The organism is Shewanella sp. DAU305 (genome assembly GCF_026802235.1).
Classification (GTDB): Bacteria; Pseudomonadota; Gammaproteobacteria; order Enterobacterales; family Shewanellaceae; genus Shewanella; species Shewanella baltica.
The window spans coordinates 1499459-1614801 of the sequence record NZ_CP113808.1 but is presented as its reverse complement, the minus strand read 5'-3'; the positions used below and the strand labels follow the sequence as shown (position 1 = coordinate 1614801).

At 46.6% G+C, this 115343-nt stretch carries 95 protein-coding genes, 3 pseudogenes and 1 riboswitch (1 of these 99 cut by a window edge); of the genes and pseudogenes, 43 read left to right on the top strand and 55 right to left on the bottom strand.

All coding sequences use genetic code 11. From position 1 onward, the window contains the following. Window positions 1-40: 40 nt before the first annotated feature. Both OX890_RS06970 and OX890_RS06965 read right to left on the bottom strand, forming a co-directional pair. Complete coding sequence (locus OX890_RS06970) at window positions 41-655, bottom strand: LysE family translocator (protein WP_220777044.1); 615 nt, start codon at window positions 653-655, stop codon at window positions 41-43. A 133-nt stretch (window positions 656-788) separates the two neighbouring features. Next, window positions 789-2330 carry a S10 family peptidase gene (locus OX890_RS06965; protein WP_268650336.1) on the bottom strand — a complete coding sequence of 514 codons (1542 nt, stop codon included), beginning with the start codon at window positions 2328-2330 and terminating at the stop codon, window positions 789-791. 235 nt (window positions 2331-2565) lie between these two features. Here OX890_RS06965 and OX890_RS06960 point away from each other — a divergent pair, with 235 nt between their 5' ends. After that, the gene (locus OX890_RS06960; protein WP_006085835.1) at window positions 2566-3117 is read left to right on the top strand and encodes a thioredoxin family protein; all 552 of its coding nucleotides are present in this window, start codon (window positions 2566-2568) and stop codon (window positions 3115-3117) included. Between the two features lie 121 nt (window positions 3118-3238). Here OX890_RS06960 and OX890_RS06955 read toward each other — a convergent pair whose 3' ends face one another. After that, window positions 3239-5824 carry a TonB-dependent receptor plug domain-containing protein gene (locus OX890_RS06955; protein WP_268650600.1) on the bottom strand — a complete coding sequence of 862 codons (2586 nt, stop codon included), beginning with the start codon at window positions 5822-5824 and terminating at the stop codon, window positions 3239-3241. A gap of 381 nt (window positions 5825-6205) precedes the next feature. Here OX890_RS06955 and OX890_RS06950 point away from each other — a divergent pair, with 381 nt between their 5' ends. The 3 genes from OX890_RS06950 to OX890_RS06940 all read left to right on the top strand — a co-directional run bounded on the left by OX890_RS06950 (window position 6206) and on the right by OX890_RS06940 (window position 11277). Continuing rightward, window positions 6206-7666, top strand: a complete 1461-nt coding sequence (locus OX890_RS06950; RefSeq protein ID WP_268650335.1) for a sigma-54 interaction domain-containing protein — start codon at window positions 6206-6208, stop codon at window positions 7664-7666. 172 nt (window positions 7667-7838) lie between these two features. Beyond that, window positions 7839-9311, top strand: a complete 1473-nt coding sequence (gene ccoG, locus OX890_RS06945; protein WP_268650334.1) for a cytochrome c oxidase accessory protein CcoG — start codon at window positions 7839-7841, stop codon at window positions 9309-9311. Window positions 9312-9675: 364 nt separating this feature from the next. Continuing rightward, entirely contained in the window at window positions 9676-11277 is a 1602-nt protein-coding gene (locus OX890_RS06940; protein ID WP_268650333.1) for an AMP-binding protein, read from the top strand. 138 nt (window positions 11278-11415) lie between these two features. Here the strand turns inward: OX890_RS06940 and OX890_RS06935 are convergent, their stop codons facing one another. The 4 genes from OX890_RS06935 to OX890_RS06920 form a co-directional block, all read right to left on the bottom strand. Further along, entirely contained in the window at window positions 11416-13320 is a 1905-nt protein-coding gene (locus OX890_RS06935; protein WP_268650332.1) for an ABC transporter transmembrane domain-containing protein, read from the bottom strand. 220 nt (window positions 13321-13540) lie between these two features. Then, window positions 13541-14098, bottom strand: a complete 558-nt coding sequence (hutZ, locus tag OX890_RS06930; protein ID WP_006080506.1) for a heme utilization protein HutZ — start codon at window positions 14096-14098, stop codon at window positions 13541-13543. A 50-nt stretch (window positions 14099-14148) separates the two neighbouring features. Beyond that, the gene (gene hutX / locus OX890_RS06925; protein WP_327238656.1) at window positions 14149-14718 is read right to left on the bottom strand and encodes a heme utilization cystosolic carrier protein HutX; all 570 of its coding nucleotides are present in this window, start codon (window positions 14716-14718) and stop codon (window positions 14149-14151) included. 125 nt (window positions 14719-14843) lie between these two features. Beyond that, window positions 14844-16934, bottom strand: coding sequence for a TonB-dependent hemoglobin/transferrin/lactoferrin family receptor (locus OX890_RS06920; protein WP_268650331.1), 2091 nt, complete (start codon window positions 16932-16934; stop codon window positions 14844-14846). Window positions 16935-17297: 363 nt separating this feature from the next. On the opposite strand from OX890_RS06920, the gene OX890_RS06915 reads away from it, so the two are divergent. The 7 genes from OX890_RS06915 to OX890_RS06885 all read left to right on the top strand — a co-directional run bounded on the left by OX890_RS06915 (window position 17298) and on the right by OX890_RS06885 (window position 23419). Beyond that, window positions 17298-18170: an energy transducer TonB gene (locus OX890_RS06915; protein ID WP_268650330.1), complete on the top strand. Its 873-nt coding sequence runs from the start codon at window positions 17298-17300 to the stop codon at window positions 18168-18170. 164 nt (window positions 18171-18334) lie between these two features. Further along, window positions 18335-19084, top strand: a complete 750-nt coding sequence (locus tag OX890_RS06910; protein WP_006085845.1) for a MotA/TolQ/ExbB proton channel family protein — start codon at window positions 18335-18337, stop codon at window positions 19082-19084. Further along, the gene (locus OX890_RS06905; protein ID WP_006085846.1) at window positions 19081-19518 is read left to right on the top strand and encodes an ExbD/TolR family protein; all 438 of its coding nucleotides are present in this window, start codon (window positions 19081-19083) and stop codon (window positions 19516-19518) included. The genes OX890_RS06910 and OX890_RS06905 overlap by 4 nt, the downstream gene beginning before the upstream one ends. A 248-nt stretch (window positions 19519-19766) precedes the next feature. Beyond that, window positions 19767-20798, top strand: a complete 1032-nt coding sequence (locus OX890_RS06900) for a hemin ABC transporter substrate-binding protein (RefSeq protein WP_006085847.1) — start codon at window positions 19767-19769, stop codon at window positions 20796-20798. Between the two features lie 180 nt (window positions 20799-20978). Next, complete coding sequence (locus tag OX890_RS06895) at window positions 20979-21995, top strand: FecCD family ABC transporter permease (RefSeq protein WP_126491305.1); 1017 nt, start codon at window positions 20979-20981, stop codon at window positions 21993-21995. Between the two features lie 10 nt (window positions 21996-22005). Continuing rightward, on the top strand, window positions 22006-22872 hold the full coding sequence (locus tag OX890_RS06890) for a heme ABC transporter ATP-binding protein (protein WP_268650329.1): 867 nt from the start codon (window positions 22006-22008) through the stop codon (window positions 22870-22872). A 202-nt stretch (window positions 22873-23074) separates the two neighbouring features. Next, window positions 23075-23419: a DUF2956 domain-containing protein gene (locus OX890_RS06885; RefSeq protein ID WP_268650328.1), complete on the top strand. Its 345-nt coding sequence runs from the start codon at window positions 23075-23077 to the stop codon at window positions 23417-23419. Between the two features lie 24 nt (window positions 23420-23443). On the opposite strand, the gene OX890_RS06880 is transcribed toward OX890_RS06885, so the two are convergent. Then, window positions 23444-23779 (bottom strand): winged helix-turn-helix domain-containing protein, encoded by a 336-nt coding sequence (locus OX890_RS06880; protein ID WP_268650327.1) that lies wholly within the window; start codon window positions 23777-23779, stop codon window positions 23444-23446. A gap of 206 nt (window positions 23780-23985) precedes the next feature. On the opposite strand from OX890_RS06880, the gene OX890_RS06875 reads away from it, so the two are divergent. Together OX890_RS06875 and OX890_RS06870 are read left to right on the top strand one after the other, a co-directional pair. Next, entirely contained in the window at window positions 23986-24537 is a 552-nt protein-coding gene (locus tag OX890_RS06875) for a DUF924 family protein (protein ID WP_268650326.1), read from the top strand. A 141-nt stretch (window positions 24538-24678) separates the two neighbouring features. Then, window positions 24679-25536, top strand: coding sequence for a substrate-binding periplasmic protein (locus OX890_RS06870; RefSeq protein ID WP_268650325.1), 858 nt, complete (start codon window positions 24679-24681; stop codon window positions 25534-25536). 55 nt (window positions 25537-25591) lie between these two features. Here OX890_RS06870 and OX890_RS06865 read toward each other — a convergent pair whose 3' ends face one another. The 3 genes and pseudogenes from OX890_RS06865 to OX890_RS06855 form a co-directional block, all read right to left on the bottom strand. Then, window positions 25592-26029 carry a universal stress protein gene (locus tag OX890_RS06865; protein ID WP_006082806.1) on the bottom strand — a complete coding sequence of 146 codons (438 nt, stop codon included), beginning with the start codon at window positions 26027-26029 and terminating at the stop codon, window positions 25592-25594. 177 nt (window positions 26030-26206) lie between these two features. Then, window positions 26207-26638 (bottom strand): universal stress protein, encoded by a 432-nt coding sequence (locus OX890_RS06860; protein ID WP_006082807.1) that lies wholly within the window; start codon window positions 26636-26638, stop codon window positions 26207-26209. A 41-nt stretch (window positions 26639-26679) separates the two neighbouring features. Beyond that, a pseudogene (locus OX890_RS06855) lies at window positions 26680-27062 on the bottom strand (STAS/SEC14 domain-containing protein). A gap of 243 nt (window positions 27063-27305) precedes the next feature. Between OX890_RS06855 and OX890_RS06850 the strand changes: the two are divergent. Next, the gene (locus OX890_RS06850; protein WP_268650324.1) at window positions 27306-28730 is read left to right on the top strand and encodes a coniferyl aldehyde dehydrogenase; all 1425 of its coding nucleotides are present in this window, start codon (window positions 27306-27308) and stop codon (window positions 28728-28730) included. Window positions 28731-28747: 17 nt separating this feature from the next. Then, window positions 28748-29353 carry a TetR/AcrR family transcriptional regulator gene (locus tag OX890_RS06845; RefSeq protein WP_268650323.1) on the top strand — a complete coding sequence of 202 codons (606 nt, stop codon included), beginning with the start codon at window positions 28748-28750 and terminating at the stop codon, window positions 29351-29353. Between the two features lie 170 nt (window positions 29354-29523). Here the strand turns inward: OX890_RS06845 and OX890_RS06840 are convergent, their stop codons facing one another. The 10 genes from OX890_RS06840 to OX890_RS06795 form a co-directional block, all read right to left on the bottom strand. After that, on the bottom strand, window positions 29524-30330 hold the full coding sequence (locus OX890_RS06840) for a CsgG/HfaB family protein (RefSeq protein ID WP_006082811.1): 807 nt from the start codon (window positions 30328-30330) through the stop codon (window positions 29524-29526). Further along, window positions 30330-30725 carry a curli assembly protein CsgF gene (locus OX890_RS06835; protein WP_259503624.1) on the bottom strand — a complete coding sequence of 132 codons (396 nt, stop codon included), beginning with the start codon at window positions 30723-30725 and terminating at the stop codon, window positions 30330-30332. The genes OX890_RS06840 and OX890_RS06835 overlap by 1 nt, the downstream gene beginning before the upstream one ends. A 10-nt stretch (window positions 30726-30735) precedes the next feature. Next, window positions 30736-31146: a curli production assembly/transport protein CsgE gene (locus tag OX890_RS06830; protein WP_115335346.1), complete on the bottom strand. Its 411-nt coding sequence runs from the start codon at window positions 31144-31146 to the stop codon at window positions 30736-30738. A gap of 325 nt (window positions 31147-31471) precedes the next feature. Beyond that, entirely contained in the window at window positions 31472-33160 is a 1689-nt protein-coding gene (locus tag OX890_RS06825) for a sensor histidine kinase (RefSeq protein WP_268650322.1), read from the bottom strand. Between the two features lie 120 nt (window positions 33161-33280). Further along, window positions 33281-34792, bottom strand: a complete 1512-nt coding sequence (locus tag OX890_RS06820) for a sigma-54-dependent transcriptional regulator (protein WP_268650321.1) — start codon at window positions 34790-34792, stop codon at window positions 33281-33283. 123 nt (window positions 34793-34915) lie between these two features. Further along, the gene (locus OX890_RS06815) at window positions 34916-36115 is read right to left on the bottom strand and encodes an FtsX-like permease family protein (RefSeq protein ID WP_259574491.1); all 1200 of its coding nucleotides are present in this window, start codon (window positions 36113-36115) and stop codon (window positions 34916-34918) included. Window positions 36116-36125: 10 nt separating this feature from the next. After that, on the bottom strand, window positions 36126-37436 hold the full coding sequence (locus OX890_RS06810) for an ABC transporter permease (protein WP_268650320.1): 1311 nt from the start codon (window positions 37434-37436) through the stop codon (window positions 36126-36128). 11 nt (window positions 37437-37447) lie between these two features. Then, window positions 37448-38191 (bottom strand): ABC transporter ATP-binding protein, encoded by a 744-nt coding sequence (locus OX890_RS06805; protein ID WP_011847581.1) that lies wholly within the window; start codon window positions 38189-38191, stop codon window positions 37448-37450. Between the two features lie 69 nt (window positions 38192-38260). Beyond that, entirely contained in the window at window positions 38261-38524 is a 264-nt protein-coding gene (locus OX890_RS06800; protein WP_011847582.1) for a hypothetical protein, read from the bottom strand. 109 nt (window positions 38525-38633) lie between these two features. Beyond that, window positions 38634-39896 (bottom strand): efflux RND transporter periplasmic adaptor subunit, encoded by a 1263-nt coding sequence (locus OX890_RS06795; protein WP_268650319.1) that lies wholly within the window; start codon window positions 39894-39896, stop codon window positions 38634-38636. 375 nt (window positions 39897-40271) lie between these two features. On the opposite strand from OX890_RS06795, the gene pyrC reads away from it, so the two are divergent. The 4 genes from pyrC to murI all read left to right on the top strand — a co-directional run bounded on the left by pyrC (window position 40272) and on the right by murI (window position 43900). After that, a complete protein-coding gene (gene pyrC / locus OX890_RS06790) occupies window positions 40272-41303 on the top strand; it encodes a dihydroorotase (protein ID WP_115335352.1) in 1032 nt (343 codons plus the stop codon). 139 nt (window positions 41304-41442) lie between these two features. After that, entirely contained in the window at window positions 41443-42486 is a 1044-nt protein-coding gene (locus tag OX890_RS06785; RefSeq protein ID WP_268650318.1) for a hypothetical protein, read from the top strand. A gap of 22 nt (window positions 42487-42508) precedes the next feature. After that, window positions 42509-42904 (top strand): nuclear transport factor 2 family protein, encoded by a 396-nt coding sequence (locus OX890_RS06780; protein ID WP_268650317.1) that lies wholly within the window; start codon window positions 42509-42511, stop codon window positions 42902-42904. Window positions 42905-43087: 183 nt separating this feature from the next. Beyond that, entirely contained in the window at window positions 43088-43900 is an 813-nt protein-coding gene (gene murI / locus OX890_RS06775) for a glutamate racemase (RefSeq protein ID WP_071940162.1), read from the top strand. A gap of 1279 nt (window positions 43901-45179) precedes the next feature. Here murI and OX890_RS06770 read toward each other — a convergent pair. Together OX890_RS06770 and OX890_RS06765 are read right to left on the bottom strand one after the other, a co-directional pair. Continuing rightward, window positions 45180-45524: a DUF805 domain-containing protein gene (locus OX890_RS06770; RefSeq protein ID WP_012088438.1), complete on the bottom strand. Its 345-nt coding sequence runs from the start codon at window positions 45522-45524 to the stop codon at window positions 45180-45182. 1048 nt (window positions 45525-46572) lie between these two features. Next, window positions 46573-47031, bottom strand: coding sequence for a GNAT family N-acetyltransferase (locus tag OX890_RS06765; protein WP_126491289.1), 459 nt, complete (start codon window positions 47029-47031; stop codon window positions 46573-46575). A 117-nt stretch (window positions 47032-47148) separates the two neighbouring features. Here OX890_RS06765 and pdxR point away from each other — a divergent pair, with 117 nt between their 5' ends. Beyond that, window positions 47149-48606, top strand: a complete 1458-nt coding sequence (gene pdxR, locus OX890_RS06760; protein ID WP_268650315.1) for a MocR-like pyridoxine biosynthesis transcription factor PdxR — start codon at window positions 47149-47151, stop codon at window positions 48604-48606. A gap of 9 nt (window positions 48607-48615) precedes the next feature. Here pdxR and OX890_RS06755 read toward each other — a convergent pair whose 3' ends face one another. From OX890_RS06755 to OX890_RS06745, 3 genes are all read right to left on the bottom strand, one after another. Then, window positions 48616-48999 (bottom strand): MAPEG family protein, encoded by a 384-nt coding sequence (locus OX890_RS06755; RefSeq protein ID WP_011847592.1) that lies wholly within the window; start codon window positions 48997-48999, stop codon window positions 48616-48618. A 186-nt stretch (window positions 49000-49185) separates the two neighbouring features. After that, the gene (locus OX890_RS06750; protein WP_006085872.1) at window positions 49186-49581 is read right to left on the bottom strand and encodes a GNAT family N-acetyltransferase; all 396 of its coding nucleotides are present in this window, start codon (window positions 49579-49581) and stop codon (window positions 49186-49188) included. 98 nt (window positions 49582-49679) lie between these two features. Further along, window positions 49680-50198: an AAA family ATPase gene (locus OX890_RS06745; RefSeq protein ID WP_012088433.1), complete on the bottom strand. Its 519-nt coding sequence runs from the start codon at window positions 50196-50198 to the stop codon at window positions 49680-49682. Window positions 50199-50726: 528 nt separating this feature from the next. Between OX890_RS06745 and OX890_RS06740 the strand changes: the two genes are divergently transcribed. Together OX890_RS06740 and OX890_RS06735 are read left to right on the top strand one after the other, a co-directional pair. Further along, the gene (locus OX890_RS06740; RefSeq protein WP_006085874.1) at window positions 50727-51842 is read left to right on the top strand and encodes a glycerol dehydrogenase; all 1116 of its coding nucleotides are present in this window, start codon (window positions 50727-50729) and stop codon (window positions 51840-51842) included. A gap of 238 nt (window positions 51843-52080) precedes the next feature. Then, a complete protein-coding gene (locus OX890_RS06735) occupies window positions 52081-53472 on the top strand; it encodes an NAD-dependent succinate-semialdehyde dehydrogenase (protein ID WP_107946672.1) in 1392 nt (463 codons plus the stop codon). 63 nt (window positions 53473-53535) lie between these two features. Here OX890_RS06735 and OX890_RS06730 read toward each other — a convergent pair whose 3' ends face one another. The 10 genes from OX890_RS06730 to OX890_RS06685 all read right to left on the bottom strand — a co-directional run bounded on the left by OX890_RS06730 (window position 53536) and on the right by OX890_RS06685 (window position 63961). Next, window positions 53536-54363, bottom strand: a complete 828-nt coding sequence (locus OX890_RS06730) for a cobalamin-binding protein (RefSeq protein WP_268650314.1) — start codon at window positions 54361-54363, stop codon at window positions 53536-53538. A gap of 23 nt (window positions 54364-54386) precedes the next feature. After that, complete coding sequence (locus OX890_RS06725) at window positions 54387-55421, bottom strand: DUF2235 domain-containing protein (RefSeq protein WP_268650313.1); 1035 nt, start codon at window positions 55419-55421, stop codon at window positions 54387-54389. 124 nt (window positions 55422-55545) lie between these two features. After that, on the bottom strand, window positions 55546-56169 hold the full coding sequence (gene cobO / locus OX890_RS06720) for a cob(I)yrinic acid a,c-diamide adenosyltransferase (RefSeq protein ID WP_006082831.1): 624 nt from the start codon (window positions 56167-56169) through the stop codon (window positions 55546-55548). A 93-nt stretch (window positions 56170-56262) separates the two neighbouring features. Next, the gene (locus tag OX890_RS06715; protein ID WP_268650312.1) at window positions 56263-57906 is read right to left on the bottom strand and encodes a cobyric acid synthase; all 1644 of its coding nucleotides are present in this window, start codon (window positions 57904-57906) and stop codon (window positions 56263-56265) included. Window positions 57907-57980: 74 nt separating this feature from the next. Continuing rightward, on the bottom strand, window positions 57981-58601 hold the full coding sequence (cobU, locus tag OX890_RS06710) for a bifunctional adenosylcobinamide kinase/adenosylcobinamide-phosphate guanylyltransferase (RefSeq protein ID WP_268650311.1): 621 nt from the start codon (window positions 58599-58601) through the stop codon (window positions 57981-57983). Beyond that, window positions 58598-59386: an adenosylcobinamide-GDP ribazoletransferase gene (locus tag OX890_RS06705; RefSeq protein ID WP_006082834.1), complete on the bottom strand. Its 789-nt coding sequence runs from the start codon at window positions 59384-59386 to the stop codon at window positions 58598-58600. The genes cobU and OX890_RS06705 overlap by 4 nt, the downstream gene beginning before the upstream one ends. A gap of 106 nt (window positions 59387-59492) precedes the next feature. After that, a complete protein-coding gene (cobT, locus tag OX890_RS06700; protein ID WP_268650310.1) occupies window positions 59493-60575 on the bottom strand; it encodes a nicotinate-nucleotide--dimethylbenzimidazole phosphoribosyltransferase in 1083 nt (360 codons plus the stop codon). 165 nt (window positions 60576-60740) lie between these two features. Continuing rightward, on the bottom strand, window positions 60741-61898 hold the full coding sequence (locus OX890_RS06695) for a FecCD family ABC transporter permease (protein WP_268650599.1): 1158 nt from the start codon (window positions 61896-61898) through the stop codon (window positions 60741-60743). Beyond that, window positions 61867-62760, bottom strand: coding sequence for an ABC transporter ATP-binding protein (locus OX890_RS06690; RefSeq protein WP_268650308.1), 894 nt, complete (start codon window positions 62758-62760; stop codon window positions 61867-61869). The genes OX890_RS06695 and OX890_RS06690 overlap by 32 nt, the downstream gene beginning before the upstream one ends. A gap of 100 nt (window positions 62761-62860) precedes the next feature. Beyond that, window positions 62861-63025, bottom strand: a riboswitch (cobalamin riboswitch). A 204-nt stretch (window positions 63026-63229) separates the two neighbouring features. Further along, window positions 63230-63961, bottom strand: a complete 732-nt coding sequence (locus OX890_RS06685; protein WP_268650307.1) for a histidine phosphatase family protein — start codon at window positions 63959-63961, stop codon at window positions 63230-63232. Between the two features lie 454 nt (window positions 63962-64415). Between OX890_RS06685 and metH the strand changes: the two genes are divergently transcribed. The 3 genes and pseudogenes from metH (at window position 64416) to OX890_RS21205 (ending at window position 70729) form a co-directional block, all read left to right on the top strand. After that, window positions 64416-68150, top strand: a complete 3735-nt coding sequence (gene metH / locus OX890_RS06680; protein WP_268650306.1) for a methionine synthase — start codon at window positions 64416-64418, stop codon at window positions 68148-68150. Window positions 68151-69406: 1256 nt separating this feature from the next. Beyond that, window positions 69407-70183: pseudogene (locus OX890_RS21210) on the top strand (PAS domain-containing protein); the annotation flags it as partial. 111 nt (window positions 70184-70294) lie between these two features. Next, complete coding sequence (locus tag OX890_RS21205) at window positions 70295-70729, top strand: methyl-accepting chemotaxis protein (RefSeq protein WP_371824898.1); 435 nt, start codon at window positions 70295-70297, stop codon at window positions 70727-70729. A 726-nt stretch (window positions 70730-71455) separates the two neighbouring features. Here the strand turns inward: OX890_RS21205 and OX890_RS06670 are convergent. Genes OX890_RS06670 through OX890_RS06660 form a run of 3 tightly spaced genes read right to left on the bottom strand, consistent with a single transcriptional unit; the run spans window position 71456 to window position 73384 of the window. Beyond that, entirely contained in the window at window positions 71456-71977 is a 522-nt protein-coding gene (locus OX890_RS06670) for a hypothetical protein (RefSeq protein ID WP_268650303.1), read from the bottom strand. Continuing rightward, window positions 71974-72654: a hypothetical protein gene (locus OX890_RS06665; protein WP_268650302.1), complete on the bottom strand. Its 681-nt coding sequence runs from the start codon at window positions 72652-72654 to the stop codon at window positions 71974-71976. Before OX890_RS06665 ends, OX890_RS06670 begins: the two co-directional genes overlap by 4 nt. 7 nt (window positions 72655-72661) lie before the next feature. Continuing rightward, window positions 72662-73384 carry a hypothetical protein gene (locus tag OX890_RS06660; RefSeq protein ID WP_268650301.1) on the bottom strand — a complete coding sequence of 241 codons (723 nt, stop codon included), beginning with the start codon at window positions 73382-73384 and terminating at the stop codon, window positions 72662-72664. A 1351-nt stretch (window positions 73385-74735) separates the two neighbouring features. Between OX890_RS06660 and OX890_RS06655 the strand changes: the two genes are divergently transcribed. Genes OX890_RS06655 through OX890_RS06645 form a run of 3 tightly spaced genes read left to right on the top strand, consistent with a single transcriptional unit; the run spans window position 74736 to window position 79455 of the window. Further along, window positions 74736-77633: a xanthine dehydrogenase family protein molybdopterin-binding subunit gene (locus OX890_RS06655; RefSeq protein ID WP_268650300.1), complete on the top strand. Its 2898-nt coding sequence runs from the start codon at window positions 74736-74738 to the stop codon at window positions 77631-77633. After that, a complete protein-coding gene (locus tag OX890_RS06650) occupies window positions 77630-78163 on the top strand; it encodes a (2Fe-2S)-binding protein (protein WP_006082848.1) in 534 nt (177 codons plus the stop codon). Before OX890_RS06655 ends, OX890_RS06650 begins: the two co-directional genes overlap by 4 nt. Continuing rightward, window positions 78163-79455 (top strand): cytochrome c, encoded by a 1293-nt coding sequence (locus tag OX890_RS06645; RefSeq protein ID WP_268650299.1) that lies wholly within the window; start codon window positions 78163-78165, stop codon window positions 79453-79455. The genes OX890_RS06650 and OX890_RS06645 overlap by 1 nt, the downstream gene beginning before the upstream one ends. Window positions 79456-79562: 107 nt before the next feature. Here the strand turns inward: OX890_RS06645 and OX890_RS06640 are convergent, their stop codons facing one another. Beyond that, window positions 79563-80543 carry a dienelactone hydrolase family protein gene (locus OX890_RS06640; protein ID WP_268650298.1) on the bottom strand — a complete coding sequence of 327 codons (981 nt, stop codon included), beginning with the start codon at window positions 80541-80543 and terminating at the stop codon, window positions 79563-79565. A 220-nt stretch (window positions 80544-80763) separates the two neighbouring features. Between OX890_RS06640 and OX890_RS06635 the strand changes: the two genes are divergently transcribed. The 6 genes from OX890_RS06635 to OX890_RS06610 all read left to right on the top strand — a co-directional run bounded on the left by OX890_RS06635 (window position 80764) and on the right by OX890_RS06610 (window position 91268). Beyond that, window positions 80764-81711, top strand: coding sequence for a LysR family transcriptional regulator (locus tag OX890_RS06635; RefSeq protein ID WP_268650297.1), 948 nt, complete (start codon window positions 80764-80766; stop codon window positions 81709-81711). 295 nt (window positions 81712-82006) lie between these two features. Beyond that, window positions 82007-83215 carry a NupC/NupG family nucleoside CNT transporter gene (locus OX890_RS06630; RefSeq protein ID WP_012088411.1) on the top strand — a complete coding sequence of 403 codons (1209 nt, stop codon included), beginning with the start codon at window positions 82007-82009 and terminating at the stop codon, window positions 83213-83215. Window positions 83216-83565: 350 nt separating this feature from the next. Continuing rightward, a complete protein-coding gene (locus tag OX890_RS06625; RefSeq protein ID WP_268650296.1) occupies window positions 83566-85863 on the top strand; it encodes a hypothetical protein in 2298 nt (765 codons plus the stop codon). A gap of 12 nt (window positions 85864-85875) precedes the next feature. After that, complete coding sequence (locus tag OX890_RS06620) at window positions 85876-87591, top strand: toxin-antitoxin system YwqK family antitoxin (RefSeq protein ID WP_268650295.1); 1716 nt, start codon at window positions 85876-85878, stop codon at window positions 87589-87591. Between the two features lie 127 nt (window positions 87592-87718). Continuing rightward, window positions 87719-90031 carry a toxin-antitoxin system YwqK family antitoxin gene (locus OX890_RS06615; RefSeq protein WP_268650294.1) on the top strand — a complete coding sequence of 771 codons (2313 nt, stop codon included), beginning with the start codon at window positions 87719-87721 and terminating at the stop codon, window positions 90029-90031. A gap of 139 nt (window positions 90032-90170) precedes the next feature. Next, the gene (locus tag OX890_RS06610; RefSeq protein ID WP_126491270.1) at window positions 90171-91268 is read left to right on the top strand and encodes a calcium:proton antiporter; all 1098 of its coding nucleotides are present in this window, start codon (window positions 90171-90173) and stop codon (window positions 91266-91268) included. A 405-nt stretch (window positions 91269-91673) separates the two neighbouring features. Here OX890_RS06610 and pbpG read toward each other — a convergent pair whose 3' ends face one another. From pbpG to OX890_RS06590, 4 genes are all read right to left on the bottom strand, one after another. Beyond that, complete coding sequence (pbpG, locus tag OX890_RS06605) at window positions 91674-92639, bottom strand: D-alanyl-D-alanine endopeptidase (protein ID WP_126491269.1); 966 nt, start codon at window positions 92637-92639, stop codon at window positions 91674-91676. Window positions 92640-93034: 395 nt separating this feature from the next. Next, on the bottom strand, window positions 93035-93526 hold the full coding sequence (locus OX890_RS06600; RefSeq protein ID WP_107402531.1) for a GNAT family N-acetyltransferase: 492 nt from the start codon (window positions 93524-93526) through the stop codon (window positions 93035-93037). A gap of 178 nt (window positions 93527-93704) precedes the next feature. Next, window positions 93705-94424, bottom strand: a complete 720-nt coding sequence (locus tag OX890_RS06595; protein WP_006082861.1) for an LrgB family protein — start codon at window positions 94422-94424, stop codon at window positions 93705-93707. Window positions 94425-94426: 2 nt separating this feature from the next. Continuing rightward, window positions 94427-94861 (bottom strand): CidA/LrgA family protein, encoded by a 435-nt coding sequence (locus tag OX890_RS06590; RefSeq protein ID WP_126491268.1) that lies wholly within the window; start codon window positions 94859-94861, stop codon window positions 94427-94429. Between the two features lie 122 nt (window positions 94862-94983). Between OX890_RS06590 and OX890_RS06585 the strand changes: the two genes are divergently transcribed. After that, on the top strand, window positions 94984-95874 hold the full coding sequence (locus tag OX890_RS06585; protein WP_011847625.1) for a LysR family transcriptional regulator: 891 nt from the start codon (window positions 94984-94986) through the stop codon (window positions 95872-95874). Between the two features lie 7 nt (window positions 95875-95881). Here OX890_RS06585 and OX890_RS06580 read toward each other — a convergent pair whose 3' ends face one another. After that, a complete protein-coding gene (locus OX890_RS06580; protein ID WP_232005153.1) occupies window positions 95882-96700 on the bottom strand; it encodes a hypothetical protein in 819 nt (272 codons plus the stop codon). Between the two features lie 432 nt (window positions 96701-97132). On the opposite strand from OX890_RS06580, the gene OX890_RS06575 reads away from it, so the two are divergent. From OX890_RS06575 to OX890_RS06565, 3 genes are read left to right on the top strand one after another with little or no spacing between them, the layout of a single operon-like run. Beyond that, window positions 97133-97867 carry a basic amino acid ABC transporter substrate-binding protein gene (locus OX890_RS06575; RefSeq protein ID WP_115017319.1) on the top strand — a complete coding sequence of 245 codons (735 nt, stop codon included), beginning with the start codon at window positions 97133-97135 and terminating at the stop codon, window positions 97865-97867. 7 nt (window positions 97868-97874) lie between these two features. Further along, window positions 97875-98555: an amino acid ABC transporter permease gene (locus tag OX890_RS06570; protein ID WP_006082866.1), complete on the top strand. Its 681-nt coding sequence runs from the start codon at window positions 97875-97877 to the stop codon at window positions 98553-98555. Continuing rightward, entirely contained in the window at window positions 98548-99273 is a 726-nt protein-coding gene (locus OX890_RS06565) for an amino acid ABC transporter ATP-binding protein (protein WP_126491266.1), read from the top strand. Before OX890_RS06570 ends, OX890_RS06565 begins: the two co-directional genes overlap by 8 nt. A gap of 701 nt (window positions 99274-99974) precedes the next feature. On the opposite strand, the gene OX890_RS06560 is transcribed toward OX890_RS06565, so the two are convergent. Then, entirely contained in the window at window positions 99975-100427 is a 453-nt protein-coding gene (locus OX890_RS06560) for an Lrp/AsnC family transcriptional regulator (RefSeq protein ID WP_006085905.1), read from the bottom strand. 101 nt (window positions 100428-100528) lie between these two features. Here OX890_RS06560 and rarD point away from each other — a divergent pair, with 101 nt between their 5' ends. Then, the gene (gene rarD, locus OX890_RS06555) at window positions 100529-101263 is read left to right on the top strand and encodes an EamA family transporter RarD (protein WP_268650293.1); all 735 of its coding nucleotides are present in this window, start codon (window positions 100529-100531) and stop codon (window positions 101261-101263) included. Here the strand turns inward: rarD and OX890_RS06550 are convergent. From OX890_RS06550 to rimJ, 4 genes and pseudogenes are all read right to left on the bottom strand, one after another. Then, a protein-coding gene (locus tag OX890_RS06550) for an IS3 family transposase (protein WP_268649517.1) occupies window positions 101199-102358 on the bottom strand; the annotation gives its coding sequence in 2 pieces (ribosomal slippage) (window positions 101199-102109 and window positions 102109-102358; 1161 coding nt in all). The genes rarD and OX890_RS06550 overlap by 65 nt on opposite strands. Before the next feature lie 543 nt (window positions 102359-102901). Then, window positions 102902-104041 (bottom strand): hypothetical protein, encoded by a 1140-nt coding sequence (locus OX890_RS06545; RefSeq protein WP_232005152.1) that lies wholly within the window; start codon window positions 104039-104041, stop codon window positions 102902-102904. 237 nt (window positions 104042-104278) lie between these two features. Beyond that, a pseudogene (locus OX890_RS06540) lies at window positions 104279-104756 on the bottom strand (transposase); the annotation flags it as partial. A 44-nt stretch (window positions 104757-104800) separates the two neighbouring features. Continuing rightward, window positions 104801-105340, bottom strand: coding sequence for a ribosomal protein S5-alanine N-acetyltransferase (gene rimJ, locus OX890_RS06535; protein ID WP_259520714.1), 540 nt, complete (start codon window positions 105338-105340; stop codon window positions 104801-104803). A gap of 128 nt (window positions 105341-105468) precedes the next feature. On the opposite strand from rimJ, the gene nfsB reads away from it, so the two are divergent. The 3 genes from nfsB to OX890_RS06520 all read left to right on the top strand — a co-directional run bounded on the left by nfsB (window position 105469) and on the right by OX890_RS06520 (window position 108221). Next, entirely contained in the window at window positions 105469-106122 is a 654-nt protein-coding gene (gene nfsB, locus OX890_RS06530; RefSeq protein WP_259213515.1) for an oxygen-insensitive NAD(P)H nitroreductase, read from the top strand. A gap of 346 nt (window positions 106123-106468) precedes the next feature. Beyond that, window positions 106469-107113 carry a DNA-J related domain-containing protein gene (locus OX890_RS06525; protein WP_006082872.1) on the top strand — a complete coding sequence of 215 codons (645 nt, stop codon included), beginning with the start codon at window positions 106469-106471 and terminating at the stop codon, window positions 107111-107113. 352 nt (window positions 107114-107465) lie between these two features. Further along, window positions 107466-108221 carry a DsbA family protein gene (locus OX890_RS06520; RefSeq protein ID WP_268650292.1) on the top strand — a complete coding sequence of 252 codons (756 nt, stop codon included), beginning with the start codon at window positions 107466-107468 and terminating at the stop codon, window positions 108219-108221. Between the two features lie 177 nt (window positions 108222-108398). Here the strand turns inward: OX890_RS06520 and OX890_RS06515 are convergent, their stop codons facing one another. From OX890_RS06515 to OX890_RS06495, 5 genes are all read right to left on the bottom strand, one after another. Continuing rightward, window positions 108399-108926 (bottom strand): cytochrome b/b6 domain-containing protein, encoded by a 528-nt coding sequence (locus OX890_RS06515; RefSeq protein WP_268650291.1) that lies wholly within the window; start codon window positions 108924-108926, stop codon window positions 108399-108401. Window positions 108927-109045: 119 nt separating this feature from the next. After that, window positions 109046-109567, bottom strand: coding sequence for a menaquinone-dependent protoporphyrinogen IX dehydrogenase (gene hemG, locus OX890_RS06510; RefSeq protein ID WP_071940224.1), 522 nt, complete (start codon window positions 109565-109567; stop codon window positions 109046-109048). A 216-nt stretch (window positions 109568-109783) separates the two neighbouring features. Further along, on the bottom strand, window positions 109784-111409 hold the full coding sequence (locus OX890_RS06505; protein WP_268650290.1) for a di-heme oxidoredictase family protein: 1626 nt from the start codon (window positions 111407-111409) through the stop codon (window positions 109784-109786). A gap of 155 nt (window positions 111410-111564) precedes the next feature. Then, window positions 111565-112725 carry an imelysin family protein gene (locus OX890_RS06500; protein WP_268650289.1) on the bottom strand — a complete coding sequence of 387 codons (1161 nt, stop codon included), beginning with the start codon at window positions 112723-112725 and terminating at the stop codon, window positions 111565-111567. Between the two features lie 41 nt (window positions 112726-112766). Beyond that, window positions 112767-114173 carry a hypothetical protein gene (locus tag OX890_RS06495; protein WP_268650288.1) on the bottom strand — a complete coding sequence of 469 codons (1407 nt, stop codon included), beginning with the start codon at window positions 114171-114173 and terminating at the stop codon, window positions 112767-112769. Window positions 114174-114439: 266 nt separating this feature from the next. Here OX890_RS06495 and OX890_RS06490 point away from each other — a divergent pair, with 266 nt between their 5' ends. Continuing rightward, window positions 114440-115343, top strand: the 5' portion of a protein-coding gene (locus OX890_RS06490; protein ID WP_268650287.1) for an MFS transporter. The gene runs 305 nt beyond the window's last position; 904 of the gene's 1209 nt are visible here — the first part of the coding sequence; its start codon is at window positions 114440-114442; the stop codon falls past the right edge of the window.

Below are 115343 nucleotides of genomic sequence, written 5' to 3'. Positions count from 1 at the left end.
GCGTTTTTGTTTGTTGAAACAGATGACCTACAATCAATAACTAAAGCGTGTACACCACGCGGAACGCCAGCAGTATCAACACCACGCCAGACAACTTATCAATTAACCCTGCCTTTTCCCGTAACTTAGGCAACACGCTTGAGTGGGATAACAATAAAGCGATAAGCGTGTACCAAAGGCCATCGACCACTAATGGGGTAAAAACGATTAAGGCTTTGGCTGTCATGCTGTCGGCCACCATCACGAATTGGCTGAATAATGCGAGGAAAAATAGCATGATTTTAGGATTGAATAAGGAAATGGCGATACCATCACGGGCTGCGGTCAAGGTATCTGTCGCCTCCCCTGCGGCCAATTTAGCTTGCATACCGCCCTTGGAACGCAGCGCCTGAACTCCCATCCAAGCCAGATACAAAGCACCGAGAATCGCAATGCCATTAAAGACTAAGGGCGCCTTTTTAAGTACGACGGCTAAGCCAAGTAACGTCACCAGCGCATAAATCCCAATGCCTATTGAATGTGCCCACGCACACACTATGCCCTTGCCCCGTCCGCCGCCTAAGGTATGGCGCACCACCATAGCTAAACTTGGGCCCGGCGACATAGCCCCCAAACAACAAATAGCCAATAAACCTAACCAAGTACTAAAACTCATTGAACACACCTTACGCCGAATAAAAAGGCCCCATTGATGTAGATAAACTCTGGGGCCTTAACTTGTTTGCTATTCTAGCATCGCGCCATTAAGGCGTTAACGCTAATCAATCCGTTTGTTGATAAATTAACGGCTATTTAGGCTGATAAAAAGCACGGATATCCTTCACTAACTGTGTTAAGGATTCGGGCTCAACGTACATCATGTGCCCCGCTTTATAGTAATGCATACTCACACGACTATTATCTATGCCGTTATCGGCAAAGGTATTTTCGGTGGCAAAAAATGGCGTCGCAAAGTCAAAGTAACCGTTGCCGACAAAAATCCGCAGATCTTTGTTCTCACGCTGCGCTTGGCCAAGATAAGGGGCGACGTTGACATAGTGCATCTGCTTGCCACTGATATTCCAATTCCAACTCCGGTTCACATCAACGGAGAGAACGTTGAAAGGACGGGATAAGGTCACGCCCAAATCGTCATACAGATATTGATGCATGGCAGCCGTATAAGCGCCATCAATCCCATAACCTGATGGATCATCGTCGGTTGAGTCGCCGCCACTGTCGTAGTCTTTACCTGTGTAGCGGCTGTCTAAGCGTCCTATCGTCAAACCTTGCTCTCTGAGCAGCTCCTTAGTGTATCGACTGGCGCTCACGCGCAAATTAACACGATCTAAATAGTGCTCACTTAAACCCGTAAAGCGCGCCAAGCTTTGACGTACAGCTTGATATGCCTCGGGTGTTAAGCGGCTGCCTTGCAACAACGCGAGGGCATAATCTTTGATCGCAAACTGGCGCGCTTCCTCAATAAAAGCCTCTAGCCCTAAAGCTTTATCCGCAGCGCTGACTTTATTGTGGTAGAAAGCCGTCGCCGCCATCGTCGGTAAAAAACCAATGTATGGTTGATTATTACCCGGCTGGTAGCGGGCATGACTAAAATCGAGAATGGATGAAATCAGCATAATTCCATTGACCGAAATGTCGGTCCAACCACCCTGCAATTCATTCACAAGTGCTGCCGCGCGGGTAGTACCGTAACTCTCGCCGGCCAAATATTTAGGGGAGTTCCAACGTTTATGCTCAATCAACCAGCGGCGAATAAACTCGGCAATCGACTGGGCATCTTCTTTCACGCCCCAAAAATCCGCACCTTTTTTATCGCCTAAGGCGCGGCTAAAGCCAGTACCTACGGGATCGATGAACACGAGATCGGACTCATCAAGCATAGAGTAATCGTTTGATTCAATATGATAAGGTGCTGCGCCATCGTCCTTTGCATCCGGCACCACCACACGTTTAGGACCGAATAAGCCCATGTGCAACCAGAGCGAGGCCGAGCCCGGACCGCCGTTAAAAATAAAGGTTACGGGGCGTTTGTTGCTGTCTTTAACATCGTCACGTAAATAGGTAATAGAGAAAATACTCGCCAGCGGTTCGTCTTTATCATCCTTTAAAATAGTCTCGCCACTTATCGCTTGATAACTGACTTTTTGCCCTTGAATCGTCATCTTATGCTCGGTTTTAACCACCTCAGGGACAAGCTTGTCGGCTTTATCTTCGGCCTTTTTGGCGGTTTCGGCATAGCTCAGGCTCGAGCAGAATACGATCAACGGCAACAGTAATAATGACCAAAGCGGCCTAGCCGACGAGCGTCGACGCGATAATAAAGGTGTCATCTTATTTCCTTTTATTTTTGTTATAGCGGTAACTATCATCTTGCCCAGCTTACAAAGACTCAACAGCAGGCGCAAAACACAATTGCAACTGAATGCGTCAAAGGGCAGCTCAAATGAAATCCCATAAATTCACGCTGATTTAAGCCGTTAACCGCTAAGATAAGCACGAATCTAAGTCTGTATTCCTAAGCCTCTATGGTTAATAAAGGCACGCCATTCTCCAGCAGGAAGTTTTATGAGCACTATTACTCTGATCAGTATTGTCATTCTTTGTCTATTAATCGGCGCTATCTTGCTGCTGATTTGGCAAAGACAAAAAGGAAAAACCATACCGCTGGCGGTGATATTTGTACTGGGATTTTTCGCCTTAGGACTCGGCGCTATTATTGGATTTGTGCATAAAGGCGAGGATTATCAAGCCTATCAAAAACTGCAATGGCACACCTTAGCCCCCGAGCAAATTGCGCCTCTGGTTGCCCAAGGCTATACCGTATTTGTCGATATTACTTCAGATTGGTGCACCATTTGCCAAACCAATAAAGCCGAAGTCACCCACAGGGAACAAATTGTGAACGCCTTAATGGCAGACAACATTATCCTGATGCAAGGCAACTGGAGTGAAGCCAACAAAACGATTGAAAGCTATATGCGCCATGAAGGTGTACCTGGTACGCCCTACAATAAAATCTACGGTCCAAGCGCACCCAATGGCATTCTTTTGCCGTCAAAACTCAGTATGAGTGATGTGTTGAATGGCCTTGCTGCCGCACAAACGAATCGCAGCTAACGAAAAATAACCAATAAAAAAGGCTGCACTGCAGCCTTTTTGCTCACTTCACTTCAAATCTATAAAAGCCAAATTTCTTGAAAGGTGGGTTAGAAATCGCTTCTATAAATTGGCTTACTCATTAAAAACGGTAATTTACACGGCCATAGTAGAAGCCACCGTTGTAATCGAATGGCCCACTTTCATAGTAAACGCCACCAAGTTGAGAATAAGCGTAATCATCGCCCACTTTCAGCTTTTGCGCTTTTTGGTCGAATAGGTTATTTGCCCCTACCGCCAGGGTTAAGCCATCAAATAACTCATAGCTCACTTCCAGATCTATGGTGACTGCAGCATCGGCCATTTCAGAACCCCAATCAGAGGTATCGTCAGCATGAGTCGCATAGTACTCACCGAAGTAGTTACCACGCAGTGACATGCTTAATTGATCCCATGACTGCGCCCAGGTCAAGGTTGCACGGTGTGCAGGAATACCATCTTCTAAACGCCGAACCTTGCCTTCATCAGTGGTTTCGGGATCGTATTTATCAACGCTGGTATCGGTCCAACCATAGGCAAGACTGAATTTAGCATTACCCGACAGAATTTCCGCATCATAGGAGGCGACGATATCGATACCTTGAGTCGTAGTATCAAAGTCGTTGGTGTAATAACTCACGCCTTGGATCAACTCAGGGAACTCAACGCCCGCTGCACGCAGCGCATCATAGTCTTTAGCTTCAACATCAATCTTACTCGACTGCGCAATACGACCCTCAACGCCAATGTTGTAATAATCGACCGTTAAGAAAAAGCTTTCGTATTCATACACTGCGCCTAACGCATAGCTTGTTGACTCTTCAGGCTTTAACACTTCCCCGCCATAAAATGCCGCAAGCGGATCGGTGGGTGGCGCAATAAACGTCTGGATCAGTTCACCTTCGATAATTGATGTCTGCGTGTTGACGACGTTTTCTTGACCCACGGTTGGCGCACGGAAACCTGTGCTGTGTGACGCGCGGAACGACAACTCATCCGTTGCGGAATACTGCAACGTCAGTTTGTAATTTAACGTATCACCAAAGGTCGAAAAGTCTTCGTAACGCAGTGCTAAACCGACTAACCAGTCATCACTTAAATAGGCTTCTAGATCAGTATAAATACCGATATTGTGGCGAGAGTTTTTACCCGCAGATTCTGGGCCAAAGCCTTTAAATCCGTGCGCACCAATATTGAAACCTTGGTTAGCATAAGGGCCAGCAATCCACGAGGCTTCATCACCTTGAGATATCTCAAACGACTCATTACGCCATTCAAAACCAGAAGCAAAGCTAATGTCTTCGATGCCGCCTATAGTAATGAAACGCGAGAAATCTAAGTTAACTGTGGTTTCAACCTGCTCATAGGCACCCGTATCGAAATCAGTCGGCGTGTCTAATCCCAGTGATGGATTTAAAGAGTTTTTAAGGCCAAAGCTGGCTTTGTTACTGCCCGTACCGGCACTGAAATCATAATTCCACTCGCCGATATCGCCTTTTACACCAGCGAAGAAAGACATATCTTCAATGGTGCCAGTGAACTGCGGCGTATAGCCACCAGGGAATATCTGGTTCATGGCAAAGCAATTTGGATCGTCAACCATCGCCTTGTAAGCATCTGTATCGAGTACGTTGCCGTCACTTCCATCAGCATTTTTAGGGATAGGCACTGCCGCACAAGTCGACTGAACACCATTAACCGCACCTACGAGTAAGTTCTGACCATCGTCATTGGAATACACGTTGCTACGATTTTGCGGGTAACGATAATAAAAACCACCAACGGCATCGCGGGATGACAGGTTACCAAAGGCATAGGCATGCATATTGGCATTAATGTCTAAGCCTGAGTTGATAAACACTGAGTAGTCATCATTAATCTCAGGATTACCCCATACTTGAGCGGGGTCATTAATCGCAGTATTGCCCTGCACAGCTAAGTTAGCCGCATCGGGACGCTGCACACTACGACTGGTTGCATCGGCATTTTTATACTGAAAGCTTAAGTTAACAAAGCCATTATCCGTCAACGGTAAACCAACATCACCTTCGACTGTGGTCGTGGCACCGTCACCCTCGTAATATTCACCCTGGGTCACTGTGATGGAGCCACCATCAGAATTATCTTTTAAGACAAAGTTCATTACCCCAGCAATCGCATCAGAGCCGTATTGCGCCGCAGCGCCGTCGCGCAGCACTTCGACTTGCTTCAATGCAGAACCAGGAATAACCGAAATATCAGGACCTTGAGCACCATCGTTAATGCCGCCGCCTTGGAACGCAATCACAGCTGCGCGGTGACGACGCTTACCATTGACTAACACTAAGGTACTGTCGGAAGGCAAACCACGTAAGTTAACGGGACGTACTAAGGTTGCCGCATCACTGATGGGTTGAGCGCGAGAGTTAAACGAAGGTACTGAGGTCACCAACATATCAATCATGTCAGTGGAACCATTCTTTTTTAAGTCGTCACTACTAATAATATCAATTGGAACGGGGGAATCGCCGATTGAGCGTGGTGCCGCACGTGAACCAACAACCGCAATCTTTTCCACGCCTTCATTTTTAACAGCAGCGTCTTCTTCCTCAGCCATGGCTTGCGGGCTAATGAAGCTACCAGACAAAGCTAATGTAATCGCCAAACTGACTGCACTTAATCCAAACTTCTGCTTCTTTGAGGTCATCATATTCATCCCAACTGCTTATTATTTTTAGAATACCTGACCTGCTTTATGTGATTATCGTCCCTAAAACCTTGCTACCACGGTCAATACAAAGTTATTTTTTTACATAGCAAGAACATTTTTATAACATAAATAAGACAATATCCAATATTAAATCAGACTTTTGAATGAATATTAGTCATTTCTCTTTTAGATCAGTTTGTTATAAGTGAATATTTTTTAAGGTGTGTCGTTAGGTAAAATGCACTTTAGGGCGCCAAAATGTAAAACCCATAAGTCACCATAAAGTGGGAAATACTCACTAACTCAATCAAAGACACGATATATCGCGACATGCAACTTAAGGTATACTCGGGCAATACCAGCCAAGCTTGAGTACCGCAGATGACAAATAAGATTTCGGTCAATAATCAAAAATCAGTCGATAAGCATTTCTTGCCTGAAAATCAGTTACTGCTTAACGCTGTCGGTGAAGGTATTTATGGATTTGATTTAAGCGGGAATGCGGTGTTTATCAATCCCGCGGCTGAACGCATGACAGGTTGGAAAAATGAAGAGTTACTGGGCAAAAATATCCATAACTGTCATCATCACAGCCATGCCGATGGTAGCCATTATCCCCAAGAAGATTGCCCAATTTACAACACATTAAAGGATGGCATTACCCGCGAAATCACCCATGATGTGTTCTGGCGTAAAGATGGGAGTAGCTTTCCCGTGCATTACAGTTCTACGCCCGTTTACCGTGATAATGAACTCATTGGCGTAGTCGCGATATTTCGTGACATTAGTATCCAAAAGCAAACGGAGCAGTCATTACGTCAAGCGTTGGCGCAAGTGCAAGCGCTCTCGGAGCGACTTGCCTCCGAGAATCATTACCTACAGGCAGAACTAGCTGACAAAACGGGTGATGTGGATATTTCGGGTGGCAGTAGCGTGATCCGCCACATGATCCAGCAATTGCATATGGTAGCCAATACCGACAGTACTGTGCTCATTTGTGGTGAAAATGGCACAGGCAAAGAACTTGTAGCCCGTAACTTACATCAACTCAGTCGCCGCAAAGATAAACCTATGATCAGTGTCAACTGCGCCGCGTTTTCAGCATCCTTGTTAGAAAGTGAACTCTTTGGTCACGAAAAAGGCGCATTTACCGGTGCCACCAGCCGCCGTAAAGGTCGCTTCGAACTTGCTCACCAAGGCACACTGTTCCTCGACGAAGTGGCAGAACTCAGTTTAGAAGCCCAATCAAAACTACTGCGGGTCATCCAAGAGCAATCCTTCGAACGCCTCGGAGGCAGCGAAACCATTCACGTGGATATTCGCTTGGTCGCCGCCAGTCACCACGACTTACTCAAGCGGGTCGAGCAGGGATTATTTCGGATGGATCTCTATTACCGCTTGAATGTATTCCCTATTCAAGTGCCACCACTGCGCGCGAGGATCGAAGATATCCCCGAACTCGTCAGCCATATACTGCACAGTTTGAATCGTAAGTTAGGCAAAAAAATCCGCGGTGTGAGCCAAAAAGGGCTGCAAAAACTCATGGCTTACACATGGCCGGGCAATGTGCGCGAATTGCAAAATATCCTCGAGCGCGAAGCCATTCTATCCCAAGGCGATATTCTGCAGATCCATGCGATGCCGAGCAACAACCCCTTAGCTCAAGCCCAAGGCCAAACCTTAGCAGAAGCGGAAGCCTTACATATAGAACAGACCCTTAAACGCTTAAACTGGCGAATATCCGGTCCACTCGGCGCGGCGAATGTGCTAGGCGTTCCGGCAAGTACGCTGAGATCGCGGATGAAAAAACTGGGGATCCAACGTCAATCGAGTGAAATATAACTCAAACCACACAAGCTAAAAGCGCGATATATCGCCAATATGTGATATATCGTGACTACCACTTAGCTCGCATTGCAAAATAACCATATATATCATAAGGTTGAATCAGTTAAAACTTGGCCTAGCGCTTGCTATAGGGAGGCGAATCTTATTTAAGCCGTTAGGACCCTTTATGCCCAAGAGCGAAGTTACCCCCAATTCTCCAAGTGTGAATAAGAGTGTGAGCGCAAAACCTTCCTCAGTCGAGCTGCACATTCCGATTAAAATCCTCTCCAGCGAAACTGCAACAGGGAGCAATACGCCCTCTGGCAACATCCATTTTCGTGAGCAGAAAGGTGATTTTCAGCGCCTGCGAACCATGATGAATAGCCTGCTGATCGTGTTGTTTTTCGCCTTGCCGTTTATCTCAATCGATGGCCGCCAAGCGATATTGTTAGATATCAGCCAGCAACAGTTTTTCTTCTTTGGCATCACGCTCTGGCCGCAGGACTTTACCCTACTTGCATGGATTTTTATCGCCGCCGCCTTCGGTCTGTTTTTTATTACCGTATTCTGGGGCCGCGTTTGGTGTGGCTATCTTTGCCCACAAACGGCGTGGACCTTTATCTATGTGTGGATAGAAACGCGTATCGAAGGCAGCAGCAACAAACGCAAGCAACTAGACAAAGCGTCTTGGTCTGGCAGCAAAATAGGTAAAAGAAGCACCAAGCACTTACTTTGGGGTCTCGCCGCCCTGCTCACTGGCTGTGGTTTTATCAGCTATTTCATTCCCGCCCGCGAACTCTATATCGACATATTGACGGGCAATGCCAGCTTTTGGGTGACAAGCTGGGTCTGGTTTTTCGCCATTTGTACTTATCTGAATGCGGGCTGGATGCGCGAGCAAATGTGTCTACATTGCTGCCCCTATTCACGTTTCCAAGCTGTAATGTTCGATGCCAACACTAAAACCGTGACCTATGATGCACAGCGCGGTGAATCACGCGGCCCGCGTAAACGTAAGCAAGAAACCAATCTCAGAGAGAGTAATCTTGGTGATTGTGTTGACTGTAATTTATGTGTCGAAGTGTGCCCAACAGGGATAGATATTCGTAACGGCTTGCAATATGAGTGCATCAACTGCGGTGCCTGTGTCGATGCTTGTAATGAAACCATGTTGAAATTCGATTATAAACCGAACCTTATCGGCTACATGAGTGAGAATGATCTTAAGGGAGTCAGCTACTCCTATTGGCGCTCGCCGCGATTTTTAGGCTACGGCGCAGCGGTCGTGATCATGCTTATAGTGATAGGTTTAGATTTGAATAGCCGCAGCGAAATCCAGCTTAACGTGATCCGAGACCGTCAAAGCCTGTACCGCGAAACGGCTGACAATAAGATTGAAAATACCTATCAGCTGAAGATCCGCAACAAAACGCAGGACACTAAGCAGTATCAACTCGCCGTCGACAGTGAAATGCCCTTTAGCTTGATTGCCGATCCTATTATTACCTTGGCCGCGGGCGAGCAAGTGGACTACCCAGTAACAGTATTAGCCGATAAGGATGCCATCCCCTCGGGGCGTAAAATGATCCAATTCTCGGTGACGGATGTGAAACATCCAAGCCAGCAAGTGAGTCAAGAAACCGGATTCTTTAGTCCCTAGGTTTTCTCTTAATATCGGTAACCGTCTACATTAACCACTAAATCGGCGCTTGGGGAATCAACCTAAGCGCCTTTCTAAATCAAGCACTCATCCCCAAAAGACAGTGTGTTTCTTGCGATATCTTTAGTGCTTCTTCGTTCAATAAAATCCAATAGTGCTTTATCGATGACACGATAATTACGCTATCCTTAACGCCTAAGCTTTAGAGTAAAAATACTATTTGTTACATAAAGATACCGTTATTGGCATAGCGATGTTTTTCGCGATAAGCATTGACCTCTAGTGCTAACACCCTCTAATCTAAACACCTGTTTAACTCCAGAATAATAACAACTAATAAACATCATCTTTGAGGTAGTTCAGCATGGCATACGATCAAGACTCTCAACTCAAACTAGACTACTCATCACTGGTCGATCTGATCGAGAAAACCAGCCTGCGTTATGGCGATAAACCCGCCTATGCCTGCCTTGGTAAAACCAGCAGTTTTAATGAGATAGAACGCGACTCTCGTTACTTTGCCGCCTATTTACAGAATAAGACCACACTCAAACCCGGCGATCGCATCGCCATTCAATTGCCCAATATCACCCAATTTGTCATCGCGGCCTACGGCGCAATCAGGGCAGGGCTAATCCTTGTTAACACGAATCCTTTATATACCGAGCGCGAGCTTATTCATCAGTTCAATGATTCTGGTGCTAAAGCGCTCGTGGTGTTATCCGACCTATTGCCGACCTTGGCCAAAGTCATCGACAGTACTCAAATAGAACTCGTCATCTCCACCCATCCTTTAGATTTGATCGATCCGCATGTGCAACCAAAAACAGGGCTTAAGAATGTCGAGTTTTGTCAGATTTTAAAGCAAGGGGCTGACCTTCCCTTTAGCCGATTTATCTCCAATCTCGACGACCTCTCGGCGTTGCAATACACAGGTGGCACGACAGGATTATCGAAAGGTGCCATGTTGACCCACGGCAATATGCTCGCCAATGCGGCGCAGGTAAAATCCCGCATCGCGAGCGTGATCACCGAAGGGGAAGATATCTTTGTTGCGCCACTGCCGATTTACCACATTTATGCGTTTATGGTGAACTTAGTGCTGTATTTCGAGTGCGGCGGTTGCTCGGTATTAATTCCAAATCCACGGGATATTAGTGGCTTAATTAAGACACTCGCCAAATACCCCTTCACGGGATTTGCAGGCCTCAATACCCTGTTTGTCGCCCTATGCCATCAACCCGAGTTTAAAGCACTCGATTTTAGCCATTTAAAAATCACTATCTCTGGCGGCACTGCACTCACTGCCGCAGCGGCGAATATTTGGCAACAGACCACAGGCAATATGATCAGCGAAGGTTATGGATTATCTGAAACCTCACCAGTGATTTCACTCAATGCGCCCGGTTATCAAAAACTTGGCACTATTGGTAAACCTGTGATTGGCACTGAAGTTAAACTCTTAGATGAAAACAACCTTGAAGTGCCCTTAGGTACAGCGGGAGAATTAGCCGCGCGTGGCCCACAAGTGATGCGGGGTTATTGGAATAATCCGCAGGAAACCGCCAACGCTATGACTCCAGAAGGTTTCTTTAAAACCGGTGACATTGCCATAGCAACAGCGGAAGGTTTCCATCAAATTGTTGATCGCAAAAAGGATATGATCATAGTTTCAGGCTTTAACGTTTATCCCAACGAGGTGGAAAACGTGCTGGCGAGCCATCCAAGTGTGATCGAATGCGCCGTGGTGGGAGTAAAAGATGAGCACTCGGGCGAAGCGGTTAAAGCCTTTATCGTGCTAAAGGATGATAGCCAAGATCATCAACAGGCTAAAGAGGCCATTCTAACCTATTGCCGCGAGCAGTTAACCGCCTATAAATTGCCAAGAGTCATTGAATTTATGACGCAATTACCTAAGAGTACCGTAGGTAAAATTCTGCGCCGCGAGCTAAAAGATAAAGCTTAGAGACCGCACTTAAAGTGCAGTACTTACAGTGCCGTACTTAAAGACAAAGCTGATTAACAAAGCTTAGCAACAAACGCACAATAAAAGACCCAGTGAGCTAGCTTGAGCGTTTCAGCTAGCAACTGGGTTTTATTTTACCTAAATGATCTCATTCAAGGCGCTGGCATTGGCCTCTTCGGTTAACAATTGCAGACTGGCAAATTCACGATATAACGCATTGGATTGCATCAACTCTTGGTGGCGTCCGCAGGCAACAATCTCGCCCTTATCGAACACAAAAATCCTATCGGCATTGATTACCGTCGATAAGCGGTGGGCAATAATCAAGGTGGTTTTACCCGCCATCAATACGTCCAGCGCTTGCTTCACTTTCTGCTCGCTTACCGCATCTAAAGCGCTGGTCGCTTCATCGAGTAACAATATGGGTCTGTCGGCTAAAATCGCCCGTGCAATGGCGATCCGCTGTTTTTGCCCACCAGAAAGCCGCACGCCACGCTCACCTAAATAGGTTTGATAACCGTCAGTAAACTCGCTAATAAACTCGTGGGCACGGGCTGCAATACAAGCATCAATCACTTCTTGCTCAGTCGCATCGACTCGGCCATAACGCACGTTTTCAAGTACGCTGGTCGCAAAAATCACTGAGTCCTGCGGCACCAGAGCAAACTGCGCCCGAAGGTCATGTGGCAGAAGCTTAGCAATATCAATTCCTTCCAGTCGAATACTGCCAGCGCTAGGCACATAAAAGCGCTGCAATAACTGGAACAAGGTACTCTTACCCGCGCCACTTGGGCCGACTAAGGCGACCCGCTCACCCGCGGCAATAGCCATATTGAGCTGTTTTAGCACTAAGGCATCATGCTCTGGATAGGCAAAGTTGAGTCCTTCAATCATTAACTCGCCACTGACCTTGGCGGGTAAAACAATAGGATGAGTTGCAACGGGAATATCCACTGGCGTTTCAGCCAGTTCAATTAAACGCTCGGCGGCGCCAGAAGCCCGCTGAATTTCGCCGATTACTTCGCTAATGGTCGCCACAGCGCCTGCAACCATCACAGCGTAAAACATAAAGGCGGATAACTCGCCGCCCGTCATCTTACCCGCCATCACATCGTGGGCACCGACCCAAGTCACCATAGCAATCGCCGCGATACTTAAAAACATCACGGTTGAGATCAGCAAGGCACGGTAACGGATCCGCCCGCTTGCCGCAGACATCACATCTTCGACGCGGGTATTGAATAAGCTACGGTCTTTATCTTCATGACCATAGGCTTGTACCGTATGAATTTCATGAAGTGTTTCATCAACATAAGCGCCGAGATCGGCAACCCTGTCTTGGCTTTCTCGCGCCAGCGTACGCACTTTACGGCCGAAAAAGATCACAGGTCCCAACACTAAAGGTACAGCCAATAACACTAATAAGGTCATCTTAACGCTGGTGATCCCCATCATGACTAAACCACCAAGTACCGTCACACTAGAGCGCAGTGCCATAGATAAACTCGAGCCCACCACGGTTTGCAGCAAAGTAGAGTCGGCGGTAAAACGGGAGATCACTTCGCCAGTACGCACCTTAGCGTAAAAGGCGGGCGAGAGTTTAAGCAGTTGATTGTAAACAGTTAGACGAATATCGGCACTGACCCGCTCGCCGAGCCAAGTCATTAAATAGAAGCGGCAAAACACCGCTGTGCCACTGACGGCGGTAATCCCAAGCACTAACAGTATGATTTCATTCAGCCGCTGCGCATTGTCGCGCACAAAGCCTTCATCGACCATTAAGCGCACACCTTGGCCCAATGATAGCCAAGCGAGCGAGCCTATCATCAAGCAAATAATCGCCGCGACGACTTTCAGTTTGTAGGGTTTAAGAAACCCCATAATCCAAGGCAATACCGATCTTTGCTGCGCCGAGGTTGGTTTAACCTTCGATGCATCAGCGCTTATTGTAGGCGTGACTGGAATTAACTTTTCAGGCAATGGCTCTGCGCCCGCTTTAATGGGGTTTGGTGATTTGGCTAATTCGACGGTCGGCTCTGTCACGGGTGATATCCTTCGGTAGGGAACGGCAATTCAAGTATAACATTCGCCTGAACTGGTCATCTGCAAGCCGTTAACCGCGCAGCTTTGCTTAAAGCATATCAATTAGATGCTACCTGTTGCGGGAAAATTCAAGGGCAAAGCGTGGTTTTACTCAAAAGAAAAACATAAAACCAACCCGCAGCGAGTGCGGGTTGGTTTTATTGCCATCGCTTAGCGCGACTTAAGCGACTTGCTGGTTTTCCGGCGTTTTTGGCGTGCCATGGTGGCCATCACGCTTCCAATCCACATCTAACAACTCTGCGCCGCTCAGGCTAAATGCTTGGCCAAAACCTTTCACATAAAGACCTTGATGGGGCGCGAGCTTGTATAAGTTAAAATCGGTTAATGCCGCAAGGTTATCGGACATTTCGCCAAAACGGGCCGATAACACACTAACGCCCTTAATAAAGGCGGGCGTATCACGGGGCACGGCCTCGGCAATCGCATCGAAGGTCAAACGCTTGCGGGCAAAAACCGATTTGGCCGCAGTTTCATCTTCAACAAGCATCACAGAGACCTTAGATGAGTGCTTTAAGTTATGACCATGACGGGCTAAGTCACTCACTAGAATATAAAAACCGTCATCGGCCAGTGCGAAGGGTGCATAACTCGCATTCGGCTGGCCATCAATACCTAGCGTGGCCAGTTGCAAGGTTTCCCTTTGCTGTTTGAAGGCTTCTATCTCAGGTAAAAGCTTGTCTCTTAAACGTTGTTCTTGTTCGGTCATTTCAGGCTTCATTTGCTGTGTTCCTTAAATACTGTCGTTAATGCTGCAATTCAGAGGTGTGACTACACCGAGGCAAAGGCAGTCGCGAGCGCTTTAAATTGGCGAACTTGTTCAGGAAACAGCGCTCTTTGTTTATCGCGACCTAAATACACTTTGAACACGACCTCACCTTCGCTGCCGAAGAAGTTAATCGAATGGCTCTCGCTGCCTCTAAAAGGTCTGCTGATCAAAGCGATGCTACGCATGGCTTCTAATTTGAGATGCCCGTGCAAACCGTCGCCCTTGCTGTAGAGGTTGTAATAACCGTGGGCGTATTTTCCATCGGGAAAATCCCCTTTAAATTCAAATACACTGCCCGACAACATCACAATAGTGGTTAACTTTCCCCATTCGGGTAAGGCTTGCAGTAAGGTATCGAGCTGAGTTAACGGCACAAACACCACTTGTTCGGGCGGCAGGGCGGCAACGACTTCAAGCTCGGCAATGCCTAATTCACTGGCGAGCTGCGCTGGCATTAAATCAGCTTGTTGCTCAAATCGTTGTCGCAATTGCGCCTGTTGCTCACTTAGCTGACGTTGCTCAGAGCCTAAATCTGGCGCGACATCGAGCTCGCTATCGAGTGTCATCTTCATTTTACTGTCTCCAGCGGTAGTGACTATTGAGTGGTTTGGCATTAAACGCTGACTCCCGTTTACCGCTTGCTCAGATTTAACACTCAGCATTTGCCGAAACGGAAGTCAGCACTTTAATGCAGGGCTTAGAACATATAGCGCGCCGATAACTTCATATTACGGCCAGGTTGATACAAGGTTTGCCACGCTTGTTGGTACTTTTCATCGCCGATGTTTTCGATGGCGAAATCCACTCTCACACCCGCCATCGCGCCCATAGTCGGCTCCCACGCAACATACACATCCCATAGAGTGTAATCGTCGTATTTCGCCACTTTGAAGCCATCAGGCGTATTCGACTGCGTCGCCACATAAGTGACGCGAGTGCCGAGCTTCATGTCGCCTTCCATAATGCCTTGGGATAAATCAACGTTAAATTTATTGGCGGGTATACCTTCAATATCGCCGCCATTTTTACGATCTTCACCATGGGTTTGGCCATAATTCATCGCTAAGCGAGTTTGGCCAATTCGGTAACGACCGCTAATTTCAAAGCCAGTTAAACGCGCATCTTCGACGTTATTCCATGAGGTCGTTTGCTCGAATCCAGGAATACCATGCCAAGGATTAGACACTTGCTGCACGATGAAATCGTCCACATCGTTATGGAAGATGTTGAACGTCAACGCTAATTCATCATCACCGGCTAAATCACTGAAACGTAAGTCTGCTTTGATTTCTTTGTTACGGGCTTTTTCAGACTTTAGATCCGGATTGGTCGCAAAGGTGTTGCATAGACCTTGGGGCAAAAATCCCGGAATAGGTGGAATGCAGTAATGGGTGCCGCTAGAATACATTTCCTCAACCGAAGGTGCGCGGAAGGCTTGATCGTAACGGGCACTTAAGGTCAACCAAGATTGAGTCTGCCAAACTAGCCCTAGCGATGGCGATAACTCATTATCATCGGAGGATAAATTGAGGTTGTTACTGTCATTTTTAAAGCTGTCATAACGCAGACCTGCATCCAGATTTAACGTCTGAGTCAGCTCAATATCTGCCCGCGTAAAAGCGCCCCATACTGTGGTTTCACCATCAATATTTCCCGGACGCTGGCCCACTTGACCCGAATCATCACGCGTCGTTTCTATGGTATCGCGGAAACCATCAACGCCGTAGGTCAACAAAGTATTGCCCAAGCGCGAACTGTTATTGAGGTTAATGCCCACAGTGCGATACTCAGTGCTGTCTAGCTGGCCCTTAGTAATACGGTCTTCGTCGTAGTCGGTACTGTTCCAATACACTTGCATCTTAGTATCCAGATACGGGTTATTGGCTGGATTGAAACTGTAATCTAAGGTGATATTTTGATCGTCTGTCTTGCGACGCACTAAAGGTATTGAATTACTGGCTACCGCAGAAGGATTACTTGGCACTAATTCATTGATCTTATTGACTCTCGCAGATAACTCTAAGCGTGACGCCTCATCGGCTTGCCAACCGAATTTGACTAAACCACTGCTGCCATGGGATGAACTGTTGCTTAGGGTTTCGTCATTACCGGTTTTTATATTGTTTGAGTCGGTGTAAGAGCCGTTCAGTAACCAATCGATACTGTCTTGTTGACCATAAATCGCGCCACTGGTTTTAGTGCGCGAGCCATTGGTTTCATAACCTTGTTTGAAATAGCCACCAAAGGTTTCATTGGGCGCTAAAAAATCCTGCGCTGACTTAGTATTTTGCGCAACGACGCCACCCAGTGCGCCACTGCCCCACAAACTACTGGCTGGACCGCGCAGCACTTCAATGGATTTCAGCAACTCAGGATCCATAAAGTAAGTTGCTCTGTGGCCAGAGCCGGTATTTTGTCTTGCTCCGTCAATCGTCTGCAGTACTCGACTGCCACTTAAACCACGGATTTCAACCCCTTGAGATGAAGCTCTTGGGCCATTCGTCAGCGTAATATTCGCCTCGTTTTTAAGGGCATTAGCCACGGATGATGCTTGAGCTACCGCAAGTTGCTCTTCACCCACCACGGCTACGCTGCGGCTGGTTTCGGAGGCTTTCTCGCTGATGCGGGTTGCACTCACTAACACTTCATCAAACTCTGTCGTAACGAGTTTTTTATCCGCATCACCTTGAACAACAGGCTTAACATTTTCTTCTGCCGCTAACGTAAAACTTAGGGCCGTACTGCTCAGTGCTATCGCCATGGCGATCACTAACGGCTTTTTCTTCATCTCTTCATCCTCAAGTGATAATTAGCTGTTCCCGTGCAATTCAATACTGAGCCCAGAGTCTCTTTCCAGACACCAATCCTTTTGAGATTGAGTCTATTACAGATGCCCCATTCCAGATTAGGCTCTTTCAAACTTGAGCCCTTTCCAGACAGAGTCCAAGGCAATCAGTATCCATAAAGTAGGATAAATTGTCGGTTTAGCTGTTTTTTTAAGCGCTCATTCGAGCTATTGCAGGCACTCTACCTGAGATAACAAAATAGATCAAATGCAAATCATTATCATTTGCGATCTTGTTTATATTGAGATATCTTATTTACCGAAGATAAATCAGCAGAAGTGCTTTATTAGGAAAAAGAGGTTGCTGTGACACCGAAACGATATCTTGCCTTTGGCGCGTTAACTGTTGCCATCCAAACGGGTGTTATCGCCTCGCAGCCTGCTATCACTATGCTGCAAAGCGCCCAAGCATCGAGTGCAAATCAAGCATCGAACACTCCCAGCGCGAATCGTGTCACCCTGAATTTTTCTGCTGCGACGAGCACGACAAGCAGCAACGCCAGTTTCGAGCCCATAACGCAAGCAGAATCCAAGATAGCCACAGTGAGCAGCACAGCAAGAAAAGTATCAACAGCAGACTCTGTCGATAAGACGATTATCGAGGCAGTTGAAAAAACCAAAGCGGATCAACGAATTGACAGCCAGTTAGCTAAGAAACCTTCTATCGCAAAACCTACTGCTAAAAGTTATCCAGATACAGATCAATCAGCGACGAATGCTTTAGCACATAAGCGACCCGAACATGTTGAACAAGAATTAGAGCTAAAAACAGAGCCCAAAACAACACAAGAACCAACGAATTTAATCGCTAACGTAGCCGAAGTTAATCCAAAAGCTACACAGAATGTGGCCAGTACAGCCGCTGACAATGCCCCATTTAACGACAGCCTCCAAACCAACATAGTGGAATTAGCCAAACCGCTGTTTGCTACAGCGCCACCGCAACCGACTTATCCGCGAATAGCACGTAAGAAAGGATTCGAAGGAACTGCAACCATAGAAGTGATGTTTAACGAACTTGGCGAGCAACTGGCACTGACGTTAGTCACAAGCTCAGGCTTCAGCCTGCTAGATCAAGCAGCAATCGCTGCGGTTGAAAACTGGCAATTTGCGGCGCCGACGCCAAGGCTAGCGAGTCACTACAAGGTCAGAGTGCCTATTCGTTTTGCGCTTAACTAGCGGGCCTCAATCTTATCGCTGAAAAGCTAGCCATAGGAAAACAGGCAACAGGAAAGCCTGCAGTACGAAAGATAAAGCGCTAAATAGTGAGCCATAGTAAAGCTCACTTTTTGATTCACTCACTGACGTATAAAACTGATTTTTCAATCGATTGGAGAGGCTTAATGCCCATAACTGATTTTTCAACCCTACAGACTCAGCTTGGCGTGCTAACTTGGCCCTTGTTATTATGTGCATTTTTGGCCTTGATGATCTGCCTTGAACGTAGCGCCTTGTTTTTGCATCAAACTCTGCTGTCAATCTGGCCGAAAAAACAGGCTTGGGTAATGTCATTGCGTCAATCAAGCTCGATGGCGACCACTGAAAACGTCAGCGCGCTGCTAACACAAACCAGCGCACAGCAAGATTTACTCGCCCGTGGCGCGACCTTGTTACTCAAACAAGTCCACCAGCCTAAAGTGCTAAGGGAAGAACTACTCAGTCTGTGGCTCAACAAACAGCAACGCGACTTGCAAGCCGGACTCAAGGTTTTACAAGTGATTGGCATTATCAGCCCATTACTCGGCCTACTTGGCACCGTACTAGGCCTCATCGACATGTTTGCCCAGCTTGGGCAATCACAAGGCCCTGTTACCCCAGCGCAACTCAGCGCCGGACTTGGCCTTGCGATGAACACCACAGCCGCCGGACTCATTATCGCAGTGCCCGCCATTACCGCCGCCCATCTCTTTGGCATTTGGGCTCAAGGTCAATGTCTGCGCGCAGGGCACGTGCTCAATCAACTCAATCTGTGGTTAGCGGGTATCGAAGATATTTCAATCGATAGCAATCAATATCAAGCATTCAGCCAAGTCAGCAGCACTGAGCAAAAGTCGGCATTCAACTCTCATTCCCAGATTGAGCCACAGACATGATAAGTGCAGATGCATCACCGCGCTCGCAGGCAGGCATTGCTTCGCCTGAGCAACTTCCGAGCCTAGATTTAACCGCGTTAATCGACATTATTTTTATCGTGTTGGTATTTCTACTGCTAACGGCAAACACCCAACTACTCAGCTTGCCGGTAGATGTGCCGCAAAGCCCAAGTTCGGCCATCACTGCAATCGACAATAAGCCAACGATTGCCATCAATATCATGGCGACAGCGCCTTATTGGGCAATCGATAGTGAGACATTTGATGATTTAGCGACTTTTACCGCCGCGTTTACCGCACATTTTAAGACTATGCCGGAGGCGACCGTGATTATTGCCGCCGATAAGGCCGCGCCCGTGGAACCTTTGATGCAACTACTCGCGCTGTTGCAGACGCAGTCCATCAGCCAGACTCAAATATTGATGGAGCATTAGCGCGTTGCCAAGCCCGCTATCTGCCCCCAAAAGCCAAATGAGCAAGCTAAATAATGAGCCAGAGACACAGCCAATACTGCCTCTCTAGCTAAAGACCAAAACCAACACAAAAAAGATGCAGGCAGTAAAGCATTACTTTCACGGCACTGACTTTAACGTACTGATTTTTAAAGCTACCATTTTGAAAGTCTGATGTTAGAAACAGTAACTAAGCCTGCGGCGAACAAGTTTGTATTAGGAGTTCAACCATGTTGTTTCAAGCAACTAAAATGTCATTAAAAATAGATACTAGCGCCCTTGGCCATCGGCATAAGCCTAAGTGCGCATTTAATCCGTTAAGCCGATTTAAGCCATTAAGCAAAGTGGCATTTGTCGCCTCAGCATTTGCGGCTTTGCTATCGTCCAGCGCCTTTAGTGCTGAGCCCAATGCTGTACTGAGTACAAAATCTAATGCTGAAACAAATTCCAAACATGAGATAAGACTCGTGAGTGCGGGCACGGGTGTCACTGAACTCGTGCTCGCCCTCGATGCGGGTAATGAGCTGATCGCCATAGATTCCACCAGCTATGTACCTGACGGTCTAGCCCATGTGGCGAAGCTTGGCTATCACAGAATGCTCTCCGCCGAAGGTATTATTGCGCTCTCGCCAACACTCGTTGTCGGCTCGGATGTTATGGGGCCTGAGACCACGCTCAATGTATTGAAACAAGCCAATATCCAAGTTGTGCAGTTACCCGCAACGAACGATGAGCCGCAACTAATGAGCAATGTGGATACCTTAGGTCAATTACTCAACCGTCCAGATAACGCCATTAAGTTAAAGCAGGACTTACATCAACAACTGCAAAGCTTAGCGGATAAAAAACAGCAAATAAGCGATGCTGGCGCTCAGCCAAAAATCCTCTTTATGCTGCTACAAGAAGGCCGTGGCGCACGGGTCGGCGGTAAAGGCACTGCCGCTGATACCATTATCGCGCTATCAGGCGCACAGAATATCGCCGAGTTTGATGGCTACAAAAGTATGTCTCAGGAAGGGATTTTGTCCTTGCAGCCCGACATTATCTTGTTGTCAAAGCGCAGCGATAAACCCGCCGAGCAAACCAACGCGCAAATTGCCCAAGAACTGATAAAAGAGATGCCGCTAATTGCCCATACCCCCGCGGGTAAAAACGGCAATATTCAAACGCTGCCGCCACAAGCGCTTCTCGGCGGCTTAGGCATCAGTGCCATTAGCGCCGCCGATACGCTCGCCAGCACATTGCTCAAGCAAAATCAGTAACCTGCATAGTAACGAATACCGTCACTACTCAGGGGGCTCATGTTAGTCGCTTATCTAAGTTACTAATATCGGGCCACTTATTTGAATGGCTTGTATGAGTCACTAATCGGACTCGCAGACTTGCACTACTGACTCACACACCAGATTAGTCACCTGATAAAAATAGAAAGGATAGTTGAGATGTTCCTCAATCGCTGGCTCTGGCCCGGTTTAGTCACACTGTTAGCCCTAAGCTGCTTACTCTCGGTCAGTACTGGGCCAGTCAGTATCAGCCTAGTGGATGCCCTAAGCGCAGTGCTTAATTGGGCGACCCAGCAAAACATCGGCAATATTGCACCCCACGAGCAACTGGTGATCAACAATGTTCGCCTGCCGCGGACATTATTGGCACTGGCGGTGGGCGCCACGCTCGCTCAATGCGGCGCAGTGATGCAGGGACTGTTTCGTAATCCATTGGCGGATCCCGGTATTATCGGGGTGTCATCTGGCGCAGCTCTTGGCGCGGCCATCTGTATCGTGCTGTTACCCAATGCAAATCCATTCATGATCCCCATCAGTGCCTTTGTATCGGGTTTAATCACCACCCTTGTTGTCTATCGCCTCGCCAGTAGCCCAACCGGAACATCAGTCGTGTTGTTACTGCTATCGGGCGTCGCCATTGCAGCACTGGCAGGCGCTGGAATTGGCATGCTCACGTATCTTGCCAACGACATGGCGCTGCGTGACTTAACCTTGTGGCAGATGGGCTCGATAGCGGGTGCGCAGTGGATGTATGTCAGCCTGTGTCTCGTGACTTTAGCATTACTAAGCTGGCGATTTCGCCAAGATGCGGCGGCGCTCAATGCCTTATTGCTTGGTGAATCCGAAGCGCGCCACTTAGGGATAGATGTCGATAGGCTCAAGCTTAGACTTATTTTACTTTGTGCCTTAGGCGTTGGCGTAAGCGTCGCGGCGACCGGCATTATTGGCTTTATCGGCCTAGTGGTACCGCATTTAGTCCGCATGATGTTAGGGCCAGATCACCGCCAACTGCTGCCCATCAGCGCCCTTTTAGGTGCAGCCCTATTAGCCTTAGCCGATATCGGCGCTCGCGCCTTCTTGCCACCAGCAGAGTTACCGGTTGGGTTAGTGACCGCGCTCATCGGTGCGCCATTCTTCATCTTCTTACTACTGCAACAACGCAGTAAGCTCATCTAAGCGAGGCGTTATGACTGCCACTTCCTATGCCGAATCAGAATCAAGATCAGATTTTGAATTAGCACCTAGAGCACATCTAACTCATTCAGCTAATGCACAGTTTGAGCGCACTGAGCTCTGCATTAGTCAGCTCGATGTCAGCATTGGGCAGAAAACGGTGCTCAGCGATATTAATGTGCAATTTAAACCCGGTGCAGTAACCGCCCTACTCGGCCCCAATGGCGCGGGGAAATCGACGCTACTCAAAGCCCTTTGCCAAGAAATCAGCACGCCAAGGCAAAGTATCCGTCTAGGCCATAGCCAACTGGCGGATTGGCCTAGGCGCGAGCTGGCAAAATCCTTAGCCGTACTGCCACAGCACGCCAGTCTGACGTTCCCCTTTACTGTGTCCGAAGTGGTAGCTATGGGTTTATATCCCTTAACCATCAGTAACAAAGAGGGTGAAGCGTTAGTTGCCGAGCAGCTAGCGCAAGTGGGCTTAACCCATCTCGCCAAGCGCAGTTATCCAACGCTATCAGGCGGCGAAAAACAGCGAGTCCAGCTCGCCCGCGTCTTAACTCAACTCAGTCAATCGCCGTTCCCACCCATACTATTATTGGATGAACCAACATCGGCATTAGATCTCGCTCAGCAACACAGAGTGCTTGAGTTAGCCCAAAACTTAGCTCATCAGCACGCGTACACTGTGATAGTGGTACTGCACGACCTTAACCAAGCCGCTCGCTATAGCGATCAATTAATCGTATTAAAACAAGGGCGAATAGTGAGCGAAGGCACGCCAGCAAAAGCCTTGTCGGTCGATACCATTCGTGATGTATGGGACTATGAACCAGTATACGTTGCTGCACCAGAAGGCGGGCATCCACTGATTTTTTAATGAAATGAAGATATTGGCTGTAAGTTTTAATGTCTAATGCGGGTATAATCTGGCAATAACATATTGGGCTCGCTTTTGACTAACGAATGAGCGAGCAGCTTCGCGGGCATATTGGCTCTTATATTCACGAGCCTATTTTAGCCGCAAGTGCGTTAACTCAAGCCGCATTAACTCAAACGGCAACAATTTAGGCAACTTCCAGATGAAACCCACTATCTCGACAGAAACTCAGCAAGAAGCACTGGCCGCAGCCAAAGCCACTCAAAAGCCAGGACAAACTAAAGAGCAAACTAAGCTCATTGCCCAAGGGATTGAAAAAGGCATCGCCGAGTATAAAAAACTGCTTAAAGCTAAAGCCCGTGAGCGGGATAAAGCCCGTAAACAACAGTTGAAAGCAAAAACTCGCACAGTGAACGACATAGATAATCTAGACGATGCTGACGAGATCATCGACTCCCAGAGTCAGTTCACCCGAGCCACTTGGGTTGCTATCGCTCTACTCGTGCTAAGTTGGGCAGGATTTGCCGCCTATTATGTTATGACGTGATTGCCGAACTCAGAACTTACCGCTTCATGCTGCCGTTTCGCCACTCTCAACAACACCAATCAGATCGGCGATTTCAGTGAGATGGGTATCAACCCATGCACTACTGATTGGCCCCCATGTCACTATGCGGTAATAACCTGCATTGTTACGACTGCCTTCCTGGACAAACTCGACTCGAATCCCTATATCCTCAAATGCGGTGATGGCATCCTGTAAGGTGCGGCGCGGCATTCCAGTTAACTTATTGAGTGATAATAGATTATGGCGGTCATCATCCATCAAATGCGCTAAGTAAAGCTTACGCAAAAACGCCTTATGCTGCTTCGTAACTTGTTGCGATACTGGCATTGAAGATGACATAGAAAGACCTGCCTAGAGACTAAAGTAATTATCATCAAAACTACTTTATATTCAGGCAATAAGGCAATAGCCAGCACTAAATACTTACGAAAGATGATCAGTTTTTCTGCTAACCTATCTCTCCTAAATCAAGCAAAACAACTTGTCATTATCCCCCAACAACTGTTATTTCTAACAGCACTCATCACCTATGAAGGGACGCTAAAATGAGCCAGACAATCACAGCCGAACAAGTACTGACATTTTGGTTTGAAGAAATTGAACCAAAGCTTTGGTGGATTAAAGATGTTGAATTTGATGCACAAATCAACCAACGCTTCGGGGATGTATTAGTCCAAGCTAAGCGTGGAGAGCTTTCCCATTGGCGAGTCACGCCCCAAGGCCGATTAGCGGAGATCATAGTGCTCGACCAATTCTCCCGTAATATTTACCGAGATACACCTACCGCTTTCGAAGCCGATGCCATCGCTTTAGTGCTCGCTCAAGAAGCTGTTGCCCAACAGGTTGATTTAGCACTCAAACCTAAACAAGTCCCCTTTCTCTTTATGCCCTATATGCACAGCGAGTCGGCAATGATCCATCAAGTTGCAGTTAAACTGTTTAATCGTGAAGCGGCGGTAGCCAACTTAACATTTGAACTGCAACATAAGGCAATTATCGACAGATTTGGCCGCTATCCACATAGGAACGCCATCTTAGGCAGAGAATCGACAGCAGAGGAAATCGCCTTTCTGCGCGAACCTGGCTCATCTTTTTAATTCGCCCATTGTTTAGCGTATTTGAATAAATAAAACCGTGCTGAGTTCACAGACACACTACACTTACTCAATAGAGTCATGGAAAGACTGGCGAGTAACAAACACAGCTGTACGTGTGTACCGCGGAGGTATTGGTAACTTATGACGCAAAATCTAAATAAGCCAAATAGCTCAGTGGCTCGTTGTAACCGCTTTAAATTGATGGGGTTTCTCACCTTATGCGGCGCTCAGCTTTGCCAAGCAGCAGAAATTAAGATAGGTGTCAGCCTGTCTATTCCACCTTATGTTATCCAAGAAACCAATAGCGGAATCGAACTCGAATTACTGAACCAAGCCCTCGCCGTTAAAGGTCATACCGCTTCTATCCACTACTTACCACTGGCGCGCACTTTCCATGAACTCAGGGAAGGTAAACTCGATGGCATCATCAACATTAAAGATGGCATGCTCGACAACGTATTTTACTCCAATGTTGCGATAACCTACCAAAACTGCGCCATTAGCCTCGAAGCAAATCATTTTACTATCAATAACATAGATGATTTAAAAAACAAGCAAGTCGTCTCATTTCAGCGCGCATCATCGTTACTGGGGGAAGAGTTTGCCAAAATGGTTAAGGCCAATAGCGGCTACCAAGAACAAGCGAGGCAAGTGCAGCAAGTTTATATGCTGATGAAACACAGGGCAGATGTCGTGGTGATGGATAAAAATATCTTCAAATATTACCTAAAACAGGCCTATCTTGAGGGAAAGCTAACTGAAAAAGATTTAAAACAACAGGCCATTTGCCACCAAATATTCCCACCAACGGAGTATAAGTTTGCGTTTCTAAGTGAACAAATTCGAGATGATTTTAATGCAGGACTCAAACAAATTACCCAAGATGGGAGCTTAGTGGCATTGCAGGAAAAATATCGACGCCTGATGTCATTAGAAAATGAAGCCGAGGCGTCAACCAAGCTAACAGAACCTAAAATAATTAAAAACGATTCCTACTAGGTTTTCTCAAAGAGCTTTATCTAAAGCTCTTTACTTAAACCTATATATCTAAGCTTTATTTCACCACCAGCACAGGGCACTTAGCATACTTAACAATATCTTGTGTCACATGGGGCTTTAAAAAATCCGCTAAACCACTGCTGCCGTGACTGGCAATCACCACCATGCCGACATCAACGGCTTCCGCTAAAATCTCATCAATAGCATCACCATGGCGCACCACTAGCTTAATATTGAGTCCCTCGTTGAGATCTTGCTGCATTTCCTGCTGCAAACTTTGCATTTTTGCATCGACAAAGGCTTGAAGTTCATTTTCCAATGTAGCGGGAATATCGACCGCAATACCATAGCAATGGGCGCCACGGGCTGGGCTTGTCACATGCAACAACCGAATATCGACATGATAAAGATTAGCCATTTCAACCGCATATTTAAGCGCATGGGCTGCGGTGGATGAAAAATCCGTAGGGCATAACACTTCTTGAGTACGCATAAGCTTATCCATCATTTGAGTTTTAATCAGGCTATTTATTAAAGTCAAAATACCACTATTTTATAGCAGTTAGCTATGCTTCTTGCGTACCCATTTCAATTAATTATTCTTTATCAATCAAAAAGAAAGGACGCAATAAGCGTCCTTTGAATTTATTGAGTCAAGCCACTAACTCACTTACTTCACCACCAGCACAGGACAAGCCGCACCGTTAGCTACCGCTTCTGCGACATTGGTGTGTAAAAAATGCGAAATCCCCGTTCGGCCATGGCTCGCTATCACTACCATGCCAATATCTTTACTGTTGGCCTCTTCTAAAATCTGGTACACAGGATCGCCGCGGCGGATTAAGGTCGTGATAGGAAGTTCAGTGTTTAACCCTTCTAACAGCGCCTGCATCTTGGTTGCTGCCGCTTCCTCCATACTCTTAGCCAGCTCTTCTGGAGTGATCGATAGAATCATAAAGTTTTCATCGCCAAGCGGCTGTTCAACCACGTGTAAAATTTTGAGTCCTACATGGTATAGATTAGCCATTTCAATGGCATAACTCAGTGCATGGGCCGCAGTTTCCGAAAAATCTGTGGGCCAGAGTATTTGACCTGTACGCATAATCTGTACTCCTTCTATGGCGCGAATGGATTGCTGAGCAACTAGTCTTTTAACCAAGCAACGGCGTCGCCATTATCAACAAAAACCTGACCTCAGCAGGCGTAAACCAGTTTGCCAATTTAGCCAGCACTTCCTGCAGAGTCGTCTTACCGACTATGGCAATCTTCTCGAAATGACGAATATGCTTCACCCCAAGTTTGAGATCATCCCAAGCGGCCTGTAATTCCAAGCCATCTAACTCAGTCACATCCACTAAAGCGAAGATATCGGGATCTTTTACGCCCGCCAGTGCCGACTCCAACACAGGCACCATCATCTCGTAGTCGTGATGAGTTAAGGTACCGATAGCTTTAAAGGCAACGAAGAAATCATCATCACCATAGCGTTCAATACCAATCGAAATTCCATGCTTTAACAATGCCATACATGCTCCTTATGTAACAACCCTTGATTTAGTGTAAAAGCTAACGCCACAACAAGCCGTGATCTTGCTCAAAAATACACCAGACACCTTGCACCATCTCACTAAGCAAGCTAGGATAAACCGACTAATCAGTCGGTACTTATTTATCTGTCTTTGTTTAATAGCAGGTTCAATCGTTAAGATTAAACCTTAACTAAAGTGCCGAATAAGACTCAGCCTATAATCTCGCTTGGAGCAACCACTATGAATATGGCCACCGAACACCTTAATGCCTCGCCACTGACTCAGTTGCTCCAACGCCAACGCAGCAGTTATTTAGCGGCGCCGAATCCTAATTACGCTACGCGAGTGGAGCAATTAACTCGACTTAAAGCGGCCATACTGCAATTTAAAACGCCCTTAGTCGAAGCCTTAAGCCAAGACTATGGCCATAGATCGATTGATGACAGCCTGATCTCAGACATTATGCCTGTCATCAACAACATCAATTACAGTTTGAAAAATCTAAAAAAATGGCTCAAGCCCAGCGCTCGCCATGCGGGGCTGTTGCTCGCCCCAGCCAAAGTCACAGTGCATTATCAGCCTTTAGGGGTTATCGGCATTATCGTGCCGTGGAATTTCCCCGTGATGCTGTCGATTGGCCCGCTAGTGACCGCCATCGCCGCGGGTAATCACGCCATGCTCAAATTGTCTGAATTCACCCCTGCGACCAACCAAGTGATTAAACAACTACTGGCACACGTCTTCGATGAGTCACACGTGGCAGTCATTGAAGGTGAGGCCGATGTCGCCGCCGCATTTTCAGCCCTGCCCTTCGATCATTTACTCTTTACCGGCTCCACCACAGTTGGCCGCCATGTGATGCGCGCCGCGGCCAATAATCTCACCCCAGTGACACTCGAACTGGGCGGTAAATCGCCAGTAATTATCGCCCCCGATATGCCGCTTGAGATAGCAGTAGAACGAATGATTTATGGTAAGTGTTTGAATGCAGGACAAATCTGTGTGGCACCCGATTATGTTCTATGCCCTAAAGCCCAAGTGGATGAATTCATCGCCGCCTACAGAGCTAAATTTAATGCCATGTACGGCGCGATAAACCACAACAAAGACTATGGTAGCATCATTAATACCCGTCAGTTTGACCGCCTTATGACAGTGCTCGAGGATGCAAAAGCTAAAGGTGCCCAAGTTATTTCGGCGACGGATGAAGCTATCGATAGCCAACATCGCAAACTCGCAACTCAGCTAATCACGAATACCTGTGAAGATATGCTATTAATGCAAGAGGAAATCTTTGGTCCATTACTGCCGATCATTGGTTACGACTCCTTAGATGAAGCTATTCAATACATCAACCAGAGAGCAAGACCGCTAGCGCTGTATGTGATGAGTTTCGATGAGAAAAGTCAGCAAAAAATCCTCCAACAGACTCATTCTGGCGGCGTTTGTATTAACGAAACCGTGTTCCATGTCGCCGCCGACGATGCGCCCTTTGGCGGAATCGGCCCGTCTGGCATGGGGCATTACCATGGCAAGGAAGGATTTTTAACCTTCAGCCACGCTAAAACGGTACTCAGCCGTGGTCGATTCAACACAGGTAAATTTGTGCACCCGCCCTATGGCACTGTTATCCAGCGCATCTTGATGAAACTTTTTTTGCGCTAATCATTGGGGAATAAATCTTGAATCAGCCATTAACGCCGCAACCTATTAAAACCATGACAGATAAGCGCCAAGCCATTCTCGACACGGCCTTATCACTCTTTGTCAGCCAAGGATTTCATGGCACGTCCACCGCCTCGATAGCTAAGCAAGCAGGTGTAGCTACGGGGACCTTGTTCCATCATTTTCCTTCCAAGGAAGCCTTGATGGAATCTTTGTTTCTTACTATAAAACAAGAGTTTGCCGATACCTTACTGTTGAACACTCATAAGGGCAGCGATCTAAAGCTCAATGCCCTACAACTATGGCAAAGTGCGATTGATTGGTCGCTGGATAACCCTGTCAAACAACTGTTTTTTCAGCAATATTCAATGTCGCCCATGATTGCCGCTAAGGTGCGCGATCAGGCGATGAACAGCATCTTAGGTTTTATTAGCGAGCTTATTAAGCAAGGACAAATGGAGGGATTAATCGCCCACTACCCGCTGGAGCTGATGCTAGACAACTGCCATGGCCAATATCTGGCGGCAACCCGATTCTTTATCGATAACCCGCACTTAGGTACGAATACAAGGTATCGCGATGCCAGTTTTGAACTGTTTTGGAAGGCCATGCAAGCGAACTAACACCACACAGCCCACAACACTGCCAACGTCCAACCACAGCAGAATTTAATCCAATAAAAAACCGAGTCAGTTTAACTGGCTCGGTTTTCTTTTACGTATTCACACATATAGTGACTAAGAGTTAAAGCAGAGGCCTGCTTTCAGCGATATCTAACTCCGACGTCTAACGTCTAACTCTGACTCAACTCCTGCGCTTTCTCGACTGGCTGCGTGACTTGAGTTGGACTCCAGTAGCCTTGCTTAATGCCCTTATCAATCAGCTCAGCGACCGCTAATTCAATGGCTTGCAACACGCAAAACTGCACTGGCTCATTGGTAGTAAAACCAATTTCGGCCTCGGCGAGGCGATTTAAACTAGTGTAACGGAATAAACCCGCGCGCATTTCTTGGGATAAAACACGTTTGCTGGTCGAGACCGACATCATCACTTTACCTGTGTGCACATCGACGGCGCGAAGATAAATGGTCACCTGATCTTCACGGTACATTTCCGAAGCGCCAATGCCGTAGTATTCGACACCGCTACCGCCTGTGCTGGTGTTAGTCTCGTAGCTAATGACGCCACCTTCGAGTAACAATCTGGCGGTGGATAATACGGGCACATCATCACCCTTAGTACCGCTCTGTTTATTACTGATCTTGCGCTCAGTCAGCAGGTTTTGTAGCCCTTCACGTTCTACTGGGGTAAACCATTTAGAATCGAGCAAGGTCTGCATCAACATCGAAGTTGCGCCCTGAGTCACCGCAGTCGAAAACGAACTCACGTTCGCCTGTGGTTTATATTGGCCAGTTTGATCGCGAAAGGAATACACGGCTACTGGGATGGGAAACTTAGGGCCAGGTTGAGTTTGTAGCCCACGCATCACTTCACTCAAGGGGTTAACCTCGGCAGGCGTGATATTTAAATCGGGTTTAGGGATCAAGCTACAGGCCGACATGCTTAACAGCAATAGACCCAAAAAGACTAAACGGGCCATTAGTTGCCACCTTTATATACTGGCATTTCAATCACAGTGATTTCACCGGTTGCAATATTAGTGATAGTTAACATAACTCCATCCCCTACAGTAGCAACTTGGATACGAAAATCCCCTGTATTGTATTCACCATCTTTAACTTCGCCATCGGCCACGCCTCGAGTGATCGAGTTGATGACGTTACGCTCTAGGGATTCTTTAAAACGGGTAACAAAGTCCTTCTCGGTCGAGTTGGATTTATTGTCATTCTGCGCTTGGGCTTTATTTAATAGAAAAGCCCCATTTTGTGGATTGCCGCCAAAACTGGGATTCACTGGCGTGTAAATCAATTCAGTGGCTTGGCCACTGCTTGCCACACATAGCGTGACAAGGGCAAGTAACGTCCTGTATGTCATTATTATTATCCTAAAAGTCGTCCGATGTTCCTGAAAAGTCACCTGTTATTGCATTGGCTCTGACTTGCGCTAAATAATCAATCGTGATCAAAATCGCCTGCTCTGCACTCTCTTTAACCGGATTTGCACGACGACCAAAATGGGTGGTGTAAATCCGTGTCCCGTTTACTTCTAAGGTTAAAACGGTTCCAGCCTGCGGAAACACAGTCTCGTACAGCGTTACGTTAAAGCCTTGGGTAAAGGGCAGCTCGCGCCAATAGCTTGAGTAGTAGAAGCCAAAATCCTTACCAAACCGAGTCAAGGTTCTATCTATCACTAAACCACTAATTTCAATGTCGTTGTCGGCAAGAGTGATAGGGGAAGCCAGCAGCAGGAATGGACATAAAACGCAGATCAGCAGACGCTGTTTTAACTGTTTCACTTATCCCTCCTTAACCTTTTAATCGAACCTTAAAAACCGCGCCAACCTCTGTTTTAACAACGGGAGTTTTAGCGTCAATTTTCGATAAAGCAGGTTAACAGGGTTAAAGATCTCCCGTCATTACGCTGAGGGGCAAATTAGCCCGAAGAGCTAAGGTAAAAAGGCAAAAATAGCCCATTTGGCTAATACGCTAAGAAGCCGTTAAGACCGGAGTCATAGGGTAAACAAACAAATGAAGAAGCAATAAAAATGCGACCCTAGGGTCGCATTGCTGTGCTGATACAAAACGTGAGGATTATTGTGGCCCCCATGGTGGTAACCATAGTCATTGTGGTAACCACAGCCGAACCAACAGGCCGCCGTCGCTGCGATTATGCATGCTAATACTGCCATCGTGGGCTTCAATAATTTCACGGCACAGAGGTAAACCAAGCCCAGTACCCGATTGTTTCGTCGAGTAAAATGGCAACAGCGCTTGCTCTAAGACTTCGCCAGACATGCCTGTACCGCGATCCTCGATCGCAATGCTAAAACCTGCACCATCCACTAAGGTTTGATACCGAATCGACAGGGTGACATCCTCTGGGTTTGAACCCGATTCATGGGCGTTTTTAAGCAAGTTGAGTAGCACTTGCTCCATCTGTCCTTGGTCGAAATAACCATCGACTTCAGGCAAATCATGCCTAAGTTTAAAGGGATAATGCTGGGTTAACTGGGTCGTAAATTGCGTCCAATTCACCTGACGCCGCTGCGGGAGCGGCAACTTAGCAAAGCGGGCATAGTTGAAGATAAACTGGCTCAGATGACTGGTGCGATTCTCGATCGTATCGAAAATCAAGGTTAACTTGGGATTATCGATATCTTTGGTGAGCAGTCGGCCGGAGTTCACCATAGAGGCGATGGGCGCCACTGAGTTATTGAGTTCATGGCTAATAATGCGGATCACTTTCTTCCATACCGCCACCTCTTGACGATTAAGCTCGCGGGTCATCTGCTTAAGTAAAATCAAGTTATGCTGTTGGTTATTCAACAAAAATTGGCCACGACTCAAATACCAAGTTTCCACATCATCTTCGCCCATGGCAAAGAGACCGTTCTTTTCATGTTTAAGCGCTAAGGCCAATACTTCGGGCAAGTCCACCAACAATTCATCTAGCCTCAAACCTTCCATTTTGCCCTTTTTGTGGAATAGGTGACGCGCCGCATCGTTGGCGTAAATGAGCCGCTGATGGTCGTCGAGCAATAACATCACGTTGGGAGAGCTTTGAATCACCTTATCCAGCAACAACTCACGCTGGTAAATGTATTGCCTTTCTTGGCGCAATTTTGCCGCCGAATGATTAAATAACTTGGCCAAGGTTTTGAGCTGACCTTCACCATACTCTTGAATACTCACGCTAAAGTCATTATCGCTAAAGTTCAGTAGACCTATTTCGAGGGAGTCCAAACTGCGCCCCAGATGCCGTGTTAACCAAGCGACACTTAGACCACACGCTCCACAAGCAAGCAATAACACCAGCAAACCTTCACCTAAGGTTAAACTCGAGACTCGCTCGTTGTCTGCTATTTCAGCGGGCGCCACTGGGGATAAAGGGGCTTTGGGCGGTAAAATGGATAGCGGTTCTACACGTAAAGGCTCAGCAATATGAGCGGTGAAATTAAACTGCCCTTCTTTAAGCTGTTCTAACTTGAAGAGTTTTATCTGTAACTGTTCTTGCTTAAGTTGTTCAAGCTTTTGCAGTTCTGCCTTAATCTGCTCGGCCCTCTGGCGCGCTTGCATGGCTGCCATCAGCTGTAATTGTTCAGTATCTTTAAGGGCAAGCTCGATGGAAGCGACGGTTTTCTCCAGCTCCGCAAAATCGAGTTGCACATTCATATCAGGGATTTCGATCGAGTTAGGCGTGGTAACAGACGAAGCATTAGGTGAGAAATATTTCACTAAGGCGAAGCTGAGCAAGACGCCAAAGGCGCAGCAAGCCATTGAATAAATGATCAGTTTAGTTCGAATTAACACTCACATTCCTTAATCGATAGCCTTTCTGTGGCCTAGAAGCTGAAGCTTAGAATCTGTAGCCTAGTATCTGAGACTTAGTATCTGTTGCCTAGAAGCTGGGACCTAGCATCTGCGCTTGGCCTATGACTTATCTAAACCAAACTTATCCATGCGCCGATACAACGCCTGACGACTGAGCCCAAGCGCTTTGGCGACCCGAGCAATCACGCCATGGTGCTGTTTTAGCGCCGCTTCGATATCTTCGCGACTCACTTCTATCGCCTCATTGGCAGACAGTGCTTGACCGCGGTCAGAGTTATCAGCAAAAGTGGCATTAGCGGGAATGGAAGCAGACGCATAAGCTGGCTGTGGATCAGATTGTCTCTGTTCAAACATGCGCGGATCAGACTGTCGCTGATCAAAGCGTCGAGGCTCAGAAGCTGCCGAAATATGGGAAGTAGCAGCCCTCACCGCACTCACGACAGGAGCTAAACCAAAGTCAGCTTCAGTCAGCACATGACTTTGCGCCAACAATACCGCTCGCTTACAGGCATTTTCAAGCTCGCGTACATTTCCCGGCCAGCGATGGTGCAATAACGCCTGCAATGCCGGTTTACTCAAGCTAAAATCGCTGCCGATAAAATGCTGCACTAAAGGCAAAATATCATCGGTGCGTTGATTCAGCGGCGATAGCGCCAGTTCGATCACATTTAAGCGGTAAAACAAATCTTCACGAAAACGCCCTTCGGCAATATCTTGGGCCAGATCCGCATTGGTCGCACTGATCACCCGCACTTTCACTTTTTGGGTTTTATGGCTACCTAAGCGTTCAAATTCACCGGTTTGCAGCACCCGCAGTAATTTCACTTGGCCAGATAAGGGCAAGTTACCGATTTCATCTAAAAACAGTGTGCCGCCGTCGGCCGCTTCAAAGCGACCAATACGCGCTTTAGTTGCGCCCGTAAAAGCCCCCGCCTCGGCACCAAACAATTCTGCCTCTAATAAATCCATCGGCAAGGCGCCGACATTGACCTTAATAAAAGGTTTGTTTTTTAAGGGAGAATTAGCATGGAGAATATCGGCAAGCTTGTCTTTACCCGCGCCATTGGGGCCAGTGATTAGAACCGACACATCGGAGCGCGCCAGCTGCAAGGCTAAATCAATACAACGCTGCATCGCGCCGCTACCAAAGACAATCCCGCAGAGGTCCGCATCGGCGATCGCCACTTGGCGTTGATGATTCACCCGCTCGAGACGATGGTTAGCACGGGAGAGTTTATAAAGCGCAATTAAATTGGTGATGCTATTGAGTACCTTAGCGTCATCCCAAGGTTTACCCATATAATCGGCGGCGCCTGCTTTGACTAATTCAACGGCGGTTTCGAGTTGGGTCCACGCCGTCATCAAAATGATCGGCAGATCCCCTTGGCGTTCGCGCAGGGCGTAAAACAGCTGCTTGCCTTCCTCACCCGAGGTGGTATCCCGAGTAAAGTTCATATCTTGGATCACTAAATCCACATCTTGCGTCGCCAATAACCCAAGGGCGTCCTCCGGGCTATGGCAAGTCAGCACCCGATAATCATTGAGTTCTAGCATCAAACCTAGGGCTTGGCAGATGGCATGATTGTCGTCGACGATGAGGATAGTATCCATAAGTGTGAGTGTTGTCCTATATAAAACTATTAACCGTAAAGTAACAAAAAGTGCAATAACATCCTATTGTTATCGCACTTTTGTCGGGCTTTTATCGTACCTTAAGTGACATCAAATATTCCGCTATACGCTGCGGGTTGCCGTTGCTGGCGAAATATTTGCCGCCTTACGCGCCGGTAAGTAAACCGCTAACGTGGTGACAATAAACAAGCCTGCCACAGTAAATAATGGATAGCTTAAGTCCAACATAGGCAAACTATAGATTTTCATTAACTGTTGGCCTAACTGTATCGCTAACAAGCCGCCCAGCACGCCTCCCGCTAAGCAAATCAAATAGTTCTCCACGAGGAAGTAACTGATAATATCGCGCTTTTTAGCACCTAATGCGCGGCGGGTACCTATCTGCTTAGTGCGGCGCTGGATATTAAACATCACCATGCCCGTTAAACCGAGCGAAGTGATCAGCAGCAACAACACCACCATCATAGTTAACACAGTAATCATCAATTTATGATCGCGATATGAGCTATCTTTTAAGGCCTCAATGGACTTAAAGCCATCGAGTACTCGGTTAGGATTCTCGGCCAGCAGCGCTTTTTTTATCGCGTCTTTAAGCTCGGCGTGAAACTCAGGTTTGGCCCGTACCATGTAAGAACTGCTGCCATAATCCACATTTTGAATCACACTGTTTTCAAGGCTAGAACTGTCAATCCACGCGCCTTGCAGTTTTTCGACAACCCCAATCACAGTGATCTGCGCATCCTTACCCTCGTACAACACTTTGCCAAGTGGGGATTCATCAGGCCAAACGGCTTTGGCTAACGCGCTGGAGATGATCGCTAAGCGACTCGGGCTATCGAGACTGTCCTTTAGTTCATGGGTATAAAAGTTACGCCCCTCAATCAGCTTAATGCCTAAGGTCTCAATGGTATGATCTGTCCCTAGATACATGGCAAATTGCGGTGTCGATTTAGCGCTATCTGGGTCGGGGCCCAGATTTAACGTGCTCGACCAGCCGCCACCGCTTAACGGCAACATATTGGTTGAGGTCGCATCAATCACATTGGGTAGCCCCCGCAAAATTTGCTGGTCAATTTTGTTTTGCGCGGTTTTATCAATCAATGGATCAAAGTTGAACAAGCTAAAGGTCAAAACTTCTGACTCTTTAATCCCCGAATCACGCTGCATCAGGGCTAAACGCTCTTGAATAATAAAGCTCGCATTCGCCACAATCGCCACAGACAAGATAATCTGAATAAGCAGTAAGACTGGGCCACTTTTACTGCGCAATAAACTGCTGAGAATAGGTTTAATATGCAACATAATGAGTCCCTTACTGGCTTTTCAGATAAACGCTAGGTTTAGTGCGACAAACAACCCACGCGGGATACAAGCCAGCCAACAAGGCTGTGCCTACCGCAATACTTGGGGTGATAATCCACATACTCGCCGATAAATGGGTTAACCCCTTCGAGACCTCAAACTGTGCCGATAAGCCGTAAAGTGACGCGTAGGCCCAAGCAAGTCCCAGCAAACCACCGAATAAACCAATCATGCCCACTTCCACCATGTATTGAGCGAAGATTTGGGCACGGCTAGCACCGATTGCACGGCGCACTCCCACCTCGGGTGCCCGCTTGAGGAACTTTGTCAGCATTAAACCTAATATATTGACTAAACAAACACTTAAAAATAGTGCACTCAAGCCAACCAAGATTTTATTGTCCTCGGGCACCACATTATTGTATTCAAGCCAAGTTGCCACATCGGAGACTTTGACTGAGTCAGCGGCTGATTTATTATCCGTAAAACGGCCCAGGGCTTTTTGCTCCGCCACATAATTGCTGAGCCAAGAATGGTAACTGGCTACTGCGTCTTTATTTGGCAACTCAACCCAATACAGCAACCACACTTTTTCAGAGTTAAGGCGATCGCTGTAACTATTCATCGTCTCAAACTTCCAACCTGAAGTGTTACCCCATATATCAAACCCTTCGATAGGCGTCAGCGAAAACGGCACAAAAATTTGTTCAGTGTCGTTAAAGGCACCGTTAGTGGGATCATAATATTTAGGCTTAGGATCCCAGGCTTTAATCACCCCAACCACTTGATAAGGTTTACGATTAAGATAGATAACCTTGCCAACACTATTTTGACCCGCAAACAACTTTTGATTGAGTTTATCGTTAATCACCACTTGATAAGCAGGTTCAGTGTCTACGGATTTGTCCCACGCATTACCGTACAAAAATGGCACGTCAAACAGCTTAAAAAAGTCACTGTCCGTCACTCGAATGCTTTCTAAAATAGGCGCAAAATTAGCATCCTCCGTTTGCACAGCCATCCCAGTACGAAACATCGCCGCTTGGCGTTTAGGTAAGGTATTGTTGCGCAGATTCATCGCGTCTTGGTAAGTCACTAACGAGTTAAACTCATCCCAAGAATCTGGGCCTTGGCTCCAAAGCTGTACCGCATTTAACTCATCAGAGCGTTCACCCGCAGGATTAAACGACATCATCTTGTAGACGTTTAACGTGGTGATTGTGATACCAATACCAATCGAAATCGCCAACACCATCAACAACGACAGCGCGGGGGTTTTCTTAATGCTGCGCCAAGCTAAATCAACATAATAAAAAAACATAATGCGTATCCTTAGTCAGCGTTGGCGACAAGTTTGTCTAATGGGTGCGGGGTCACCGCAGTTTGCACACTGCCATGGGGCTGATACATAGTAAAATCACACACTTGACCATCGACGATTTGAATATTGCGCTGGGCACGGCGAGCGAGTTCAGGGTCATGTGTCACCATGATGATGGTTGTGCCCGCTTGGTTGATATTTTCAAGTAATTCCATCACTTGGCGCGCCATTAAGCTGTCGAGGTTACCCGTTGGTTCATCGGCGAGCAGGAAGCGGGGTTCACCCGCCAAAGCACGGGCAATCGCCACTCTTTGTTGCTGTCCGCCCGAAAGCTGAGTGGGAAAATGCTTGAGTCGTGAAGCTAAACCCACTTGTTCTAATGCTTGCTGTACGCGGCGTTGGCGTTCCTTGGCATTAAAACCACGGTAGCGAAGCGGCACTTCAATATTCTCAGCCAAGTTAAGGTCGGGAATTAAGTTAAAGCCTTGGAAGATAAAGCCGATTTTCTCGTTACGGATAGCAGCGCTCTTGTTATCGCTCAGGTTAGACACGTTAATGCCATCGAGAAAATAGTCACCGTGGGTAAAACCTTCGAGCAAACCCGCGATATTTAAAAAAGTCGTTTTACCTGAGCCAGAAGGACCCGTGACCGCAACAAACTCGCCTTCATTCACTTCGAGGTTAAAATCGCGCAGGGCGTGGGTTTCCACTAAATCCGTTTTAAAAACCTTGCTCACACTCTTCATTGATAACATGTTAATTTCCTTAAAATAATCAAATCAATTTTACGCTGCATCTAAACGACTCGATGCATGGCAGCGTCATCAGCCGAAAAAGGGCTCAACGACAGATTCTACAAGCCACACAAAAACGCCCAATATAAGGTCGGCACTTTCGACCGAAACCTCACCCACTTGGCGAACCTCATCCAAAGGATTGGTCCATTCCAGCACATTCAGCCCAAGGAAAAACCAGCTATTGGCTTCACCGATACTCAACTCCACCGCGACCACCAGTAGCAGTAAGGCCAACACGCCAAACATTTTTGATGACATCAACACGCTGAAATCAAATTGTTTATCACGCATATTCGGCTCCTATTCTTGTCCATGTCGCAGCAGGTTTCGTCATTCACCTTGATCACTGCGCTGTTAAATTCATCAGATTGGCTATTTAGTAATTTACGAATATCGGTCATCAATGAATCCTGACCTGTTCGGCGTGGTTAAAGGGCTCGACACTGGATATCACCCACTCGTCTCCGGCTTTACCGCCATCCAGCACTTCGACTTGGCTCAGGCTTGTACTGCCGAGTTTGATCGCGCGGCGGCTGGCTAGATCGCCCTCAATTTGGTACACCACATCGCCACCGCCGCTGGTCATAAAGGCGCCGCGTTTCACCATCAACACATCGGGTCTGTGCTCTAACAAGACTCGGGCGGAGATACGTTGGTTCTGACGCAGTTTCAAGCTGTTATCTTGAACGAACTGCACTCTTGCGGTCACTTCACGGTTACGTACTTCGGGGGAGATGGACGATAACTTGCCCATTAACTTCACGCTGCCGAAACTGAGCTCAACTTCCATGCCTAAACCCAGATCGTCGGCATAGGACTCTGGCACAGCAAGTTCGGCCTCATAGGCGCTTAAATCCACAACGGTTAGAATCGGTTGGTTAGCGCTAAGGCGGGTTTTCTGCTCGGTGATCCAGTTGCCGATAATGCCGCCAACGGGGGCTTTGATATTCAGAGCCTCAACTTGGCGTTCGAGTTCGTGCACGGCAAGGGTTTGGCGCTCGACGTCTAAGGCTTTGTTTTTAACTTCGAAGGTCAGAGTGTCTTTTGTTAACGCGACTTCCTGCTCGGCATGGGCAAACTTGAGTTTAGCCTTGTGTAATTCGTCTTTGCCTTTTTCGTAATCGATTTCGCTGATCAGCTTATTTTTAATTAACAACTCACCCCGGCGACGTTCTCTGTTGGCGGCTTCTAGGTCAACCGCGGCCATGTCTAAGGTTTGATTCACTTGCAGTTGACCGCGTCTGGCGTCCAACTTGGCGCGCTCTAACGCACTCTGCATTCCCGCCAAAATCGACTTAGCCTGCTCCAACTGATTGAATAATCTTGGGCTATCGAGTTTGGCAACCACATCGCCTTTATTGACGCTATCGCCAGGGTTACTCAGCAGAGTGACAGTGCCTTCCTCTGTGCTATACAAAATAGGCGCATTCGCCGCCACAATTTTACCTGTGGTCGCAACATCACGGGTTAACGTTCCAACAAAGAGTGTTGCGGTAGTGATGTCGCTGCGGCTTAAGGATTTGCTCACGCTATCTGTGCCCAAGCTCGCCCACACTAAGGCGCTGACTAATAAGGCGCAACCGCCGATCAACAGAGGTAACTTAAGACGTTTAGTGGTCGATGGCACAAGTACAGTATCTTGGCCGCTAGTATCTTTAATCATGGCTTTACTCGCTTCCCTGTCGGAATCATCAGTGCCGGAGCGCAATCAACGGACACTATTGGAAATCTATACCACAGAGATAGCAAAGCCTATGCCAAATCAGTAAACACATTATTATTCATAACGTTAACTTTAGTTTGTTGATAAAAGTGTCCGCGGACACTGGGGTTTAAATCGAAAAGTGTCCGCAGCAGATTAATCAAAAGTGTCCGATGCTAAAAACAGTGACATAGCGCGAGCCACGCAGCTAAGCGCTTCAATTACATGTCCTAACAGATTTATTGGCCGAAACTACCGAGTTTCCCTTTACAGTAAAATCCTTGCCACATAAGATCCTGCCACCTCGCAGCAAAAACGATCAAAAGACCAAACCCTATGACCACAATAACAATCACTCGCCCAGACGACTGGCATATTCATTTAAGAGACGGCGCCCAGCTAAAAGATACCGTGCGCGACATCAGCCGCTATATGGGCCGCGCCATCGTCATGCCAAACTTAGTGCCCCCCGCTATCGATACCGAAACCGCACTGACTTATTACGACCGCATTAAAGCGCAGGTGCCAGCGGGCTCACTATTCGAACCTTTGATGGTGTTGTATTTAACCGACAAAACCAGCCCAGATGAAATCCGCAAAGCCAAAACTACGGGTAAAATTGTTGCCGCTAAACTCTACCCTGCGGGCGCGACGACCAACTCGGATTCTGGCGTCACCGATTTGAAGAACATCTACCCAGCCCTCGAAGCCATGCAAGAAGTCGGCATGCTGTTTTTAGTGCACGGTGAAGTCACGGATTCATCGATTGATATTTTCGACCGCGAGCGCGTTTTTATCGAAAATATCCTCAGCAAAATCGTCGCCGATTTCCCAGAACTTAAAATCGTGCTTGAACATATCACCACTAAGGATGCGGTCGATTTTGTCACCCAAGCCTCTGATAATGTGGCCGCGACTATTACAGCCCACCATTTGCTGTATAACCGCAACCACATGCTGGCTGGCGGTATTCGCCCACATTTTTACTGCCTACCGATTTTAAAACGCAATACCCACCAACAGGCGTTATTGGCCGCAGCAGCGAGCGGTAGCAAGAAGTTCTTCCTCGGCACAGATTCGGCGCCCCACGCTAAGGATAAAAAAGAAGCCGCCTGTGGCTGCGCGGGTTCGTACACGGCCCACGCCGCGATTGAACTGTATGCCGAAGCCTTCGAATCGGTGAATGCACTGGATAAACTCGAAGCGTTCGCCAGCTTCAATGGCCCAGACTTTTACAATCTGCCACGTAACGCCGACACGATCACGCTAGTGAAAAAACCATGGAATGTCCCTGCAACTTACCCGCTGGGCGACACTAATGTAGTGCCGATTCGTGCAGGCGAAGCCATTGATTGGCAAGTTGAGTAAGCCTTAAGTCTTTAACATCAGGTCGCCTACGGGCGACTTGATGTATACCCAAGCTACCTGAAGAGTCGAGTTTCAGAGCGTCTAGGGTCTCTCGCTTAAAATACAGCCCTAACCTATGACCTTTTAAGAGAAAATCAGTATGCCCACAAGGATGTTATTCTCGGTTTTATCTTCAAGCCTATTGTTGGCTTCTACGCTCCCCTTACCAAGCTTTGCGGCCAATGAACTGACGGGGATCTGGCAGGGACAATTAGGCAAAAGCAAAGTCAGAGTCTGCTTTAATCAATATGGAACAGGCAGTTATTACTATCAACGCTACTTAACGCCGATAAGGCTCGAGCAGCAAGATGAACTGTGGAAAGAAGAAGGCAACACTGGAAACTGGCAGTTTGATACTGTCACGCCACAAAAACTGAGCGGCCATTGGTTTAAAGATAGCGCGGGTAAATCGTTACCCGTGCAACTTGAGCGAGCAATCAGCCAAGATGATGTAGAAGATTGCGGCGCCGATGCGTATAACCTGCCACTAGAAACAAGGCCAAAACTCAGCCGAGGGAAATGGCAACCCTATGAAAATATTGAGTATCGCCCGCTGACGTTCGGTACAGAAGTAGGGATCGAATTTAAAGGCCCACAAACGGGGATCTTGGCAATTAATCAATGGCTTGAACATAAGCTCACCGATGAAGCCCAACTAGCACAAACCTTTGACACCCGCCGCAGAATGCTGGCACAAATGGGCAGTTTTGTGACTGACGAAACCTTTGCCGAGCCGATTTTTATTAATAAGCATTGGCTCAGTGTGCGCCTATATCGCTGGGCCGCAGGTTATGGCGCTAATGGTATCAGCCAAGAATTTGTCAGCTTCTCCCTTAGCGATGGCAAACCTTTCCACCCGTGGCAATGGTTTTTCGCCGACACCAAACCGCAAAGCATGCTCGATGGTATGAGCCATCCTTTACCCCAAGCATTAAGGGAAAAATTGTTTGCAGGTAAAGAGTTAGATCCAGAATGTCCCTCATCAGACGGCTCGGGATACTATCAGCTCACCCTTGAGGCAAAGACCATCAAATTCTGGGAAACACCCCGCGGCGATGGATGCGAACAGGAGTTTGTCCTGAGTCCGCAGGAGGCAATGCCTTTCGCCACACAATGGGGACAAACACAGCTTAAGCTGTTGTAATAAAAACATTAGGATAGTGAATATGACGGAAGCCACAGGCATCGGTGCAAGTGCCAGAACTAAAGCCAAAGCAATAGAAAGCTCACCCGAAGCGCTGGTTCAAGCTCAGCTTGAAGCCTACAACCAGCGCGATCTCGCTACTTTTGTCGCCCAGTTTAGTGATGATGTGTGCATCTATCGTCCACCCGCAACAGCGCCCGTCATCCAAGGTAAAGCCGCTTTTAGTGACTTCTATCAGAATGAACGCTTTAACCTGCCCAACTTACATGCCGAAATCGTCAACCGTATGGTGGTTGGCAATAAAGTCGTCGATCACGAACGCATCAGCGGGATTAGAGATGAACCCTTTGAGGTGATGGTGGTATTTGAAGTCTCTGATGGATTGATTCAAGCCATGTGGAGTTTTGCAACCAACTGATTGGTTTTATCTATCAGTATTTTTATCAAGAAAAGTCAACGTCGTGGGGCTTCACCCCTGATTTGTTAATCAAAAATCGACCAAGGAGGACTGCTCGTCCTATCCTCCTTAGATTCTCCCTTAACGAACAACCTCCATGTCTATGGTAAAGTTGAATGTGTTAATTATTTGAAGGTAGGTGCAATGGATAGCTCAATATTAGTTTTTGACTCAGGTTCTGGTGGACTTACTGTCGCGGCCGAAATCAAAAAGAGAATCCCCAACATACGGCTGAGTTACGTCTCTGACGCTGGCTTTTTCCCGTACGGAAAAAAGCCGCACGATATACTAAAAAAGCGAATTTTAGACGTCATATCCAAAGCAAGCTCACTGACTCAACCCGATATCATCGTTATCGCCTGCAACACTGCGAGTACCATTGCTCTAGACTTACTTCGTGCTGAACTCAATATACCTATTGTCGGCGTCGTCCCTGCGATAAAACCTGCCACTTCGCTATCAAAATCAAAGGTAGTGATGGTACTTGGCACTCACACCACAGTGAACTCAGCTTATGTAAAGATGCTCATCACGGATTTCGCCACAGAATGTAAGGTTTTAGTAGAAGACTCTGAAGCGCTGGTTCTCGCCTCAGAGCAAAAACTTCTCGGCAAAGCGTTTGATCCCGACATTGTAACCCAGGAAATTCAGCGTATTTTTAACAAACCCGATGCGTTTGATACCGATGTATTAGTGCTGGCCTGTACTCACTTTCCGCTAATCAATGCAGAAATCAAAAATGCCCTTCCCCACCACGTTACCGTCATCGATTCTGGACTAGCCATTGCCAATCGAACGCACTCATTATTGAAAATCGAACACCAGACGTGTAGCCCGATACTCGATCCCGAAGTAACGTTTTACACCACTGGCAATGTAGATTCAGAGCAAGCAAAACAAAGCAAAATTGAAGCACTGCTTCAGTGCTCCGTTACGTTTAAACGGCTGTTATTGTGATATTTTTAGCTCGTTTTTCTTTTTAATCCCGTTTTCAAAGAAATCTAAATGATTACCCTAAAATACCCCAACAAAATAAATGCTATATCGCATCGCTGATTGTTAACTGTTGGATTTTAACGGCCGAAAAACCTATGACGGTCCCATCTTTGTTTAAAATCAACGTCGTGGGGCTTCACCCCCTGATTTGTTAATCAAGAGTCGACCAAGAGAGAATTAACAGCAATCCCCTCTTTAAGAGTGATGAGTGCTTTATCTTTTATGCATAGAATTAATCACTTTCATTCCAGTGACACGCCATAAACTCGTCCCTGAGGGCTCGACGACGGCATCCATGCCGCCAACGGTCACTTACATGCAAGTGATTAATTTCGCCAACACTTAAGTATGTCTGTAGCTAAATGACTCATATCTCCGTAAACACCTTAGTAACCAGTATCATACGCCCAGTAAAAGTCACCGAACTGCTCAGATGGTACATCCATGTTCCCCCGAGCCTGCGCCATCATCCATGATGTCGCCACGGCATTTTTATCTGCGTATTTCGACAACTTCGCAGGGAGTAGGTGTATCACCTTAGCTTTGGTATTGGCTGTTAATCTGAAAAGCAAAAGAGCGGACAGCCATAAATTTTAAATAAGAATCTGCAATCAAAAATACACAGGGAGTAACAAAATTAAGCACAATCATAGAAGTGCTCGTTGGTGGCATGGCCGCTTTTTCACATCCTGTGATCGCGACATTAGTACGTCCTATACAGCAGATGCCACGTTCGAGCATCCATATACAGACTTGCTACGAGTCACTGGAATGATAGTGCTTAATGGATTAAGTTGGCATTCCAACAAAACAAGGCTATGCCTGTTCAAGATAGGCGACACAGGTGCGGAGTTTGGCTGAGGTTTCTTAGGCGTGATGCATAAATCACATGGATTTCAGTAGATTGATGATACTTGGGTAGCACTCTGACTAATATATTCGGCTAATACCATAATTTTTTGCGTGCTAGATATAAATATGAATCGATGATGCTACCAAGATATCGTCTAAATTCGGTCTTGCAGCATGATGCTGACACGACCATCAGCACTTCCAGTGAATGAAGTAAAATGATTATTGCTCTAAATAAAAATAGCCTCAGAAGTGTCAGTAACGACGATTCAGAGGCTATTTTTCAGTAACTATTTTTAGTGACTATTATTTTTAGTGACTATGATGACTTACTGCCGCTTACTTCAATAATGCGGTAATAATGCCACATGATAATTTAACGTCTGTCCTAAACTAACGCCTTAGGATTCGGTCCATATTCATTGTCTGCATGACTATCTTGTACTAAAAAAATCAACAACACTATGATACCAATGATCGGGATCAAAACGATCAACTGCCACCAACCAGATCGCCCAGTATCATGCAGCCTGCGAGTCGCAATACTGATGCTAGGAATAAGTAAGGCAAGAGAGAAAATCAGAGCAAAAAGCTGAGTACCTAATACATAATCAATTGCAGCAACAGCAAAATAGAGCACCAGATAAATAAGGCCAAACATCCAATATTGCTTACGTCTAGCACGGCCACTAAAATCTGCGAACTTTTTTAAACCTTCAATAAAATAATCCATTATCAATCCTATTCCATCAATATAATTTGATATAGCACAATTAGAAGAGCACAACTATTACAACCGATAATGGCATAATAAGCTGAGCTCAAAAATATTATACCCGAATTAAACTCCAGAGTGCCACACTCGCTAATCCAGAATTCAGATAAAAACCACGACCATAAATGTGAGGGGTTGAGCAACAACGGCTTAAGCTGACTTAGTTTTTTGCTATCGATGTCGCTGCCTATGCAGTGATGAGTAACCATAGGCATCTGATGCTATGCGTGGATATATCAAGACAATCAATAGAGCAATAAAGAAGCGCTTGAGCATCAGGCATATTAAGGCGCTGAATTTAAAAAGAAGTTTTCCAAAGTCTACTTATTGAAGCCCATAAGGTGGCAAGCCTCAAATATCACATCGCCATGTATCGCAGTCGCTTAAGTGATATATCTTGGTTTATGCACGCCATAAATAAACCTATCACCCGCAAGGCAAATCAAAAGGAGAACCGCTCGTTTTAAATCCCAAGCACTACTTGATGAAACGGCGGTGCACGCCTATGTGGCCTATGTTGGCCTCAACCCCACCCAAGCCCTGCAGGCAATAACACCTGAAAGGAAAATAGGTAGGATATGTAGTCCTCTTGGGTCGACTCTTAATTAAAGATAAGGGGGGAAGCCCCACGACTTTAATTTTTTTATTAACTCAAATTTAAAGAACTAACGATGAGTTAAATATCAACATAGCCATCGTTTATTCCCTGTAACTGTTAGCGAAATACAATCAACTTATTCCAGTTTCAATTAGGCTGAAAAAACCTGTTCAAGATAGGCGACACAGATACGTAGTTTGGCTAAGGTTTCTAAGTGAAATGCATATATCACATGGATTTCAGCGGATTGATAACGCCCTCCACAACATGGAATTTAAGGCGATAGAAAAGGTATTGAAAGACAACCCAAAGTCATAGAGATCAAATCCCAATGCTGAAAGCCTTTAGCATTAGGATTTGGATTCAATTGTTAGCATATCAAGCGGCAGATAATAGATGCCGCAGTAGCTAGAGTGGCATTTGATACTCAATCATGCCGGACTTTTGGCCAATCCAATCATAGAGTTTTTGCGCTGTGTGATTCGTCTCATGTGTATGCCAATACAAGCGTGCACAGTCTCGCTCATTCGCCGCTTGCTGAACAAACTCAATCAGTTGCTTACCGACAAGCTTGCCCCTCGCCGCTGGGGCGACAAACAGATCTTCAAGGTAGCAGTACTCAGTTTCCGCCCAAGTGGAACGATGAAACACAAAGTGCACAAAACCAAGCAGGTTTTCGCCCTCCCTCGCAACGGCGCAATAAAGCGGTTCTTGACTATCAAAAAACCGACGCCAAGTGGTTTGGGTGATCGCTTCCGAAAGTGCCACTTTGTAAAAGGTCTGGTAATCACGCCAGTGTGGTAACCAGAGTGAAAAGTCTGTTTCTTTAACCTGTTCAATGGTTACGGTTGGTGGTGGGTTGGACATAGGCTCGCTCCTTGGAAATGAATATAGTCATCAGATTTGCTGAAACCGGATTCTAGATTCAATTGCGGTACCACATAAGGTACACTTTTTGTATTTTTTACAGTACCAGTTTGGCTAATGAAAAAATCACAATCCAACTTCCCTCACTTGCAACTCAAAGATGGCATCCTCAAAGACCAGCTTTACCATGCATTTAGAGAGGCCATTCTCGATGGACGCTTGCATCCTAGAATGAAGCTGCCCTCCAGCAGAGCCTTATCGGAAACCATGCAGATTTCGCGAAACTCAGTACTGCAAGGGTTTGATCGCCTAATTGATGAAGGCTACCTGCTGACTAAGCCAGGTTCGGGCACCTATGTGTCTGATACGATTCCCGACGAACTGATCGATATCCCAAACCGCAGTGATGTCAGCGTTCAAGCCTTTGATTCTGCACTGGAACTCAATCCACAGTTTCTGGAGATGGCGCAACTGAGGGACAAAGGAAATACCCGCCACAGTATGTTCAATATTGGCGTGGGATGTGTTGATCTTTTCCCACACCAACTTTGGGGCCGCCTGCTAGGCAGGGTCTGGCGACAATCGCGCAAAACGCAGGGGAAACATAGCCATAGTGCTGGGCATTTACCATTGCGCGAAGCGATCAGCGACTATGCCCGTTCAACCCGAGGGCTAAATTGCACGCCCGAGCAAATCATCATAGTCAATGGCACTCAGCAAGCCATTAATCTCACGGCACAGGTACTGCTACAACAGGGAGATGAAGTCTGGCTTGATGAACCCGGATACGACGGCGCCTTAGGCGCTTTTCTCTCGCAAAACCTGCAAGTCCGCCCTGTTAGACTTGATGATGAAGGCACAAAGATAGCCGAGGCGATACAGCAATGGCCCTCGGTGAAACTGGCTTTTACCGCACCTTCGCATCAGTTCCCCCTCGGCGGAACGCTTAGTCTGCCACGGCGATTAGCCTTACTCGATTGGTCCGCTGAGCAGAATAAGTGGATTTTAGAAGATGACTATAATAGCGAGTTTCGTTATAGCGCCCGCCCGATACAGGCATTGCAGGGACTCGATAAACAACAGCGGGTAATCTACGCTGGCACCTTTTCCAAGATGCTATTACCAGAGCTGCGACTCGGCTTTCTCGTCGTTCCGCCTAAACTGGTGGACGCCTTTAACCTTGCCAAACATTACGCCGACTCGCACACGGCTTACCTAGAACAAGCCACATTGGCGCTGTTTATCGCAGAGGGACATTACGCCCGGCATGTGCGGCGAGTTCGAAAAGCTTGTTTAGCGCGCCAAACGGCGTTAATCACTGCAATTGAGCAGTATCTGCCCGACAAATTGTCAGTTCAGACCTCAGATTCAGGGATTCACCTCGTGTGTTGGCTAAAAGGCGACTTGACCGAAGACGAAGTGATCAATAAATGCCGCCAACTCAGTTTAGGGGCGCAGCCTTTGTCTCGGTATTGCCAAGCGCCCTATCCAAGGCAAGCGATCTTACTGGGTTATGCAGCTCATACGCCCGATGAGCTGCGGGAAAATATTAAAAAACTCGCCCAGAGCCTTTAATATCAAGCATTAAAAAGCCTGAAAGAAAATCCCGAAGGCGCTGAAGATGGCGACAAACCATGAGAGGGATCGAAGGGTGCCTTTATTGGCAAGGTATAAGATGTGATACACAAAGCGGGCGGCGACATGGGTAATTGCCAGCCACTCAGTGGTGGGATTCACTTTGCCCGTGGCGATAACGACTAATACGGCCAGACCAAACACTAACAGGGACTCGAAGGCATTTTGATGCCCCGCCAAGGCGCGAGCACCAAAACCGGTTAGCTGTGCTTGCTGGGCGCGGGGATGATTATTGTCATAACCGCCCGCCTTGGCCATCGCCCAAGCGACGGGGCCTTTCGCCAGATACGGCAATAACATGGCGACAAATAGGCAAATAAGTAAAGTATTCATAGGTTAAGCTTCCTTTGATTGTTGTTCGAGTTCTATTATTCAAGCTCTGCTGTTTTAGATCTGCTGTTTGAGTTCTGCTGTTTTAGCTCTGCTACTGCGAGTACTGCTGTTTAAGCTCTACAGCGACGAGTCCTGTTGCGAGTGCCGCTACGAGAATTTTAGTTAAAAGTGTATGGGTTAACAGCGTTATTTTACTATGTACATGCCTTCACTTGCGGGGCGGCTGAATTTAAAGCCAAACTTTTCATAGAGTTCAGGCACATCGGCCATCAGGGTAATATAGGCGCCTTCAAAAGCCTCACGATCTAGATAGGCCATAATGTGCTGCATAATCAGCCGTCCTAAGCCTTTGCCTTGGTGCTCGGGATCGACCGCAATATCAACAATTTCAAAGTTCAGTGCGCCGTCCCCAACCACACGTCCCATACCCACAGTTTGATCGGCAAGCTTTATCTGCACGCCATATAAACTCCTAGGTAAGGCCTTAATAGCGCCCGCCAATGGTCTAGGACTTAACCCCGAAATCTGCCGTAAACGGATAAAATCATTGGCTGAGGCAACATCTTCAAGCACTTGATACATGATATTCCCTATTGTTTTTATTCAGTCGCTTGCTTCAGTAACTAAGCTTCAGTCACTAAGCTTTCAATCGCTTGGCTTTCAATCAATTTTTCAATCACTTAGCTTTCAATCACCTCAAGATCAAAGCCTTCATCCAGAGTCGGCGGCTGAAAATAACCGCTCACATGCCAGAACATCGCCTCGGTATCGAACATAGCGCGCTCAGGGTGACTTTGTCTGCGTTTATCGAGTTGGCTCAAACAAAGCGCATCACTGTGATTCAGATGCATCAACTTATGGGCGGCGCCGCAATCGGTAAAAATGCTTCGAAACCACAGGCGTTGATTCACCGTATTCGCGGGAAAGTCCATCACCACAGATACACCCGAACAGAGCAGTTCCTGCACATGCTTTTTAAGCAAGGGCTTAAGACGAGCGGAATACTTCAGGTAAGTATCAAAATCGTTAATTTCATCGGCATACAGCGCCGCCAGCCATTCATCTTCTGAGATTAAAACGCGGTTTTCGGCCTCGGCGAGTTGTCGCGATAAGGTGGATTTACCTGCGCCCATTTTGCCACAGAGGAATATTAACGTGCCTTTACTGGCTTCTTGCCCTAACGCATTCTGCTCTGCCATCTTCACTCCTTGATTACATATCTTTTATCTCAACTAACGATTTCATCTAGCGAGGACACAAACTAACGACAGTACAGAGCATCACATAAAGCATGAACAGCGAGCAAGGCTTAGGGCGGGTTTGAGGTAATAAATTCCCATTAAATTAATGACTATGCTGTGTTTCCACAGCAGACGTTTCCGCTATTCACACAATCCAGTTTTAGCTTCATCACTTGCTTAGATGTCTTATATCACTTCGCCCACTCAGTCTTAAATCAGCTCGCCCGCTCCGTCTTACATCTCTTCACCAACTGAGTTCGCCTCGCGCGCTGAGCCCTCGCCCCTACCTTAAACCAGAAAGACCACCAAGCAGTTAACTCGACCAATAAAATAATAAACCACACATTTAATCTAATAATTAAGCACTAAAGTAGTAATTTACGCTGCATAATAAAAATATTACCACCACTCATGCTGTGACGATAAATTAAGCGTATGCTAGGGTAAGCATGAAAGGATAACCGTCATAAGTGCAAAGGAGGCTCTATGAGCACTGTCGTTCCACGTACCGTCACTTCCCCTAAAAAGTTCATTATCGGCAAGGGCTTATTAGCTCAAATGCATGATTATGTTAAGGACTTTGGTGACAATGCTTTTATCATCTGCGATGAATTTATCCTCAGCCGAGTTGAGAATGAAGCGGTCGCAGGACTGGATCAAAATGGGATCAGCAACCATCTCGAAAAATTCAACTATGAGTGCAGCGAAGCCGAGATAAAGCGCTTAGGTGCACTGGCAGAGCAGCATCATACCAACGTAATTGTTGGAGTTGGCGGGGGTAAAACCTTAGATGCCGCCAAAGCCGTCGCCTTCTATCAAAAACGGCCAGTGGTGCTCTACCCAACCATTGCTTCAACCGATGCACCATGTACGGCACTTGCCGTGATCTATTCCGAAACCGGTGAGTTTGAGCGCTATCTTTTTCTGCCACAAAATCCTGATGCTGTTGTTGCCGACACCGCCATTATCGCCGCGGCTCCGGCCCGATTTTTTGCAGCAGGCATAGGCGATGCACTGGCCACTTACTTTGAAGCCCGCGCCTGTTATCAGTCCGATGGCGTCAATCTTGTATTGAAAAAACCTTCCCGCACTGGGCTGGGATTAGCGCAGCTTTGCTATCAATTACTGACTGAAAATGTTGAAGCCGCTATGGATGCGGTGAGAAACAAGATAGTCACTCCCGCACTTGAGCAAACCATTGAAGCGACGATTTATCTCAGTGGTGTCGGGGCCGAAGCGGGCGGATTAGCCGCAGCCCATGCTGTGAACAATGGTATGTCGGCAGTAGCTGACCTACATAAAGCCCAGCACGGCGAGAAAGTGGTGTTTGGCTTGCTCACCCAGCTAGTACTCGAAAATGCCCCCAAAGCCGAAATCGATAACGTCATTCACATCATCAAAACCGCGGGACTGCCGCTCACGCTCGCCGATTTGGGGCTAAAAACCTTTGTCGAAGCAGAGTGGCGCAAAGTGGCTGAAATAGCCTGCGCTGAAGGCGACACTATGGGCAATATGCCGATGCAGTTAACTGCCGACGATGTCTATCAAGCCATGATCGCCGCCAATGCGATGGCTGAACGCTATAAAAAGCTTGCGGTTTAAAACAATTAAAAACGCCTCTGGTAGGCGCCCATCATCCCTTTGATATGTTTATCAACATTAACGGATGTGGCTAAAACACAGCCTGCCACTGCGCGAGTTTAAAGATCATCAATAACTCCCTTGCCTCACCTCTATGGTCATCAAGATGGCAAGGGAGATAACAACAGACACGATATTTACACCCTCGATGCCAAGAGTTGGCATTTACTCTCTATTCGTTGAACGCTTGGAGGAACATATGGCTTATGCAACGATCAATCCCTTTACGGGAGAGCTAGTTAAAGAATTTCCAAATGCAACAGATACCGAAGTCACGCAGGCGATAGAATCCGCCCATCAGGCATTTTTAAGCTGGCGAACCACGCCTTTTTCCGACAAGGCCGCTGTACTCACTAAAGCCGCTCACATCCTCAGAGACAGCAAGCCCGCTTACGCTAAATTGCTGACCTTAGAAATGGGCAAAGTCACCGCAGAAGCTGAGGCAGAGGTCGAACTGTCGGCGCAAATTTTCGAATACTACGCCGAACATGCCGAGCGATTGTTAGCTCCGCAAAAACTGCCCGTAGCCGATCCCGCCGAAGGTGAGGCGATACTGGTTAACGAGCCGCTGGGCGTATTGCTGGCCATCGAACCTTGGAACTTTCCCTATTATCAAATTGCTCGCATCCTCGCGCCCCAGCTTGCTGCAGGCAATACCCTACTGCTCAAACATGCGTCTAATGTGCCCCAGTGCGCCGCCGCTTTTGAAGGTCTAATGCGCGATGCCGGATTACCCGCAGGCGCATTCCAAAACCTGTACGCCACTCGAGAACAAATAGGGCAGATCATCAACTCACCCAAAGTGCATGGGGTCGCCCTCACAGGCTCAGAAGATGCGGGATCGCACATTGCGGCTCTTGCGGGTAAGGCGCTGAAAAAGTCCACCCTCGAACTGGGTGGCGCTGATGCCTTTATCGTGCTGGAAGATGCCGAGCTCCCCAAAACCATCGACTGGGCTGTATTTGGCCGTCATTGGAATGCGGGTCAGGTCTGCACCTCCTCTAAGCGGATGATCTTAGTTGAAGCCATTTATGATGAATTTATGCAAGGCTATATCAAGGGGATTGAAGCGTTAAAAGCGGGCGATCCTATGGATCCCACCACCACACTGGCACCGCTGTCTTCCCAAGGCGCCGCCGATGAGTTGAAACAGAAAATCCGTGATGCCGTAAAACACGGCGCTACCGCGACCGAAGTGGGGCCAAAAGTGCCGCAGCAAGGCGCCTTTGTGCAGCCAACAATACTGACAAACCTGACGCCAGATAACCCCGCCTACTATTGGGAATTCTTCGGTCCTGTGTCCAGTATCCACAAGGTGAAGGATGAGCAAGCAGCGATTGCCGTTGCCAATGACTCACCCTTTGGACTGGGTGGCTCAGTGTTTACCGCCGATACTAAACGCGGACTTGCAGTCGCTAAGCAGGTTTCCACTGGCATGATGTTTGTTAATCATCCGACTATGGTCAAGGCCGATTTACCCTTTGGTGGCGTGCGCCGCTCAGGTTATGGCCGCGAGTTGATTGATTTAGGATTGAAAGAGTTTGTAAACCACAAGCTGATTGATGTGGTCGATATAAACGCACCTTTCTAACTCCTTAAACAATAGCGACATCTGACTAAACGCCTGACGGAATAATCTGTCAGGCGTTTTTATTTAACGCGCCTTATCCAAGGCATCACATAGGGCTTGAACGCCAAGTAAGGCTCTGGGCGTCGCGCGATGTAATAAATCGGCATTGAGCTGATAAATATGCTGTTTTTTAACGGCGGGAATTTCGGGCCATTGGCTCCAATCGACACCTTTAACATTGCCTTCCTCTTGGCTTTGCAAAATCACCTCGGGCAAGGTCAGCAACACATTTTCTAAACTCACCTGCGGGTAATCACTGGCGGCATCGTAAAACACATTTTGGCCATGGCACACACTGATGATCTGTTGGATCCAACTGTTTTTAGAAACCGTCATCAAGGGCGTAGACCAGAGTTGATAAAACACTTTAGGCTCAGATTTACTGGCATTATCAGTCCGTAAACGGATAAGTTCGGCGCGATACGCGGCGGCCGCCTTGCTCGCCTCTTCAACGTGACCGGTTAATTTACCTAGCTCTTCCAGTTCCTTGGCAACCCCTTCTAAGGTTTTGGGATCGCTACCATAAAGGTTAAACCCCAGCGTTCGAAGTTGATTGATATCTTCGGCTTTATTGCCCGTATCCCACACCACAATCAGATCGGGATTAAGCTCCATCACCCGCTCCATTTGAATGCCATAGTAACCCCCAATACGCGGGATTTTTTTGGCAGCCTCGGGATAATCCGCATAATCGGTTGCGGCCACTATGGCATCGCCCGCGCCTATGGCGTAGAGCATTTCTACCGCGTGGGGCGAGAGCGCAATAATGCGTTTAGCGGGATCGGCCAACACACTGTGGGGAAGAAACAAGCTGAGCCCAAAAACGAGTCCAGCTAAGTGTCGCTTAATCATGATATGCCTTAATTTTTAAAGAATTAAACTAGCTGCTCTGGCCAGCCATAGTGTTCGATATAGGTTTGTAAATTTTTGGGGCGATACTTAGGATCTTGATCCCAGCGAGCCTTCACCGAATGATGCAAAAGCACTGGGACTAATGCAGGATCGAGTGGCCGTAAATATTCCTGTTTTATCCGATAAAAGCTGCGCCTCGAATCATGCAAGGTGGCTAACGGACTCGGATGGACACTCGCGGCTAAGTGTGGCTCTAAGCTTAAATCAAATTTCTGCGCCTCGGATATCATCCACAGCAGCGCATTATCCGACAGTAATGCACCGTCTTTATCGGGTTTATAACTGCCGCCAATATTGCTATGGGCACCCGCAAACCACACCTGTTGCATATCCATATTGTCGCGCAGTTGCCAGATGGTGGGCTCAAAGTCACTGCGGTGTTCGTCTATGGCTAAGGCATGGCGGGCAACGCGCACATTGCGGCCGATTTTAGTGTCGTAAAACTCATCTCTATCTTCGAACAAACCTAAAAACGAGATAGGGATCCCCATGGCGCCAACGGTATCCCACACGCCAACAAACTTGATGTCCCGCGATTCATGGCTGTATCTAGCTCTAAATTCGAGGGATTTTTCGCCGTCAGGGGCAAAGGGCGCACTGCTTTTTTTATAGTGGTCGAAGGCTTGCTGAATCAATGCCGCATCGGGGCGTTTGAGTATGCCGCAGTTATTAATTAAGCCACACAGGCAACGCACAGTGTAAGCACCGCGACTAAAACCAAAGAGGTAAATCTCATCGCCGGGAGAATAGTTTTGCACTATGTAGCGATACCCATCCATGATGTTTTTATGCAAACCGCGCCCTGTTGCGCCGCCCATGGCTTCATCGTAATAGGAACCGACACCCCAATCGTAAAACACTTGCTGGGGTTTGCCGTCACTGGCCAATGGGCTGATGGCCCGCGCGAGGCGCAGCACATTGGTTGGGAAATCGACCTTAAGATCTTTCTCGGGCCGATTCCAAGTCCCATCGGCACAAATCACGATACGCTTATTCATAGGATCATCCTTGAGAACACTTTGAACACTGAACGGTTAGTGACTAATGGCTAGTAGTGGCTAAAGGCCTAGCTGCCAGCCAATAACAGATAGTCGCTTATACGCCGACTTTTACCAAGTTCGATTAGTAATCAAAACCTTGCTGTGCCTTGATACCCGCTTCGAATGCGTGTTTCAACGGTTGCACTTCGCTGACCGTATCAGCTAATTCGATAATCGCCCGATGACAAGCACGGCCTGTGATAATAACATGCTGCATCGGTGGACGATTTTTGAGTGCATTGAGCACGCGTTCCACATCCAGATAGTGATAGCTCACCATGTAGGTCAGCTCATCCAGCATCAAGCAGTCAATCGACTCATCTTGCAGCAGCTTTTCAGCGGCTTCCCAAGCGAGTACAGCGGCGGCGGTATCCTTTTCTTTATCTTGGGTTTCCCAGGTAAAACCTGTGCCCATCACATGAAACTCAACCCCTGCACCTTCGAGTAAATTGCGCTCACCGCACTCCCAAGTGCCTTTGATAAATTGCACTACCGCGGCTTTTTTACCGTGACCGACGGCGCGGGCGACCGTGCCAAAACCTGAGGTCGACTTGCCTTTACCGTTACCAGTTAATACCAGCAAAATACCCTTTTCTTCTTGGGCGGCGGCAATTTTAGCATCCACACCGGCTTTCACTTTTTGTTGGCGAGCCTTGTGGCGTTCGGCCTTGATTTGCGCTTGTTCATTGTCGTTCTGTGCTGTCATGGTCTTCTCTTCACTCTGCTGCTAAAAATGTCTGCTTGTATAAATGGTTCAATTTGTAAATGCCGCTCTCTTAATATCCGTTCTTTGCCGAATTCAACGCCGAACTGCAGCATCCAAAATAGTCTGTAATTTTTGCATGTCTAGATGCTCGGCTAGCACATCGGCTAAACGCTCGAGTTGCTGCTCACGTATTTGATTGATATCTATGGTCTTAGCATCGTTTAATCCCGCCCAGCGCAAAATCAACTGACAGGCATCAGGGCTATCAAACAGCCCGTGTAAATAAGTACCTAAGATTTGCCCATCATCACTTTGCAGGCCATCGGCAAAACTCATCGCAGGCACAGCTAAGCTTGTCGATTCAGGGATTAACTGCAAGGGCGCATTCGTTTGTTCAAGCCTAGGGATAAGATAACGTGATTCGCCGCAGTGGATTTCATAGCCCTGCACTGCAACCTTTTGCCCAAGTAACGTTAGCTCACCGCTCACCCGCCGTAACTGTTTATCGGCTTTCAGTTCTGTGCTCAATGGTAAGTAGCCTAGTCCTTCGGTATCGCCCGCACTGTCTTCAATCCCTAAGGGATCGGCAATACTTTGGCCTAACATTTGGTAACCACCGCAAATACCGAGCACTTTGCCGCCGTAACGCAGGTGTGTGGCAATATCTTTATCCCAACCTTGCTGGCGTAAAAAGGCCAAATCGGCGCGCACATTCTTACTGCCGGGCAAGATCAATAAATCGGCAGCGGGTAAATGAGTGGCGTGACTCGCGGCTTGGGTTTGCAATGACACATAGTCAAAATCGATATCGGGATGCAACCGCAGCGGATCAAAATCCGTATGATTACTGATCCTTGGGTACACTAATACCCGCACTTTTAAGCGGCTGTTCACGCCTTTGGTCGGCGAGCTTATCAGCGCATCTTCGGCATCGAGATGCAAATCATGCAGATAAGGTAACACGCCTAAAACAGGCTTGTTCGTATAAGCTTCAAGCCAATCGAGGCCAGATTGCAACAGGCTAATATCACCACGGAAACGATTGATCACAAAGCCCTTTACCCGCGCCTGTTCAGACTCAGATAATAGCGCCAGCGTCCCGACCAAATGGGCAAATACGCCGCCCTTATCGATATCGGCAATGATGATCACGGGGCAATCTACGGCTTCGGCAAATCCCATGTTGGCAATATCGCCCTCGCGCAGATTGATCTCCGCTGGACTGCCCGCGCCTTCCACCACTATGGTTTGATACTGGGCACTTAATCGCTCGAAGGATTCCAGCACAGCGCCGAGCGCCATTGCCTTGTAATCCTTAGATTTAGGCCCAAAAAATGCAGAGGCTTCCAGCGTCGTCAGGGCTTTGCCATGAACGATAATTTGCGCGCCCGTGTCCGAGCTAGGTTTAAGCAGTATGGGATTAAAATCGGTATGGGGCTCAAGATAACAGGCCGCGGCTTGCAACGCCTGTGCGCGGCCAATCTCGCCGCCATCAATAGTTACAGCGCTATTGAGCGCCATATTTTGCGGTTTAAAAGGCGCAACCTTAATCCCCTGACGAGTGAGCAAACGACAAATCCCCGCCACTAAGGTGCTCTTGCCCGCATCCGATGTTGTGCCCTGCACCATCAAGACTTTTGCGCGCCGAAGCGAATTAGCAGCAGGATTCATAACAACGGTATTAGCGGTATCGAGTGCATTGGCACAGCCTGTGTTGTCTGTGTTTGAAGAAGGCATAAGGTTAAAAACTTATTTTAGTTTGCAGGGATAAAGATAAAAGCTCAGTCTCAACATCACTTAACTGATTTAGATTACAGTGGTTTGAGTGCCAAGGGTAAACCCGCGACCACTAAGGTGACATTGTCAGCTAAGGCGGCAACGGCTTGGTTTAACCAGCCCGCTTCATCAACAAATTGTCGGCTCAATTCACCTAAGGGCACGATACCAGAACCGACTTCGTTACTGATCAACACCACCACACCTTCGAGCTCAGCAAGGGAATCCACAAAAGCGGTTTTCTCTGCCTGCCAATTCTCCAAAGCTTCATCGTTAGAGATTGAACTGGCAGACGGTATAAAGTCTGTCGCATTCCACTCTGTCGGCGCCGGCTCATCATCAACCTTGGCGTTGGATGCGAGTAATTGATTGGTTAACCAAAGGGTTAAACAGTCCACTAAAATCACTCGCCCAGGTTTTGCTAAGCGTTTTAACAGTGCCGTAAGGGCGAGCGATTCTTCAAACAATTGCCATTCGATACCATCGTCCGTTCGTCCCGCTTGATGCTTGGCGATACGGCTCGCCATTTCATCATCCAGCGCCTGCGCCGTGGCCACATAGCAGGCATCGAAGCCGAGCGCAGTGTACTGGCGCACTAAGGCTTCACCGTAGCGACTCTTACCGCTACGGGCGCCGCCTAGGACGAGGTGGATCACAGTATGTTACCTACAACGAGCAATACAAAATAACACACGATTTCAGCTATTTGCTGCGCCGCGCCTAAGGTATCACCCGTGTAACCGCCAATCTGGCGTCTAAAAATAACTATGATCAAACGGCGCAGTCCTATCATCACCAATAGCAATGACAATGCCGCTAACCCCTTGAGGAATAACAACACTAATACGCCACTGGCGATCAGGATAAGCAACTCATTAATGCCTTGATGTTGCGATAGCGGCTTAGACTTACTGGTCTCGTCATCGCGGACATATTTTTCACTAAAGATGATACTGGCTGATACCACGCGGCTGACTGTGTGCGCGACGATAAGCGCCGAGCCCGCGACCACAGGATCGTACAGCGCCAACTCGACTAACAACTGCCATTTCAGCAGCAGGGCCAACATCAACGCCAGTGCGCCATAACTGCCAAGGCGCGAGTCCTTCATGATCCGTAGCTTGTCTTCCGCCGTCCAACCACCGCCAAAACCGTCGAAGGTATCGGCTAGGCCATCCTCGTGAAATCCGCCCGTGAGCAAGACGCCAACCAACATAGCTAACAGCACAGAGACGCCGGCGGGGAGCCAGTTCTGCGTCAGCCAAAATACAATGGCACTTAACAGGCCGACCAAAAGACCGACGAGACCGAAATAACGGCTGGCCTTATTCAACTTATCGCTATCGACTTCGACCCATTTAGGCATAGGAATGCGGGTAAAATAGCCCATGGCAACTAAAAACAAATCTATCTCTTTGTGCCAGCTTTCGCGTTCTGACATAAAGCATCCTTAGTGAATTAACACTTGCTGCAAGGTTTAAGATTAAAACGGTTGGCTAAAAAGTTATTATTTTAAATAAGTAAAATAAGCGACTTAGCAGAGCACATCATACAACAGCCTCAATCCCCGCATCACTAAAACTCGCCATTTGATTGTAAAAATTTACTGAGGCTTGAATAAGCGGCAACGCCAAAGCTGCGCCCGTACCTTCACCTAATCTCAGCCCGAGTGATAATAAAGGTTTCGCCTGCAAAAATTCTAACATCCGCTGATGGCCTTGCTCGTCTGACTGGTGGGCGAAAATCAAATAATCGCGCACATTAGGGGCGATTTGCACCGCGACTAATGCTGCCGCCGTGGCGATAAAACCGTCCACAACCACCAGCATTTTGCGCTCGGCAGCAGCTAACATCGCGCCCGTCATCTGCACAATTTCAAAGCCACCAAGGCAAGCTAGCACTGATTTGGGCCCAGTTAAGGCACTTTGATGCAGCAATAACGCCAGCTCAATCAGCATCAGTTTACGTTCTAAGGTTTCGCTATTAATGCCCGTGCCACGGCCGACACAATCAATCACATCGAGCTGCATGATCGCCGCCATAATGGCCGCCGCCGCTGAGGTATTGCCTATGCCCATTTCGCCAAAGGCGACTAAGTTACAACCTGCTTGATGGTGACGTTCAATTAAATCGCGCGCCATCGCAAAGCCTTTATCGACGGTTTCCAGCGCCATCGCGGGCTCTAAATGAATCGCCCCTGTGCCCGCGCCAAGACGTTGATCGATAATGCCTTCAACCCCTTCGACTGGCGTTAAAATGCCGCAATCGATCACTTCGAGCCTAAAGCCCACCTGCCGACAAAAAACGTTAATCGCCGCGCCGCCATGGGCAAAGTTTTGCACCATTTGGCGCGTCACTTCGCTAGGGGCAATCGACACGCCTTCTGCGGCAATACCATGATCACCCGCAAACACTAACATGGTTGGATGAACGATTTTCAGCACAGTATTTTGTGGCTGATCCGTTTGTTGTGAATCAGTCGCTTGCACGCGGGCAATCTGTAAGGCTAAGGATTCGAGCTGACCTAAGGCGCCGGGCGGCTTAGTCTTAAGATCAATTTTTTGCTGGATCAGCGGATCCTGCGCTTTACTCACAGGGCTGATTTGAAAAGACACGGCTGACTGAGACATCCACACTCCACTTATTATCTTAAATAACCACAACGCATCCTGCGTCTATGACTAACATGTCCAATTTTGCATTTCCAATCGCGGGGCAGATATCAACAAAAATGCTGATTATCTCGCCAGTCTGCGCTTGCTAGATGACTCTAGGATTACGTTCTGACTAGGTGTTTACGCCATGACTCTGCGTTTACGCAAAATCAGCAAAAAGAACATGCTACCTATGGCCGCCGTGATAATCCCCACGGGCAACTCTTGATTGCCTAACAAACAGCGCGCCAGCACATCAATCCACACCATAAATAATCCGCCCACCAGCGCCGTTAAAATAATCGGCTGACGACCGGGAAACAGCATGCGCACTGTGTGGGGGATCATTAATCCGACAAAGCCAATACCGCCGCAGGTGGCGACCAAAATCGCGGTAATCAAGGAGCAGAGCAGCAACATATTGAGTCGCAACTTAGGCACATTCACCCCTAAGGTATGCGCCGTTTCATCCCCCGCTTGCAACGCCATGATCTGCCGTTTCATGCCTAAAATAATGAACAAACTCGCGCCAATCACCAGTGTCGGCAGCACTAATAAGGACCAACTGGCCTTGGCAAAACTGCCTAAACTCCAAAACAAAACAGAAGCCGTCGCCTGCGGACTGGCGAAATACAGCAGCAGACTCGTTAGCGCGCCGAACATAAAGGAGGTCGCCACGCCTGAGAGCAACATGCGCTCCACTTGGCTATTGAGCCCAAGGCCAGACAAGGCCAGCACTATCAGTACCGACAAACTGGCGCCAATAAAAGCGCCGAAGGGCAAGCTAAACCAAAGCAAACCCGACAAGGCGCCCGAGCCACTAAAAATCCCCGAGTTCGCCGCCATACCCGTATTCTCAAAAAATCCAGACCCCGTAAATAACGTCAACATCACCACAGCGCCAAAGGACGCGCCTGAGCTAATGCCAAACAGATAAGGGTCGGCCAATGGATTGCGGGTCACGGTTTGCAGCACGCTGCCCGCCAAAGACAAGCCCGCACCCGCCACAAAGGCCAGTAAAATACGCGGCAGTCTGAGCTCCATCACGATGCGCTCCGTCATGCCATTGGCTTGAGTGAGGTTGGCCATTTTATTGATAAACACTTGGATAACATCCATAAAACTGATGTTCGCCGCGCCAAAACTCGTGGCGGCAATGGGGGTTATCAAAGTGATTATGCCTAATGCGACCAGCATCAGTTGTTGTCTCGTCAAAGGTGTCACGATACGCCCCAAATGTAAGATGAAATGCTGTTTACTCCCTGAATCATCCGCCCTCGCCTCGCTCAGCCAAAGCATTAGCCATGTTGTGCGTCGAATCATGGTAGCCATAAAAGTAGCTGATTAAGGGCTTTTTATGTTGTGGATGGGTCGACACCTGAGCGCACACGCCGAACACATCACCAATTCGCGCCTCGGTTAATACCTCAGTTGGCGTGCCCATAGCGCTGACTTCACCGTTATGGATCAACAATAAACTGTCGCACAGGGCGCTGGCTAAATTGAGATCGTGAATAGAGGCAATCACGCTGATGCCAAGGCTACGCACTAATTCGAGGATTTGGATTTGATAACGCACATCGAGGTGATTGGTTGGCTCGTCGAGGATCAACAGTTGCGGCTGCTGCACTATGGCGCGGGCGATCAAGGCACGCTGCTTTTCACCGCCGGATAAGTGCTCGTACTGTTGATGCATTTTATGACTGAGGCCGACTTTCTCTAAGGCTTTGGTAATGCGCTCGCCATCACAGCTCGAATTGGTATCGAACATGCCCTTATGCGGTGTTAAGCCCATGCTGACCAATTGCTCTGTGGTTAAATCAAAATAGTGCGGCGTGTCTTGCTGCACTACAGCGACGCGGCAGGCAAACGCCTTGGGCGACAAACGCTCAATATCTTGATCAAACAGGGTAATTTTGCCCTGAGTCGGGCGAACAAACCGATACAAACAGCGTAGCAAGCTAGACTTACCCGCACCGTTAGGCCCAATCAAACCCAACATCTGCCCCGTTGGCAGCGCAAAGTTAATATTGGAAAGAATGGTTTTGCCATCGATACACCAGCTTAACTGGCTGACATCGAGCGCGACCGTCTGGCTCGCTGACGGGCGAGTGTCGCTGTCATTCAAAGCATGGCTCGTTTGGATGGCAGAGAGTTTCACCAAAGTGGTGCTCCTAGCGAGTCCAAACCTGAATTAAAAAAGGTTGTGCACATTGTCATCGGCTCCCTCGAGTCACCCGCTCGAGAACTAAGGCTGCACGCAGCGATAACAGAAATAGGCAGGTCTCCTGACTCGTCACTTTTCTATTGAAAACAATATAAAAAGTCACTCACAGTTGCGGGCACAGTTCGGGCTGACTGACAAGCAGCTCCCCGATTCCCTATTATGTTGAGATTGATTTCAAGCCTTTGCAGCGTGTCTCGGCCATAACTGCCACAGAACACACTCGCACGACTCAAAACTCCCAACACCTATTTCTGTGACGTCATCCGGTACACTGCCACCAGCCTTGCAAGGCCGCGTGCGTCAGGGGACGTCAGGAAAAAGCATTATCCTATATTTACCTTAATAGGCAATCGACAATCACGCTGGTAAGACAAGAAAAATCTTCACCTTAGGGCAACGCGGATCACTCGCAGCGCCCGCTCGGCCAATCTAAACGCCAGTAACAAACGCCGTGCTCATCCTGCAGCACATTAATGCTCACCACGGCCGCCACGGGTAAATCGAGTTGACTGTAAAAGCCCACCGCCCGTTCAACCCCAAGGGCGCGCGCCATTAAATGACGGATCACTCCGCCGTGGGTCACCACCCATACTTTGGCAGCCAGTTCGCCCGCAGCCACGCTCACTCCCAGACTCGCTCCCACAGCCTGCTCGGCGTTATGTGAGTCGACGGTCAATCGTTCAAACTCGGCGGCGAGTATCTGGTCAATGGCGCCATTCACCCGCGACTCGAAGCTTGCCATAGTCTCACCATTGGGCGGCGGTGTTTGCCAAGGGTTCTGCCAATAGGCCGCTAAGCATTCGCCCTCTTGCTGATACAGCTCATCGAGCCGACGACCGTCCCAATCACCAAAATCAATTTCCTGTAAACCCGATAAAAACTGCGCCTGCAATGGCCTTGACTCAGATATCAATGCCGCCGTCGAATGCAATTCGGCGGCAAAGGCTTGGGCAAATTCGCCGCAGCGGCGTGAAGTCGAACTATAAATCGCGCTGCAGGTACTTGCCTGCGCCTCAACCGCTGCCGACATTTGCTGCCAGCCCTTTTCACTCAAAGGCACATCCACACGGCCGCGTAAAATTGCGCCGCCTTCACACTCGCCGTGGCGTAACAATAACAATCGAACTTGTTTCATCGTATTCCTATGTCTATCACTCGTGGCACATTTTGTTGAAAGCCCACATTAGACCCGTCGTCCTATATACTCAATTACGCCCTAGCCCAACAACTAGCTCTACAACTAGTCCTACAAAAAGAGCCGTTAAACTGGGTGAAAAGTGCTGATAGGACTCAATTGTCGTCAGTCAATTTTGACCTTGCCCTGACAATCATAAGTCGCGTATTATGGACGTCTATACGTTTAAATGTCCAAAACCAATCTCTAACAATGAATAACTAAAACGAGTAGTCAACATGTCGACCGAGCAGAATGGAATGCACTTAGCCTAACTAAGTTAGCTAATTTAGATCACTCACTAGGGTCGATAACGAGAGCCGATATCTGGACTGCACAACACGCTTTACCCTGCACTTAGCATAACAAGGGTCGATGCTTGGACTTAACTTAGCTGTATTTAAGGTAATTATTTATGACGATACCCTCTACCAAAGCCGGCCAGATATTGGCAGACATTCGTAAACAGCTTGCTGAGCGCATTCTAATCTTAGACGGTGCTATGGGCACTATGATCCAAGACCACAAGCTCGAAGAAGAGGATTATCGCGGCGAACGCTTTAAAGATTGGCACACTGACGTCAAAGGCAACAACGATTTATTGGTGTTGTCGCAACCCCACATCATCAAACAAATTCACACCGACTACTTAAACGCCGGTGCCGACATCATTGAAACCAACACCTTTAATGCTACGACTATTGCCATGGCCGACTACGACATGCAGTCGCTGTCCGCCGAAATTAACTTAGCCGGCGCCCGACTCGCCCGTCAAGCCTGTGATGAAGTCTTTGCTGCCACAGGCATTCCACGCTACGTCGCCGGTGTGTTAGGCCCCACTAACCGTACTTGTTCGATTAGTCCAGATGTGAACGACCCAGGATATCGCAACGTCAGCTTCGATGAGTTAGTGACTGCTTACAAAGAATCCACTAAGGCGCTGATTGAAGGCGGCGCGGATATCATTATGGTCGAGACCATATTCGATACCTTAAACGCCAAGGCTGCACTGTTTGCGATTGAATCGGTATTTGATGACTTATTTGGCCAGCATTCGAGTGACCGCTTACCTATCATGATCTCGGGCACCATTACCGATGCCTCTGGCCGCACCCTTACCGGTCAAACCACCGAAGCTTTTTATAATTCCCTGCGCCATATCAAGCCATTATCTATCGGCCTTAACTGTGCGCTCGGACCAAAAGAGCTGCGCCCGTACGTCGAAGAATTATCCCGCATCAGTGAGTGTTATGTGTCGGCGCATCCGAACGCGGGCCTGCCGAACGAGTTTGGCGGCTATGATGAAACTCCAGAGGACATGGCGAATGTGATCGAAGATTGGGCGCGCGAAGGCATGCTCAATATTATCGGTGGTTGCTGTGGTAGTACGCCTGAACATATCCGCGTTATTCGCGAAGCGGTCGACAGACATAACCCGCGCGTTTTACCCGATATCCCCGTCGCCTGCCGCTTAGCCGGTTTGGAACCACTGACTATCGATGCCCAATCCCTGTTCGTTAACGTGGGGGAGCGCACCAACGTCACAGGTTCGGCCAAGTTTTTAAAGCTGATCAAAGACGGTAAGTTTGAGCAAGCGCTCGATGTGGCCCGCGAGCAAGTCGAAAGCGGCGCGCAGATCATCGACATCAACATGGACGAAGGCATGCTCGATGGCGCCGAGATCATGCACAAGTTTTTAAACTTGATCGCCTCTGAGCCCGACATCAGCCGCGTACCGATTATGATCGATTCCTCTAAGTGGGAAGTCATCGAAGCTGGCCTAAAATGTATTCAAGGCAAAGGCATAGTTAACTCGATTTCCCTCAAAGAAGGCGAAGCCAAGTTTATCGAGCAAGCAACACTGGTGAAACGCTACGGCGCGGCGGCCATTATCATGGCGTTCGACGAACAAGGTCAGGCCGATACCAAGGCGCGTAAAATCGAAATCTGTACCCGCGCTTATAGGGTGCTGGTTGATAAGGTCGGCTTTCCGCCAGAAGACATCATCTTCGACCCGAACATTTTCGCCATCGCCACAGGTATCGATGAACACGACAACTATGCAGTCGATTTTATTGATGCCATCAAAGCGATTAAAGCCACCCTGCCCCACGCGATGATTTCGGGCGGTGTGTCGAACGTGTCGTTCTCGTTCCGCGGTAACAATCCAGTACGCGAAGCGATTCACGCGGTATTCCTGTACCACGCCATCAAAGTCGGCATGGACATGGGTATTGTCAACGCGGGTCAGTTAGCCATTTACGACGATATCGACCCTGAGCTTAAAGTACGGGTCGAAAACGTGGTGCTTAACTTGCCCTGCCCAGTCGAAGGCTCGAGCAATACCGAGCAGTTACTTGAAATCGCAGAGAAATTCCGCGGTGATGGCGCACAGGTCGGCAAAAAAGAAGATTTAGAATGGCGCAGCTGGCCAGTGAGTCAACGCTTATCCCATGCGCTCGTCAAAGGCATTACCGAATTTATCGATGAAGACACCGAAGCCGCGCGCCAAGAAGCGAAACGTCCGCTGGATGTGATTGAAGGCGCCTTGATGGACGGCATGAACGTGGTCGGCGACTTGTTCGGCTCGGGCAAAATGTTCCTGCCGCAGGTGGTGAAATCGGCGCGGGTGATGAAAAAAGCCGTGGCTTACTTAAACCCCTATATCGAGCTAGAAAAGGTCGAAGGCCAATCTAACGGCAAGATTTTGATGGTGACAGTAAAAGGTGACGTGCACGATATCGGCAAGAATATCGTCGGCGTGGTGCTCGCCTGTAACGGTTTCGAGGTATTCGATTTAGGTGTGATGGTGTCGGTGGAGCGAATTCTCGACGCCGTGAAAGAACACAATATCGATATCATCGGCATGTCGGGGCTCATCACGCCGAGTCTGGACGAGATGGTGCATAACGTGAAAACCTTCCACCGCGAAGGCTTAACCATTCCGGCGATTATCGGCGGTGCCACTTGCTCTAAAATCCACACAGCGGTGAAGATTGCGCCCCATTATCCCCATGGCGCCATTTATATCGCCGATGCGTCCCGCGCCGTGCCTATGGTGAGCAAGCTCATCAACAACGAGACACGCCAAGCGACCATAGACGAAACCTATGCTGAATACGACGACATGCGCACTAAGCGTTTATCCCAAGCCAAGCGCAAAGAGATAGTGTCACTCGAAGCGGCCCGTGAAAACCGCTGCCAACACGATTGGGCCAACTACACCCCGTTTACGCCAAACGTGCTCGGTCGCCAAGTATTTGATAATTATCCATTAGAAGACTTAGTCGAGCGTATCGACTGGACACCGTTTTTCCGCTCGTGGGAATTGCACGGCCACTACCCTGAAATCCTCACCGATAAAGTGGTCGGCGAAGAAGCGCAGAAGCTATTCGCCGATGGTCAGGCCATGCTCAAACAAATCATCGAAGAAAAGTGGCTCACGGCGAAAGCGGTTATCGGCTTATTCCCTGCCAATACCGTCAATTACGACGACATTGAGCTCTACACAGATGAGTCGCGCACCACAGTCGAAATGACCACACATCACCTACGGATGCAGCTTGAACGTGTCGGTAACGACAACTTCTGTCTATCTGACTTTGTTGCGCCAAAAGACTCAGGCGTCGCCGATTACATGGGCGGCTTTGCGGTGACTACAGGCCACGGCATAGATGAACATGTGGCGCGTTTTGAAGCCAACCACGACGACTACAACGCCATCATGCTCAAATGCTTAGCCGACCGTTTAGCCGAAGCCTTTGCTGAGCGGATGCACGAACGGGTACGTAAAGAGTTTTGGGGTTATGCGGCCGACGAGCAGTTAAGCAACGAAGCCTTAATCCGCGAGAAATACAAAGGCATACGCCCCGCACCCGGTTACCCAGCATGCCCAGATCACACAGAAAAAGGCTTGTTATGGGACTTGCTCAAGCCCGATGAGACTATCGACTTGAACATCACCGAAAGCTACGCCATGTTCCCCACAGCGGCAGTATCGGGCTGGTATTTCGCCCACCCGAAATCGCGCTACTTTGGCGTGAGTAACATAGGCCGCGATCAAGTGGAAGATTACGCGAAGCGCAAAGGGATGACTGTAGCTGAGACGGAGAAGTGGCTGGCGCCAGTGTTAGATTATGATCCCGAGTAATCATGTTTACTCAGTAATTTGCCCAAACTGAATTTAGGCAACTTTATAAATGGGCAAAGTTAAGGGGCGAGTTATCGCCCCTAATTTTTTACTTTAGAAAGTTAAAATCAAGGTCGTGGGGCTTCACCCCACACCCGACCAAGGAGGACTGCTCGTCCTATCCTCCTTGGATTCTCCCTTGCCGAACAACGTCCTTGTCTAACTGCCAGTTCGCCATCCCTGGCTCTCGTTCGAAACGCTGCTACGCAGCACTCACCCTAGCGAAGTGACATGCATTAGTTACCTGTCTCATACTCCAATAAAAATCGCCTAACGGCTCAGATGGCACATCCATGTGCCCCCGAGTCTGCGCCATCATCCATGATGTCGCCACGGCCCCACTCTAACAACTAAGAGCTATCTGCGTATTTCGACAACTTCGCAGGGGATCGGTGAACTTCTGTCGCATTAGAGTTAACTTTTCGCATTGAAAGAGTTATGCATGTCCTATCTTTTCTCTCTTTTATCTTTTCTCCAGTTCGGCTGTTCCTGCCTCTGCTCATAAGCACGAACATCATCGATTTTCATTCGCCCTTCAGCAACTTCGCAGGGGATCGGTGAACGTCTGTGGCATTAGAGTTAACTATTCGTATTGAAAGAGTGATGCCAGTTCCACACTTCTTATTGTCCTCAACTTACCAAGTTATATTGTTGACTCAAGATGACTATTGATACTTCTATAAACTAAAGACAAGTGGATCAACTCAACCAAAGCGAAATGGATTATTCCGATAATGGAATATGGCCGCTACCCATTAACGACTAGTGAAGTGGATGAAGAACTCTAGATATCGAAATGTAGACCACACAAAGTGATTTTCTGAATAATTACGGTATATTCATAAGTCATACTAAGACCCGAAATAATAACTAACCCACAATAAACCGTGATATACACACCCGACACCAATCACACTTAAATCCTAAATAAATAAACCAATAAATTCAACATCATGAATAATCCAACATCCTTCCTGCTTGAGAAAAAATATCCAAACACAGTATTCAAAAAAACCAACCAGTAAGTCTAAATGATGACTCCACAACAACGTTATAGTGATATAGCCTTAGTTCAACGCTAAAGACGATATATAAAGCTATCGGCATAACAATTTGATCTAATTAGCAGACTGCATCATATAAGTAGAAAAAAATTTATCGACTATACTCAGTTTCTCATCATAAAAATGACGTTTTAAGACTTCTTGGAAATCAATATGATCATATTTAACAAAAAATTAAAGGCTGAACATGAACAATTGAAAGAAGAGTTATTTTCAATGCGGCAAGTTAGGGAAAGCCTTGATAGTGAGATGTTAGTATTAGCGCTAGATGCTGATGGAAAAATTATAGCAATCAACGCTAATTTTACTGACGACATGTTATTTCAAAAAAACTCACCTATCGGCAAACACTTAACGGAAATGGTGCCAGCGCAAGCTCGAAACACAAGTCATTATAAAGCAATGTGCAATGCCATAAAGCAATGCGAACATTGGGTAGGTGCACTACAAATTGTTAAGGGCGATGGTGAGGAAGCTTGGTTACGAGCCATTTTACAGCCCGTCAAAAACAGTAATGGCAAGTTAAAACACTTTTCTATTTATGCAAACGATCTAACCCGTACTATTGAAAGCTCGAAAAAACATGAAGATTTAAACCAAGCATTACAGCGCTCTACCGCTGTTATTGAGTTTAACTTAGACGGTACAGTCATTACTGCTAACGATAACTTTTTAAATGCGATGGGATACACTAAGAATCAAATTGTTGGTAAACACCATAGAATTTTTTGCGAACCAGAAGAATATAACTCAATAGAATACAAGCATTTTTGGGATCAGCTATGCAAGGGACAATTTGTCGCGAATCGCTTTAAACGTGTGGATAGCTATGGCCGTATCGTTTGGTTAGAAGCCTCTTATAATCCTATTTTTGATAGCTACAACGAACTCTACAAAGTCGTAAAATTTGCCACTGTTATCACAGATCAAGTCAACAGAGAACTGGCCGTATCCGAAGCGGCTGACATAGCCTATAGCACATCCCAACAAACCGATGCTTTTGCAAAAAAAGGGAGCTTAGTGCTACAAGAAACAGTTGTGATGATGAATAAATTAGCGACGCAAATGAATGATGCAGCCAAAGGCATTGAAGCATTAGATAAGCAATCTCAAATGATTGGTGAGCTAGTAAAAAGTATCAGTGGCATCGCCGATCAAACCAATCTTCTTGCCTTAAATGCAGCAATTGAAGCCGCTCGCGCAGGAGAACAAGGACGCGGTTTTGCAGTCGTTGCAGATGAAGTCAGGCAACTTGCCTCACGTACCAGTAAAGCGACAGAGGAAATTGTAGAGGTAGTATCAAAAAATAAAATGTTAACCGAAAGTGCAGTCAATATGATTGAGCAAGGTAAGCAACAAGCGCAACAGGGGTTAACACTCTCAACCCAATCGGGTGAGGTTATGTCAGAGATTCAAGATGGTGCACAAAAAGTGGTTAATGCAGTTGGCCAATTCACCAACCAGCTAACTGTCTAATTTTAAAATCCTTATGCCCTATAAAAATACATTTTTGGTGTTACATAAACGTGGTTGAACAGATTATCCATACACAAAAGCCAGTTTGGCATCCCTGCCTCTCGCTCATGGGGGCAATCACCATCGACGCTAATGCAGTTTTAGAAGCTGATTCAAACTTCGTTTGATTTTTTAAATCAAAATCAAAGTCGTGGAATTCCATTCCACACCAGGGCAAGAAGGGGATCAACAGCAATCCCCAAGTATATCCATATACAACAGCCAATTTGGCATCCCTGCCTCTCGCTCATAAGCGCAATCACAAAAGGTGATTATTCGCCTTGCATCTCCCCTTGCTGCAAAACGGTAGTGGTCCCGAGTAATCGCGCTTACGCGGTATAAGATCGGTCTTGCGACCGAAAGGTCGTGGGGCTTCACCCCACACCCGACCAAGGAGGACTGCTCGTCCTATCCTCCTTGGATTCTCCAAGACGCCCCTAGCGAAGTTACATGCATTGAATACTGGCTTCGTGCTTATTCGAAAATAGCTAACGCTTCCGATGGGGCGTCCCTTCCCCCCGAAAGCTACGCAGACTTCCTGTCTGCGTCACGCTATTTTCTTCAACGCCCTTCAGCAACTTCGCAGGGGATCGGTGAACTTCTGTGGCATTTAGAGTTAACTTTTCGTATTGGTTATACCTGTCCCATCTATTTTACTTACGCTGTAATCTTTATACACTTTCTTAATTACTGTTCAAGACGATCACGCCATCTTTGCTTAAGCTTTTCCGGATCTATTAAATTATTACTAATTGATTCCTTTACTATTCTTATTACTTCATTTTCATTGAATCGGCGTATCATGGGGTTTTTAGGTTTTATATTTTCAAGATACATAAGGTTGGCAAAAGCATCAACCTTCAATAAGTCAATTTTAACTAAATCATAGTGTAAATTATTGATTATATCTACCGCAGGTGTTGCACCATCACTTTGTACTAAAGATATTCCTAGTTCACCCTCAATTTTATCTCGTTCAATTATTATTACATCAGTCCTTGTCGGAGTATCTGAACTACTAAATAAAGCTGCTAGAACACCATACATATCCTCCCAGTCTGTTGATTCAACCGCCCATACAGATAAAGTATTTGAAGATGTTCTTAAGCATGACGTTACAGCATCAGCCTGTAAATTTTTATAATCCCCAGTGTCATGTGGAATTAAAGACCATTTAGCTTTACTAAATTTCCTTATTATATATTTCACGATAACTTCCTCAACTCGTCTATAACATCTAAACGATATTGATCCAACCAATCAATTCCAGTGTCACCAACATTCTCTAGAGTTGAACAATACTTTGGGTTTCTCATTTTTTCAAAAAGTGCAATTCCAGCCTCTTTTATTTCCAAATCCTTATGTGAAACAGCAGCCACGCCACACAAGCAAAAAGCATCAGTATCAATATCTCTCGCAAGATTCAATAAACAATTTAAAAAATGCAAAGCTTCTATTGTTGTCCGAGATGAATAACAATAAGTCCATATCTTAGGAAGTAATAAATAAAAATCAGCCTCTGAAACTTCATTCTTTAAACTCATCAGTTCTATATCGGCAAATGAGTTAAAGCCTTGCTCAAATGGATAATTACGTAAAGAATGATAGATTTTCTTTGCTGCAAAATCTAGATTATCTTCTTTAGATAATGACTTTTGAATATCAAAATTCAAATTAACTAGAGGAATGTAATCATTATTCTTCAACTTTGTATTGAAATTTAATAATGGTGGTGATTTAAATTCGGTTGGAAAGCAATCACTATCCAAACTAAAATAACTTAAATGATTTTCTTGAAAACCTTTTGGCGGAGGTGAATTAACAGTTCGTTCTGTGTAAGAAAATTTATAATTACTCTCAGCATTCTCATCCTTGACAGTACTCATGGCAGCCTCAGAATTTACTTAGGATAGATTTAAGATTTGATATCGTTGATTGAACTAGGGAATCAAAACAAACTTTAATATTATCAATGCTAAATCTATGGCTACTAATTTCATCAAGAGTATTGAAATCTGTCTGAATTAAAAAACAACTCGTTCTAGTTGCTATTCCAGTTTTGATTTCATTTTTCTCATAAATCCCATCATTGATCATTATGCTAAAATTTATAGGCTCATTAATTTCATCTAGAGTTTTTCTATGCGTATATCGTAATTTAAGTTCGATATGATCGGTAGAATCTGAAAGTGAAGAACATACACGATCTACAAAAATTGACTTTTGCGCCTCCGTAACTATTTGAATACCAGTTGTTACTAACGCAAATCTCTTGAATGTCCGTTCTTTATAGAAAGTAGATCCCAGCTTTTCCAGACAATCGATAACGTCCTTATTAAACCGATTCATTAACTCTTCAAACGACGTGGCACTGTCCGACCTAATATCTTGAGAAATCAGAAGCTTATCTGTATTGAAAACTATTGAAAATCCTGAGATTTGATTTGTAAGTGACATTATCTTAGTTTGAGCCTGTGTTGCTAAATTAGTTTCTTGAATAAATTGAGGCAATAGCTCTATCCAAGAAAACTGTTCCATCAATAATGGAATATCAGAATGACCAAGACTCACATTTTGTTCAAGGAATGCTACAAATTCTAACTTAATGAGTTCCATATTAATCCTTTAATTTATACAAATAATAAATAATAATACACTACTAACGGTTATAAAATTATAATTCTAGACGAGAAAAATATGGAGTTTAATGATTCAGCATATTCCATAGTCATCTAATTCCACACCATACTCTCTATCAATAAAACTATTTTTATACGTACATCCGTCATCATTATAATCTAACAAAAAAATTTTCACAGTAGGTATCGACAGGCTTTCATAACACCCCTTACAAACATATGGATAATTGCACTAACCTCACCTAAACCCAATAAAATACCTAGGAAACTGTTCAGTAACAACTCCAAAATCCCCCCAATTGGCATTGTTGCACTAGTGACCTTCTAAAACATGTTTTAGTAGAGCCTACAGGGAGCCTCTTTTTTAAATCAAATGCCACGGCGAGTCACTGGTGTAACAGTGCGAAAGCCTGCGGCAGGCAATTAGCTGCACTGATAATTGACAGAGATATCAATGCCCATTAGCTACCCAGACAAATCAGCACTATCAAAACGTTTCAACTTTGTCGTTCGACAAAGCTTCCCCATTGCTACCGCACTTCGCCAACACCTGTCAGCCAAGCCATCAATCAAAACAAGGTTGCACCAACTCAAAACGTTCACTGCTGAACATTGAGCACAATGCCAATAAGCACTGTGGCAACAAGCATAAGTGCCAAAGCATATTCACCAATTTGCAGGAGGAGTTGGGTATCTAAGAAAGAGAAAAGACACATCGTCCTGATGCAAGTGACTCGAATCGCGGGTACGCGATTAAAGCTCATCCTTGTTAAAAACCTAAGATAGCGACATAGCGTACACTTGTCTATAACTTTAGCATTACAAATCAAGTAATTAAGCAAGCACTGATTTAAGAATGTTGATATGAATACATGTGACTAAACCAGTCGCCATCAAATAACACTATCTCTTGATCTTGCTGTGGCATGAAGTCTCGCTGTGTCAGGCGGTCTTATTTTAGCAAGCGAGCCAATTTTGACATGGGAAAATGGGTTCAGTGAACACATTAGCAAAGGGGACTAAGCAAAGGGCGCTGAACAAAATTCAGCCATAACGTAACTGAGTTGAATCACAGTGTGAACATCACTGTAGAAGCCTGATAACACAGGCGCTACACACGAATTTAGCTTGATTAAAACTGCAACGATTAACCGCCTAAATTTGCATTTTCGGCCCTACATGCTAACGTGGCTAATGTAAATTTACATTCAGTGTTTATCAGAGCTATGTCGCAACAATCAATAAAAAGTCGATCGACAACAAGCCTATATCGGGCGATACCATGCAGCGCGGCTGATATTTCACGGAAGCACAACTGAGGTTGAGATATGGAACCATCTAATACGTCACGCCGGACCTTTATCAAGCAATGTGTGATTGGCGGGGTTGCCGTATATTCGGCCCCTTTGTTGTGGGAAATGAGTCGCGCGAATGCGGCGATTGTCTCACCTGAACTGGCAGCCCAATGGCAAACTCAGGTTAATGGTCAATCCAAACCTAAGTTTCGTAACGACGGCATAGCGAAGGTCACAGGCCAAAAGGTCTATGGCCGTGATTACCGCGCTATGGACATGGAAGGCTGGCCCAAGCAGCAAGGTTACGCTTTTATTCTACGCGCTGCCGATGCCTCCCATGTTTATCAAGGCTTTTCCCTCGACCACCTGCCCGCGTCGGCTAAGCCCTATAAAGTGATCACTGCGGCCGATCTGGCCGGTGATAAAATCAAGCTGCCCGATTTTTACGGTGACAACATGTTGCTGGCCGAGGGGCAAACTGCTGACTACTTAGGTCATGCGGTGGCGATATTGTTGTTCGACAGTTTCCCCGCCTTTAAGCAAGCTAAGTCTTTACTGCAATTTGATCAGACCTTACTGCGCTTTGGTGAGCAAACGCCGTTTGTGTCGGACTCGAAAGACCCGTACGCCAGCTGGCGCCTTATTCGAGTAGAAGGTGAAAATGGCGCAAGGGAAGATTTATATAGCCCGCTCCACGATGGGCTATTTTTCCCCAGCGTAAAAGATCGCAAGCCAGAATGGTTAGGCAATCCGAATGCCAAAGGGACAGTGTCTGAGCGCGGGCTTTATTATGCCGGCGAGATAGATAAGCAGATTGCTAGCGCCCAAGCTAATCAACAATGGCAAGTGCTAGAGCGGGAATATCGCACCCAGATCATCGATCCTATGATGATGGAACCCGAAGCCTTTAACGGCTGGTATGACGCAACTAGCCAAACATTTCATACAGTGATTACCTCGCAGTCGCCGCAGGACTTTCAAGAGATGGCAGTGCACATGCTGTTATCTGGCCCACTGGCAGGCAAGGTAAAACATCTGGTGGTGCACTCGCCTTATATCGGCGGTGGATTTGGCGCGAAAGACCATTCGATATTCCCCTATTACGGCGTGCTCGCGGCCATTTATGCCAAGGGGCCAATCCGACTCGCCAATGACAGATTCGAGCAATTCCAATCTGGGCTTAAGCGTCATCCGTTCATCATGAAAAGCCGCTTAGCGGTGGATAAATCGACCTTAAAAATCCAAGCCTTAACTTCGCAGATGACAGTCGATGGCGGCGGACGAGTCAACTTTACCCCGTCTGTAACCTCAGTTGGCGCGACGGCGATGCAAAGCATTTACTACACACCGCGCAACGATATTATCGCCACCGCCTATGCGTCGCGTAACCCAGATGCGGGTTCGATGCGCGGTTATGGCACGCTGCAATCGATGACAGCGATGGAATGCATGATCCACGAGATAGCCGACGAGCTGAAGGTTGATCCCTTTAAACTGCGCGCCGCCAACGTGATGGAATCTGGCCAGCGTAATACGCAAGGCGCGATCCCTAACGGCACTTTACGTTACCGCGAAATGCTCGACATGGCCGAACAAGATCCCGTGTGGCAAAACCGCGCGGTGAATAAAAAGGACTATGAGGCCAAACATCCGGGGATGCGTTACGGCGTCGGTTTTGGTATCGCCACCAAAGATTATGGTACAGGTGCAGCGGCGCCAAGTGCGGCGATTCGCCTAGCGAAAGACGGTAAAATCACCCTGGAAATCGGCTTTATCGAAATGGGCACTGGCACGCAAACCTCCCAAGCCGTTGTGGTCAGCGATGCCCTCGGCAACTTTGCCGATGAGGTAAAACTCGCCGAAGTGGATATTTGGGATGCGATGCAATTAGTGCAAACCGATAATCCTTATATTATTTCGCAACAACGCCAAGATGAAATGGCGGCCAATCCACGCTGGACACCGGTTAAAGCCATGGCATCGTCGGCATCTATGTCGGCCTATTATCAAAGCCATGTCACCCGCATCGCCGCCGACGTGATCTATCGTCATGGCCTGTGGCCTGCAGCGGTATCGATTTGGAACGAGTTGTATTTTAACACCCCAATGGGCTCGACTAATTTGCATAACGCCCGCGATGGTCGCTGGGTCGATGGCAAGTTAACCGCCTTGGGCTTTCCGCCGCTGTCGATCGATATTCTCGCGAAACGCGCCCACGACATGGGCTTAGTGGTCGGCGTGATGGGCCATGCCTTTAATCGCTGGGCTTGGGCCGAGGCCGATTTCGACATTCTTGGTACCAAAGAGCGTTTAGCTCTCGATGCGCTGGCGCTGCAATACGGCGAAGGTAACGCGACGTTTGCGGCCACTTCCGACACGACTATGAGTATCAAAGCGCGCCAAGCCAGCATGAAGTCTAACGGCTATCACTTGATCGATCGTCAAGCCATGAGTTATCCCAAGGCCGAGCTGAACAATGCCATGGTGACCTATTACGCCCCCTGCGCCACTTTGGTTGAAGTCGCCGTAAACGAAGGCAATGGCGAAGTCACGCTGCTGAGTTCTCATACTTGGTTAGAGGCGGGCAAAGTGATTGTTAAAGAACTGGTCGAAGGGCAAATTCAAGGTGGCCTTGCGATGGGGATTGGCCATGCACTACATGAAGGCTTACCGCCATTTGAAGCCGGCGCTGGTAATGGTACGTGGAACCTCAATCGCTATCAGGTGCCGTTAGCGCGGCATGTGGGCGTGTGGGATCAACGTCATACCATATTGCCACAGTTATCTGATAACGATCCCAGCCGTGGTATCGCCGAAGTGGTGATGATCCCTGTGGTCGCGGCGCTGATTGAAGCCGTGTATCAAGCGACCCATGTCCGCTTTTACGATTTACCTATGACAGCGAAAAAAATTAAGGAGGCCATGGCATGAGCCAGTCTATTAAACTGACCATTAATAACCAAGCCGTAGGCCCGATTGAAGTCGCCGATGGTGTGATGATGATTGAGTTTCTACACGAATACTTAAACCTCACAGGCACTAAGTTTGGTTGCGGCGCAGGCGTATGCCACGCCTGTACTGTGATCGTCGATGACGAGCAAGGCATGAGTGAAGTGGTGCGTACCTGCATCAATGGTGTTGAGCGTTTTAATGGTAAACGCGTCCGCACTGTCGAAGGTCATGCTAGACAAAACTCCCTTGGCGAAATCACCGCCCTGAGCCCAGTTCAAGAGGCTTTTTTGGAACACTTCTCGTTCCAATGTGGCTGGTGTACCTCGGGCTTTGTCAACGAATCGACTGCGCTGCTTGAGCGATTAGAGCGACAGCCTATCGCTAAAGATCAAGTTGAAAAAGTCGTAGAAGATGCCTTAAGTGAACACGTATGTCGCTGTACTGGCTACGTAAAATACTATGCGGCGGTCAAAGATCTGATCCTCAAGACTAAGGGGCTAACCCTGTGATGACATCAGCCAATCTGCGCCATTTCCCGCGCTATTTCCCGCACCTTAACAGGATAAAAAATCTGTTGAGTCACAATCTACTCCTGAGTTTAGGGCTAGGTTTGCTCGCCTGTTCCAGCAGCGTTGCCGATGAAGGTGGCAATACAACAAATAGTGACATCGAACGCGGCGCGTATCTGATGAAGATAGGCGACTGTGTGGCCTGCCATACTGCGGTAGGCGGGCGCGAACTCGCGGGCGGTTTGCCGTTCGAAACGCCCTTTGGCGCTGTGTACTCGACCAATATCACCTCAGATAAAGAAACCGGTATTGGCAAATACAGTTACGAGGACTTTTTTGATGCCATGCACCACGGTGTTGGCGTCAACGGCAACCTCTACCCTGCTATGCCCTACACGTCCTACAGCCTGCTGACGGACGACGACACTAAGGCGATTTATGCCTATTTGATGAGTACTAAACCCATCAAGCAAGCCAATCGCGACAATGATGTGTACTTTCCGTTTAACCTGCGTTTTGGCCTAAAAGCCTGGAACTTAGTCGCCCACGATGCTAAGGAATTTACCCCGAGCAAGGAAAAAAGCGAGCATTGGAATCGCGGCAATTACTTAGTCAATGCCCTAGGGCACTGCGGTGAATGCCACACCCCAAGAGACACGCTGTTTGCCATGGAGCAGGACAAGCACTTTGAAGGCGCGATTATCGAAGGGCTAGAAGCATCGGACATTCGCCCCGCCGAGCTTAACAGGCAGAACTGGACCCATGAGGATCTTAAGTCGCTGTTTACTGAAGGCTATTCCCGCAAAGGCACAGTATTTGGCGGCATGTATCCCGTGGTGTATCACAGCTTTAGCCACTTAACCGACGATGATATGCGCGCGGTCAGCAGTTATCTGCTCGATACCGACGAAGATATTAAACCACAAGCGCTCACCTTTAACGGCCATAAGCCTGAACTGCCAGGTTATACGCTTTACAAAGGTTACTGCGCCGGTTGTCATGGTCAAAATGGTGAAGGTCGCCCCAACGTCGCCCCCGCGATGGCAGGTAACGCCACCTTAGATAAGGCCAGTCCACACAATATCGTCGCCGTGATGCTAAAAGGCATTAAGAGCCAGCATTACAACCTCACCACCAGCTTTTATGCTATGCCAGGATATGCTGATGAGTTAAGCGACGAGCAGATTAAAGACTTAGCCAATTACCTAAGACTCACCTGGAGCACACAACCCGGTAATCTCGATGTGAAGACCATCCAAAGCTTGAAAGAAGTGATCCTCGAGCACGACTAACCCGCATGGATATGTGGGAGATTTAAGATAAAAGCCGACGCTAGCGTCGGCTTTTGCTTGATTGATATAGAGCACGAAAATCTGTCAGTCAACGGCGTTTACTCTCACTAACCACGCAGTCGAGTATCGAAGAAGGCTAAGCTGCGCGCCCATGCGAGCTCGGCGGTGGCTTTATCGTATCTGCCAGTGGAGTCGTTATGAAAACCGTGATTCACATTCGGGTAAAGATAAGCGACATAATCGGCTTTGTTGGCTTTTAGCTGAGTTTCGTACTCGGCCCAAGTGTCGTTTACCCGCTGATCGAGCCCAGCAAATTGCAACATAAGTGGCCCCTTTACTCGGCTACGCAGTTCCGCAGCGGCTGGCGTGCCATAGAAAGGTACACCAGCATTAAGCTCATCGGGAATCGTGGCGGCCAGCATATTGACGATATAGCCGCCAAAGCAAAAACCTACGGCACCGAGTTTGCCATTACTCTGGGGATGGGATTTTAAAAACTGCGCGGCGGCAATAAAGTCTTGTTCAATTTTGGTTCTGTCTAAACTGCTTTGCATGGCGCGGCCCGCATCATCATTGCCCGGATAACCACCGAGGGAATAAAGTGCATCGGGGGCGAAGGCGATATACCCCTGCGCCGCTAATCGGCGAGCAACATCTTCGATATAGGGATTAAGGCCACGGTTCTCGTGCACGACTAATACTACTGCGGCTTTTTTACTGGGGTCTAAAGTCTTGGGCTCACCAGCGCTACTGCCAGCAAGCAATAATTCATTGGGTATCACTAAGTAGCCACGCCCTTCACCGTAACCATTGTGCGAGGGAAATTTAACATAGCTGGCTTGAATACTCGGGTCGTTAAAGGACACTTGCTCGGCGAGGACATAGTTCGGCATGAGTGCGCCCGTGAGCATAGTCATGGTAAAACCTAGCGCCACCAGCCCTGCGAGCCGCCCCATAAACTCACGGCGATCGATAATGCCGTGGGCATATTCGTCATACCAGTCAAAGGCTTCCTGCGGTATCGGTTGTATTTTCTGAACACTCATCTGGCTTGTTTCTGCTACGGCTTGCTTGTCTTGCTGTGTCATCGTTATTCCTCCGTTGAACAAGCTAACCACAGGTCACTTCCCTAGCTTGTGGGTGTTAAGATTTAACTCAAGAGTAAAGGAAGAATCGTACTTAGGGCAACTGACTTTAACGTGTGCTGTTTTGTAAGCTTGGTTTGAAATAACACACGATTGGTACAAACGGCTGTCGGTTAAGGCTAGGCTAGCTTAAAATAGCGATTTAGAATCTAGAGGGCTTGGCGTGATACAACATAGAGCTAGCCAGATGGTGATATTTCACACTCTGGTGACCAGTGGCAGTTTTACCCAAGCGGCAGCTAAGTTAAAAACCTCGACCTCCTATGTCAGCAAGCAAATTGGCGCGTTGGAAGCTGAGCTGAACTTGTTGTTAGTGCAGCGCACCACGCGCACCTTAGTGTTAACTGACGCTGGCCAACAGTTTGCCCATTACTGTGAGCAAGTGTTTGAAGCGACGCAAAATGCCGATGCGATTATGCTGGATGCCCGCGACGACATTAGCGGGACGATTCGTCTCGGTTCCTCCCAATCCTTTGGCACCTTACACATCATCCCCGCGCTGGAAGTGTTGCAGGAAAAATATCCCGAATTGCGATTTGAGCTGAGCCTGTTCGACCATAAGGCCGACATGCTAGAAGAAGGTCTGGATCTGTGGATCACTAACCATGAACAGCTGAACGAAGGTTATATCGCCCAGCATCTCGCCGAGACGAACTTTGTGGTGGTCGCCTCTCCCGATTATTTGCTCAAGCACGGCGTGCCACATCATCCGCGGGAGTTAGCTCAGCACAATTGTGTTATCTATCAAAGCAAAAGCCGTAATTATGATCGCTGGAGTTTTGCTAAGGATGACCTAGAACAAACCGTCAATGTGGCAGGCAATTACCGTGTCGACTTAGCCGAAGCCGTGCGCAATGCTGTGATTGCAGGGCGCGGCATAGGCTATGTGGCCACGTATTTACTCAGTGATGAGTTTCAAAGCGGCAAGCTCATTCAACTCTTACCCGATTGGAAACCGCTGCAACAGATGCCCGTTTACGTGGTTTACCCAAGGCGGCGCCATTTACCGACTAAGTACAAAGTGATTATCGAATGTTTAAAGTCCCATATCGGCCACCCGCCCTACTGGGATAAAAAGCTCAAACCTTGGTTAGGTAAGACTGTCACTTAAGCTACTGTCATTTAAACTACAGTCACTTAAGCTGCATTTCAAACCAGCACTGACGACTGCACCAGCCTAAAGTCGTCTGTGGCGTGATTTCTATTATTGCCGCAGACACAAATATTATTTCCTCTGGGCAACAGTAGCCAAAATAACTTTTATTATCTAACATAAACAGCAACTTAAATAGTTGCTGTTTTCGACACTTTTATCGTAACAGCCCAGTAACGCCCTCGACTTGCCCTTACGCTGACTCGGCCTACAATGCGCGACTTCTTCTATCACTCAAAAGAATAAACCCATTATGACCGCGATATTAGGCATGATTAGCATCTTGTTTTTTGCTTGGTTACTGTCAGTGAACCGCAAGAACATTCCCTACCGCACTGTGATTTTAGCCCTAGGCTTACAAATTATATTTGCCCTGTTAGTGCTCTACGTCCCTGCGGGTAAGGCCGTATTGCAGTCTGTTACGGCGGGCGTGTCGAGCGTGATAGCCTACGGCAACGAAGGTATTGGTTTCCTGTTTGGCGATCTCGCCACGGGTAAAGTCGGCTTCGTATTTGCGATCAATGTGTTAGGTATCATCATCTTCTTCTCGGCGCTGATTTCTGCCTTATACCATATTGGGTTAATGCCTAAGGTGATCAACATTATTGGTGGTGGTCTGCAGCGTTTACTGGGCACGGGCCGCGCTGAGTCTTTATCTGCCACGGCGAACATCTTCGTCGGCATGATTGAAGCGCCGCTGGTGATCAAACCCTATTTAAAGCACATGAGCGATTCGCAATTCTTCGCGGTAATGAGCTGTGGTTTAGCCTCAGTTGCGGGCGGTACCTTAGTGGGATATGCCGCTTTAGGTGTCGATCTTAACTATTTGATTGCCGCAGCCTTTATGTCAGCACCTGCGGGTCTGTTGATGGCAAAAATCCTCATGCCACCCAACGAAAATGACAAAAACAACTCAGATGAAATCACCTCAGTCGAACTGCCACGCGCCACCAATGTGGTTGAAGCCTTAGCCGATGGCGCTATGTCTGGCATGCGGATTTCAGTCGGGATTGGTGCCACGCTACTGGCTTTTGTCAGCGTTATCGCCCTGCTGAACGGCATGTTAGGCGCTGTGGGTGAATGGTTCGGTTACCAGTTAAGCTTCGAATTCTTGCTCGGTTATCTGTTCGCGCCTATGGCGTGGCTGCTGGGTATTCCTTGGCATGAAGCCATTACTGCGGGCTCACTGATCGGCCAAAAAATCGTGGTCAATGAGTTTGTTGCCTTTATCCAGTTAATGAAAGTAGAAGACCAACTGAGTGCCCATTCTCAGGCAGTTGTCACTTTTGCCCTGTGTGGTTTTGCGAACATTTCCACTATGGCAATTTTGATCGGTGGACTGGGTAGCATGGTGCCAGAGCGCCGCGAATTTATCGCCCGTAATGGTTTTCGCGCCATTGCCGCCGGTGTATTTGCCAACCTCATGAGTGCGGCAATCGCCAGCGTGATCCTCTCGCTGTAGCTTGTTTTCGATAACAGGTTTCTGTCCTCGAGTATCAATCACTGATCTCGAGCATCGAAATAGAAAAAGCGGATCCCAGCGTAAACCCAAATCAAGCACGCCTTGGTTTGGGTTTTGTTTTATTCCCAGCTTAATTATCCGCTTAAGCTCGTCTTTACTGCCGCAAGGCTGACCTAAACCTCGTCGCAAACAAATAAGCACGGACAGTCTCTTTACCTTGCTTGCTCGCCTTTTAAGCGCACATTTTGATGACGTCGTTTTATTGCCTCAGATAGTTTTTGTGTATAATGTCGCCAAACCAAGATTAATATATTTACATTTCAATAACATGCGTAGCCAAGGGAGCACAAATGGCCACAGGGAAATACAAGGCAGTTCACGCCGCAATCGCACTGACAGTGGCAAGTATCACACTCTTGTTAACCGCCTGCGATGACTCAACGACGTCCTCAGAATCGGTTACGGCGAATATACCCACAGATCGCGAGTATCAGATTATTTCTACCATAAGCCTCAACGATGGTTTCGAAACTCGCAAGGTGTTGCAGGCACGATTACTGCTGGATTACCAATTACAAGATGTAGAGGGTAAGGCGGCCAGCTTAACCGCACCGTTAACCCATAACGCCCGCTTTTTTATCCAACCTAACCTGTTGCAAATTAGCGATTATGGCATGCCGATCCCGGTGAGCAATATTGACCCCAAAGGCAAGTCCAATGAAATCTTTCAGTTGGTTAAAGATGGCTTTAATGTGGAATTTAACAATGGTGAAGTCCGCCAACTGACCCCCATTGCCAAGATGGATCAAAAAGATATCAAGGAGTTATTTGAGCGCTGGCAAAATCTTAATCACTTGTTTAAACAAGCCCCAACCTTGCCTGTGGCGCTTGAGCCTAGCGTCGGTTATAGCATCAAAGCCCCCATGGATGCGCGCTTAACTTGGACGGTTGAGCAGGTCAGTGAAGATAAGCTGATCGCCGTATTACAAGGGGAGAAAGACAAGTATAAGGCCTATGGCAAGTTCGAAGTTAACCGCAAAACCGGTTGGTTAGAGAGCATGGCGTTTTTTCAACGGGAAGAGCGCCAAGGGCGTACTTTCACCCACCGTACCGTTATGACGCCTAAGGATCGCCCTTACATCATGAGTATGCTTTGGCATGCCGATGATAGCTTTGATGCTGAGCGCGATAGGGATGATCGGCAAAAGGAGCTGTACCGCATTAGCGATATACCGCAGGAATATCGCCCCAATAATAAGGCATTTATTCAATCCTTATTACCTGATCAACAAGGTATTTTAGATAATCTTGGCCCTTGGGGCACTGATACCCCTGAAGATCTGCAATTGCGCTTTGTCCACAATATGAGTCCGCAATATGTGGAAGCCGATGTGCGTTATGAAGACTTAACCGCCTATGACGCAAACGGCAAAGCGATTGACATTCACTTCTGGCAGCATGGCAAAGGTTGGGCGAGGAATTACCATCCCTCGATTGAATCCTCAACCGATATTATTGCTACAGGTTGGGATAACACAGCTAATAAACTCAAACAGATAGACCATATTACTGCCAAGCTAACGCTTATCCCACAGACGAATAAGATCGTCGAAAAGTCGTGGGATGAACTGCTGGCAACGCCTTACACGGTTGGCGATGCCAGCCTAACAATCCAAGTGCTCGATGCCGAGGCGAAACTCTTTAAAGTCGTGTCAAAGCAGAGTGAGGATAAGAGTATTAATCTGCCTTTCCAACAATTTAAAGGCATGATGGCTGAGGCCCGTCGCGAAGGTAATTATCCCTCTTGGCTAACGGCGACAGAAAAGGAACTGCTAGAGCAATTGATTAGAGCCGATGAGAGCCATCACCTCACCAGCAACGCACTGTTACTCAAGCTGGATGAACTTCCTAAAACCCTGATGTTAATTGAGCAACAACCCCAGCCGGAGTTAACTCAAACCAAGACGATCCGCTTTGTACAATTTAGCGACTACAACAAAAATCTTGCTAATCCTCCCACCGAGTTTGGCAACGCTGGCCTAGGTAGCTTTATCAATCCGGCGCTAGATGCTGCAAAAAATGAGTTCAATACGATCCAAGGGATAAAACCTGTAACTGACAATGGTCATAATCTGTATATTCCCATGTCAGCTGCCTTGGCAACCGCCTGCAAACCTGAAATAGATCAAGGTTTTAATGAGGGTAAAAATCCCGTCACTTGGCAGTTTGATCCCAATGCCCCAAACGGGGCAGCCTATAGTTTGATGACCCCAGACCGCGTGCGGCAGTTTTTCTACGATAAACAGATCAAGGGTAAGATCCGTTGCCAAGGTGATATCCATTGGCAGCCTTTAGAACTGGCTGTAACCGACCGCCCTTGGTTAATCGATTTAGAGTCTTGGCTGACACAAACCGGATATGGCAATGAGCCAATTAGAGATCTTAAAAATTACTTTAAGGTCGAAGATGCCCAAGGCAATCTGTTAACCATTCGACTCCCCGAAAATACTGAGCAGCGGATAAACGAGGTGCTGGTCGATGGCCGCTATTTGAGTATCACAGGCCCCGCCGCCAAGGTGAGTTATATGACGATCGCCAAAGAGCCCGTCGATATCCCCTATGAATTCACCTTTAAACCTTTGCCATAAAAAGGAGCGGTTATGCGTATATTTACAGTAAAACGGCTCCTTGGAGCACTGTTATTTATTAGCACCCAAGTGAGTGCTGATTTCATTTTGCTGGATGAAAGCTGGGAACCAGTAAAAAATAAAAAAGCAGCCAGTTTTTATTTAAAACAACCCGTTGAAGTCAAAGACGGCCAGTTTAAAGTTGAGCTCTATTATCTCAATACCGAGGTCATGCACTTTAGCGGCATGGCAACGGGCCACAATTTCACCGACGGACAACTACATGGTCCCTATCAGTTCCGTTTTAGCAGTGGCAAGCTACAGGAAGAAGGCCATTTTGATAAACAAGGCCAACGCCAAGGGCTAGTCAAAATCTACAAAGAAGATGGCTCGCTCGATTGTGACTGTCAATTCGTTAACAATCAACGCGAAGGTGAGCAAATTTTCTACCATATCAACGGTCAAATCAGCATGAAGACCACCATTAAAAATGGCAAAAAGGTCGGCATGAGCGAACACTTTGATAGGGATGGAAATCTTAGGGACAAGGTCTGCAACAGTGGTACTTGTGTTACCCAGTACTTTGACAATGGCAACTTACACCTCGAAATCCCCATGGTAGATGGGCTCAAACATGGCAACGAAACGAGTTGGGGCTTTGGTAAACTGCTTTCGACCCAAGCTTATGTTAAAGATAAAAAACAGGGGGATTATTTTGAATACTTCCCGGATGGCAAGGTCGAGCGCCACTATCAATATCAAGCTGATTATAAGGTCGGTGAACAACTGACTTACTATGAAAATGGGCAGATCAAATTAAAGGAAGTGACCAACGATAAGGGTGATGTCCTCCAAGCCATCGAATACGATGACCAAGGGCAAATTAAAAAAACCACAGACAGCAAATACCAAGGTAATCGCTGGGTTTATCGTAAACAGCAGCGCTATCGCGATGGCCAATTGATTGAGACTCAAGAAGAAGACAAACTCAAAAACTGGTCACTCTCCGAAACCTTCAAAAAAGGCTTGTTAATCGAGCGCCAGGAGCGACTCAATAACCAATTGAATGGTTTACAGCTCAAGTCCTTTGACTACAACGATGTCATCACCCTCTCCCGCGAATATTATGAGGAGGGTAAGCGTGAAGGCGCCTATGAAACGGTAAAAATTGAGCCTGCCACAGGGAAAACTCAGCTAGTAGAGCAAGGTCAATATGCCAAGGATAAACAAGCAGGCACTTGGAAGAAATTTCAAGACGACGCCACCCTCACCTATAGCCACGATGATAATGGTGAGCTCCACGGTGAATACCATAACGAGACCAACTCAGGCCAGTTGCTTGAGTCTATTCACTTTAAACATGGCAAGCCCGATGGATTAGTACAACGTTACGCCAATAATGGCCAAGTGTATGAAAAAGGCGTATACCGCAATGGTCAACAGGATGGCGATTGGATATTTACCGATGGTGAGTACGGTTTCCGCCCAATACCCAACCCTGAAAGACGCTATTGGTATGGTCGCTTCGACCAAGGTAAACGAGTCGGCCATTGGGAATTGCGCTCATCAGAAGACTATGGGCTCCAAATCGCCAATTATGACGAACTAGGCAGGCTTGATGGTAAACAATACGAGTTTAAGGATCATGGCTGGATACGGGTGATTAATAGCTACCATAATGGCCAGTTTTTAAATCAGGAAATGCCACCACCTGTGGTCACTTCTGATGATGTTTTCCCTCGGTTTTAGCTTAAGCCTAGACGCTGTGCACTGCATGTAAGTGCACAGCGCAATAGATAAACCAAGCAGTTTAAAATTAGGATTCTTATATAGGCCGCACATATCTTGGCCTTAAGACCCAGAACAAGGAATCAGTATGTTCAATACCCCATTTCGCGTGATTAGCCTCGCCATTGCAGGGGCTAGTATAGTGAGTCTCCATGCGCAGGCCGCGCAAAACCTCTCCTCCATGATGGTCGAAATTCGTCAGCAAGACGGAATTCCTAGCTACTATAACCTCGCCACTGGCATGCCCTTAAATGGCGATATCGCCATAGTCCGCGATAACCAAGGTTATACCTTAGGTCAGTTTTCCGAAGGGATACCTAATGGTAAATGGCAAGTATTTCATACCAATAACAGCAAGCTTGTCGAAGGAAACTACCTGCAAGGTTATCAAGATGGCACTTGGCGACTGTACGATTTAAGCGGTGCAGTCACAGAGGAGCAGCAATTTACCAAAGGCGTGCCCACGGACGAATGGAAGGAATACAACAGCAGCGGCCAACTCACGCAAACAACGCGCTATAAAGACGGGAAAAAAGAGCAAGTAAAACGCTTCTATGCCAGTGGTAAACTGCAAGCCCAAGAAAGCTACCTCGATAACCTGCGCCACGGTAAATGGGAAAGTTTCTATGAAAACGGTACTTTATCCCAAAGCCAAAGCTATGCGAACAACCAACTCTCCGGCCCCTATTTAGAGCAAAATCCCGACGGGCAAGCTTCTGTGACGGGCCGCTTCGATGCCGAAGGCCGCCACCAAGGATTATGGGAAACCTTCTTCGACGACGGGACTAAATCGAGTGCCAGCCAGTTCAATCTTAATCAGCTCGATGGTGAAGAACGGACGTTTTACCCCAATGGCGAACTCGCTAGCCTCTGCCAATATAAGGCAGGGCAACGCCAAGGCAAGTGTCAGCAATTTAACGATGCGGGTAAATTACAAGTTGAAGAACAGTATGTTAACGACGCTTTAGATGGGCAGCAGCAATATTTTAATGCCGAAGGAAACCTCACCAGCGATCTCAACTATAAGCAGAACCAACTTGCCGGTACGCAAAAGTATTTCTACGACAATGGCCAACTTAAGGAACTGCGCAGTTATCAAGACTCAAAGCTAGCTGAAAATGGACAATATCCGCTTCATGGCCCATCGGAGCGTTATGATGCCGAAGGTAATTTGCTCGAAAAAAGCCACTACGACATGGGCATTAGAGATGGGCTATTTGAGCGCTATAGCGCAGGCAAACTGCAATCTTCTGAGCAATGGCAACAGGGGCAGCGACACGGTGAATCACGCCGTTACCATAGCAATGGTCAACTGCGCAGCTTAGATGAATATGTCGAAGGTAAACTGACGGGTAAATCCGAGTCCTACTTTGAGGATGGCACTGTTAATGAGCGGGGCAAACGCATTAATGGTCAATGGGTGGGTCAATATGAATCCTTTTATGACAATGGCAAACCTCGCGAACTCGCCCATTACGCCTCGGAGAAAAAGGACAATGCCAGCCGTTATCCGCTCGATGGCCATTTTGCTCGCTGGTATGCCAATGGCGACCCTAATGAAGAAGGCGAATATCAAAACGGCAACAAACAAGGCTTATGGATCCAGTACAGCGAAGGCCTAAAACAACGAGAGCAAACCTTCGCCGATGGCAAACTCAATGGTGACTACATAGAGTATTACCACGGGCGTCGCCGTGTTGCTGGGCAATATCTCGATAATCAAAAAACAGGTCTGTGGATTGACTACCGCTACGAAGAAAAAGACCCGACCTATGGCGCTATTCCAGAAGGGAATATCCAGCAAAAAAGCCATTGGCAGGAAAACAAGCGTCACGGCGTTAGGGAGTTTTACAGCTTTAAACAAGTGGTTTACCGCTCCGAAACCTATGATAAAAATGATAAAACAGGCCCGTATGCCGAATATTATCCCAATAATGGCCAGCTAAAACTCAGCGGCACTATGGATAAAGGCAATCAAACTGGACTATGGGAAAGCTGGTTTGAGGATGGGATGCAAGCGGCCAGCACTGAGTTTTTAGACGGACAAAACCATGGTCAATCGAAGGAATACTACAGTAACGGCCAACTCAAACTAGAGGCCACTTATGCCAAAGGCTCGTTCGATGGTCAAGTTAAACAATATCACCAGAACGGTAAACCACAACTCGTTGAAACTTGGGTAAAAGGCCAAAAAGAAGGCGATGCCAGCTATTATCACAACAATGGCAAACTAGCCGAACAAGGTACATATCTGAGGGATCGCAAGGAAGGTCTATGGCAAAGCTTTTGGCCTAATGGCGAAAAACGCACAGAAGGCAGTTACATCAGCGACCGAGAATCAGGGGATTGGAATCACTATGATCAACTCGGTAAGCTGATTAAAACCGAGCACCACGGCTAACGTAGAAATGAGGTTGGGGATTACAGCGATCTAGCTCAAATAATTATCCTTAACCCCAAATCTAAAAGAAGTTTCATGCAAAGTGTGCCATAACAAGTGTCTATACTAACGGCCTTTTTTCGCTTTGGACAAACTGCCTATGAAGACATTTATGAAAGACGAGTTCGCCCTGCTACTGGGAATACTGACCTTAGTATTCTTCAAAACCGGTGGCGATAGCCTACTCGCCGATGGCACTGCGCTCTCGACCTATATTCCTGTATCACTCGCCCTATTAGGCGTTGTAACTTGGGCTATCTTCTCAGTGGTGCGCCACTCTGATGCGCTAGCAATTAAGCTTGGCGATCCCTATGGCACCTTAATCTTAACCCTGTCGGTGATATCACTCGAAGTGGTGATGATCTCCTCCGTGATGCTGACAGGAGAACCTAACCCTGTGATGGCGCGCGACACTATGTTCGCCGTGGTCATGTTGATTATCAATGGCTTAGTGGGATTCACCTTATTACTTGGCGGCTGGCGTTACCACACCCAGCTTTTTAATTTAGATGGCGTAAAATCCTATTTGGTCGTCATTATCCCCCTCGCCTTACTCTGTTTAGTGCTGCCCAATTTTACCGAAGGCGGCACTATCGGCAGCATGTCTAAAGCCATGTCTTGGATGCTGATCATTATTTCTATTCTGCTCTATGGCGTATTTTTAGTTGTACAAACCAAGAGCCACAGTCATTTCTTTGTCGATGCAGACCATGAAGATCACGAGGAACACCACGGCATATTACGCAGTAATGCCTATCATACTGTGCTATTGATTGGTTACTTGCTGGTGGTGATATTATTGGCAAAAACCTTAGCCATGCCAATCAATTACAGTGTTGCGACCTTAGGCGCACCCCAGGCATTAGGTGGCTTTATCGTGGCCTGTTTGATCTTGTCACCCGAAGCGGTGGGCGGATTTAAGGCGGCGTTAAACAATCAATTACAGCGGGCGATGAATCTGTATTTCGGCTCAGTACTCGCCACAATTGCCCTTACCGTTCCAGCAGTTTTAATTATTGGCGACGTGATAGGTCAAGAAGTGCATTTAGGCTTGTCAGCCGCCGACATGGTGCTGTTAATCACCAGTTTAATGGTCTGCAAGGTCAGCTTCAGCAGCGGTCGCACCAATGCCCTGCACGGCGCAACGCATATAGTGCTGTTTATCGTTTACTTGTTCTTAATGTTTGAACACGCCTAAATCTTCTTAAATCCAAAGCCGAGCGCGACTTATTTGCGTCTCGGCTTACGTTTTTCTCATCAAGTCTTAACCTCAGCAAGAACACAAACCAGACTAAAGCACCGGCAACAAACTCAATATACATCCAAGCGAGTTTATTGCCATTACGGGCCTCAGATGACCCAAATGTGGGCATAAAAATCGTTGGGGGTTCAGCTTGATAAAGCGGACTTTTTTGTGCTGCGTTGAGTCAATCTCTATGGTAACAGGCTTAACGCCACGGGGAATTTACCAAAATCATCAAGGAATTACAGCATTAAAAAAGCCAAAGGCCAGATGGATTGCTCATCTGGCCTTTGGTTTTTTTAGTCTTTATAAAGCCGTTAAGGCAAGAGATATGCTCCTGCTCGACTTCTAGGTCAAAGCCTAGGTCTCACTCAACTTAGCTAATTGCTGCTGGCTACGCTGTTTCTTATATTGCTTAGCTTCGGCTGGGATCGGGGTGACTTTGCCTGTCTCTAACCAGTTACGTAAACGGTTTGCATCGGCGATATGGGTGTATTTACCGTAGGCATCGAGTACCACAAAGGCCACTTGGCGTTTTGCCATTTCAGTGCGCATCACTAAGCAATGCCCCGCTTCGTTAGTAAAACCGGTTTTGGTGAGATGGATATTCCAGTTATCTTTATAAACCAAACGGTTAGTGTTGCGAAAATCTAAACTGTATCTAGGTTTAGCAAAGGTGACCGTCTTTTTCTCGGTCGAACTCAATTGGCCTAGCATAGGGTAACCTTCACTGGCCTTAAGCAGCACAATTAGGTCGCTGGCGCTGGAGACGTTTTTGTACGACAAACCAGTCGGCTCAACATAACGGGTATTCTTCATGCCCAGTGCTTTAGCTTTGGCATTCATCGCCTTAATAAAGGCTTTATGACCACCGGGATAATGGTGGGCAAGGCTCGCTGCTGCGCGGTTTTCTGATGACATTAAGGTCAGCAATAACATGTCTTTACGGCTAATTTCACTGCCGATACGCACTCTAGAATATACGCCGCGCATTTCTTTGGTGTCGTTAATATTAACCGCTAACTTTTCGTCCATTGCCAGCTTTGCATCTAAGGTCACCATGGCCGTCATCAGCTTAGTCACTGAGGCGATGGGCACCACTGCATTAGGGTTACTCGAATACAACACTTCATTGGTTTTAAGGTCGACCACCATAGCGCTACTCGATGCCACTTCTTGCTGTTTTGCAGGTGCTTTTTTAGCGGGTGCATTTTTGCTGGCATGTTTAGTAGTGACAGAGGCCGAATCGGCTGAATGCGCTGTCGCGACAACAGTGAGACTGCTGCATACAAGGATAAAACTACTGAGCAGAAAACGGATCTTCATTTAGATTTCACTGAATAGATAAGGGATCGATTGTGCTATGGCACAAGGTTTGGCTAAGTATAGGAGTTCTACCGTGAAAGAAACAGAATGCAATTAGACTTTTATCTGCAAGATCAGCAGTTTCTCCTCAATTTTTATTATGTAAAACCAGCTTAACCTGTCACTAATCTTGAATAATCAAGCGGCTAGATCCAGCCTTTTGATTTACTACAGCGACTACGTCTTTAAAAGAGGGTTTTGGCAGTAGAATCATTGGCTATAAAAATAATGGACGACTTTTTGCACTTTTAACAAAAGCGGCTGCAGTTCAGGGATTTTAAGGATTGGAAGACGTGATTTATGGCGTATAAACGCATTAACATACGCCATAAATGCCGCGATTGTGCCGTTATAAGCTAACGTAAAACAAATTCGAGCAATGCTTCAGTATCTTGGCTCTCTTGAATTAATTGACCCGTCAGCACAAACCCGTGTTTTAAGAGGACTCGCTGGGAGGCCAGATTATGCTTAGCGACTTCGGCAAAGAGTGGTCTCGCACTCACTAAAGGCAAGAATTGCGCTAAGGTTTGGGTCGCGATGCCTTTGCCCCAGTAGTCACGGTCAATCCAATATCCTATCAGCGCTTGCCCGTCACTGTGCCAATGGCCTATGTTGCCCACAAACTTGCCATCAAAATCGATAGCCCTTGCTAGCACATTGACTTGCCCTAGAATATTCCCATGCCAATGCTTAAAAAACGCTTCCCGATCCCTTGGCGGAAACTGAGCAAGCTGATTAGCAATAGGATCGCTTTGATGGGCAAAAATGGCCTCAAGATCAGTTTCATCAACTGGACGTAAACTCACGCTTAGTTGTGTTTCTAACGGTTTATCTCGCTCATTAGACATCTGTAATCATCCTGAATACTTTGTATTTCAACTGGGTACAGCATGCCATATTTAGGACGGGTCACAAGCAAAAAAAAAGGCGCATAACTGAGAAGGTGTTAGCGCCCGAAGAGGCAAATTTGCCAAAATTGAGGTGTGTAAATTCAAGCCATAAAACTCACACGATAGAATTCAAAGCCTAGATAAAGATCAACGCAAAAACGGGGGCGCCTAATACCATAGCGATACCAATAAAAATCATCGTTAAACTGGCAATAACGCCCTCTTGCTGGCCGATTTCAGTGGCTTTTGCCGCGCCAGCACCGTGGGCCGAGGCGCCGAGTGCCACACCTTTACCTAACGAAGTACGAATCCGCATAAATTTGAATAGTGGCTCGCACACCAACATACCAATCACGCCTGTGATTAACACCATCATGGCCGTCAACTCAGGTACGCCGCCAAAGGCACTGGTGGCCTCCATCGCAAAAGGCGTCGACACCGAACGCACCAGCAAACTCTTAGATAACTCCACCGGCAGAGGCACAAACTTCACCAGCAGCCATGAAGAAATCATCCCCAGAAATAATCCGGCCGTTACACCTAACCCTATCGTCAGCGGATATTGGCGGATCAAGTTACGCTCACGATAAATCGGCAAAGCAAAGGCGATAGTCGCGGGCGCTAACATAGCCATCAACCAATGGGTGTATTCAAAATAGGTTGGCAGCGGGATCTTAAGATTAAACACCAATAAGGTAATCACTATCGGCGCCAACACTATGGGCGCTAACCACCAGACTCTGTGGTACTTATAGAGACGCTTAGCGCCGAAGTAACAAAATACCGTCAGTAATAAACTAAATAGGGCTAATCCGGTCTGCGACAATACAAAATCCACCACTCTTGAGTCTGTCATAACTAAGCTGCCTTAGCGTGGCGACGGGCCTGCTTTTTGATGTTCAGTTGGCGCTCAAAACGAAACACTCTATCGACCACAAAGCCAGTACCAAACATCACGCACACACTGCCCATCACTAAGGTGAACAATATATTGGTACCGTATTGCTCAAATAAACCTTCGTACTTAATGACCGAAATCACAGGCGGGATAAAAAATAGCAATAACTCACCAATCAACCAAGCGGCGCCCAGTTGCACGGCATTTTCGGGGATGAGTTTAAAACCTAATAAAAATAAGAGCATACCTAAGCCAATCACACTCCCAGGAATAGGAGAATGTGCCCAAGTGGCGAACCAGTGACAAGCGAAGGACAGTAAACAGAAGAGGCCGATTTGGGTTAATAACAAAGCCCAATGTCGACACTGACGTATTGCGGCTTGTGGGAATGACATGATTTTCTCGGTTAGAACAAAGTTTTCTATGGGGCTATTCTAGGCTTGCTTATTTGATAAAAAAAATGAATATTAATAATGTAATACATGAATTTTAAGAATACATTTAAAGGTGAAGCCCAATGGACCTCAAAGTTATTCGCTATTTTATCGAAATCGTCGATGCCGGAGGCTTTGGTAAAGCCAGCGAAAAAGTCCATCTCACCCAACCTGCGTTATCAAAAGCCGTGCGCCAATTAGAGCAAGAACTCGATCTCACCCTGCTTGAGCGGGGTAAACGCGGCACCCAAGTCAAACTCACTCCCGCAGGCGAAGTCGTTTATCGACACGGTAAAGACCTGCTCGCAGGGCGGCAACGCATGCTCGCCGAACTCACGGCACAGCGCAGCTTAACTGCGGGCGAACTCAATCTGGGATTAGCGCCGCTCGGCAGCGCCGAGATTTTTGCCCCCATTATTGCTAAGTATCGCCAGCAATATCCGCAAATTGACATGCACTTGCTCGTCCGTGGCGGTGTAGAACAAACTTCGGCGATCCAAAAGGGTGAGATTGAACTGGCCACAGGGATTATCGATTTTGATGACGGCTATGATGGCATTCGGGTTTTTAACGATCCTATGGTAGTGGTGCTTCCCAAGGAAAATCCGTTATCCACCCGACAGATATTGTCGTTTAGCGATCTCAGCGCCGACCCTCAGGTGATGTTCGAAACTGAATACACTCTCTACCAATTAGTGCTCAATGCCTGCCGACACGCTGGATTTGTCCCGAAAAACATTACCCGCGTTAGCCAAGCCGATTTCGGTATTGCCTTAGTCGCCGCGGGCACTGGGGTGATGGTATTGCCGCGCTCTATCGCGCGGCGCTACAGCGTGCCCGGCGTCGTGAATATCCCGCTGGCGAGTGACGAGCTGCGCTGGGAGTTATCGCTCTTTTGGCGCAAAGACCAAGTATTGTCCTTTGCAGCTCAAGCCATGATCGCTTTAGTCGAGAAGCACTTAACTCATAAGTGACACTATGTTACCAAGGGATCACTAAGCTCAAACGCACTAGCGTATCGCTATCCCATGGCAGAATAGGCAAATACTCAGCCGAGTTAACATCGACTTTGGCATAGTGGTCTAAATTGTATTGCGTGTGCTCGGCGCTCAACACGAGCATGCTGTTAGGCCGCCAAAAATCGGTTTGGTAACTCAGCTCAAAGCGATATTGATTCTCTAACCATTTGCCCTCGTCTTGCCACGTCTGAGCGGCCACTTGCATATGTAGCTTAGGCGTCACATCCGCACCGACACTTCCCATAAAGGTATAAGCAAACGTACCGTTGCCAAAATCGCCACGATCGTAACCTCGGGTTCTAGGCACATCGTCATCGATTTCGAGATAGTAATAACCCGCTCCCGCCTTCAACTGGGCCTGTAATTGCTCCCCGTCAAAGTTAGCCGTCAGCCCAGGAAATACCTTAGCTTGTTTCTCCACCGAGCTAACGGTATTACGTTTGCCCTGTAAGTCGAACTGCCAACCCAATGAAAATTCTGGATTAATACGATACAACTCTCCGCTCGCAGCATAGGCAGACTTAAACCACACTGGGATGTGGTCAGGGTCGAGTTTATCGACATCTACGTCTATATAGGCATCCAGCGCCGCCGTCAGCAAAATATCGCTTTGGGTTTTATGTTCTAACAATAGACTCGCATTCACCCCTAAGGTGTGAGAATCCTCGACCACAAAATCATGGCTGCCTAAGCTGTAATGCCACTGAGTTTGCTCTTCGGCCTGCAGTGCACTCGATAAGCACAGGGCTAAACACACTAATGCTGAGTTGAGATAGTTCACTTTTGACTCCTGAAATATCGTTTCTAGCTTGATAATCAAATCAGCCAGAGGATTAAACTGCATAAAATAGGAATAACACCAACTAAGGTTGCCGTTAAAGAGCGGCTAAACTAGCCAATTTAATCGAAGAATAATAGGCGATAGTTCAAATTATGACACTCTCATTGAGAAGCCGCTAATAAACACCACAGAAGTACAGATAGCCAAAAACCTAACAGTAACAATAGTTATAGACCAAAGCACAATAATTCAACCCAGAGAAAACAACTTACACACAAATTTGTACAGGAAAGCAGCGCCCCTCAATCTTGCGACTGAAAACCGCAAAATAGAAATGAATTTTTAATCAAATTAACAGCATAATTATTGACACTTAATGCTCATCTGCCTATAGTCGCCACACTGATAGTGAAATCGATAAGAGAGTCTTAAATGAAAAAATCCATGTTATTAGGCGGCCTGACCTTAACTGCCACCTTGTTGTTAGCTGGATGCGGAAAAAGCGATGACGTGTTAGTCGTTGGCACTAATGCCGCCTTCCCTCCTTTTGAATATGTTGGCGGACAAAGTGGCGATGAAATCAAAGGCTTTGATATCGATCTAGCCAAGCAAATCGCTAAAGATGCGGGCAAGACGCTCAAAGTCGAAAACATGAAATTCGATTCACTGATCGTCGCACTCAACTCAGGCAAGATTGATTTTATCGCCTCAGGCATGACGATTACCGCTGAACGTCAAGCAAACGTAAACTTCTCTGACCCTTACTACGAAGCGACTCAAGTTGTACTGGTTAACAAAGATAACGATAGCATTCATACGCTTGAAGATATTAAAGGCAAACACTTTGCGGTGCAGTTAGGCACAACCGCTGACATCATGTCGAAAAAATATACCCAAAATATCACCGCCTTTAATACGGGTTTCGAAGCCATTATGGAACTTAAAAATTCAAAGGTAGATTTAGTGTTATTCGACAGCGAACCTGCCGCTAACTATCTGGCTAAAAATCCTGAATTAAAGATGATTAAACTGGATTTTCCTGCTGAGTTTTATGGTTTCGCCGTATCAAAAGAGCAGCCTGAACTGCTGGCTAGCATCAATAAAACACTGGCTAACATGAAAGCCGACGGCCAATATCAGACGCTCGTTTCTGCCCATATAAAGTGATATCAGCATGATAGACGCAATTAACAGCTCGCTGTTCAGCCCAATTGGCGAAGACGGCATGATAGGTATACTGCTGATATTAAATGGTTTGAAGGTGACGTTAATCGTCACTTTCTTCGCCATGTTATTAGGCGCAGTGTTAGGCATTGGCACCACTTTTATGAAGATGTCGTCTAAGTGGTATATCCGCTTCCCCGCCAATCTTTATGTCGGTGTTATCCGTGGCACGCCAGTGGTTGTACAGTTAGTGATCCTTTACTTCATCGTGCTTTCAGCCTTAGATGTCGATAAAATCACCGCCGCCATCATCGCCTTTGGTCTCAATAGCGGCGCGTATATCTCTGAGATTATCCGCGCGGGCATTCAAGCCGTCGACAAAGGTCAAACCGAAGCGGCACGTTCGCTCGGTTTATCCCAAGCGATGACCATGAAGTCGATTATTTTGCCCCAAGCGATCAAGAATATTCTGCCCGCTCTCGGAAATGAATTTATCGTGCTCCTCAAGGAAACCGCCGTTATTGGCTTTATCGGTGGCGTCGACCTTATGCGAGCCGGTGAAATCATCCGTAGCCGTACCTTCGAGGACAGTGTGCCGTTATTTACCTGTGCCCTTATTTACCTATTCCTGACCTACAGCTTCACGTTTGTGCTGTCGAAATTTGAAAAGAGGTTGAAACAAAGTGATTAAAATAACCAACCTGCATAAAAACTTCGGCGATAACAAAGTGCTCAAGGGCATTAGCGAGCATATTCGTCAGGGTGAAGTGGTGAGTGTGATCGGCCCAAGTGGCAGTGGCAAGAGCACCTTTTTGCGTTGTATCAATCTGTTAGAGCAGCCAAGCCAAGGCGATATCGAGATTGAGGGGCAATTGATCACAGCGCCAAATGCGAGCGTAGATAAACTGCGGCAGAAAGTGGGCATGGTGTTTCAAAACTTTAACCTGTTCCCACATAAAACCGTCATTCAAAACATCACCTTAGCACCCATCAGCCTAAAACTGATGACGCCAGCTCAGGCCGAAACGAAAGCCCTCGACCTACTGGCACAGGTTGGCTTGAGTGACAAAGCCAATGCCTATCCCGCCAGTTTATCGGGCGGCCAAAAGCAAAGGGTTGCCATTGCCCGTGCATTAGCGATGGAACCTGATTTGATGCTATTTGATGAGCCAACATCGGCACTCGATCCTGAAATGGTCGGCGATGTGCTAGACGTGATGAAAGACTTAGCGCTAAAGGGCATGACCATGGTGATTGTTACCCACGAAATGGGCTTTGCGCGCGATGTATCCGATCGAGTGATCTTTATGGACGGCGGTTATGTAGTTGAATCAAGCCCACCCGAAGAGCTATTTAGCCACCCCAAAGAAGCCCGTACCCAAGCGTTTTTAAGCAAGGTATTGCGCTAGCTTAAGCGGCTTTAGTCCTGTCCCTCATGCTCACTGCAGTGAATTTAATAAATGCCTGCAGTGAGTAAATGATTCAATTTAGTATCCCTACATTCAACGTTTATGACAAAGTCGAAATTAGACGAGTCAGGATACAATCATCTTTCACTACACCATAAGAACTATGCCTTGAATTAACAGGAATTGAACAAAAGCTAAATAGCTGTTTATCTGTTCAGGGAGTTTATTGTCATTGTTCTCCAGAGACACGCCGTGAATATGTCCTTATAGGCTCGACGGCGACATTCATGTCGCCAACGGTCACTGGTACCCAAAGCCAATTTTAACTACCAGTTTTGCTATATGTACGTAAAAAGCTAGTGGACATTTCCGAGTTAGACCCAAGCATAGTCGGAGGTTAACAACTGTGCTATTAAGGCTGGATGTCTCTGTATTCATTCGTCAGTTTTCGATTCATTAAACGAGTGCTAGCAAGCTTCGGGCATATACGTGATAGATCCCTTGCTTTCATCTGTAGATTTCGAATGACTAAAAGCATGGTGAAAAATTCGTGTTCAATTGCTTAGAACAGGGATTGTGGCAGAGGGGTCAACCCAGAATCTAGGCTAACTTACAGGAGCAATTAATGCTATCACAAGTGGATTAAAATTAGCTTCACGACTGGTAACTAACAGAAAATGCTATATATCTGTTCTGCGATATTACAACACATCCAAAGTCACCTTAACTCTATCCAGCACCACAATTGTTCTGAACCATTTTACGTTAGCATTATTGTGGAACATTTGATCACACAACTCTTGGAATCGTTGCATATGAGAAACTAGCAGCACCAACATAAAGTCGGCATCCCCTGTCACGTAGTAACATTGCTGAACTTCTGGACCAGAAAAGTCCTTTTTTAATTGCCGAAGCGAATTCATATCGTTTTTTTCAACCTGAACTTCAACAAAAATGGTGATGACTTTATTTAGCTTATCAGGATCTAAAATGGCGGTCGTAGATTGAATGTAACCGCTGTCTTTCAGCTTTTGAATACGACGCTGAACCGACGCCGTAGATAAATGAACGGCTTCCGCCAACTCCCGTAGAGGGGTTTGGCAGTTCAGTTGGAGTAACGCGAGAAGAGCGTGGTCGTATTTATCGAGCGACATATTGGCAGCCAAGTGAGAAATTTTATTGAAAATAGCATCAATTTAGAGAACTTATTTTAAAGGTAACATAATAAAATACAGCTAAATTACCTTTTTGCGTTATGGATGCTATGAAATCAATCTCCAATACCTCGCTCGGCATAAGTCTGAATGTGGCCGCATCGGCACTTTTTGCGTTAATGTTTGCGTATACAGCCCTATTGGACACTCTCAGTGGTGAGGAAATCTATGGTTGGCGCATACTATTCACGCTACCACTTTTAACCGTTTTTATCGGCGTGCAGGGGTACTGGTCGCAAGTCATCGTTATTTATCAGCGAATAATCCGTGAAAAGCACTTTTGGTTAACTCGAATAGCATCAAGCTTTTTAATCGCCATTCAGCTTTGGTTATTCATGTGGGCTCCCAGCAATGGATATGGCTTAGCGGTGTCACTTGGCTATTTTATTATGCCCATCACTATGGTGGTCGTTGGCCGATTCGCATTTAAAGACAAATTGTCACGAATGCAATTGATAGCTTGCCTGTTTGCATTAATAGGTGTGTTAAATCAACTAGTCATTTCCCAAACATTAGCTTGGCCAACACTTGCCATTTGCCTAGGATACCCAATCTATTTCTGGTTAAGACAAAAAACTGATACGAATAACATTGGCGGAGTATGGTTTGATATGATGCTCAGTGTGCCAGTGAGTATCTACTTTATCTTGAGTGGTGGCTATGTGATTGAAAGCTTAAGTCATAGCAGCTCACCACTATGGTTTGTACTGGTCAACCCAAACTGGACACTTTTACTTGAGAATTTTCAAACTCTACCGGTGACAGATCGTCATTAGCAGAATGCAGCCGCTCCAAGTTGTAATATTTCATGTAAGCAGTCACATCTTGCTTCATAAACTCCCTTGTTGGTTGATTAACTTTAAAAATCCAATCGTGTTTTAAGCTGCCAAAGAATCGCTCAACAACGGCATTATCCCAACACGCTCCCACATCACCCATGCTGGCTCGGATACCATAGCTCAATAGCAGCCTACCGAATTGCTTACTGGTATATTGCGAGCCTCGGTCACTGTGGAATACCAGCCCTCGCGCTGGTTGTCGCAGGTTGTAGGCTTTTATTAATGCCTTAGATATCAAATCTGTGGTCATGCGTTTATCTATGTGCCATCCCACAATCCGGCGTGAATATAAATCCATCACCACAGCTAAATACATCCAGCCTTCACCCGTCTTTAAATAGGTCACGTCACCCGCCCAGACCTGATTAGCCGATACTGGATTAAAGTTCATGTTTAACAGGTTATCTGCCACTGCATCTGAGTGTTTCCGCTGCGTAGTCACCTTGTAAGCACGTCGCTGGGTTGCTTTGAGTCGAAGGCGGTGCATAATTTTACGAACGAGATAGCGACCAACCTGGTAGCCTTCCTTGCGCAATTTTTTCACCATTTCACGATTCCCTAAGCTGCCTCGACTTTGCTTAAATAGCTGTCGAACAAGGCGATAAAGCTTCAGTGTTTCAAGGCTTATCACGTTTGCAGGGCGTTTATGCCAATCGTAATAGCCTGATTTGCTTACACTCATTACTCGACATAACAGTGCTACGGGAAACAGGTTGGATTGCCGTTTGATGAAACGAAATTTTACTTCATTTCTTTCGCAAAGAAGGCGCTGGCCTTTTTTAGAATTTCTTTCTCCATTCGTAATTCTTTGTTTTCTTTACGTAATCGTTTTAGCTCATCACGCTCAGACTCTTCTAAGGTGACACCTTGTTTCAGGGCTTGGTGTTTTTCCTTCCAGTTGTAAAGCAGGCTCGTGCTAACTCCAAGAGACTTTGCCGCATCGGCAACGCTATAACCTTGTTCTAGCACCATCAAGACAGCTTCATCTTTAAATGCCTGGGGATAACTCTTATGTGATTTCTTCAGACTCATATCGACCTCTTAATTTATTGACCATACTGTCTCAAAATTAAGTGTCCGATGGGATTAGACCAGAACAGTTAGCCATTGGCTTAGGTGCAATAAGTGCATTAGCGCTCGGGTTACAATCCTTATCTGCACCATACCTAAATCTAAGTCTTTTCGGGCTACTTATCTATGTCGAACCTTTACTATTATTGGTCGTTGCAATAATGCTTGGCGAAACCATCACCCCAGATGAATGGCCTACCTATATAGGAATTTGGCTTGCCGTTATTGTGCTGATACTAGAAGGGGGGCTTAGAGTGTTTAAATCGAAAAGCAGCCAAGTATGAAGCATAACAAGATTTGGCCTATAGCTGATTACGAATCAGTACTTGGCTGATACCGCTAAATTGAAATGGGGCAGAACCAAGTTAGGGCAATCTGTCAGATATTGTCACATCAAGGAAACGAAACTGACAGATTGAAAGCAAAAAATCTGGCCATCCATTTTAGATCAACATAATGCACTTTTGGTTTATCTACAACTTGTACGAGCTAAAATTGCTTAAATTAGAGCGTCACTACAAAACCACATTTAGCATCACTCAGAATTTTTGCAGCGTGAAGATTATGATCTCCTTCAGAATAAACCTTACCTTGCTCAACAAATGTTAGCAATAAAGAACCATCACTCAACCTATGTGGCGATACTTTTGCAATGTTGCCAACGCTTCTATTTACGACTAACTCTTCATTCCCTAATTTTCCTGAAGATGAAACACATCTTCTCCATAACGTAAAAGAATCATGTTCTTTGCTATCAATGGATGAATAATATACATCTACATTACCATCTTTACGTTGAATAGGACTTGCATCATGAACCTCTTCAACTCGCGTTGTGATTGGAATTGACTTTCCCCAATCATCTCCATTATTTGTAGAAAGTCTAAAATGAGTTCTCATTCCAGATTTCCCTTGCTCATCTGAATCATCAGCTTTACTAGTAAATTGAGTTTGGAATGTATAAATAAGCTCGTTTGATGAAAACATTGCTAACGCAGGCATTGCTCCACCACTTCCTATTTCTACAGGCTTATCAAAATTAATTCCATCATTACTTAAGCTGAATAATAATTGACAACATCCTGAATAGGGCTTTGAACGGTAAACTAACGCAACTTTACCGTTGTTAAGTAAATACCATTTGGGTGCACTTCCTGCTGCAATGGCTGTAGGTAGGGAAAGTAATTGTCTATTGACTAGTTTGTTATTACTTCCCCACTGAGCTCTATAGAGTGATGCAGGTTTATGATAAGTTGTTTCAGACTCAACAAAATATAACCATTCAACATTATTTATTTTAATGCTACTAACACCTGTTCTAAAATTAACTTGTTTATTATTTTCAAACTCAAGAGTCATGGGCTTTGATGACAAGATAGAAGTTGGAGTCAATTTCAGCTTACTATACCTGAGCTCACCAGCTTTCATATCATAATTATAAAAGTGTTCGTAAATAAGAGTTAAAGATTCATTGGGTGTGATAATGGCACTCATAATTTGCATCCCTTCTGGATGCTCTACTCGATAAATATCATCATTAGTTAATGGTAAATTACTAGAGTAAGAATTAACTGACAATAAAATAGCTACTATATAAAGTACATTTTTTAAAATTTTTAATTGATACGTTTTATCGATACACATGCCGAATCCTTGACAAAAAATCTGGCCATCCATTTTAGATCAACAACATAATGCACTTTTGGTTTGTCTACAACTTGTACGAGCTAAAATTGCTTAAAGTAGAGTCATAAAAAGTTGAAGGGCTAAAGCTGAGGCATAAAAATGAGCTAACTCATTAAAAATTGGTGTATTTAAGACATGCTAACCCACCCAATAAAACAAATAAGCAGTGATTAGTTTGGTTAAGCAGGATTACAGTTAGTTGCTGTGAAAGTGCTGACAGCTTGCCGCAAAGTGCTGTCGTCGTTTTTCTAAATGTTCGCAGTAATCGGTCAGTTCTTGCAGCGTACCCACTGGCCATGAAATAGCTTGCCAAACTCAGTAGTGAGCTTGAGCCAATTGTCATAGGGGATATTTAATCTTGTCAGTAACTTGGCGCTATTTTCACTGATAGCACCTCGTTTGTCGCTTCGAATAATTCGGCCAGTATCTTCCACCAATTCGAGGTAGTCCGTTAAGGAAAACGCAATGCCATTGGGCTGGTTATCACATTCATTACCGATAAAAGGCAGTAGATTTTTGGGCTGCTCACCTTTTAATGCGGCCCGAATGCGCAGCTGGATACTGGTATAGTCGAATTGTTCTGGCGTATCAGCCAGCTGGACTCTGATGGGACTTCTTTTAATAAAGAGTAATCAGCATAGGCCATACAGGCTAAAAGCTTTGCCTTAATCAACCTAAGCCCTATATCTAAAGCCAGATCATAACTTAGCACTAAGCTCATCCATTGATCTTTGCTGTCAATACGTGATCCCGCCATTGCCCTGCAATCATCAAGTAATCTCGAGCAAAACCTTCCTTTTCAAATCCTAGTTGCGCCAAAACCGCAGCACTGCGCTTATTTTCAGGCATATAATTTGCCATGATTCGATGAAGCCCAACTTCCTTAAACATGTAATCTATTCCTGCAGATAAGATCTCAGTCATCAACCCCTGCCCCTCAAATCTTTGCGAAATAGAATAGCCAAGGAAACAGGCTTGAAAAGCTCCGCGGGTAACGCCTGTAAAATTACAGATGCCTATGACTTCCTGCCTGTTTTTTGTCAGTGCGACAAACTTAAACTCACTACCATTGCTAAAAGCTTGCTCCGACGCAGTTAACGACTCTTGCCAATATTCAAGTGTTAAATACTGACTTCCACGAATAGGTTCCCAAGGCGCTAAATGTTGTTGATTATCTTGATAGTAGTTCAACAACAAATGCGCAGAATTCCTATCTAGCACTTCAATTAAGCTTCTTTGTGTTTCAATCATTTTCATCACTTATCCTAAATCCAGTTTCAAATTTTTTTTGAAACTAATACCTGTCTTGATCACATTGTTTTTTACTTGAACCTGCTTAAAATGCTGCCATTGAATTTGTATTCCTGATGATTTGGAGCTGTTACATGAGTGATTTAAGTTTCTTCGCCAAAAAACGTTACACCACTAAAGCCTTTGATCCAACAAAGACGATTCCAGCGGAAAAAATTGTAGACATCAAAACCCTACTGCAATTCAGCCCCTCGTCAGTTAACTCACAGCCTTGGCATTTTGTATTAGCAAGCACGGCCGAAGGTAAAGCTTTAATCGCCCAAGCAACCGAGAATTATGCGTTTAATACCCAAAAAATCCTCAATGCTTCCCATGTGGTGGTGCTCTGCACTCGCACTCAATTAGATGAAGCGTATTTGCTGCAAATCCTTGAACAAGAGGAAAAAGATGGCCGCTTAGCTAATGAGGAAGCCAAACAAGCCCAGCATAATGGCCGTTCTTTCTTCGCCAACATGCATAAATTTGAGATGAAAGATGCACAACATTGGATGGAGAAACAGGTCTATTTAGCGCTCGGCACCTTAATGCTCGGCGCAAGCGTGTTAGATATCGATACTTGTCCGATTGAAGGTTTTGATGCCACTAAAATGAATCAAGTCTTAGGCTTAAGAGAGCAAGGTCTATGTGCCTGCGTAGTTGTCGCTATGGGTTATCACGCAGAGGATGATTTCAACGCTAAATTGCCTAAGTCTCGCTTAGATCAAGAGGTGATTTTTACTGAAATATAGCCCTCATCTTAAGTGAATAATAAACATGCCCTTGATTTAATGTGATATAAACAAGGGCATAATTTTTTGCACCCTAGCGCTCTTCGCCGACAATATCCTAAAACCTGCCTGCTATTAACGGCTTATTTGCACAAGAAGCCATCTAAAGTAGGAGTAAACCACCACGGTATTGCTCTAAAATTCATCTTTGCCTACACTTTGCCTCTATGGCATGATTTGCTGCACAGTCCAGAACGGCATAGCTTAGTGGATCATCGTTTATCGTAGTTTCGAGTCATCTTTTTTGCAGCCCAGCGGTTTTATCGGCGCATTGGTCACACTCACAATTTAGGATGGGACAGTCAGTATGTTATTTGCCAAACCCTCGCTCACTGAAGAACCTCAATCGATTCGAGTTGCAAACACAAAGGGCGATAACCCACTGATTTGGCCGTTACTCACGGTTTTACAAGCCTCGAACCAAAGTTGGAAAATCCATCACTTAGCCACAGAATTACAAACTCAAGGGCTGATCCACCAGCTTGATGAAAATCCGGGTAACGATTTATTCAAACGTAACTTCCTGCTGATGAACGCCTTGTTTGAACTGCAGGAAATATTACTGCCAAAGCAATGGCTGCAAGTCAAAGCCATGGAAATCCAAATCTTCCGCTTAGTCCCATCAAACGTTAACCTTCTGATTATGCAAGATACTTCCCTACGTGAGTATTATCTCGATTGGAATAACTATGACACCAGCGAAAACGTAGTGCGTGAATTACTTGAAGCCTTCTGGAGCAATTATAAGAGTTATATTGGCTTAAATATCAATCTGATGAACAAGGGCAATGCACTGCGAGTTTTCGAATTAGACGAGAGCGCCACCGCCCGCGATATCCGCAAGCAATGGCGCCGTTTAGCACTCAAGTGGCACCCAGACCGACCCGATGGTGATGCGGCACGTTTTCGCGAGGTGTGCGAAGCGTGGCAGTCACTTAGGGACATTGCCTAAGCATTTCACCAGCGATAGTACCTGCCATTAATCAACACCTATCGAATAGTTACCTATCGACACCTATCGATTTAGCTGTGTGATCCTGTCTGCACTATTGCGACGCCAAGGCAACGCTAAAGTAAATCTTAGGTAAAACTTCCATTGGGATCACAGATTTAGCCCAGTCACGACGAGCCAATTCAGTCATAATTAAGCCTTTCCATTTAACCTAAACCTATGCGTCAACGCTGGCATTTTGGCTAGCTTAACTTCTAGGTTGAGCTCACTCTATCGCTTATGTTGGCCGTTAAATGTTGCCGATAACAACGACTGACACAGTGAATTCAATCCCACCGAATTTGAGGAAACTATGATTAAACAATTAGCCTTGGCTGTTACCTTAGCGATTGCGCCCTTGAGCAGCTTTGCCGCCAATTTTGTTGAAGGCACACATTACACTCAAATCTCGGCCAAAGCGACTAGCAGCGAACCTAAACTCACTGAATTCTATTCATTTTATTGTCATAACTGCTTCAACATGGAAACCAATTATTTGCCCGATATCAAGGCAAACCTCAACAAACAGATAAGTTTCGACAATAAGCATGTCGACTTTATGAATAGCGACATTGGTACCGAAGTAATGCGCTCCTTGGCCGTGATCCAAAGCCTTGATAACAAAGAAGCCTTAACCCATGCCATGTTTACCGCAATCCAAGGTGCTGAGGGCGCAAACGGTCACGATCATAGTGCACCAGGCCATCAACACGAGCCGCAAATTAATAGCCGTGATGACATCAAAAAAGTCTTCGCCCAATTTGGTGTCGATGCCGCTAAATACGACGAATTAGCCGATAGCAAAAGCACCGATGAAAAGCTGGCCCTGTGGCGCACTCAGCAAAATGAATTCAAAATCGACAGCGTACCCGCCTTTATCGTGAACGATAAATACGCAGTAAATTTAAACAGCATCAAAACCTTAGATGAGTTAATTGGATTAATTAACTATCTTGCCGTTGAGAAAGATGCCGCAGCCGCTAAAACCTCATCAGGTGGCAGCCTAGGCTGGTTATTTTTAGTCTTCGCCGCCGCGATAGGGGTGACACGTCAGCAACGTCTTAGCTAATTCCAAACACAAAGGTTCGTTTAAGGTACAAGCGTTAATCCAAGATACGCGCTAGCATAAAAAATGGCCTCCAAATTAGGAGGCCATTTTTATTCGCATTCGATACAAGCTTGCAATATGAGTACTTAATTCAATCGCCTATATAAACACAGTCACTTAGTGATATTTTCCAATCTATTATTGGTGAATAAAATCGAGAATATGGCTCGCCGCCAAGACTAAATGTACGATCAAGAAACCGATAAAAGCCTGCGCAAAAATTTGATGATAATCGCGCCACGCCATCGCCGTGGGTGTGCCTTGAAATAACAACCAAGCGACACCCGTAATCCCAGTCGCCACCAGCAGTAGCATCCCTATACCTTCGATGGCACTAAATAACCCTTTGCCTCCTGCGACGGGGAATTTGCCTTTTGTGAGCCCAACCATATCCTGTTTTAACTGCGCCCAATCGCCAGCTAGCCAACCAAAGTATTGGTGCCATTTACCATGCAAGGTATTGCTGAGTAAGAACAATATCCCCAGCACTGCGCACGCTACCCCTAAATACACATGCAAATAGTCCCAAAAACCGGCGTTATCGGGTATCCGTCGGCCCATAAAAATCCACGGGCTGGCACACACGAGTAAACTGCTCGATATCACAATCCACACATGCAGATACGCCATCATGACTCGGAACAAGGAGCTGAGTTTACTCATCATATTTTTCATCCTACTTAATGCTTCCTTTGCCCTTTGCGATGAATGCATTCGTGACGGCTTAATGAGCGCGAATAAAGTGGGCTAGGGGCAAAACGCGGCGCCGTGATTTAATGCCAAAATTAGGCGCGATGGATCTGCTCACCAAAATCAGCCACTTTCTGCCAATCCGTGTATTCCACATTCGTAACAGGATCCGTAGGCCCTTTAGTTAGCCACATGATGAAACGGATGATATTCCTATCTAAGGCGTTATAGCCTTGGTAATTCAAATTACCACCAAAAACTCGTAATAACTGTGGCCGCCAAGTGGTTTTACTTAAGAATGCCTGCATATAAGGATTAGTTTCTGGCGTGTTTTTCTCGGGCTTACGCGCCACTAAGCTAACGGAGAAAAAACCACTGACCTTATCCGTCAACACGGCTTGATGCTTTTCGATAAATTCGTACAAGCTAGGATTATGTTTACCATGGCGAATACTGGCGCCTATGATGATTTTATCGAACTCATTGAGCGCGGGAGCGGCCTTAATATCAGCGGTAACCACGTCATTGTCCAAGGCTGTTAACTGCTGCGCGAGCTTAGTTGCGATCTTTTGGGTCTGGCCGTGAACACTAGAATAAATGATGAGAATTCTTTTCAATTTAGCCTCGATTAATCCCAAGCAAAATAACCATTAAGATATTTCATATTAGGTGATTTACCCTGCAATTTACATGAAATAGATCACGGGCTTAGCCCCAAACCACTCAGGTATATGCGGTAGTTTTAGCAAGCTCACAAAAAAAGGCAAACCCTGAGGTTTGCCCATACTGAAATACAGTAAACAGGATGAATCGACAAATCATCCTGTCACGCTTTACAAAGACATTAAAAATGCAATGACTTGCTCACGTTCATTTTTAGATAAATTCATAAAGGCAATTTGACTCTTTTCAGCTTCACCACCATGCCACAATATCGCTTCTTCTAGAGTTGCGGCTCGTCCATCATGTAAGAAACCGGCTTGAGGATTAACCGTCTGAGTTAAACCTATACCCCATAGTGGCCTTGTACGCCATTCGCTTCCCGAGGCTAAAAAGTCTGGTCGGCCATCGGCGAGCCCTTCGCCCATATCGTGTAATAATAAATCAGTGAAGGGATATATCTTCTGTCCTTTTAAGCTATCACTCATGGCTCGTCCACCAATGTCGCCACTCGTTTTAGTGGTATAAGAGGGCACATGACAAGCGGTACAATTAAGTTGAGTGAATAATCTCGCCCCCTCTCTTACATTCGGTTGAGCGACATTCCGCCTTGCAGGAACGGCCAAGGTTTCAGCATAAAAAACAACAGCATCACTGAACTCAGCTCCGACTTCAGGCGCACCATTTTCATCTTCCCCTGTATCAATAAAACCTGTTCGAGTGAGATAAGCATCGTGTAGCGACGTACCTTTGATACTTTCATCGGGGAATAGAGGATTGGTTATGCCAATATCGCCACGCAGTGCACCTAAGGATTGCACCCGCACACTCGGGGTATTCGCCTTCCAGCCAAAACGGCCTAAAGACACAGGTTCTGGATCGCCCGTTTGTGCCTTCACAGCATCAAACACATAGTTCGCGCGCCCAGAAATACCGTCATGATTGGCATCATTTTCATCAACATGTTGCAAAATATCCGCTGCCGCAATCGCTTCGAGTAAACCTAAGCCAAATACTGGCATGCCATTACGCCATCCCATTAACACATCGTCTTGCAAAAGATTTGAGGTCAAATTGGGGCTTTGCTTAGTTTCGCCGGGCGCATCATAGGGGTTTTCCACTTCAAATAGCGGCTGCTTCAATAAGACTTCAGTACCGTCTGGGTAGGTCACTGACTTTGTTTCATAGGATAAGTAAACATCTGCTTGGCCAATAAACTGATTCTGCTGCCAATCACTACGTGCTTGCAGTACGCCTCGATGAAACAGTTGTCCACCGAAATCAGGTACTGGAATGGGGGCACAATAATCATTACTCACGTCGCCTTTAATACAGGCATCGTTGGCAGCCTTACTTATCCGCAAAAAGATGCCCGCATCCGATCCCAATTTAACTCGTGTCTGGCCCGTGCTGACTTGCGGAGTCGAGTTACGTCCATCGCGTTGATGGCATGCATTGCAGTTAGCATTATTAAATACAGGACCTAAGCCATCTAACTCAGGGTGTTCAGCGTTTGGCGCCGTGGTAAAAGAAGTCTCAAAAAACTTATCGCCCGCCATATGCAGCGCAAGTTCAGTCGCGGTTAGATTTACCGATGGTGTAGAGAAACCATGTCCTGAATTACCTGCATCAAAGGTTGTCGTTGCGCCGCCGCTGGCAGTGATATCCGTATATTCAGGATAAACAATGGGTTCAGGTATGGGTGTATCAACATCTTGTGCATCGCCACTGCCACCACAGGCGCTCAGCTGTAAACAGCCAATGAAAAATGCAGGTAATAAAACGTGTCTGTTATTCATCAAAAATCTCACACAAATAAAATGACAAAGCAGCAACTATGCAATTGCATCCTTGCTGCTTAAGACATAACTCACCAAACGGGTTCCGTCGTTTAGCGTCATTTCATGACAATGCCAAGAACCTCTATCGCCTTAGCATTGCTCTGAATATGAAATTAAGATTTCCAACGAGAAAGCAATGGTATGACATCAGACTCAAGTGTGGTTTTCAGCTTGGTCAAGGCATCCACAGCCACTTGAATTCGCGCCCTTCCCGCATCATCTTTAATCGCTTGGCGGAAAGGCTGTTGATTGCTGCCAGCAATAGCGCGGATCTTGATAATGGCATCATCGATTTCACTGCTAACACGTGTCGCTAAGTTCGCATCGGCAGCTGCTACGAAGTTAATGATGCCTTGACGATCACTGTTACCGGTGAACTCTCCTTGATATACATTTCGTACCCCAATGATGTTATTGGCAAAGTCATCTAATGAGTTCCAAGAATATTGCGACTCCACCTTTGAAGTATCAGCAGTGGCAAGGGAATCACCAAAGGGATCAGCAATCTTACCGTTACCGACCTCATCGACAATCGCGATCATGCCATTGATCAACTCTTCAACTACAGCCAATTGCGATGAGTAAATAGTATTGCCTGCTACACCGGGATTCTTCAGCAACTCAGCGTAAGGTTTAGCGTCAGTATCTTGCGGATTGTGGTTTATTTGCCAAGCGTCGTCGAGCTGCTTAGTGTAATCACGGAACACTTCGGCCAATGCAATAAGATACTCACGTTCTTTTGCTGTTAACTGACTGATAGGTTTAGTATTACCATTCACACCATCGCCGAATAATAAGAATTCAATGGTATGAAAACCTTGTACATCATCGTTCCAGCCCTTAATCGTCTCAGCATCAAAACCTGAATTAGAATTTAGCTGTGTTTGTAGATCGGTCGTATTAAGCGGCCAGCTATCAAGATGTGGATCGATACTGAGTGAGTCTACTGGGCCAAAAATATGTGATTCACCTTGCTCCCATGGTAAACGTGCCGCTTTCCACGCAGCTTGAGCTGCGTCTAAATCCGCTTGGGCTGTTGAGTTAGTGAGCTTCTGAGTCGCCAGTAAAAGGGCTTCCGCTTTCGCGGCTAAGTCCGCATAACCAGCCACGATAACGTCATCGGTCAAGTTAATAATCATCTCAGTGGCGGCGTAACTAAAGCGATTATCCGGCGTTGTCGGTGTTGTAGGCGTTGAATCATCCGATCCAGAGCCACCACAAGCTGCTAAGGTACTCATAAGGGCGATGGCTATTGCCGTTTTACGTAATGTCATAGTGCTTAATGTCCTATTTGTTCCATCAAAAATGAATGTGACTAGAGCGAAAATTGATAACCCACGCCAAGGGCGAAGAAATTAGTATCCGGAATGCTCGCGACGGCTACTTGTTGTAAGCCTGCTTCCGCTTTAATCACTATCTGTGGGATAGGAAAATAGTTAATGCCGACACTGGTCCAAGTATTTTCAAAACGCTTAGTCGCAGTGCCTGTTTCGACTTCCATCAAAGGATTGGAATAATCTATGTTGGCAAAAACGGTTAACGGAAGAGAGGTGAAATGATTCAAATCGATGCCAGCTTCAACAAAGAAAGCCTGTGACTGCGATCCCAACTGTGCGAAGTTACCGGGCCTTAAGCCTGGCGTTGTTTTATTTGCTTGAGTAATGGCATCGCTGTCGCTCAAGGTACCGTAGAGATACTGACCGCGTAAGATCCAAGGACCTTCAACATAAGCCGCTGCGACGGACACTATGCTAACTGTGCCATCCACATTGATTTTATTACTCTTGTGACGATTACCACTGGTATTGCCATAGTAGTAAGCGACACCAACGGCGGAACCTTTCTTAAAGTTGCCGTAATCTAAACGTCCTGCAAATGCTAAATCGTCGCCATTAACATGCTCGAATCGTTTTTGATGACCCGACGCTGCCCAATCATAGGTTCTAAAATATTCTGAATTGAGACCACTGATAATTTGGGCCTGATAGTGGAAATCAGCCATTTCACCATATATACCGATACCGTTTTCATTCCAAACGGCGGGGATCATGGCGGCTTCGCTTCGATGACGCATCACGGTAAGATATTGATTTGGTTTGTGCAGCATACTGGTCAAGCCAATAGGAACATGGATATTACCAAATTTAATACCAAAGGCTTTAGACGGACGATAACGCAGCTCAGCCTTTTCGATCATCACCTCTCCGCCAGCTTCGACTTCTGTTTCAAATTCACCGAACTCATCAAAACCATCGTATTCTAAAGCGACGCCGGTGCCGCCATGCTCATACTCTATTTCGACTTCCATGCTCCAAGCATCGGTAAATTGATAGCCGAACTCAGTTACAACACGTTCTAAATCGAAACGATTACGGCGCTCTGGTGTGGTGTCTTGGACGTTATCAAAGTACTCATCACTGGTATAAACGGCGGTACCGTAGGATTCAAATGAAAACTTGCTAAGTTTATCGGCGGCGGTTTCAACACGATCTACCGCGACACTGGTCTTAGCTTGATAGTCTGTCTGCTGAACTTGCTGCTGTTTCTGTTGCGCAGCTAATTCTGATAACTGCTGCTTTAATTCTTGTAATTGAGCCTCTTGCCTTGCGATAGCCTGCTCTAAAATCGCAGGGTCCGTCGCTGCCTGTGCAGTACAATTAACACTACCTATGAACGCAGTGACCATGATGGCCAATGAACTCAACTTTAACTCTGCTCTCATTTCTTTCTCCGCGCTGTGTAACAGCTTCCCCGTAAATGCGCGAACAAAATAGATCAATTGAGAATGATTTGCATTAGAATTTACAATTAAATTTACAAACAAATTACATTAGTATCTGATTGTATACCGGATCTGATGGCCGTATTTTTATTCAAAGAAATCGCTATATTGATTCATAAACCACACACTCTTTAAGCGTTAAGTGATCTAGCCTATTAGCCAAAAAAGCATTAGCATTTGCACACTTATCGCCTGAGTCCATATCCATGAAATCCATTAAAACCAAAGATCCTAAAGCACTCTTGCTGTGGATGACCTTTGTAATGTCGCTCGTGTTTGCCGTTTGGCAGGCACTGCTCAATAACTTCGTGATTGAAAAAGCCCAGTTCACCGGTGCTGAAATCGGCATGTTACAAAGCCTGCGCGAGATCCCAGGTTTCTTGGCTTTCACCGCCATTTTTGTGCTTTTACTCATTCGAGAACAAGCCTTCGCCCTACTCTCGCTGGCCTTGTTATGCATTGGCGTGGCAGTAACAGGTTTCTTTCCTCAAGTCTTCGGCCTGTATCTGACGACTGTGTTGATGTCCGCCGGGTTTCACTATTTTGAAACCATCAACCAATCACTGACGCTGCAGTGGGTCGATAAAAAAGATACTGCAGGTTTTATGGGTAAAGCGCTGGCGTGGCGCTCGGCCGCAGCCTTAGTGGGTTATGCCAGTATTTGGCTAGTGATGAGCTGGTTGAAGCTAGACTATCAACACATGTATCTGATTATTGGTGCGTTAGGTCTAGTCATGGTGCTAACCATGACTTGGTATTACCCTAAATTTGAGACTACGGAAGTACAACATAAGAAAATCATTCTGCGTAAGCGCTATTGGCTCTATTACCTGCTGACCTTTTTCTCGGGTGCGAGACGGCAAATTTTTATGGTGTTTGCGGGCTTTATGATGGTCGAAAAGTTTGGTTATAGCGTGAGTGAAATTACCGCGCTGTTCTTAATAAACTATGTCGTCAATCTGCTGTTTGCGCCTGCGATTGGGCGGTTTATTGGCCGAATTGGTGAGCGTAATGCGCTGACAGTGGAATACGTCGGACTCATCATAGTCTTCATCAGTTACGCCTTAGTCGAGCAAGCACACATGGCGGCAGCGCTGTATGTGATCGACC

Coding starts and splice junctions, on each gene's coding strand:
- OX890_RS06520 (WP_268650292.1), top strand. CDS start 107,466: ATGATTAAACAATTAGCCTTGGCTGTTACCTTAGCGATTGCGCCCTTG.
- OX890_RS06820 (WP_268650321.1), bottom strand. CDS start 34,792: ATGGATACTATCCTCATCGTCGACGACAATCATGCCATCTGCCAAGCC.
- OX890_RS06570 (WP_006082866.1), top strand. CDS start 97,875: ATGATAGACGCAATTAACAGCTCGCTGTTCAGCCCAATTGGCGAAGAC.
- OX890_RS06585 (WP_011847625.1), top strand. CDS start 94,984: ATGGACCTCAAAGTTATTCGCTATTTTATCGAAATCGTCGATGCCGGA.
- OX890_RS06640 (WP_268650298.1), bottom strand. CDS start 80,543: ATGACACAGCAAGACAAGCAAGCCGTAGCAGAAACAAGCCAGATGAGT.
- OX890_RS06685 (WP_268650307.1), bottom strand. CDS start 63,961: ATGAAACAAGTTCGATTGTTATTGTTACGCCACGGCGAGTGTGAAGGC.
- pbpG (WP_126491269.1), bottom strand. CDS start 92,639: ATGAAGATCCGTTTTCTGCTCAGTAGTTTTATCCTTGTATGCAGCAGT.
- OX890_RS06835 (WP_259503624.1), bottom strand. CDS start 30,725: ATGACATACAGGACGTTACTTGCCCTTGTCACGCTATGTGTGGCAAGC.
- OX890_RS06620 (WP_268650295.1), top strand. CDS start 85,876: ATGCGTATATTTACAGTAAAACGGCTCCTTGGAGCACTGTTATTTATT.
- OX890_RS06725 (WP_268650313.1), bottom strand. CDS start 55,421: ATGAATAAGCGTATCGTGATTTGTGCCGATGGGACTTGGAATCGGCCC.
- OX890_RS06805 (WP_011847581.1), bottom strand. CDS start 38,191: ATGTTATCAATGAAGAGTGTGAGCAAGGTTTTTAAAACGGATTTAGTG.
- hutX (WP_327238656.1), bottom strand. CDS start 14,718: ATGAAGATGACACTCGATAGCGAGCTCGATGTCGCGCCAGATTTAGGC.
- OX890_RS06865 (WP_006082806.1), bottom strand. CDS start 26,029: ATGCGTACTCAAGAAGTGTTATGCCCTACGGATTTTTCATCCACCGCA.
- OX890_RS06890 (WP_268650329.1), top strand. CDS start 22,006: ATGACTGCCACTTCCTATGCCGAATCAGAATCAAGATCAGATTTTGAA.
- OX890_RS06525 (WP_006082872.1), top strand. CDS start 106,469: ATGTTATTTGCCAAACCCTCGCTCACTGAAGAACCTCAATCGATTCGA.
- hutZ (WP_006080506.1), bottom strand. CDS start 14,098: ATGAAGCCTGAAATGACCGAACAAGAACAACGTTTAAGAGACAAGCTT.
- OX890_RS06870 (WP_268650325.1), top strand. CDS start 24,679: ATGACGCAAAATCTAAATAAGCCAAATAGCTCAGTGGCTCGTTGTAAC.
- OX890_RS06650 (WP_006082848.1), top strand. CDS start 77,630: ATGAGCCAGTCTATTAAACTGACCATTAATAACCAAGCCGTAGGCCCG.
- OX890_RS06880 (WP_268650327.1), bottom strand. CDS start 23,779: ATGTCATCTTCAATGCCAGTATCGCAACAAGTTACGAAGCAGCATAAG.
- OX890_RS21205 (WP_371824898.1), top strand. CDS start 70,295: ATGATGAATAAATTAGCGACGCAAATGAATGATGCAGCCAAAGGCATT.
- OX890_RS06590 (WP_126491268.1), bottom strand. CDS start 94,861: ATGTCATTCCCACAAGCCGCAATACGTCAGTGTCGACATTGGGCTTTG.
- OX890_RS06910 (WP_006085845.1), top strand. CDS start 18,335: ATGCCCATAACTGATTTTTCAACCCTACAGACTCAGCTTGGCGTGCTA.
- OX890_RS06785 (WP_268650318.1), top strand. CDS start 41,443: ATGCCCACAAGGATGTTATTCTCGGTTTTATCTTCAAGCCTATTGTTG.
- OX890_RS06705 (WP_006082834.1), bottom strand. CDS start 59,386: ATGTCAGAACGCGAAAGCTGGCACAAAGAGATAGATTTGTTTTTAGTT.
- OX890_RS06735 (WP_107946672.1), top strand. CDS start 52,081: ATGGCTTATGCAACGATCAATCCCTTTACGGGAGAGCTAGTTAAAGAA.
- OX890_RS06840 (WP_006082811.1), bottom strand. CDS start 30,330: ATGGCCCGTTTAGTCTTTTTGGGTCTATTGCTGTTAAGCATGTCGGCC.
- OX890_RS06795 (WP_268650319.1), bottom strand. CDS start 39,896: ATGATTAAAGATACTAGCGGCCAAGATACTGTACTTGTGCCATCGACC.
- OX890_RS06810 (WP_268650320.1), bottom strand. CDS start 37,436: ATGTTTTTTTATTATGTTGATTTAGCTTGGCGCAGCATTAAGAAAACC.
- rimJ (WP_259520714.1), bottom strand. CDS start 105,340: ATGAAAATGATTGAAACACAAAGAAGCTTAATTGAAGTGCTAGATAGG.
- pdxR (WP_268650315.1), top strand. CDS start 47,149: ATGAAAAAATCACAATCCAACTTCCCTCACTTGCAACTCAAAGATGGC.
- OX890_RS06745 (WP_012088433.1), bottom strand. CDS start 50,198: ATGGCAGAGCAGAATGCGTTAGGGCAAGAAGCCAGTAAAGGCACGTTA.
- ccoG (WP_268650334.1), top strand. CDS start 7,839: ATGCCCAAGAGCGAAGTTACCCCCAATTCTCCAAGTGTGAATAAGAGT.
- OX890_RS06885 (WP_268650328.1), top strand. CDS start 23,075: ATGAAACCCACTATCTCGACAGAAACTCAGCAAGAAGCACTGGCCGCA.
- OX890_RS06965 (WP_268650336.1), bottom strand. CDS start 2,330: ATGACACCTTTATTATCGCGTCGACGCTCGTCGGCTAGGCCGCTTTGG.
- OX890_RS06655 (WP_268650300.1), top strand. CDS start 74,736: ATGGAACCATCTAATACGTCACGCCGGACCTTTATCAAGCAATGTGTG.
- OX890_RS06860 (WP_006082807.1), bottom strand. CDS start 26,638: ATGCGTACAGGTCAAATACTCTGGCCCACAGATTTTTCGGAAACTGCG.
- OX890_RS06770 (WP_012088438.1), bottom strand. CDS start 45,524: ATGGATTATTTTATTGAAGGTTTAAAAAAGTTCGCAGATTTTAGTGGC.
- OX890_RS06610 (WP_126491270.1), top strand. CDS start 90,171: ATGAAGACATTTATGAAAGACGAGTTCGCCCTGCTACTGGGAATACTG.
- OX890_RS06600 (WP_107402531.1), bottom strand. CDS start 93,526: ATGTCTAATGAGCGAGATAAACCGTTAGAAACACAACTAAGCGTGAGT.
- OX890_RS06780 (WP_268650317.1), top strand. CDS start 42,509: ATGACGGAAGCCACAGGCATCGGTGCAAGTGCCAGAACTAAAGCCAAA.
- OX890_RS06955 (WP_268650600.1), bottom strand. CDS start 5,824: ATGATGACCTCAAAGAAGCAGAAGTTTGGATTAAGTGCAGTCAGTTTG.
- OX890_RS06575 (WP_115017319.1), top strand. CDS start 97,133: ATGAAAAAATCCATGTTATTAGGCGGCCTGACCTTAACTGCCACCTTG.
- cobT (WP_268650310.1), bottom strand. CDS start 60,575: ATGTCTCAGTCAGCCGTGTCTTTTCAAATCAGCCCTGTGAGTAAAGCG.
- OX890_RS06920 (WP_268650331.1), bottom strand. CDS start 16,934: ATGAAGAAAAAGCCGTTAGTGATCGCCATGGCGATAGCACTGAGCAGT.
- OX890_RS06665 (WP_268650302.1), bottom strand. CDS start 72,654: ATGAGTACTGTCAAGGATGAGAATGCTGAGAGTAATTATAAATTTTCT.
- OX890_RS06850 (WP_268650324.1), top strand. CDS start 27,306: ATGAATATGGCCACCGAACACCTTAATGCCTCGCCACTGACTCAGTTG.
- OX890_RS06875 (WP_268650326.1), top strand. CDS start 23,986: ATGAGCCAGACAATCACAGCCGAACAAGTACTGACATTTTGGTTTGAA.
- pyrC (WP_115335352.1), top strand. CDS start 40,272: ATGACCACAATAACAATCACTCGCCCAGACGACTGGCATATTCATTTA.
- OX890_RS06755 (WP_011847592.1), bottom strand. CDS start 48,999: ATGAATACTTTACTTATTTGCCTATTTGTCGCCATGTTATTGCCGTAT.
- OX890_RS06515 (WP_268650291.1), bottom strand. CDS start 108,926: ATGATGAGTAAACTCAGCTCCTTGTTCCGAGTCATGATGGCGTATCTG.
- metH (WP_268650306.1), top strand. CDS start 64,416: ATGACGATACCCTCTACCAAAGCCGGCCAGATATTGGCAGACATTCGT.
- OX890_RS06800 (WP_011847582.1), bottom strand. CDS start 38,524: ATGCGTGATAAACAATTTGATTTCAGCGTGTTGATGTCATCAAAAATG.
- OX890_RS06970 (WP_220777044.1), bottom strand. CDS start 655: ATGAGTTTTAGTACTTGGTTAGGTTTATTGGCTATTTGTTGTTTGGGG.
- OX890_RS06940 (WP_268650333.1), top strand. CDS start 9,676: ATGGCATACGATCAAGACTCTCAACTCAAACTAGACTACTCATCACTG.
- OX890_RS06615 (WP_268650294.1), top strand. CDS start 87,719: ATGTTCAATACCCCATTTCGCGTGATTAGCCTCGCCATTGCAGGGGCT.
- OX890_RS06695 (WP_268650599.1), bottom strand. CDS start 61,898: ATGCTTTGGCTGAGCGAGGCGAGGGCGGATGATTCAGGGAGTAAACAG.
- OX890_RS06545 (WP_232005152.1), bottom strand. CDS start 104,041: ATGTGTATCGATAAAACGTATCAATTAAAAATTTTAAAAAATGTACTT.
- OX890_RS06660 (WP_268650301.1), bottom strand. CDS start 73,384: ATGGAACTCATTAAGTTAGAATTTGTAGCATTCCTTGAACAAAATGTG.
- OX890_RS06630 (WP_012088411.1), top strand. CDS start 82,007: ATGACCGCGATATTAGGCATGATTAGCATCTTGTTTTTTGCTTGGTTA.
- OX890_RS06905 (WP_006085846.1), top strand. CDS start 19,081: ATGATAAGTGCAGATGCATCACCGCGCTCGCAGGCAGGCATTGCTTCG.
- OX890_RS06740 (WP_006085874.1), top strand. CDS start 50,727: ATGAGCACTGTCGTTCCACGTACCGTCACTTCCCCTAAAAAGTTCATT.
- OX890_RS06815 (WP_259574491.1), bottom strand. CDS start 36,115: ATGTTGCATATTAAACCTATTCTCAGCAGTTTATTGCGCAGTAAAAGT.
- OX890_RS06625 (WP_268650296.1), top strand. CDS start 83,566: ATGGCCACAGGGAAATACAAGGCAGTTCACGCCGCAATCGCACTGACA.
- OX890_RS06730 (WP_268650314.1), bottom strand. CDS start 54,363: ATGATTAAGCGACACTTAGCTGGACTCGTTTTTGGGCTCAGCTTGTTT.
- OX890_RS06750 (WP_006085872.1), bottom strand. CDS start 49,581: ATGTATCAAGTGCTTGAAGATGTTGCCTCAGCCAATGATTTTATCCGT.
- nfsB (WP_259213515.1), top strand. CDS start 105,469: ATGAGTGATTTAAGTTTCTTCGCCAAAAAACGTTACACCACTAAAGCC.
- OX890_RS06500 (WP_268650289.1), bottom strand. CDS start 112,725: ATGACATTACGTAAAACGGCAATAGCCATCGCCCTTATGAGTACCTTA.
- murI (WP_071940162.1), top strand. CDS start 43,088: ATGGATAGCTCAATATTAGTTTTTGACTCAGGTTCTGGTGGACTTACT.
- OX890_RS06560 (WP_006085905.1), bottom strand. CDS start 100,427: ATGTCGCTCGATAAATACGACCACGCTCTTCTCGCGTTACTCCAACTG.
- OX890_RS06765 (WP_126491289.1), bottom strand. CDS start 47,031: ATGTCCAACCCACCACCAACCGTAACCATTGAACAGGTTAAAGAAACA.
- OX890_RS06950 (WP_268650335.1), top strand. CDS start 6,206: ATGACAAATAAGATTTCGGTCAATAATCAAAAATCAGTCGATAAGCAT.
- OX890_RS06505 (WP_268650290.1), bottom strand. CDS start 111,409: ATGAATAACAGACACGTTTTATTACCTGCATTTTTCATTGGCTGTTTA.
- OX890_RS06960 (WP_006085835.1), top strand. CDS start 2,566: ATGAGCACTATTACTCTGATCAGTATTGTCATTCTTTGTCTATTAATC.
- OX890_RS06900 (WP_006085847.1), top strand. CDS start 19,767: ATGTTGTTTCAAGCAACTAAAATGTCATTAAAAATAGATACTAGCGCC.
- rarD (WP_268650293.1), top strand. CDS start 100,529: ATGGATGCTATGAAATCAATCTCCAATACCTCGCTCGGCATAAGTCTG.
- OX890_RS06495 (WP_268650288.1), bottom strand. CDS start 114,173: ATGAGAGCAGAGTTAAAGTTGAGTTCATTGGCCATCATGGTCACTGCG.
- OX890_RS06595 (WP_006082861.1), bottom strand. CDS start 94,424: ATGACAGACTCAAGAGTGGTGGATTTTGTATTGTCGCAGACCGGATTA.
- cobO (WP_006082831.1), bottom strand. CDS start 56,169: ATGACAGCACAGAACGACAATGAACAAGCGCAAATCAAGGCCGAACGC.
- OX890_RS06715 (WP_268650312.1), bottom strand. CDS start 57,906: ATGCCTTCTTCAAACACAGACAACACAGGCTGTGCCAATGCACTCGAT.
- OX890_RS06645 (WP_268650299.1), top strand. CDS start 78,163: ATGACATCAGCCAATCTGCGCCATTTCCCGCGCTATTTCCCGCACCTT.
- OX890_RS06895 (WP_126491305.1), top strand. CDS start 20,979: ATGTTCCTCAATCGCTGGCTCTGGCCCGGTTTAGTCACACTGTTAGCC.